At 63.4% G+C, this 111,550-nt stretch carries 109 protein-coding genes and 3 pseudogenes (1 of these 112 cut by a window edge); 55 read left to right on the top strand and 57 right to left on the bottom strand.

Annotation, left to right across the window (positions count from 1 at the left end; genetic code table 11):
• From AC0L16_RS11790 to AC0L16_RS11800, 3 genes and pseudogenes are all read left to right on the top strand, one after another.
• Nucleotides 1–241: hypothetical protein (locus tag AC0L16_RS11790; protein ID WP_473620893.1), on the top strand; the 241-nt coding region annotated here is incomplete at its 5' end.
• Between the two features lie 46 nt (nt 242–287).
• Nucleotides 288–1,010, top strand: a complete 723-nt coding sequence (locus tag AC0L16_RS11795) for an SDR family NAD(P)-dependent oxidoreductase (RefSeq protein WP_473620895.1) — start codon at nt 288–290, stop codon at nt 1,008–1,010.
• 62 nt (nt 1,011–1,072) lie between these two features.
• Nucleotides 1,073–1,957, top strand: a pseudogene (locus AC0L16_RS11800) (S-adenosylmethionine:tRNA ribosyltransferase-isomerase); the annotation flags it as partial.
• A gap of 402 nt (nt 1,958–2,359) precedes the next feature.
• On the opposite strand, the gene AC0L16_RS11805 reads toward AC0L16_RS11800, so the two are convergent.
• Nucleotides 2,360–4,099 (bottom strand): adenylate/guanylate cyclase domain-containing protein, encoded by a 1,740-nt coding sequence (locus tag AC0L16_RS11805; RefSeq protein WP_473621083.1) that lies wholly within the window; start codon nt 4,097–4,099, stop codon nt 2,360–2,362.
• Nucleotides 4,100–4,852: 753 nt separating this feature from the next.
• On the bottom strand, nt 4,853–5,044 hold the full coding sequence (locus AC0L16_RS11810; protein ID WP_473621085.1) for a DUF1127 domain-containing protein: 192 nt from the start codon (nt 5,042–5,044) through the stop codon (nt 4,853–4,855).
• A gap of 183 nt (nt 5,045–5,227) precedes the next feature.
• Between AC0L16_RS11810 and AC0L16_RS11815 the strand changes: the two genes are divergently transcribed.
• Nucleotides 5,228–6,733 (top strand): winged helix-turn-helix domain-containing tetratricopeptide repeat protein, encoded by a 1,506-nt coding sequence (locus AC0L16_RS11815; RefSeq protein WP_473620896.1) that lies wholly within the window; start codon nt 5,228–5,230, stop codon nt 6,731–6,733.
• A gap of 45 nt (nt 6,734–6,778) precedes the next feature.
• On the opposite strand, the gene AC0L16_RS11820 is transcribed toward AC0L16_RS11815, so the two are convergent.
• The gene (locus AC0L16_RS11820) at nt 6,779–7,171 is read right to left on the bottom strand and encodes a GFA family protein (RefSeq protein WP_473620898.1); all 393 of its coding nucleotides are present in this window, start codon (nt 7,169–7,171) and stop codon (nt 6,779–6,781) included.
• 235 nt (nt 7,172–7,406) lie between these two features.
• Between AC0L16_RS11820 and AC0L16_RS11825 the strand changes: the two genes are divergently transcribed.
• Nucleotides 7,407–8,015, top strand: coding sequence for an ArsR/SmtB family transcription factor (locus AC0L16_RS11825; RefSeq protein ID WP_473620899.1), 609 nt, complete (start codon nt 7,407–7,409; stop codon nt 8,013–8,015).
• Complete coding sequence (locus AC0L16_RS11830) at nt 8,006–8,809, top strand: SRPBCC family protein (RefSeq protein ID WP_473620901.1); 804 nt, start codon at nt 8,006–8,008, stop codon at nt 8,807–8,809. The genes AC0L16_RS11825 and AC0L16_RS11830 overlap by 10 nt, the downstream gene beginning before the upstream one ends.
• 38 nt (nt 8,810–8,847) lie before the next feature.
• Here the strand turns inward: AC0L16_RS11830 and AC0L16_RS11835 are convergent, their stop codons facing one another.
• The gene (locus AC0L16_RS11835) at nt 8,848–9,822 is read right to left on the bottom strand and encodes a LysR family transcriptional regulator (protein ID WP_473620902.1); all 975 of its coding nucleotides are present in this window, start codon (nt 9,820–9,822) and stop codon (nt 8,848–8,850) included.
• Nucleotides 9,823–9,903: 81 nt separating this feature from the next.
• Here AC0L16_RS11835 and AC0L16_RS11840 point away from each other — a divergent pair.
• Nucleotides 9,904–9,987 (top strand): annotated as a pseudogene (locus AC0L16_RS11840) (DUF4440 domain-containing protein); the annotation flags it as partial.
• A 238-nt stretch (nt 9,988–10,225) separates the two neighbouring features.
• Here AC0L16_RS11840 and secDF read toward each other — a convergent pair.
• Nucleotides 10,226–12,781, bottom strand: a complete 2,556-nt coding sequence (gene secDF, locus AC0L16_RS11845) for a protein translocase subunit SecDF (RefSeq protein ID WP_473620904.1) — start codon at nt 12,779–12,781, stop codon at nt 10,226–10,228.
• Between the two features lie 137 nt (nt 12,782–12,918).
• Complete coding sequence (locus AC0L16_RS11850; protein WP_473620906.1) at nt 12,919–13,275, bottom strand: hypothetical protein; 357 nt, start codon at nt 13,273–13,275, stop codon at nt 12,919–12,921.
• A 502-nt stretch (nt 13,276–13,777) separates the two neighbouring features.
• On the opposite strand from AC0L16_RS11850, the gene AC0L16_RS11855 reads away from it, so the two are divergent.
• The 3 genes from AC0L16_RS11855 to AC0L16_RS11865 all read left to right on the top strand — a co-directional run bounded on the left by AC0L16_RS11855 (nt 13,778) and on the right by AC0L16_RS11865 (nt 17,605).
• On the top strand, nt 13,778–14,740 hold the full coding sequence (locus AC0L16_RS11855; RefSeq protein ID WP_287215957.1) for a sugar-binding protein: 963 nt from the start codon (nt 13,778–13,780) through the stop codon (nt 14,738–14,740).
• A 244-nt stretch (nt 14,741–14,984) separates the two neighbouring features.
• A complete protein-coding gene (locus tag AC0L16_RS11860; RefSeq protein ID WP_473620908.1) occupies nt 14,985–16,529 on the top strand; it encodes a sugar ABC transporter ATP-binding protein in 1,545 nt (514 codons plus the stop codon).
• 80 nt (nt 16,530–16,609) lie between these two features.
• Entirely contained in the window at nt 16,610–17,605 is a 996-nt protein-coding gene (locus tag AC0L16_RS11865) for an ABC transporter permease (protein ID WP_473620910.1), read from the top strand.
• Nucleotides 17,606–17,781: 176 nt separating this feature from the next.
• Here the strand turns inward: AC0L16_RS11865 and phnN are convergent, their stop codons facing one another.
• The 9 genes from phnN to AC0L16_RS11910 all read right to left on the bottom strand — a co-directional run bounded on the left by phnN (nt 17,782) and on the right by AC0L16_RS11910 (nt 27,357).
• The gene (gene phnN / locus AC0L16_RS11870; RefSeq protein WP_473620912.1) at nt 17,782–18,405 is read right to left on the bottom strand and encodes a phosphonate metabolism protein/1,5-bisphosphokinase (PRPP-forming) PhnN; all 624 of its coding nucleotides are present in this window, start codon (nt 18,403–18,405) and stop codon (nt 17,782–17,784) included.
• The gene (locus AC0L16_RS11875; RefSeq protein WP_473620914.1) at nt 18,402–19,541 is read right to left on the bottom strand and encodes an alpha-D-ribose 1-methylphosphonate 5-triphosphate diphosphatase; all 1,140 of its coding nucleotides are present in this window, start codon (nt 19,539–19,541) and stop codon (nt 18,402–18,404) included. The genes phnN and AC0L16_RS11875 overlap by 4 nt, the downstream gene beginning before the upstream one ends.
• A 93-nt stretch (nt 19,542–19,634) precedes the next feature.
• Nucleotides 19,635–20,342 (bottom strand): DUF1045 domain-containing protein, encoded by a 708-nt coding sequence (locus AC0L16_RS11880; RefSeq protein ID WP_473620916.1) that lies wholly within the window; start codon nt 20,340–20,342, stop codon nt 19,635–19,637.
• Nucleotides 20,343–20,496: 154 nt separating this feature from the next.
• A complete protein-coding gene (gene iolB / locus AC0L16_RS11885; protein WP_473620918.1) occupies nt 20,497–21,309 on the bottom strand; it encodes a 5-deoxy-glucuronate isomerase in 813 nt (270 codons plus the stop codon).
• Nucleotides 21,310–21,315: 6 nt separating this feature from the next.
• Complete coding sequence (locus AC0L16_RS11890) at nt 21,316–21,534, bottom strand: DUF3329 domain-containing protein (protein ID WP_287317799.1); 219 nt, start codon at nt 21,532–21,534, stop codon at nt 21,316–21,318.
• Nucleotides 21,535–21,582: 48 nt separating this feature from the next.
• Nucleotides 21,583–22,500, bottom strand: a complete 918-nt coding sequence (gene iolE, locus AC0L16_RS11895; protein WP_473620920.1) for a myo-inosose-2 dehydratase — start codon at nt 22,498–22,500, stop codon at nt 21,583–21,585.
• A 44-nt stretch (nt 22,501–22,544) separates the two neighbouring features.
• Nucleotides 22,545–24,395 carry a 3D-(3,5/4)-trihydroxycyclohexane-1,2-dione acylhydrolase (decyclizing) gene (iolD, locus tag AC0L16_RS11900; protein WP_473620921.1) on the bottom strand — a complete coding sequence of 617 codons (1,851 nt, stop codon included), beginning with the start codon at nt 24,393–24,395 and terminating at the stop codon, nt 22,545–22,547.
• 35 nt (nt 24,396–24,430) lie between these two features.
• Entirely contained in the window at nt 24,431–26,365 is a 1,935-nt protein-coding gene (locus AC0L16_RS11905) for a bifunctional 5-dehydro-2-deoxygluconokinase/5-dehydro-2-deoxyphosphogluconate aldolase (protein WP_473620923.1), read from the bottom strand.
• 146 nt (nt 26,366–26,511) lie between these two features.
• A complete protein-coding gene (locus AC0L16_RS11910; RefSeq protein WP_473620924.1) occupies nt 26,512–27,357 on the bottom strand; it encodes a MurR/RpiR family transcriptional regulator in 846 nt (281 codons plus the stop codon).
• A 154-nt stretch (nt 27,358–27,511) separates the two neighbouring features.
• Here AC0L16_RS11910 and AC0L16_RS11915 point away from each other — a divergent pair, with 154 nt between their 5' ends.
• Nucleotides 27,512–28,621: a Gfo/Idh/MocA family protein gene (locus AC0L16_RS11915; protein ID WP_473620925.1), complete on the top strand. Its 1,110-nt coding sequence runs from the start codon at nt 27,512–27,514 to the stop codon at nt 28,619–28,621.
• 213 nt (nt 28,622–28,834) lie between these two features.
• Here the strand turns inward: AC0L16_RS11915 and AC0L16_RS11920 are convergent, their stop codons facing one another.
• From AC0L16_RS11920 to AC0L16_RS11960, 9 genes and pseudogenes are all read right to left on the bottom strand, one after another.
• A complete protein-coding gene (locus tag AC0L16_RS11920) occupies nt 28,835–29,926 on the bottom strand; it encodes a 3-deoxy-7-phosphoheptulonate synthase (RefSeq protein ID WP_473620927.1) in 1,092 nt (363 codons plus the stop codon).
• A 306-nt stretch (nt 29,927–30,232) separates the two neighbouring features.
• Complete coding sequence (locus AC0L16_RS11925; protein ID WP_473620928.1) at nt 30,233–30,517, bottom strand: type II toxin-antitoxin system Phd/YefM family antitoxin; 285 nt, start codon at nt 30,515–30,517, stop codon at nt 30,233–30,235.
• Nucleotides 30,518–30,581: 64 nt separating this feature from the next.
• Nucleotides 30,582–30,678 (bottom strand): annotated as a pseudogene (locus tag AC0L16_RS11930) (integrase); the annotation flags it as partial.
• A gap of 19 nt (nt 30,679–30,697) precedes the next feature.
• On the bottom strand, nt 30,698–31,492 hold the full coding sequence (locus AC0L16_RS11935; protein WP_473620929.1) for an SDR family oxidoreductase: 795 nt from the start codon (nt 31,490–31,492) through the stop codon (nt 30,698–30,700).
• A gap of 23 nt (nt 31,493–31,515) precedes the next feature.
• Nucleotides 31,516–32,517: an inositol 2-dehydrogenase gene (iolG, locus tag AC0L16_RS11940; protein ID WP_473620931.1), complete on the bottom strand. Its 1,002-nt coding sequence runs from the start codon at nt 32,515–32,517 to the stop codon at nt 31,516–31,518.
• Nucleotides 32,518–32,642: 125 nt separating this feature from the next.
• Nucleotides 32,643–33,410 (bottom strand): ATP-binding cassette domain-containing protein, encoded by a 768-nt coding sequence (locus AC0L16_RS11945; RefSeq protein ID WP_128244602.1) that lies wholly within the window; start codon nt 33,408–33,410, stop codon nt 32,643–32,645.
• 2 nt (nt 33,411–33,412) lie between these two features.
• Complete coding sequence (locus AC0L16_RS11950) at nt 33,413–34,489, bottom strand: ABC transporter permease (protein ID WP_287071024.1); 1,077 nt, start codon at nt 34,487–34,489, stop codon at nt 33,413–33,415.
• Nucleotides 34,490–34,648: 159 nt separating this feature from the next.
• Nucleotides 34,649–35,590: a sugar ABC transporter substrate-binding protein gene (locus AC0L16_RS11955; protein ID WP_473620933.1), complete on the bottom strand. Its 942-nt coding sequence runs from the start codon at nt 35,588–35,590 to the stop codon at nt 34,649–34,651.
• Nucleotides 35,591–35,960: 370 nt separating this feature from the next.
• A complete protein-coding gene (locus tag AC0L16_RS11960; protein ID WP_077374708.1) occupies nt 35,961–36,992 on the bottom strand; it encodes a LacI family DNA-binding transcriptional regulator in 1,032 nt (343 codons plus the stop codon).
• 165 nt (nt 36,993–37,157) lie between these two features.
• Here AC0L16_RS11960 and AC0L16_RS11965 point away from each other — a divergent pair, with 165 nt between their 5' ends.
• From AC0L16_RS11965 to AC0L16_RS11975, 3 genes are read left to right on the top strand one after another with little or no spacing between them, the layout of a single operon-like run.
• Nucleotides 37,158–38,267, top strand: coding sequence for a fatty acid desaturase family protein (locus AC0L16_RS11965; RefSeq protein WP_473620934.1), 1,110 nt, complete (start codon nt 37,158–37,160; stop codon nt 38,265–38,267).
• Between the two features lie 55 nt (nt 38,268–38,322).
• Complete coding sequence (locus AC0L16_RS11970) at nt 38,323–38,637, top strand: MocE family 2Fe-2S type ferredoxin (RefSeq protein ID WP_023796929.1); 315 nt, start codon at nt 38,323–38,325, stop codon at nt 38,635–38,637.
• Between the two features lie 5 nt (nt 38,638–38,642).
• On the top strand, nt 38,643–39,872 hold the full coding sequence (locus tag AC0L16_RS11975) for an NAD(P)/FAD-dependent oxidoreductase (RefSeq protein ID WP_473620936.1): 1,230 nt from the start codon (nt 38,643–38,645) through the stop codon (nt 39,870–39,872).
• 146 nt (nt 39,873–40,018) lie between these two features.
• Here AC0L16_RS11975 and AC0L16_RS11980 read toward each other — a convergent pair whose 3' ends face one another.
• From AC0L16_RS11980 to hslV, 7 genes are all read right to left on the bottom strand, one after another.
• Nucleotides 40,019–40,222, bottom strand: coding sequence for a type II toxin-antitoxin system RelE/ParE family toxin (locus tag AC0L16_RS11980; protein WP_473620937.1), 204 nt, complete (start codon nt 40,220–40,222; stop codon nt 40,019–40,021).
• Entirely contained in the window at nt 40,223–40,480 is a 258-nt protein-coding gene (locus tag AC0L16_RS11985) for a type II toxin-antitoxin system ParD family antitoxin (RefSeq protein WP_473620939.1), read from the bottom strand.
• A 183-nt stretch (nt 40,481–40,663) separates the two neighbouring features.
• Nucleotides 40,664–41,623 carry a DUF1402 family protein gene (locus tag AC0L16_RS11990; RefSeq protein WP_473620941.1) on the bottom strand — a complete coding sequence of 320 codons (960 nt, stop codon included), beginning with the start codon at nt 41,621–41,623 and terminating at the stop codon, nt 40,664–40,666.
• 253 nt (nt 41,624–41,876) lie between these two features.
• Nucleotides 41,877–43,190, bottom strand: coding sequence for an ATP-dependent protease ATPase subunit HslU (gene hslU / locus AC0L16_RS11995; RefSeq protein ID WP_473620942.1), 1,314 nt, complete (start codon nt 43,188–43,190; stop codon nt 41,877–41,879).
• 4 nt (nt 43,191–43,194) lie between these two features.
• Nucleotides 43,195–43,794, bottom strand: a complete 600-nt coding sequence (locus AC0L16_RS12000) for a DUF2585 domain-containing protein (protein ID WP_202364995.1) — start codon at nt 43,792–43,794, stop codon at nt 43,195–43,197.
• A gap of 40 nt (nt 43,795–43,834) precedes the next feature.
• Complete coding sequence (locus AC0L16_RS12005) at nt 43,835–44,365, bottom strand: GNAT family N-acetyltransferase (RefSeq protein WP_473621087.1); 531 nt, start codon at nt 44,363–44,365, stop codon at nt 43,835–43,837.
• Between the two features lie 73 nt (nt 44,366–44,438).
• Nucleotides 44,439–44,990, bottom strand: coding sequence for an ATP-dependent protease subunit HslV (gene hslV, locus AC0L16_RS12010; protein ID WP_473620943.1), 552 nt, complete (start codon nt 44,988–44,990; stop codon nt 44,439–44,441).
• A 216-nt stretch (nt 44,991–45,206) separates the two neighbouring features.
• Here hslV and hisB point away from each other — a divergent pair, with 216 nt between their 5' ends.
• From hisB to AC0L16_RS12060, 10 genes are all read left to right on the top strand, one after another.
• Nucleotides 45,207–45,809, top strand: coding sequence for an imidazoleglycerol-phosphate dehydratase HisB (hisB, locus tag AC0L16_RS12015; RefSeq protein WP_473620944.1), 603 nt, complete (start codon nt 45,207–45,209; stop codon nt 45,807–45,809).
• A 3-nt stretch (nt 45,810–45,812) separates the two neighbouring features.
• A complete protein-coding gene (locus AC0L16_RS12020; RefSeq protein ID WP_473620946.1) occupies nt 45,813–46,289 on the top strand; it encodes a DUF2628 domain-containing protein in 477 nt (158 codons plus the stop codon).
• Between the two features lies 1 nt (nt 46,290).
• On the top strand, nt 46,291–46,941 hold the full coding sequence (hisH, locus tag AC0L16_RS12025; RefSeq protein WP_473620947.1) for an imidazole glycerol phosphate synthase subunit HisH: 651 nt from the start codon (nt 46,291–46,293) through the stop codon (nt 46,939–46,941).
• Between the two features lie 4 nt (nt 46,942–46,945).
• Nucleotides 46,946–47,236 (top strand): DUF1330 domain-containing protein, encoded by a 291-nt coding sequence (locus tag AC0L16_RS12030; RefSeq protein ID WP_473620949.1) that lies wholly within the window; start codon nt 46,946–46,948, stop codon nt 47,234–47,236.
• A 1-nt stretch (nt 47,237) separates the two neighbouring features.
• Complete coding sequence (gene hisA, locus AC0L16_RS12035) at nt 47,238–47,987, top strand: 1-(5-phosphoribosyl)-5-[(5-phosphoribosylamino)methylideneamino]imidazole-4-carboxamide isomerase (protein WP_236377981.1); 750 nt, start codon at nt 47,238–47,240, stop codon at nt 47,985–47,987.
• A complete protein-coding gene (locus AC0L16_RS12040) occupies nt 47,984–48,820 on the top strand; it encodes an arginase family protein (RefSeq protein ID WP_473620951.1) in 837 nt (278 codons plus the stop codon). The genes hisA and AC0L16_RS12040 overlap by 4 nt, the downstream gene beginning before the upstream one ends.
• On the top strand, nt 48,820–49,611 hold the full coding sequence (gene hisF / locus AC0L16_RS12045; RefSeq protein ID WP_473620953.1) for an imidazole glycerol phosphate synthase subunit HisF: 792 nt from the start codon (nt 48,820–48,822) through the stop codon (nt 49,609–49,611). Before AC0L16_RS12040 ends, hisF begins: the two co-directional genes overlap by 1 nt.
• A 92-nt stretch (nt 49,612–49,703) precedes the next feature.
• Nucleotides 49,704–50,030: a phosphoribosyl-ATP diphosphatase gene (locus tag AC0L16_RS12050; protein ID WP_473620955.1), complete on the top strand. Its 327-nt coding sequence runs from the start codon at nt 49,704–49,706 to the stop codon at nt 50,028–50,030.
• Nucleotides 50,031–50,054: 24 nt separating this feature from the next.
• The gene (gene coaA / locus AC0L16_RS12055) at nt 50,055–51,014 is read left to right on the top strand and encodes a type I pantothenate kinase (RefSeq protein ID WP_473620957.1); all 960 of its coding nucleotides are present in this window, start codon (nt 50,055–50,057) and stop codon (nt 51,012–51,014) included.
• A 189-nt stretch (nt 51,015–51,203) separates the two neighbouring features.
• Nucleotides 51,204–51,686 (top strand): GtrA family protein, encoded by a 483-nt coding sequence (locus tag AC0L16_RS12060; RefSeq protein ID WP_473621089.1) that lies wholly within the window; start codon nt 51,204–51,206, stop codon nt 51,684–51,686.
• 26 nt (nt 51,687–51,712) lie between these two features.
• On the opposite strand, the gene AC0L16_RS12065 is transcribed toward AC0L16_RS12060, so the two are convergent.
• From AC0L16_RS12065 to AC0L16_RS12080, 4 genes are all read right to left on the bottom strand, one after another.
• Nucleotides 51,713–52,330 (bottom strand): alpha-ketoglutarate-dependent dioxygenase AlkB, encoded by a 618-nt coding sequence (locus AC0L16_RS12065; RefSeq protein WP_473620958.1) that lies wholly within the window; start codon nt 52,328–52,330, stop codon nt 51,713–51,715.
• Between the two features lie 373 nt (nt 52,331–52,703).
• Nucleotides 52,704–53,177 (bottom strand): peptidoglycan-binding protein LysM, encoded by a 474-nt coding sequence (gene lysM / locus AC0L16_RS12070; protein ID WP_473620960.1) that lies wholly within the window; start codon nt 53,175–53,177, stop codon nt 52,704–52,706.
• Between the two features lie 185 nt (nt 53,178–53,362).
• On the bottom strand, nt 53,363–53,800 hold the full coding sequence (gene arfB / locus AC0L16_RS12075) for an alternative ribosome rescue aminoacyl-tRNA hydrolase ArfB (protein WP_027152041.1): 438 nt from the start codon (nt 53,798–53,800) through the stop codon (nt 53,363–53,365).
• Between the two features lie 122 nt (nt 53,801–53,922).
• On the bottom strand, nt 53,923–55,533 hold the full coding sequence (locus tag AC0L16_RS12080) for a phosphoenolpyruvate carboxykinase (RefSeq protein WP_473620961.1): 1,611 nt from the start codon (nt 55,531–55,533) through the stop codon (nt 53,923–53,925).
• 344 nt (nt 55,534–55,877) lie between these two features.
• Between AC0L16_RS12080 and AC0L16_RS12085 the strand changes: the two genes are divergently transcribed.
• The 5 genes from AC0L16_RS12085 to AC0L16_RS12105 all read left to right on the top strand — a co-directional run bounded on the left by AC0L16_RS12085 (nt 55,878) and on the right by AC0L16_RS12105 (nt 59,747).
• The gene (locus tag AC0L16_RS12085; RefSeq protein WP_023796909.1) at nt 55,878–56,579 is read left to right on the top strand and encodes a response regulator transcription factor; all 702 of its coding nucleotides are present in this window, start codon (nt 55,878–55,880) and stop codon (nt 56,577–56,579) included.
• Between the two features lie 22 nt (nt 56,580–56,601).
• Nucleotides 56,602–58,383 carry a sensor histidine kinase gene (locus AC0L16_RS12090; protein ID WP_023796908.1) on the top strand — a complete coding sequence of 594 codons (1,782 nt, stop codon included), beginning with the start codon at nt 56,602–56,604 and terminating at the stop codon, nt 58,381–58,383.
• Nucleotides 58,384–58,428: 45 nt separating this feature from the next.
• Complete coding sequence (locus AC0L16_RS12095; RefSeq protein WP_473620962.1) at nt 58,429–58,890, top strand: HPr kinase/phosphorylase; 462 nt, start codon at nt 58,429–58,431, stop codon at nt 58,888–58,890.
• Nucleotides 58,891–59,052: 162 nt separating this feature from the next.
• Nucleotides 59,053–59,454 (top strand): PTS sugar transporter subunit IIA, encoded by a 402-nt coding sequence (locus tag AC0L16_RS12100; RefSeq protein WP_027152037.1) that lies wholly within the window; start codon nt 59,053–59,055, stop codon nt 59,452–59,454.
• Nucleotides 59,451–59,747: an HPr family phosphocarrier protein gene (locus AC0L16_RS12105; RefSeq protein WP_473620963.1), complete on the top strand. Its 297-nt coding sequence runs from the start codon at nt 59,451–59,453 to the stop codon at nt 59,745–59,747. The genes AC0L16_RS12100 and AC0L16_RS12105 overlap by 4 nt, the downstream gene beginning before the upstream one ends.
• A 157-nt stretch (nt 59,748–59,904) precedes the next feature.
• On the opposite strand, the gene AC0L16_RS12110 is transcribed toward AC0L16_RS12105, so the two are convergent.
• Complete coding sequence (locus AC0L16_RS12110; RefSeq protein ID WP_473620964.1) at nt 59,905–60,345, bottom strand: hypothetical protein; 441 nt, start codon at nt 60,343–60,345, stop codon at nt 59,905–59,907.
• A 381-nt stretch (nt 60,346–60,726) separates the two neighbouring features.
• Here AC0L16_RS12110 and ahcY point away from each other — a divergent pair, with 381 nt between their 5' ends.
• From ahcY to AC0L16_RS12160, 10 genes are all read left to right on the top strand, one after another.
• Complete coding sequence (gene ahcY / locus AC0L16_RS12115) at nt 60,727–62,127, top strand: adenosylhomocysteinase (protein ID WP_473620966.1); 1,401 nt, start codon at nt 60,727–60,729, stop codon at nt 62,125–62,127.
• Between the two features lie 189 nt (nt 62,128–62,316).
• Nucleotides 62,317–64,890: a sensor histidine kinase gene (locus tag AC0L16_RS12120; RefSeq protein WP_473620967.1), complete on the top strand. Its 2,574-nt coding sequence runs from the start codon at nt 62,317–62,319 to the stop codon at nt 64,888–64,890.
• An 8-nt stretch (nt 64,891–64,898) separates the two neighbouring features.
• Nucleotides 64,899–66,410, top strand: a complete 1,512-nt coding sequence (gene tsaE / locus AC0L16_RS12125) for a tRNA (adenosine(37)-N6)-threonylcarbamoyltransferase complex ATPase subunit type 1 TsaE (protein ID WP_473620968.1) — start codon at nt 64,899–64,901, stop codon at nt 66,408–66,410.
• The gene (locus AC0L16_RS12130; protein WP_473620969.1) at nt 66,407–67,156 is read left to right on the top strand and encodes a nucleotidyltransferase family protein; all 750 of its coding nucleotides are present in this window, start codon (nt 66,407–66,409) and stop codon (nt 67,154–67,156) included. The genes tsaE and AC0L16_RS12130 overlap by 4 nt, the downstream gene beginning before the upstream one ends.
• The gene (addB, locus tag AC0L16_RS12135) at nt 67,153–70,281 is read left to right on the top strand and encodes a double-strand break repair protein AddB (protein WP_473620970.1); all 3,129 of its coding nucleotides are present in this window, start codon (nt 67,153–67,155) and stop codon (nt 70,279–70,281) included. Before AC0L16_RS12130 ends, addB begins: the two co-directional genes overlap by 4 nt.
• The gene (addA, locus tag AC0L16_RS12140) at nt 70,278–73,790 is read left to right on the top strand and encodes a double-strand break repair helicase AddA (RefSeq protein ID WP_473620971.1); all 3,513 of its coding nucleotides are present in this window, start codon (nt 70,278–70,280) and stop codon (nt 73,788–73,790) included. Before addB ends, addA begins: the two co-directional genes overlap by 4 nt.
• 74 nt (nt 73,791–73,864) lie before the next feature.
• The gene (gene trxA / locus AC0L16_RS12145; protein ID WP_027152031.1) at nt 73,865–74,188 is read left to right on the top strand and encodes a thioredoxin; all 324 of its coding nucleotides are present in this window, start codon (nt 73,865–73,867) and stop codon (nt 74,186–74,188) included.
• Nucleotides 74,189–74,317: 129 nt separating this feature from the next.
• Nucleotides 74,318–74,599 (top strand): cupin domain-containing protein, encoded by a 282-nt coding sequence (locus AC0L16_RS12150; protein ID WP_065011517.1) that lies wholly within the window; start codon nt 74,318–74,320, stop codon nt 74,597–74,599.
• Nucleotides 74,600–74,724: 125 nt separating this feature from the next.
• A complete protein-coding gene (locus AC0L16_RS12155) occupies nt 74,725–75,075 on the top strand; it encodes an MbcA/ParS/Xre antitoxin family protein (protein ID WP_077374772.1) in 351 nt (116 codons plus the stop codon).
• 8 nt (nt 75,076–75,083) lie between these two features.
• A complete protein-coding gene (locus tag AC0L16_RS12160; RefSeq protein ID WP_473620973.1) occupies nt 75,084–75,578 on the top strand; it encodes an RES family NAD+ phosphorylase in 495 nt (164 codons plus the stop codon).
• Between the two features lie 188 nt (nt 75,579–75,766).
• On the opposite strand, the gene AC0L16_RS12165 is transcribed toward AC0L16_RS12160, so the two are convergent.
• From AC0L16_RS12165 to AC0L16_RS12185, 5 genes are all read right to left on the bottom strand, one after another.
• The gene (locus AC0L16_RS12165; protein ID WP_473620974.1) at nt 75,767–77,092 is read right to left on the bottom strand and encodes a bifunctional folylpolyglutamate synthase/dihydrofolate synthase; all 1,326 of its coding nucleotides are present in this window, start codon (nt 77,090–77,092) and stop codon (nt 75,767–75,769) included.
• A gap of 124 nt (nt 77,093–77,216) precedes the next feature.
• Complete coding sequence (accD, locus tag AC0L16_RS12170) at nt 77,217–78,143, bottom strand: acetyl-CoA carboxylase, carboxyltransferase subunit beta (RefSeq protein ID WP_473620975.1); 927 nt, start codon at nt 78,141–78,143, stop codon at nt 77,217–77,219.
• A 95-nt stretch (nt 78,144–78,238) separates the two neighbouring features.
• Nucleotides 78,239–79,078: a tryptophan synthase subunit alpha gene (gene trpA / locus AC0L16_RS12175; RefSeq protein WP_473620976.1), complete on the bottom strand. Its 840-nt coding sequence runs from the start codon at nt 79,076–79,078 to the stop codon at nt 78,239–78,241.
• Between the two features lie 2 nt (nt 79,079–79,080).
• Nucleotides 79,081–80,331, bottom strand: coding sequence for a tryptophan synthase subunit beta (gene trpB, locus AC0L16_RS12180; protein WP_473620977.1), 1,251 nt, complete (start codon nt 80,329–80,331; stop codon nt 79,081–79,083).
• A 10-nt stretch (nt 80,332–80,341) separates the two neighbouring features.
• Nucleotides 80,342–81,022, bottom strand: coding sequence for a phosphoribosylanthranilate isomerase (locus AC0L16_RS12185; protein WP_473620978.1), 681 nt, complete (start codon nt 81,020–81,022; stop codon nt 80,342–80,344).
• A 108-nt stretch (nt 81,023–81,130) separates the two neighbouring features.
• On the opposite strand from AC0L16_RS12185, the gene AC0L16_RS12190 reads away from it, so the two are divergent.
• Complete coding sequence (locus AC0L16_RS12190; RefSeq protein ID WP_202364969.1) at nt 81,131–81,349, top strand: hypothetical protein; 219 nt, start codon at nt 81,131–81,133, stop codon at nt 81,347–81,349.
• An 85-nt stretch (nt 81,350–81,434) separates the two neighbouring features.
• On the opposite strand, the gene AC0L16_RS12195 is transcribed toward AC0L16_RS12190, so the two are convergent.
• The 4 genes from AC0L16_RS12195 to AC0L16_RS12210 form a co-directional block, all read right to left on the bottom strand.
• A complete protein-coding gene (locus tag AC0L16_RS12195) occupies nt 81,435–82,193 on the bottom strand; it encodes a M48 family metallopeptidase (RefSeq protein ID WP_473620980.1) in 759 nt (252 codons plus the stop codon).
• A gap of 101 nt (nt 82,194–82,294) precedes the next feature.
• On the bottom strand, nt 82,295–82,765 hold the full coding sequence (locus AC0L16_RS12200) for a DUF2852 domain-containing protein (protein ID WP_473620982.1): 471 nt from the start codon (nt 82,763–82,765) through the stop codon (nt 82,295–82,297).
• Nucleotides 82,766–82,882: 117 nt separating this feature from the next.
• The gene (locus tag AC0L16_RS12205) at nt 82,883–84,025 is read right to left on the bottom strand and encodes a benzoate/H(+) symporter BenE family transporter (protein ID WP_473620983.1); all 1,143 of its coding nucleotides are present in this window, start codon (nt 84,023–84,025) and stop codon (nt 82,883–82,885) included.
• Between the two features lie 3 nt (nt 84,026–84,028).
• Nucleotides 84,029–84,805, bottom strand: coding sequence for an alpha/beta hydrolase (locus AC0L16_RS12210; protein WP_473620984.1), 777 nt, complete (start codon nt 84,803–84,805; stop codon nt 84,029–84,031).
• A 211-nt stretch (nt 84,806–85,016) separates the two neighbouring features.
• On the opposite strand from AC0L16_RS12210, the gene infC reads away from it, so the two are divergent.
• The 8 genes from infC to pheT all read left to right on the top strand — a co-directional run bounded on the left by infC (nt 85,017) and on the right by pheT (nt 92,046).
• Nucleotides 85,017–85,553, top strand: a complete 537-nt coding sequence (infC, locus tag AC0L16_RS12215) for a translation initiation factor IF-3 (protein ID WP_077374810.1) — start codon at nt 85,017–85,019, stop codon at nt 85,551–85,553.
• Nucleotides 85,554–85,692: 139 nt separating this feature from the next.
• Entirely contained in the window at nt 85,693–86,250 is a 558-nt protein-coding gene (locus tag AC0L16_RS12220) for a methyltransferase family protein (protein ID WP_473620985.1), read from the top strand.
• Nucleotides 86,251–86,482: 232 nt separating this feature from the next.
• The gene (locus tag AC0L16_RS12225; RefSeq protein WP_473620986.1) at nt 86,483–87,139 is read left to right on the top strand and encodes a methyltransferase family protein; all 657 of its coding nucleotides are present in this window, start codon (nt 86,483–86,485) and stop codon (nt 87,137–87,139) included.
• Nucleotides 87,140–87,326: 187 nt separating this feature from the next.
• A complete protein-coding gene (rpmI, locus tag AC0L16_RS12230; protein WP_006201248.1) occupies nt 87,327–87,530 on the top strand; it encodes a 50S ribosomal protein L35 in 204 nt (67 codons plus the stop codon).
• Between the two features lie 94 nt (nt 87,531–87,624).
• Nucleotides 87,625–88,026 carry a 50S ribosomal protein L20 gene (gene rplT / locus AC0L16_RS12235; RefSeq protein ID WP_023796882.1) on the top strand — a complete coding sequence of 134 codons (402 nt, stop codon included), beginning with the start codon at nt 87,625–87,627 and terminating at the stop codon, nt 88,024–88,026.
• A gap of 95 nt (nt 88,027–88,121) precedes the next feature.
• Nucleotides 88,122–89,207, top strand: coding sequence for a phenylalanine--tRNA ligase subunit alpha (gene pheS, locus AC0L16_RS12240; RefSeq protein WP_473620987.1), 1,086 nt, complete (start codon nt 88,122–88,124; stop codon nt 89,205–89,207).
• The gene (locus AC0L16_RS12245; RefSeq protein WP_473620988.1) at nt 89,204–89,641 is read left to right on the top strand and encodes a GFA family protein; all 438 of its coding nucleotides are present in this window, start codon (nt 89,204–89,206) and stop codon (nt 89,639–89,641) included. Before pheS ends, AC0L16_RS12245 begins: the two co-directional genes overlap by 4 nt.
• On the top strand, nt 89,638–92,046 hold the full coding sequence (pheT, locus tag AC0L16_RS12250; protein ID WP_473620989.1) for a phenylalanine--tRNA ligase subunit beta: 2,409 nt from the start codon (nt 89,638–89,640) through the stop codon (nt 92,044–92,046). The genes AC0L16_RS12245 and pheT overlap by 4 nt, the downstream gene beginning before the upstream one ends.
• A gap of 272 nt (nt 92,047–92,318) precedes the next feature.
• Here pheT and AC0L16_RS12255 read toward each other — a convergent pair whose 3' ends face one another.
• On the bottom strand, nt 92,319–93,314 hold the full coding sequence (locus tag AC0L16_RS12255) for an aldo/keto reductase (protein ID WP_473620991.1): 996 nt from the start codon (nt 93,312–93,314) through the stop codon (nt 92,319–92,321).
• A gap of 96 nt (nt 93,315–93,410) precedes the next feature.
• Between AC0L16_RS12255 and AC0L16_RS12260 the strand changes: the two genes are divergently transcribed.
• The 4 genes from AC0L16_RS12260 to AC0L16_RS12275 all read left to right on the top strand — a co-directional run bounded on the left by AC0L16_RS12260 (nt 93,411) and on the right by AC0L16_RS12275 (nt 96,921).
• Complete coding sequence (locus AC0L16_RS12260; protein WP_473620992.1) at nt 93,411–94,301, top strand: LysR family transcriptional regulator; 891 nt, start codon at nt 93,411–93,413, stop codon at nt 94,299–94,301.
• Nucleotides 94,302–94,347: 46 nt separating this feature from the next.
• Entirely contained in the window at nt 94,348–94,926 is a 579-nt protein-coding gene (locus tag AC0L16_RS12265; protein WP_473620993.1) for a cytochrome b, read from the top strand.
• Nucleotides 94,927–94,996: 70 nt separating this feature from the next.
• Nucleotides 94,997–95,572 (top strand): YceI family protein, encoded by a 576-nt coding sequence (locus AC0L16_RS12270; RefSeq protein WP_473620994.1) that lies wholly within the window; start codon nt 94,997–94,999, stop codon nt 95,570–95,572.
• 362 nt (nt 95,573–95,934) lie between these two features.
• The gene (locus AC0L16_RS12275) at nt 95,935–96,921 is read left to right on the top strand and encodes a Gfo/Idh/MocA family protein (protein ID WP_473620995.1); all 987 of its coding nucleotides are present in this window, start codon (nt 95,935–95,937) and stop codon (nt 96,919–96,921) included.
• 63 nt (nt 96,922–96,984) lie between these two features.
• Here AC0L16_RS12275 and AC0L16_RS12280 read toward each other — a convergent pair whose 3' ends face one another.
• From AC0L16_RS12280 to bcoG, 6 genes are all read right to left on the bottom strand, one after another.
• The gene (locus AC0L16_RS12280; protein ID WP_473620996.1) at nt 96,985–97,926 is read right to left on the bottom strand and encodes an alpha/beta hydrolase; all 942 of its coding nucleotides are present in this window, start codon (nt 97,924–97,926) and stop codon (nt 96,985–96,987) included.
• 222 nt (nt 97,927–98,148) lie between these two features.
• Nucleotides 98,149–98,931: a carnitinyl-CoA dehydratase gene (locus AC0L16_RS12285; protein WP_473620997.1), complete on the bottom strand. Its 783-nt coding sequence runs from the start codon at nt 98,929–98,931 to the stop codon at nt 98,149–98,151.
• On the bottom strand, nt 98,924–101,002 hold the full coding sequence (locus tag AC0L16_RS12290) for an acetate--CoA ligase family protein (protein WP_473620998.1): 2,079 nt from the start codon (nt 101,000–101,002) through the stop codon (nt 98,924–98,926). Before AC0L16_RS12290 ends, AC0L16_RS12285 begins: the two co-directional genes overlap by 8 nt.
• A gap of 3 nt (nt 101,003–101,005) precedes the next feature.
• Nucleotides 101,006–102,169, bottom strand: a complete 1,164-nt coding sequence (locus AC0L16_RS12295; protein ID WP_473620999.1) for an acyl-CoA dehydrogenase family protein — start codon at nt 102,167–102,169, stop codon at nt 101,006–101,008.
• Between the two features lie 4 nt (nt 102,170–102,173).
• A complete protein-coding gene (locus AC0L16_RS12300; RefSeq protein WP_473621000.1) occupies nt 102,174–103,247 on the bottom strand; it encodes a 3-hydroxyacyl-CoA dehydrogenase NAD-binding domain-containing protein in 1,074 nt (357 codons plus the stop codon).
• Nucleotides 103,248–103,369: 122 nt separating this feature from the next.
• Nucleotides 103,370–104,281 (bottom strand): 3-dehydrocarnitine:acetyl-CoA trimethylamine transferase BcoG, encoded by a 912-nt coding sequence (gene bcoG, locus AC0L16_RS12305; RefSeq protein ID WP_473621002.1) that lies wholly within the window; start codon nt 104,279–104,281, stop codon nt 103,370–103,372.
• 112 nt (nt 104,282–104,393) lie between these two features.
• Here bcoG and AC0L16_RS12310 point away from each other — a divergent pair, with 112 nt between their 5' ends.
• The gene (locus AC0L16_RS12310) at nt 104,394–105,374 is read left to right on the top strand and encodes a GlxA family transcriptional regulator (protein WP_473621003.1); all 981 of its coding nucleotides are present in this window, start codon (nt 104,394–104,396) and stop codon (nt 105,372–105,374) included.
• Nucleotides 105,375–105,379: 5 nt separating this feature from the next.
• Here the strand turns inward: AC0L16_RS12310 and AC0L16_RS12315 are convergent, their stop codons facing one another.
• Nucleotides 105,380–105,586: a hypothetical protein gene (locus AC0L16_RS12315; protein ID WP_473621005.1), complete on the bottom strand. Its 207-nt coding sequence runs from the start codon at nt 105,584–105,586 to the stop codon at nt 105,380–105,382.
• Between the two features lie 185 nt (nt 105,587–105,771).
• Nucleotides 105,772–107,097, bottom strand: a complete 1,326-nt coding sequence (gene xylA, locus AC0L16_RS12320; protein ID WP_473621006.1) for a xylose isomerase — start codon at nt 107,095–107,097, stop codon at nt 105,772–105,774.
• A 113-nt stretch (nt 107,098–107,210) separates the two neighbouring features.
• Between xylA and AC0L16_RS12325 the strand changes: the two genes are divergently transcribed.
• The gene (locus AC0L16_RS12325) at nt 107,211–107,573 is read left to right on the top strand and encodes a nuclear transport factor 2 family protein (protein WP_473621008.1); all 363 of its coding nucleotides are present in this window, start codon (nt 107,211–107,213) and stop codon (nt 107,571–107,573) included.
• Nucleotides 107,574–107,602: 29 nt separating this feature from the next.
• Here AC0L16_RS12325 and xylB read toward each other — a convergent pair whose 3' ends face one another.
• Both xylB and AC0L16_RS12335 read right to left on the bottom strand, forming a co-directional pair.
• On the bottom strand, nt 107,603–109,057 hold the full coding sequence (xylB, locus tag AC0L16_RS12330; RefSeq protein ID WP_473621009.1) for a xylulokinase: 1,455 nt from the start codon (nt 109,055–109,057) through the stop codon (nt 107,603–107,605).
• Between the two features lie 80 nt (nt 109,058–109,137).
• On the bottom strand, nt 109,138–110,460 hold the full coding sequence (locus AC0L16_RS12335; RefSeq protein WP_473621011.1) for a tetratricopeptide repeat protein: 1,323 nt from the start codon (nt 110,458–110,460) through the stop codon (nt 109,138–109,140).
• A gap of 154 nt (nt 110,461–110,614) precedes the next feature.
• On the opposite strand from AC0L16_RS12335, the gene AC0L16_RS12340 reads away from it, so the two are divergent.
• The gene (locus AC0L16_RS12340) at nt 110,615–111,019 is read left to right on the top strand and encodes a hypothetical protein (protein WP_473621012.1); all 405 of its coding nucleotides are present in this window, start codon (nt 110,615–110,617) and stop codon (nt 111,017–111,019) included.
• A 203-nt stretch (nt 111,020–111,222) separates the two neighbouring features.
• Here AC0L16_RS12340 and AC0L16_RS12345 read toward each other — a convergent pair whose 3' ends face one another.
• A protein-coding gene (locus AC0L16_RS12345) for a LysE family translocator (protein ID WP_473621013.1) crosses the window boundary here: on the bottom strand, nt 111,223–111,550 show its 3' portion. It continues 296 nt past the right edge of the window; only the last 328 of its 624 coding nucleotides appear in the window; its start codon lies off the right edge, out of view; the stop codon is at nt 111,223–111,225.

The following is a 111,550-nucleotide window of genomic DNA, read 5'->3' on the forward strand; positions in this document are numbered from 1 at the left end:
CTCGAACCGGATGGCCATCTGGTTCGAGGCTCAGTCGCTTACATCGCACAAAAAACCTTCCGTGCAGATACAAGGGGTGTTCCAGCTTGGCACCGCCGCACTCCGTCCAACACCCCTCAACCGTCTTGGCGCTGCGCGCCAATCCACCTTCTCCCACAAGGGGAGAAGGGAAGATCACGCCTCGAGCCAGACCTATCGTGTCGGCATCGATCCACGCAATGAACGCTTGACCTCAAGTTAACTTGAGCTTGTAGCATTGGCTTGCACGGATGGAAGGAGCATCGGCAATGCTGACGAATACGGATTTCCACGGTCTTCGCGTAGCGGTCACGGGTGGCACGTCCGGCCTCGGGCTGGCGCTTGTGCGGCAGCTCGCCGCGCACGGTGCGCGCGTCGCCTTCGTCGCACGCACTGCCGCAAACGTCGAGCGCATCGCCGACGAGACGGGCGCAAACGGCATTGTCGGCGACCTCGGCAAAAAGCACGACATCTACCCGGTCGCGTTGCAGGTTACCGTGAGCCTCGGCGGGCTCGACGTTCTGATCAACAATGCTTCGAGCCTCGGGCCGGTGCCGCTTGCGCTGCTCGCCGACACCGAGTGCGAGGATCTGGAAAAAGCGCTTGCGGTCAATCTCGTCGGCGCGTTTCGGCTGACCAAAGCGCTGTTCGGTGCGCTTGCCACGTCGGCGCGCGAGGGCCGTGGCGCGCTGGTGATCAACATCTCCAGCGACGCGGCGGTGAACGCCTATCCTGGCTGGGGCGCGTATGGTGCGAGCAAGGCCGCTCTTGCCCATCTGACGGCGATCTGGGACGAGGAGGCGAAAGACGATGGCATAAGGTTCCTCGCGCTCGACCCCGGCGATATGGACACCCCGCTGCACGCGCTGGCGCTTCCTGACGCCGATCCGGCCACCTTGAAGCACCCCGATCTGGCAGCTGCCGAGATCATCGAAAAGCTGCTTGACGCGTTGCCGGCCGGCGCAGCACTTCGCGCCGGGGCTCGTGGATGATTGCCGCCGACCATCCGGATCGGCGCCCCGCCAGGCTGTTGGTGGTCATGGCGGACGGGGCGATGACCGACCTGCCGCGCGCTGACCTCGCGAAGCTGTTCGAGCCCGGCGACCTGGTCGTCGCCAATGACGCCGCGACCTTGCCTGCCAGCTTGCACGGCACGCATGTCCCCAGCGGTGAAGCGATCGAGATCCGCCTGGCGGGCTGGCTGTCACTTGCCGATCCAATGCGTTTCATGGCGATTGCCTTCGGTGCGGGCGATCACCGCACACGCACCGAAGACCGGCTGCCTCCGCCTCCACTGTCACCGGGCAATCGCCTCCGGCTCGGCCCGCTTGAAGCCGTTGTGGAGCGCCTTCTCGACCATCCCCGCCTTCTCGAGCTGCGCTTCCTAGGCAACCGCGCGGCTGTGCTTGCAGGACTGGCGCAGCACGGCCGGCCGATCCAATACGCGCATGTTCCCGAGCCGTTGGCACTTTGGGATGTTTGGACGAAGATTGCCGCCCGGCCGGTCGCGTTCGAGGCGCCATCGGCAGGCTTTGCGCTCGACTGGCGCACGCTTCAAAGCTGGCGGCGGCACGACGTCGGCTTCGCGACACTCACGCATGCCACGGGCATTTCCTCCACCGGGGATCGCGCGCTCGACGCGCGCCTTCCCTTCGATGAGCCATACCGCATCCCCGAGCACACCGCGACTGAGGTCGCGCGGGCGAAGCTGCGCGGCAGCCGCATCATCGCGGTCGGCACGAGCGTAGTGCGCGCGCTTGAGGCGGCCGCCAATCCCGATGGCAGCGTGCGTGCAGGAAATGGCATTGCGACGGGCCGCGTCTCGCGGGGCACGCCGCTTCGCGTGGTCGATGCGATTCTCACAGGCGTCCACCAGCCGGGCGAAAGCCATTTCGAGCTGCTGCGCGCCTTTGCCGTCGATGCTCTGCTCGCCAGCGCCTCCGCAGCCTTCGCCGCGCACCGATACCGCACGCATGAATTCGGCGATTCCATGCTGCTCAATCGGCAACCGCTGATCGATCGCACGAACCGAACCGTGCGCGAGACGCAGCCTCCTATTCGGACGCGCCAAATCGGATGTAGTACATTCCAAAATCGTGTCGCGACGTTCAGTTCTGACCCAACGGCGACTTTTGTCTGGACCGTTGGTTGGTTTCGTCAGGATGGAAACCGGAGTTTCGACGCGAACCTAACAGAGACCTGCTGTTCACGGCTGCTCTACGCGCCCAGTCCTCGGACAAGCCGGCCAGAGAACTATCCTTCCAGAAGCGACGCGGGATCAAGGGACGTCGCCTGGCCGGAGGTGACGCGCAGGAGAAGGGCATCTTTGCAACCGCGACGATCACTCCGGCACGCCGGAGATGCCCAGCGCCTCGACGTAACTCTCGGCGAACACCTTGTCCCGCCACGGGTTGATCTGTCTCTGCAGGGTGAGCGTGTAGGTCGGGAACGCCTCCATCAGCCGCCGCGCCGCCGCCTGCGCCTCGTCCAGCCGGTTGAGTTTGACCAGCGCCATGATCACCACCCGGTGCGAGGAGCCGTAGTTCGGCATCTCGTGCAGCGCGCGTTCTCCCCATGCCAGCGCTTCTTCGTAGCGCTCGAGCATCAGGTAGCTCATCCCGATGCCGGAGAGCGCGATGCCCTTCTCGGGGTCGACCGGGCTCAGCCGCATTGCCCTGTGAAAGTGCTCGATCGCGACGAGCGGGCGGCTGGAATGTGCGTTCACCCAGCCGCTGCCCGTATGGCCCTGCGCCGAATTGGGGTTGAGCAGCAGGGATCGTTCGATCGTGCCCAGCGCCATCTCGTAGTCCTTCGCGCTGTAGGCGATCACCTGCGCGGCGAAGCGTAGGCTCGTGGGGTCGTCGCGCGCTTCCGCCAGTACCTCGCGCGCCATGCGCGCGGCGACTCGGATATCGTCGGGCTCGTGCCAGCACTGGCTCACAGATAGGCTGCGGATATAGGCGCCGAGTGCCTTCGCCAAGTTGAAGCTAGGGTCGATGCTGAGCGCCTCGTTGGTGAGCCGGCGCACGTCGGCAAAGCCTTCGCGCGTCATGCTGTAGAAGCGCGGCAGCGCGCGAAGGTAAAGGTCGTAGGCGCTGATGTAGTCGGTCGGCTTCATGCGCGCCTGCTTGATCTCCTCCAGCCGGATGCTCGGCTCGACGGCGCCGACGACGCTCTCGGTTACCTTGTCCTGCAGGTCGAAGATGTCGCTCACGTCGCCCTCGAAGCGGTCGGCCCAGACATGGTGTCCGCTGGTCGCGTCCACCAACTGCCCACTGATGCGCACCCGCGACCCTGCTCTGCGGATGCTGCCTTCGAGCACGTAGCGGACGCCCAGCTCGCGCCCGACCTGGCGCAGGTCCACCGCCCGGCCCTTGTAGGTGAAGGACGAGTTGCGGGCGATCACGAAGAAGGAGTTCACCCGGCTCAATCCCGTGATGATGTCCTCCACCAGCCCGTCGGCGAAGTATTCCTGGTCGGGATCGCCGCTCATGTTGGTGAAAGGCAGAACCGCGATCGAGGGTTTCTCGGGCAGGGGAGGCAGTGCAGCCACCGAGGCGCTGGCGTCGGTCTCGACGCGGTAGGCGCGCACAGGCCGCTCGATGTTCTTGAGGCGCAGTTCGCCGAGCGGCGTGAAGCCGCAGTCGAGCTTGCCTTGAAGGTGGTCGTAGGCGGTGCCCGAGACGACCACGGTGCCGGGATCGGCGATGCTTTCGAGGCGGGCGGCGATGTTGACCCCGTCGCCGTAGAGGTCGCCGTCCTCCTCGCAGACCACGTCGCCGAGATTGACGCCGATGCGGAAGCGAATCCGCTCTCCCTCGGGCGTCTCCGCCTCGTGTTCTGCCAGGGCCTGCTGGATCGCCATCGCCGAGATCACCGCGTTAACGACGCTCGCGAACTCGCACAGCATGCCGTCGCCGGTGAGCTTGACGACCCGACCCTGGTGCTCGGAGACCAGCGGTTCGAGGAGGTCCTTGCGGTAGATCTTCAGCCGCTCGAGCGTGCCGCGCTCGTCGCGCTCCGTCAGGCGCGAATAGCCGACCACGTCGCAAGCCAGGATCGCTGCGAGGCGGCGCTGCATGGTCATTGCACCGCTCAGCCAAGCGCCTGCACGCGGGCCGCCCCGCGTCCATGTCATGCCAACTTCCGGACGCCCTATGTGCATGGTATCCATCTCTCCCAGTCGCCGCCCGTCGCCGATACAGAACGGAGAACGCAGCTTGACCTTGCCTTCACGAGACTTCGCTATCCCCGCTTGCGAGGCGTGGAGCGTTCCAGTCGCCGCGCTGACAGCCAACCGACGACACGCCCACGCAGCCTCTGGGGACGCTGACCACTCCCAGAAGGCCGGAGATATTTCCTGCTCTGTGTAACCGGTTGACGCCACCGTGGCGGTGCTTTGTCACCGCGATGTAACAGCGAGATGCCCTACGAACGCCGCACCGGGCATCGCACCAGACGTTCGCGCTTGATGGCGACAGTCGTTGCCCACGCGGGCAGTCAGTCCTCGAACACAAGCTCGAATAGCTCGTCGAATAACGGCGTTGTGCGTGAGCGGATTGTCGAGACCTACTGTGAAGACGATTATTGTGAGACCCACGTCAAACGCAGGGTTTACCAGGAGGACCGATCCTCCCGTCGTAACCAGGACTATGATCGTCGCCGCTATCGCGACCGCCACACGGATGATGACGACGACTAAAGCCGCCCCGCTGACGCACGCGAAGGCCCGATTTTTGGATCGGATCGGCGGCCCAGCTTCTCGCACCGTTCCGAGATGCTTTTGGCGCACCAAGCGCGAGGATTACGGTTCGTGACTTTGCGGCGACAATGATTATCGTCGCCAGAAGGGCTTGGCGATCTCTGCCTCGACCTGCCGTCTCGTCAGACCGATGTCGTCGATCAAATGGGGATTGTCCTTCGCCATCTGCTGAAGTTCCCAGCGAAAGCGTTTGCGCTCGTCCCAAGCCGCGATAATGCTGCGCAAGGTCGTCAGGTGCCGACGCGACATATCCGCCGGCTCCATGGGCGTTGCCCCTGCCTGATATGGGGCCGATGCAAGAGTATCGTTCATAGCAACCTCCATCGGTTTGAAGGTCCAGGGACCCTCGACCTGAAAGAGGCTGAATTCTGCAGGATACGAACAGTGTCGTAATTAAGCTCTGCCAAATAGTTCTCAAAACTTCCAAACCGGCTATAGATACGCCGCATGCAGGGATCGCGCTTTGCCTTTGGTCCGTTCGTGCTTGATTCCGGTGCGGGAACGCTGCTTCGCAACGATGTCCCCGTTGCCGTTGGCTACCGCGGGATAAAGCTGCTTGCGGCGCTCGTTGGACGAGCCGGCGAAATCCTTGGCAAAGCCGAGTTGATGGACGCGGCGTGGCCGGGCACGGCCGTCGAGGAAGGCAACCTCACCGTGCAGATCGCGCTGCTGCGAAAGCTGCTTGGCCCGGCTGCAGATGGCGGCGAATGGATCGCCACGGTTCCGCGCGTCGGCTACCGCTTCACGGGGGCCGTCGAACAGCTCGGCGCGAAGCGAAAACCTTTGCCGCTGCCCGGCAAGCCATCGATAGCGGTGCTGCCCTTCGTCAATGTCAGCAACGATCCCGAGCAGGAATCCTTCGCGGATGGCTTGACCGAGGACCTGATTACCGACCTGTCGAGGATCTCCGGCCTGTTCGTCATCGCCCGCAACTCGGCCTTTGTCTACAAGGGAAAGGCGATGGACGTGCGTGATATCGCGCAGGATCTCGGCGTGCGCTACCTGCTGGAGGGGAGCGCACGGCGCGCTGCGGGGCGCGTGCGCATCAACGCCCAGCTGGTCGACGCAGTGAGTGGCGACCATCTATGGGCGGAGCGCTTCGATCGCAGCCTGGAAGATATTTTTGCCGTTCAGGACGAGGTCACCGGCAAGATCGTCGAGGCTTTGCTCGGCAGGCTGCGCGCGCCGCCGCCGCGCAATCGGCCCAAAAGTCTCGAGGCTTACAACCTCTGCGTGCGGGCGCGCAAGCTGATGGACGACACGCCGCAGACGGCGCGCGAAGCGCATCTGATGCTCACCCGCGCGGTTTCGCTCGATCCGGAATATGCCGAGGCCTATCGCTGGCTTGCCGTGAACCACTGGATGGGCTGGGTGCATTCCGGCGGACCTACCGAAACGTCCCGTAGCGTTGCGTTGGAACTGGCGCGCAAAGCCGTGGCGATCGACCCCAACGATGCCGGCTGCCGCTGGGTTTTGGCTTACCTGCTTGCCTATGAGCGCAGCTTCGCCGAGGCGGATGCGGAATTCGCCAAGGCGATCGAGCTCGATCCGAACGAGGCCGATGCCTGGGCGGCTTTGTCCGACATCGCGGTCCTGGCCGGACGGGTCGAGGAGGGCCTTGAGGACATTCGCAAGGCATTCCGGCTGAACCCGTTTCCGGCAAGTTGGTACTATCTGACACTTGGCCAGGCGCAATATGCGGCCGGCGAATACGAGGCCGCTGTCGAAACACTGCGCAGGGACGAGACTTATCGTACAAGCTCACGCCGCTTCCTGGCGGCAAGCCTTGCCCAACTGGGCCGGCTCGACGAGGCGCGCGCCGAGGCCGAACTGTTCCTCGTCGGCAACCCGCATTTCACCACCCGCCACTGGGCCGCGACGGAGCCATTCCGCGACGCTGCGACGCTCGAGCATTTCGTCGACGGCTTCCGCAAGGCCGGTCTTCCGGAGTGACGTGCCGGCGTGACCTCCCAAAACGCTTTCGCACCGTTCGTGCGACTATTCCTCAAAGCGACTCGTGGCGTCACGATCGCGCTCGTACCGTCTCGTCAGCGGAAACGGCGGCAACCAGGACTCGCGGCGGATGATCCAGCTTTCGTAGGTTGGCATCAGTTGGTCAGTGGCGTCCAGGGACCCTAGGTTCACTTCGATTTCGTCTGCGGTGCGTCCGAAAATTGTCGAGCCGCAGCGGGGGCAGAAAAACCGCCCGGCGTAGTCGCGCGTCTCGCCTTCGATCGTCACCGCATCCTGGGGGAACACCGCGGAAGCGTGAAAAAGGGCGCCATGGTGCTTGCGGCAGTCGAGACAATGACAAATGCCGACCCGGTATGGGAGTCCCGACGCCACAATCCGGACGTGGCCGCACAGGCAGCCGCCAGTGAATCGGTCCATGCTGCGTCTCCTCCAAAATCAAGCGGTCGCAATGGCTACAACGAACGGCACCGTCATTGCAATTGCCCGCCGCGGGCGGGGACGCGCCGTCTTCCGTAGTGGGCGATAGATAGCTCGCTTGCTAGCCGCATTCCATTTGGAAAGTTCGGCCTGTGGGGACGAAGCGGTCCTTTCGTTCTTGACAAATATACTCGTCAACGGCATTGACAGGAAAGCTTGTCAATGTGAGGGCTGCATGCTCGATATCGAAGTCATAGATCGGCCGAGCGCGGCCGCCGCCGCTTTGGAGCCCGTGCGGAGTCAACTCCTCTCGGAACTGCGGGAGCCCGCCTCGGCCGCTACCCTTGCCACACGCCTCGGCCTCAAGCGGCAGAAGATCAATTACCACCTGCATGCTCTGGAGGAGCACGGGCTTGTCCAAGTTGCAGACACGCGCAAGTGGGGTGGCCTGACGGAGCGGCTCATGGTGGCGAGCGCCACAAGCTATGTCGTCTCGACGAGCGCGCTGGGTCCGGTCGGCGCCGATCCGAACCGCACCCCGGATCGCCTGTCGGCAAGCTACCTCATCGCGCTCGGTGCCCGGCTGGTGCGGGAGATGGGAGCTCTCCAGCGCGCCGCCACAGATGCCGGCAAGCGCCTGGCGACCTTGGCGATCGACACCGAAATCCGCTTCCGCTCCGCCGCCGACCGCGCCTCGTTCACGCGTGAATTGACTGAGGCCATCACCGCGCTGGCGGCACGCTATCACGACGAAACCGCGCCGCAGGGACGGTCCCATCGCCTTGTCGTGACGGCGCATCCCTCACCAGCCAATCCGCAAGGAAAGGACGTTCAATGCCAGTAAAAAAAGATGCCGCCGGCAATCGCTCGGTCGAGGCGCAAGTGGATGTCCCCGGTACACCCGAGGGCGTCTGGAACGCAATCGCAACGGGACCTGGAATATCTCAATGGTTCGTGCCGAGCGAAGTCGAAGGCCGCATCGGAGGAACCGCCATTTCGCATTTCGCTGCCGATGGAAGCATGGATTCCGTTGCCACCATCACAGCTTGGGAGCCGCCCAGGCGGTTTGTCGCAGAAGCACCGGGTGAGCCTGGGACGGTGGCGACGGAATGGACCGTCGAGGCAAAGTCCGGCGGGCTTTGCACCGTTCGCGTTGTCCATCGCTGGTTCGCGACTTCTGATGATTGGGACGATCAGTTCGAGGCCCACAGCTACGGATGGATTTCCTTCTTCCGCCTGCTCCGCCTCTACCTCACGCATTTTCCCGGGCAGCACGGCTCGGCTTTTCAGCTTTTGGGCCCGTCCTCTGAGCCTTTGGCTGATGCATGGCGAAAGCTGGTTGAACCCTTGGGCCTGGCGAATGCGACTGAACAACAGCGCGTCGTCACCCCTTCGGACACGCAGGTATTCGAGGGCGTCGTCGAACGTACGGGACCGCAAGACCATCCCGAGTTGGTGGTCCGGCTGGACCAGCCCGCGCCGGGCTTCGCGCACCTCTTCGCCTTGCCGATGGGCGGGATGACATATTTGTCCGCGCGGTTTTTCCTGTTTGGCGACGATGCAGCGAGCATCGCAAGACGGGAGGAGCCAAAATGGCGAACCTGGCTTGGAAAGCATTTTCCAACTCCCGCACAATAGCCCTGCAGGGGCTGGTGGCGCCGACGAAGCTTTCCGAGCTATGATTGCCGACTTGGTGCGGACAAGCTGCTGTGGCGCATCTGCGCAGTCTGCCCTACGCCTGCAAGCAGATCGAAGAGCCATGCCACGCCCGCATCCATCATCGCGACCTTGGGAGCGAAGGCGTTGAGCCGGAAGCCGGGCAACGGCAACGGGGCATCGAGGCTCAGCACGCCGAAACGCGCCGCATGCATGGCAACGAACCGCCGCGGCAGGGCCGAGATGAGGTCGGTCTCGACGATGATGGCAAGCGCGAACATGAAGTTCGGAACCGTCAACGCAATCCGTCGCGCCCGGCCTTGCTTGGCCAGTTGTTCATCCACGAAGCCGTAAGGATCGCCGCTGTCCGAGACGACCAGATGCTGCATGCTGCAGTATCGCTCCAGGCTCGGATCACGCGCGAACGGATGTCCAAGGCGCATGGCAATTACAAAGTCTTCTTCGTAGATGCAGCGCTTTTCGAAGCGAGGCGGGATGTCATCGGACGGAATGATCGCGATGTCGATGGCGTGCGCCTCGAGATCGACAATCGCGCTCCGCCAGACGCGGGCTGGCGAGGGCAAGATCTGACGCACGCCGATGTCGATGCGTGGCGCAATCCGGCTGAGTTCCGCGAGGAGGGGGCGCAGGATCACGGCTGAGACACCGTCCGGTGCGCCGATTGCGAACCGACGCATGGCCGTGGCGGGATCGAAGGGCGCGGCAGTCGCCATCACGCTGCGCACGCGCGCCAGAACCTCGGCGATCGGCGCGGCCAGTTCCGTTGCACGGGCCGTCGGCACCACCCCCTTGGGCGTTCTCAGGAACAGCGGATCGTTGAGGAGCCGGCGCAACCGGCCGAGCCCGTGACTGATAGCCGATGGCGTCAGATTAAGCCGATCCGCCGCCCGGCCCACGTGGCCCTCTCCGAGCACGGCCTCGAAGAGGACGAGGAGATTGAGATCGGTGCGCGAAAGATCAATTGCATTCAGCATATTCCCGAAATCATATCATTGGCTTCATCAACATCAACATGCAATTTTGCCGGCTGAGCTGTGCATCGCTCGGACGAACGCGAATGGCGGCTTGCGCATCGGCATGCAGACCCGCTCGTCCGGGGTGTCAGCCTGGAGCAGGCGGCCGCGTTGGCCCGCAACTGACGCTTGTGCCGGCATCAACGACGAAATTGCCGCGCTCGGAAACTCCCAAGATTCAGCGTCGCCGCCACCGTCCTTGCCGGTCGCCAAGATGATTGCCGCCGACTGGCTGCACGGCAACGAGGCGATGCGAGAGACGGTCTAGCCAGTTGGCGCATGACCCCAAAATCGGAATCGATTTCGCAAGGGATCACGCGCCAGATCAAAAGCTACAGCGGACCCAAAGAGATGGCACCGCCCATTACAAGGCCTGTTGCGCCGGCGGCTCTTTCGCCACTGCGGCTTCCTCTTGGCTGAGGGCGCCCGGCCGGAGCTTGAACAGGATCAGCAGCGGCCCGGCGACGAAGATGGAGGAATAGGTTCCGGCAAGGATGCCGAAGATCATTGCGACCGTGAAGGACTGGATCACCTCGCCGCCCCAGATCGAGAGCGCCGCCAGCGCAAACAGCGTGGTCACGCCGGTCAGGACCGTTCGCGCCAGTGTCTGGTTCATCGACAGGTCGAGCAGCTCGGCAATCGGCATCCTTTTATAGCGGCGCAGATTCTCGCGGACCCGGTCATAGACGACAACCGTATCGTTGATGGAATAGCCGACAATAGTCAGGATCGCGGCAATCGAGGTCAAATTGAACTCTATGCCGGCGACGACGTAGAAGCCGACCATCAGGATCACGTCGTGGAACGTAGAAATGATGGCCCCGAGCCCGAACTGCCACTCGAACCTGATCCAGATGTAGACGAGCATGGCCAGCAGCGAGGCGAGCACGCCCATTGTGCCGTTGAACGCGAGTTCGGAGGACACTGTCGGACCGACGACCTCGATGCGGCGGAACTCGTAGTCGGTTTCGAGCGCGCTTCTTACCTTCTCGACGGCGGACTGTTCGGCAACGTCGCCGCCCCCCTGAGTGCCGATGCGGATCAGCACATCCCGGGCCGAGCCGAACTCCTGCACCTGCACCTCACCCAGTTCGAGACCCGTCAGCCGCTCACGGATGTCGCCGATGTCGGCCTGCTGGCCCTTTGCCTGCACCTCGATGCTCGAACCACCGCGGAAGTCGATGCCGTAGTTCATGCCGACAGTGAAGAACAGCACCGCCGAAGCGATCGACAACAGCACGGACAGCGTGAAGGCGTATTTTCGGAATGCCATGAACGGCACGCGCGTGTCGTCGGGCACCAGCCGCATGACACCGGCGGGCATGGTTTTCGGCCGCTGCCGGCGAAGCCAGAACGCGACCAGCCAGCGCGTCAGCGTGAACGCCGTGAACACGGTGGTGACGATGCCGATGGCGAGGGTGACGGCAAACCCCTTGATCGGCCCCGAGCCGAGGAAGAACAGGATGACGGCGGCAATCAGCGTCGTCACATTGGCGTCGACGACAGTCGCCAGCGCCTGTCTGAACCCGGAATCCATCGACTGCACGATCGAGCGCCCCTGGCGGTTCTCTTCGCGGACGCGCTCGAAGATGATGACGTTGGAATCGACCGCCATGCCCATCGTCAGCACGATGCCGGCGATGCCAGGCAAGGTCAGCGTCGCCCCGAGCACGGATAGGATGGCGATGATCAGTGCGACGTTGGCCAGCAGCGCGATATTCGCGATCAGCCCCAGTCGCCCATAGGCGAACAGCATGAAGCCGACGACCAGGACCCCGGCGATGATTGCCGCGAACTGGCCCGCCTCGATCGAATCGCTGCCGAGGCTCGGACCGACGGTGCGCTCCTCGACGATGGTGAGGTCGGCAGGCAGTGCGCCGGCGCGCAGCAGGACCGCAAGATCGTTCGCGCTCTCCACCGTGAAACTGCCGGATATCTGCCCGGTGCCGCCCAGGATCGGTTCGCGGATCTGAGGCGCGGAGATCACCTCGTTGTCGAGGATGATCGCGAACAGGCGCCCTACATTTGCCTGGGTAGCCTGACCGAAGCGGGTGGCGCCGCGGCTGTCGAAGCGAAACGAGACCACCGGCTCGTTGGTGCGCTGGTCGAAGGTTGCCTGCGCATCGACGAGGTTTTCGCCGGAGACAATGATCCGGTTCTCGATCAAATGCGGAACCCGCGGCTCGTCCGTCGAATACAACACCGTTGAGCCCGCCGGCGGGCGACCGGAGATCGCCTCCTCGACCGGAACCGACTGGTCGACCATCTGGAAGGTCAGCTTAGCCGTCTGTCCGAGGATATCCTTCAGCCGCTGCGGATCCTGCAGGCCCGGCACCTGGACCATGATGCGGTCCGATCCCTGGCGCTGGATGATCGGCTCGGTCGTGCCGAGTTCATTGACGCGCCGGCTCACCACCTCGATCGATTGGGTCAGCGCCGCGGCTATCCGGTAGTCGATCCCGGCTTCGGTCAGCGTGAAGCGCAGCAGGCCCGGTTCCGGCTCGGCCATCTCCATCTCGGTCACCGAGCCGCTCATGAAAAGGCCCGTCGAGATCGGCTGCGTCAATCTTTCGAGCGCGGTCTTCGCCGCTTCGATCTGGCCTTGGTCGCGAATGCGGACTTGGATGGAATTGGCGGTGCCGGCAAGCCCGGTATAGCCGATCTGGGCATCGCGCAGTGATGTGCGGACCTCGTCGCGTGCCGATTCGAGACGTTCGTTGGCAAGGTCCTGCCGATCGATCTGGAGCAGGATGTGCGAGCCGCCCTGCAGGTCGAGGCCCAGCGTCAGCTGCTGCTTTGGCAGCCAATTCGGCAGCGATGCCAGAGTGGAGGCGGGAACCAGATTGGGAGCTGCGTAAAGAATACCGGCCAAGACCGTCAGCCAGATGAGAATGGTCTTCCAGCGGGAAAAATGCAGCATGTTCTTGTCCGTTCAGCCCATATCGGGCGCAAACCGCCTCCGACAAGAGCTTTGGCGTTCCGACCGGCGAGCAACCCGACGAACGGAACGCGATGTGAAGGTTTTGGGAGTCTAGAGCCGCGGTCGCGCGGCCAGGTTCACGCCGTGAGAAGTGGGGGCGCGCGCGCATCAAAGGCGCGGATCGGCGACAGTTCCGGCCGGTCTTCAGACCATATGCCAAACGGCGCGGCTGACGCGGTTTCGGGCGGCAGCCGCAAATCCGCGATAATGCAAAAGGGTTTGCCATCTCTCGCAATGACAGGTGTCTTGAAACGGGAAGTCTCAGCGCCAACGTGGCGCGCAATGCTGCGGGCAAGGACAGTCGGGTGCGTGACCGGCTCGGTCGCGCCGATCTGGCCTTTGGCAGCCTCGTGCGCGACCTGATCGGCCGTTGCCGCAGGAATGGTCCAGATCAGAAAGAGCAACAAAGCCAGCAGCCGCAGACCAACACCCAAGCTGAGCAGGACGCCGGCCCGTCCTCGGCCGCTTCGTCTCATCCCATCGTTACGGCTTTCATACACTGCGACCAATACGCTTTCGCCTTCATTGCCTCGGTCAGCGGCGAGCCGCGTTCTTAGTTCTCACTATAGCACTTGTGTTGCGAATTGAAGCGCAGCTTTCACAAGGTTGGCTGCAGAAGCTGTTCTCAGGTAGCCGAACTGGATGTTCGTATACTCGTATACCGGTATCCGCGAGGCTGCCTCCACAAGGAGCCTCGTCTGCATAGCTTTGGCCACCTTCGTCCGGGACGTTTGCGCTGCAGGGCAACGCTCCACAATCACGAAATATCAGACAAATCGGACTATTTACGAGCAGCCAATGAGTCTTTAGAGTTCAGACCGCGGCTGGGACGGCGCCGTTCTTTCGCTGCCAGCACCCTTGAGGAGGAGGGCGCCCAAGCCGCATTCGACAAAGTTCAGATCAGCGAAAATGACTGGATCAAATGGGAGGTTGAACATGAAATCTGCGATACGAAATGCGTCCGTCGCCGCAGCGGCCCTGGCTCTCGGTCTGTCCTTCACGGCGATTGCCCGTGCCCAGGACAAACCGACGCTGGCCTTCGTCGTCAACGGCGCTTCCGATTTCTGGAAGGCGGCCGAAGCCGGCGTCAAGAAGGCGCAGGCCGAATTGCCCAACTACAATCTCGAGCTCAAATATCCAGAACAGTCGTCGGTCGCCATCCAGCAGCGGCTGATGGACGATCTGGTGACGGCCGGCGTCAAGGCGATCATGGTTTCGGCCGTCGATCCCAAGACCTCGACCGACGGGCTCAACAAAATCGCCTCGGAGACGGCGCTGTTCACCACCGACAGCGACGCGCCGCAGACCAAGCGTATCGCCTATATCGGCTCGTCCAACATCGATGCCGGCAAGCAGGCGGCCGAGATCGCCAAGAAGGCGATGCCCGACGGCGGCAAATGCCTCGGCTTCGTCGGCCTGCTCGGCGCCGACAATGCCAAGGAGCGCATCGAAGGCATGAAGGAAGGGCTCGCCGGCACTAAGATCGAGCTGATCGACGTGCGTGGCGACGACATCGACCAGGCCCGCGCCAAGAAGAATGTCGAGGACGCGCTGGTCGCCAGCCCCGACGTCACCTGCATGGTCGGCTTCTATTCGTACAACACCCCGCGCATCTATGAAGCGCTGCGCGACGCCGGCAAGCTCGGTCAGATCACCGTCGTCGGCTTCGACGACGATCCGATCACGCTCGGCGGCGTCAAGGAAGGCACCGTTGCCGCCACCGTCGTGCAGCAGCCCTTCGAATGGGCCTACCAGGGCATGAAGCTGATGGCCGCCTATCTCGAGGGCGACAAGTCCGGCATTCCGGAGAACGGCCTGATCATCATCCCGACCAAGATCATCGGCAAGGACGACGTCGACGCCTATGCCGCCAATCTGAAGGCGATGTCCGGAAACTGATGGAGGCGGTGGCAACAGCTTGTCGGTGTTTGCGCTGCCCCTCATCCGCCTGCCGGTCCCTTCTCCCCACTATTACGGGGAGAAGGGACTTGTCGCCGCGCTGGCGACCCCCTCTCCCCCGTTCTTCACGGGGAGAGGGTAAGGGTCAGGGGCAGCGCCAAACCTTCAGCGGATTGTCCTGTTTATCGTTGACGGGCCTGCGCAGGCCCGTCAGTCTTTCGCCCGCCAACTGCTGTCAGGCACGATGAACTATTCCGACGCATCCACCGGCGCATCCACGATTGCCCCGTTCCTCAGTCTCGAGGGCGTACGCAAGACCTATCCTGGCGTGGTCGCGCTGGACGGGTTTTCGCTGGAGGTCAGGCCTGGCGAGGTTATCGGCCTCGTCGGCGAAAACGGCGCCGGCAAGTCGACGCTGATGAAGATCCTCGGTGGCGTGACCACACCCGACACCGGCACGATCACCGTCGATGGTGTCGCCCATGACGGGCTGACCGTCGAGGCCAGCATCGGTTCCGGCATCGCCTTCGTCCACCAGGAACTCAACCTGTTCGAAAACCTCGACGTTGCCGCCAACATCTTTTTCGGCCGCGAGCCGTTGCGCGCCGGTCCGCTCAGGCTTGTCGACCGCACCAAGCTGCGCACGCTGGCGGCGCCACTGCTCAAACGTGTGGGCGCCAATTTCTCGGCCGACACCCCGGTATCGGCGCTGTCGCTTGCCCAGCAGCAGATGGTCGAAATCGCCAAGGCGCTATCGATCGAGGCGCGCCTGGTCATCCTCGACGAGCCGACGTCGAGCCTGCCCCTTGCCGAAACCGACAAGCTGCTCGATGTCATCAAGGCGCTGAAGGCCGACGGCATCAGCGTCATCTTCATCTCGCATCGCCTTCACGAGGTCGAGCGGGTTGCCGATCGCGTCGTCGTGCTGAGGGACGGCATGCTTGCCGGCACGCTGCCGAAGAACGCCATCAACCATGACCAGATGGTCAAGCTGATGATCGGCCGCATGCTGAAGGAGCGGGAGAAGGCCGCAGAATCGGCCCGCCCGCCCGGCGCCGTCGCCCTGTCGGCCAAGGCCGTTCGCACCAGCGCCTATCCCGACCGGCCGGTCGATCTCGGCGTCAGGCGCGGCGAAATCCTTGGCTTGGCGGGTCTTGTCGGCTCCGGCCGCACGGAACTGGCGCGCGTGCTTTTCGGCATCGAGAAGAGCCTTGGCGGCGCGGCCCAGCTTGATGGAAAAGATCTGGTTCTTGGTTCGGCGGCCGACGCTGTGGCCAACGGGATCTTCCTCGTCCCCGAGGATCGCAAGCTGACCGGCATCCTGCTCGACCTGTCGATTGCCCAGAATATTTCGCTCCCCAATCTGCCGGCGCATGCCCGGCGATCCTTGGTCTCTGCCCGCGCCGAAGCCGTCACCGCCGAGAAGCAGAAACGCAATCTCGGCATCAAGGCGCCCTCGGTGGCGACGCGCACCGGCACGCTGTCCGGCGGCAACCAGCAAAAGGTGGTGCTGGCCAAGTGGCTGGCCATGAGCCCCAAGGTGATGATCCTCGACGAGCCGACGCGCGGCATCGACATCGGTGCCAAGGCGGAGATCTACGGGCTGATGCGGGCGCTGGCCGATGCCGGCGTCGCCGTGCTGATGATATCGAGCGACATGGAGGAGGTGATCGGCGTCTCCGACCGCATCGCCGTCATGCATGAGGGCCAGATCTCAGGCATTCTCGACAAGGAACAGTTCAGCCAGGAAAACGTGCTGCTGCTGGCTGTCGGGAAGCAGCCGAAATAGTTTTTATTCGCGCAGGTTCTGACGGCAAAACCGCGGAACACTTTTGCGGAACCTGCTCAGGCAGGCATTGGGAGAAGACGATGAGCAAGAAAGATCTTGGCCTGCTGATCCTGATTCTTGTGGTCGGAGCGGTGGTGGCGATCATCAACCCGCGTTTCCTGCTGCCGATCAACCTCGCCAACACCTCGAACCTGATCGGGCTGTTCGGCATCCTGGCAATCGGCCAGGCCTTCGTCATCATCACCGGCGGCATCGAATTGTCGGTCGGCTCGGTGGTTGCGCTGCTCGGCGTCCTGTTCGTCGATTTCATCGCCACGCGCGGCATGGCATGGCCGGTGGCGCTGCCGCTGATCCTCGTGCTTGGCGGCATCATCGGGCTGGCACATGGCTGGCTGATCACGCGGCTCAGATTGCAGCCTTTCGTGGTGACGCTGTGCGGGCTCTTGATCTATCGCGGCGTGGCGCGGTTCTACACAGCCGACGGCACGGCGGGCTTCGCCTTCGGGCAGAATTTCCCGGAGCTCGAATTCCTGACCGCCGGTCGATCCTATGGCGTGCCGAACAGTTTTATCGCGCTGATCGTCATCGCTATCGTGATGTGGGTGGTGCTGCACCGTTCGGTGTTCGGCCGCTACCTCTACGCCATCGGCAAGAACGAGGAGGCGGCGAAATATTCGGGCATCCGCACCGGCCGCGTCGTCATGGCGGCCTATGTCATCTGCGGTGTGCTGACGGCGCTGTCGGCGATCTACTTCGCCATGTACACGCGCTCGATCTCGCCGGCCAGCCACGGCCAGTTCTACGAACTCTACGCCATTGCCGCAGCCGTGCTCGGCGGCTTCTCGCTGCGCGGCGGCGAAGGCTCGCTGATCGGCGTAATCCTGGGTACGGTTCTGCTGCAGGAACTGCAGAACCTCGTCAACCTGCTCGGCATCCCGTCCTCGCTCAATTTCGCGGTAATGGGCGGGGTGATCCTCATCGGCGTGCTGGTCGATCAGCAATGGGGCGTGTACCGGGAGCGGCGGCTGATGCTGGAGGCAACCCGCAAGGGCGCGGCCGGCGCGGCAGCGGAGTAGTCGCCCTGCTCTTCCTTCTCCCCTTGTGGGAGAAGGTGGCCGAGCGAAGCTCGGTCGGATGAGGAGTGTTCCAGGGAACGCCGACACCTCATTTCTTCCAACACCCCTCAACCGTCTCGGCGCTGCGCGCCGATCCACCTTCTCCCACAAGGGGAGAAGGCAAGAGGCGGCTTAGATCAGGCCCGTCGGTCGGAGAACGCCATTGCCTTGCGCAGCACTTCGACAAAACGCTCGCCAGCCGCCTCGTGCGGGCCGCTATTGTCGATCGAGGTGACGCCTGGCCCGGACAACGCCACATTGGCGCTGCGCGCCAGCCGCGCCAGCACTTCGCCGCGCGACTCGCGGCCACGCGTCGCCAGTCGCTCGGCCAGGATCTGCGGCGATGCGGTGATCTCGACGACAGCCAGATTGGCATAGCGACCACGCAGCGCCGGGATGATGGCGCGGGAGACATTGGCGATAGCGACGCGGCCATTGGCCACCGACCGGTCGACTTCAGCCGGGATGCCGTAGCGCAAGCCATGCGCCTCCCAGGAGATGGCGAAGGCGCCGTCCGCCTCGGCCTCGACGAAGGCCGCATCGGCCAGCGTGTCGTGATCCTCGCTCGTCGTGTCGCTCGGCCGGGTGATGACCCGGCGCACGAACTCCAGCCGGGTCTCGTCGGCAAACAGCGTCCGGGCATAGCCGATCACCGTGTCCTTGCCGGCGCCACTCGGCCCGACGACGGCGACAAACACGCCGTCGCGGATCGGAAACGCCGCGGCGGACAATTCACGCTCGATCGACGCCGACACCATCACGCGACCCGACGACCCTGCCGCCAAACCGTGCGGACAACCGGGACATGATCGTCGAGACGGACGCGAACCAGATCGGCGCGCCGGCCCTGCTCGATGACGCCACGGTCGGCGAGGCCGACCGCCTCGGCCGGGTTCTTCGAAACCATCGCCACCGCCTGCGGCAGGGAGATGCCGTCGACCACGTCGCCGAGGAAAAAGGCCGCCTGGATCAGGCTGAAGGGGATGTAGTCGGACGACAATATGTCGAGCAAGCCTTCGCCGGCAAGTGTCCGGGCCGAGACATTGCCCGAATGCGAGGCGCCGCGCATGACGTTCGGGGCGCCCATCAGCACCCCGAGCCCTGCCGCCTTCGAAGCGTTTGCGGCCTCTTTGGTGGTCGGGAATTCGGCGACGCGGACGCCTTGTTCGATCGCCTCGTCGACATGGCCGGTCGTGGCGTCGTCATGGCTGGCCAGCACGATGTCGCGCTGATGGCAGGCGGCAGCGATGAAGGCGCGGTTCGGCCCCGAATTCGTCGCCGACTCCGCCATCCGCTTCTCACAGAATTGCTGGAATTCGCGATCCGTCAGCTTCAGTTTGCGCTGGTAGTAATAGGCATAGGTTTCCAAATCGACGAACTGGCGCTGTCCCGGCGCATGGTCCATCAGCGACGCCAGCTTGATCCTGTCATCGCCGTCAAAATGCGCGAAGGCTGCGAGGCAATCCGGCGCCGAAACCTCGCAGCGCAGATGGATGAAATGGTCGGCCCGCAGCCGGTCCTGTTGGACGCTGTCCTCGATCGCATCGGCCAGCTTGCGCATGTCGGCCGAATTCATGTCGGCGTCGTCGTCCATGCCGACGCGCAAGGCATCGAGCACGGTGGTGATGCCGGCGGTCGCCACCTGCGCGTCGTGGGCGAGCACCGCGGCGATCGGGTTCCAGCGCACCTTCGGCCGCGGCGCGTAGTGACCCTCCAGGTGGTCGGTATGAAGCTCAACCAGCCCGGGAATGATGAAATCGCAGGCCATGTCCTCGCCGTTCCGGGCGGAGCCGGCGTCGATCCCGGCGATCAAGCCGTCGCGCAGCACGATCGAGCCCTCGACGATCTCGTCAGCAAGCACGATCCGGGCATTGTTGAGAACGGTCTCGACGGTCATTTCAGGCAGTCCTTGGAGCATTTTGCAGCCAATTGGAGTCACCGATTGGAATGAGTTGGCGTCGCACAAAAGCGGTTTAAAACAAATAGTATTTCAGGCGGTTTTTCTCGCCGGACGGTGCCCGAGCGCGTGATGGGAGAGCACCATGAACGGGGCGCCAGGTTCGGTTTCGACAAACAGGGTCAGCGCGTCCACCGGCACCGGCCGTTGCAGGACTCCCGCAAACAGGCTGCCGATTGCTGCGCGAAGACGAGGGCTTTCCTGTGACGAGACACGACCGGACAGCGTCATGTGGAATCGAAATGTCTCGAAGACATAGGGGTAGCCCCACTGGCAGAGATGGCGGAACTCATCCGGCTTCAGCGAATCGGGGCTGCGCCGCTCGATCTCCGCCTCGCTGAGTGGCGCGCGAAAACGGTCGAAGTCGCGCACGACGTCGTCGGCGAAGCGGTTGAGCGCCGGCAACGGTCCTTCCGGCACCAGCGCGAAGAAGCCGTCGATCTGGCTGACGACCAGCCGTGGGATCGTCATCACCGGCGTCGTCTCGGCGAAATCGTCCAGTGCGGCGCGAAGCGCGGCTTCCGTTTCGTTCGAAGCCAGCCGGAAGGGCGCCTTCAGTGTCGCATGAAAGCCGTAGCGGCGTGCCGAAGCGGTGTGGAAGGCGACTTCCGCCGCCGACAGCTCGCCCACGGCCTTGACCGGCCTCGTGGCGGCACCGAACGGGTCGCGGCCGAGCCAATTGGCGGCGATCCGCGCCAACGGTTCGTCCTGCCGGGGGGTGAAATAGATAGCGTAGCGCATCGAAAGTCCTCGTCAACTCCCGCTGCCATAGGCGATTTGCATGACGAAATGACGAAGCTGATGGTCGCTCCTGATAACAAACTTGTTCAGGCGGGTCATTAGCCGACGATTTTTTCGCTTTGGGCCAGTTTGCCGACCCGGAAGCATCGCGCGATCAGGCCTTCATCAGCCATTCGTGCTCGGGCGCGTTGTGGAATTTCCACGTCCGCTTCGGCCCGGCCATGACGTTGAGGTAGTAGAGGTCGTAGCCATGGCAGGCGGCGCAAGGGTGATAGCCCTTGGGTACCAGCACGACGTCGCCGTCCTCGATCGCCATCGCCTCGTCGAGCGAACGAGCGCCGTTCCGATCGGCATCGGTGTAGACGCGCTGGAAAGCAAAGCCCTGCGGCGGATTGAGGCGGTGGTAATAGGTCTCCTCGAGATAGGACTCGGCCGGCAGATTGTCCTGGTCATGCTTGTGCGGCGGATAGCTCGACGTGTGGCCGCCAGGCGTGATGACCTCGACCACCAGCAATGAATCGGCCGGCTTGCCTTCCGGCAGGATGTTGGTGACATAGCGCGTGTTGGTGCCCTTGCCGCGAACCTCCTGGCCGAGATCTTTTGGCGCGATGACGCGGACCGGCAGGCAGCCGCCAAGCCCCGGCGCCGAGCAGACCGCGAGTTCGAGACCGGTGTCGGCGGTCACCGACCAGTCAGAGCCCTGCGGCACATAGACCGACCACGGCTTGCCTTCGAAGGGCGACATGCGTTCGCCGAGCAGGCCGAGATCGTTGCCGCCGGCCTTGGCCTTGCCCTTGCCGGTGACGAACACCAGGCAGACTTCACGGCTCGCGGTTTGTCCGGAGATGGTCTCGCTTGGCCGCAATCGATGCAGATCGAAACCGACATAGGTCCAGCCGGCGTTTTGCGGCGTCACATGGGCGACGCGGCCATGGCCCTTATCGGCCTTGACGAGCAGTTTCGACATCCGGGCTCACTCCTTTGGTTCGGTGTCGGCCGAACCCTTGCCGCCGTCGGCCGGCTTGTAGAGATAGAAGAACTGCCAGACGGCATAGCCGGCGAAGCCGAGCGCGATCGTGCCCCAGAACGGCGCGCCGGTGGCAAACTCGACCACGGCCCAGCCCAGGCAGACGGCGACAATGGCAACGCGTCGCCACAGCGGCCGGAAGAACGGATGCTCAGAGTCCTTCATCGGATCAGCCCCCGCATCGGATCACCCCATCGCCGGGAATAGACTCGCTCAAGCATTGGGGAAGCCCTGCGTTTCAACCGTGTAGCCGGCGGCCGTCATCACCCGCATCAATTCCTTGTAGCCGACTTGCGCCATCGTGAGCGGCGGATTCTTCTTGGGATCCTGCTCGGCCTCGACCACGAACCAGCCTTCATAGCCATAGTTCGCCAGCCTTTCCACAGTGGCGCCAAAATCCAGCGAGCCATCGCCCGGCACCGTGAAGGCGCCGAGCGCCACGGCATCGAGGAAGGATTGCTTCTGGCGATCGAGTTTTTCGATCACCTCAATCCGCACGTCCTTCACATGCACATGGTTAATGCGCTGGTGATGGTTGTCGATGGCGCGCAGAACATCGCCGCCGGCAAAGGCCAGATGGCCGGCGTCGAGCAGCAGTGGAATGCCTTCTCCCGAATGGCGCATGAACGCATCGAGCTCCGGCTCGGTCTCGACGACCGCCGCCATATGATGGTGGTAGGAAAGCGGCATGCCTTGCTCGGCGCACCATTCGCCGAACTGCGTGAGGCGCCTCGCATAGGCCTTCATCTCGTCGTCCGAAAGCCTCGGCTTGGTGGCGAGCGGCTTTGAGCGGTCGCCCTGGATGGAGCGGCCGACCTCGCCATAGACGATGCAGGGCGCGTTCACCGCCTTGAACAGATCGATCATCGGCTGGATGCGATCCTTGTTCCTGGCCATGTCTTCGTCGACCAGCGTACCGGAGAACCAGCCGCCGCAGAGCGTCACGTCGGCCGCCTTCAGGATCGGCAGCATGATTTTCGGATCACTGGGAAAACGGCGGCCCATTTCCATGCCGGTGAAGCCTGCCGAGCGCGATTGCGCCAAACACTCCTCCAGCGACACGTCATCGCTGAGTTCCGCAAGATCGTCGTTCCACCATGCAATGGGGGACATGCCCAGTTTGGCTTTCAAGTCGTCACTCCAATGTCAGATCGTTCAATTTTCATTCGCCGACATCAATCACCAACACTCTGCATCCGCCGCTTTTCTTCATAGGCTTTGCGTGCGGCGTTGACCTGCGGCCGCGAAGAAACTTCCGGCACGGCGACATCCCACCAATGGCCGCCGACATCGGTCGACACCAGTGGGTCGGTGTCGATGACCAGTACCGTCGTCTTGCTATTGCCTTTCGCCTTTGCCAGCGCCGTTTCCAACCCTGCGATCGATGAAACCTTCTCGGCGATCGCACCAAGGCTTGCCGCATGCGCGGCGAAGTCGATATCGGGCATAACCTCGTGACGGGCGTCCTTCAGCAGATTGTTGAAGTTGGCGCCGCCGGTTGCCATCTGCAGCCGGTTGATGCAGCCATAGCCTCTGTTGTCGAGCAGCACGATGGTCATCTTGAGGCCGAGCATGACGGAGGTCGCGATCTCGGAATTGAGCATCAGATAGGAGCCGTCGCCGATCATGACGACGACCTCCTCGTCGGGCTTGGCCATCTTGACGCCGAGCCCGCCAGCGATCTCGTAGCCCATGGTCGAGAAGCCGTATTCGGCGTGGTACGAGCCGGGCGCGCCCGCCTGCCAGAGCTTGTGCAACTCGCCGGGCAGCCCGCCGGCAGCATGAAGCAGTATCACGCCGGAGCCCATGGCGCGCTGCACGGCGCCGATCACCTGCGCATCCGAGGGGTAGGCGGCATTGGTCGAGGCCGTCACCTTGCCGGCTTCGGCCTGCCATTCTTTCTTGCCCCTGGCCGCATTATCGGTCCAGGCGGCCGGCGCCTGCCAGCCGTTCAGCGCCGCGCCAAGCTCGGCGAGCCCTTCCGCCGCATCAGTGACCAGCGGCAGCGCCTGGTGCTTGCCCGCATCGAAAGGCTGGACGTTCAGCCCGATGATGGTCTTGCCGGAATTCTTGAACAGCGCCCACGAGCCGGTGGTGAAATCCTGCAATCTGGTGCCGACGGCAAGCACGACATCGGCTTCCTCGGCCAGCCGGTTGGCAGCCGAAGTGCCGGTGACGCCGACCGCCGCCATGTTGAGCGGATGATCGTCCGGCAGCGAGGATTTGCCGCCCTGTGTCTCACAGACCGGGATGGCGGCGCCTTGCACCAGCTTCGCCAGCTCGCCGGAAGCCTGTGAATACAGCACGCCGCCACCGGCAATCACCAACGGCTTTTTCGCGCCCTTCAGCGCCGCCACGGCGGCCGCCAACTCCCCACGGTCCGGACGCGGCCGGCGCTGATGCCAGACCCGTTCGGCAAAGAAGCTCTCGGGGTAATCAAAGGCCTCGGCCTGCACGTCCTGGCAGAGCGCCAAGGTCACTGGCCCGCATTCGGCCGGATCGGTCAGCACCTGCATCGCACGGTTGAGCGCCGGGATGATCTGCTCGGGCCGGGTGATGCGATCGAAATAGCGCGACACCGGCCGGAAGCAATCGTTGACCGTCGCGGTACCGTCGGAGAAATCTTCGGCCTGTTGCAGCACAGGGTCGGGGATACGATTGGCGAAGACGTCGCCGGGGAGAAACAGGACGGGCAACCGGTTTACATGCGCAAGTGCCGCCGCCGTCACCATGTTGAGCGCGCCGGGGCCGATCGAACTGGTTGCCGCCATGAAGCGGCGACGGAAATTGGCTTTGGCGTAGGCGATCGCTGCATGCGCCATCGCCTGTTCGTTGTGGGCGCGAAAGGTCGGCAATTCGTCGCGCACCTGATAAAGCGCCTCGCCGATGCCGGCGACATTGCCGTGGCCGAAGATCGCCCAGACGCCGCCGAAGATCGGCATTTTCCTGCCGTCGATCTCGGTCATCTGGCAGCCGAGAAAGCGGGTCAGCGCCTGCGCCATCGTCAGGCGGATTGTCTTGGTCATGTTGTTTTCCTCCGCAGTCTCTATGCCGCGCCTTCTTATGCTGCTTTGCGGCCGCGCGCGGCAAGCCATGCCTCGGTCAGTCGCTCGAAGCGCGACGCCATGTCGGCCACCGCCTCCTCGTCCGACATCTTGCCGGCAAGCCATTGTTCGGCCGCGTTGATGAAGATGGTGCGACCGACGGCGAAGCCCTTGACGATCGGCGCCTTGGCGGTGGCGGCAAAGGCCGCTTCCAGTTCGTCCTGCGGCGCCTCCAGGCCGAGCAGCACGACCCCGCGGCACCACGGATCGTTCTTCAGGATCACCGCTTCGATCTTTGCCCAGGCCGCGGCTGAGGCCTGCGGTTCAAGTTTCCACCAGTCGGGCTTGATATCAAGCGCATAGAGTTCCTGCAGCGCCCGCGGGATCGTCGTGTCGTCGAGCTCGCCGTGCTTGCCGGCGATGATCTCGATGAGAAGTTCTCTGCCTACTTTCCGCGCGGCCTCGAACAGGCTTTTGAGCTTCTGCTGCTGCTCGGTCTTCAGCGCCTCGGGGTCGTCGGGGTGGTAGAAGCACAGGCACTTGATGCAATGGTCGACCGGCCACTCGATCAGTTGCGAGCCGATATCCTGCGAGAATTCGAAACGAAGCGGCCGCGATCCCGGCAGTTCGACCGGCCGGCCGAGCCAGGCGAAGGGATGGCGGGCGAATTCAAGCATCGCCTCGCGGCCGTATTTTTCGTCGAGCAGCATGCCGTAGCCGGCGCGGCCGGCGGCAACCTTTGCCGCCGCCTTGACCGTCAGCACCTTGAAATCGTGGATACGCGATGGGTCGGCGCCGGCTTTCGCGGCGACATCGTCAAGCTGGATACGGTGATCGCAGGCCAGCGCCATCAGCGAGGGAATATCGCGTCGGCGCGTCGTCGCCCAATGGATATGGTTGATCGCCTCGTCCTTGCGCAGCGCCAGGTGCCTGCTGCCGTTCTTCAGGAAGAACTGCAATTCCTCGAAGGTCGGGTATTCCGGCGCGCAGAGCAGCCGCGACACGGCGAAAGCGCCGCAGGCATTGGCCCAGGTTGCCGCCGTCTCCAAGCTCTCCTCGCCGAGCCAGCCGCGCAAAAAACCTGACATGAAGGCATCGCCGGCGCCGAGCACATTGTAGACCTCGATCGGAAACCCCCTGCCAACGATGCCGTCCTCGAGGTCGTCGCTGATCGGCCCGTCATAGACGATGCAGCCCATGGCGCCGCGCTTCAAGACGATCGTGGCCTTGGACAGCGAGCGGACCGTCTTCAACGCGCTCAGGCAATCATCGGCACCGGAGGCGATCATGATCTCTTCTTCGGTGCCGACGATCAGGTCGCAATCGGGCAGCACCGACTTCAGCTGGGCGGAGACCCGGTCGGATTTCACATAGCGCTCGAAGCCTTCGGCATGGCCGGCAAGGCCCCACAGATTAGGGCGGTAGTCGATGTCGAACACCACCTTGCCGCCCGTGGCCTTGATGGCACGGATCGCCTTGCGCTGCGCGGCGTCGCTGTTGGGCCGCGAAAAATGCGTGCCGGTGACGACGATCGCGCGTGCCGAAGCGATGAACGTCTCATCGATGTCGTCTTCCGAAAGCGCCATGTCGGCGCAGTCGGTGCGATAGAAGATCATCGGCGAGACGCCCTCGTCCTCGACCGACAGCAGCACCAGCGCGGTCAGCCGGTCCGGGTCGGTCCTGAGGCCGTCAACCGAAACCCCCTCGCGGGTCAGCTGCTCGCGGATGAAGCGGCCCATCTGCTCGTCGCCGACGCGGGTGAGCAGCGCCGAGCGCAGGCCGAGCCTCGCCGTGCCGACCGAAATGTTGGCCGGACAGCCGCCGACCGACTTGGCAAAGGAGGTGATGTCCTCCAGCCGCGAGCCGATCTGCTGGCCGTAGAGATCGACCGAGGCGCGGCCGATGGTGATGACGTCGAGCGGCGCATGTTTCGCGTCCACGGCTTCGCTCATTCGAACCTCCCATCAGCCTTGTTGTCTTGGTAACACATTGTCTTGGGTAACACGCGCGAGCGGCAGCGTGGCGCCGGCAATATGAAATAATAATTCCAATCGATAGTCAATATGGAACGCGCGTTCCTTTGCCGAAAAGTAGCCTGTCAGGCTTTGCGCTTCCCGCCGCTGTCGCGCCGCTTTTCGCCAACCGCAACGGTCAGCGCCATGGCCAGCGCCATCGTCGCCGACAGCGAGCGGAAGCCGGCGAAATCGGCTTCAGCGACCTCGAACCAGACTTTGGCGAACTGGGCGAGCGGGGAAAAGGAACTGTCGGTGATCGCTACGATCGGAACGCCTTGCTCCGAGATGACGCGCGCCTCCTCGATGGTCGCCGGGGCGTAAGGCGAGAAACTGATGGCGATGACGGCATCCCTGGGCGAGGCAAAGCTGATCATCTCGGCGTTAAGGCCGGCGGCTGATTCGATCAGCTGGTTGCGGATCTTGAGCTTGCCCAGCGCATAGGCGATGTAGGAGGCGACCGGATAGGAGCGGCGCTTGGCCAGCACATAAATCGTCTCCGCCTTCGCCAGCAAGGCGATGGCAGCTTCGAAATGGTCTTCGTTCAACCTGCCTGAAATATCGTTGAGCGAGGTGCTCGCCGCGGCGACGAAGCCGTCGAAAATCGCTCGGTGACCGGCGCCTTCCTCGGCCTTGGCGCGCAATGCCGCCAGCCTTTCATCATAGGACGAATTGCGCTCGCGCAGGCGCTCGCGAAACACCAGCTGCAGGCTGGTGAAGCCGTCGAAGCCGAGCTGCTGGGCGAAGCGGATCAAGGTCGAAGGCTGGACGCCGGCGGAGGCGGCGATGCTGGCGGCGGTGCCGAAGGCAATATCGTCGGGATTGTCGAGCGCATAGGCGGCGATCTGCGCGATGCGCTTGGGCAGGCTCTGGCGCCGTTCCAGGATCGTCGTACGCAGCGTCTCGAAATCGCGGGGCACCCGTTCGTCCATCGTCGCTCCGCCTAGGTCCATCAGTCGATGCCGTGTGATGCCCCATCATAGCGAGCCTGTGCAAGAAGGCCATAAAAAATGAGCCATGCGTTCCATTTCTGGAAAAAATGGACTAATTCATCCACACAACCTTTCTGGCAGCGGAGACAATGAAATGGTCGGAGTCGGTCTTATCGGCACGGGGTTCATGGGCAAGTGCCACGCTATCGCCTGGAACGCGGTCGGCACCGTCTTTCCCGACGTGGCCAAGCCAAGGCTGGTCCATCTCGGCGAGGTCGATGACGACCTTGCCAAGCGCCGGGCGGCCGAGTTCGGCTTCGCCAAGGGCTCCGGCGACTGGCGCGCCGTCATCGATGACCCGGACGTCGATATCGTCTCGCTGACCACGCCGAACCAGTTCCACCCGGAGATGGCCATCGCCATCCTCGAAGCCGGCAAGCATCTGTGGTGCGAAAAACCGATGGCGCCGAGCTTTGCCGAGGCGCAAGCGATGGCGGCGGCGGCCAAAAAATCCGGCAAGGTGGCCGCGCTCGGCTACAACTACATCCAGAATCCGGCGATCCGCCATATCGGTGCGCTGCTCGACGAGAAGATCCTCGGTGAAGTCAACCATCTGCGCATCGAGATGGACGAGGATTTCATGGCCGACCCGGAGGCGCAGTTCTTCTGGAAGCACGAGGCGGCGTCCGGTTACGGCGCGCTCGACGATTTCGCCGTGCATCCGCTGTCGCTGGTCTCGGTGCTGTTCGGCCGCGTCGCCCGCGTCATGTGCGACATGGCAAAACCCTATGCCGATCGCCGCGTCGCATCAGGCGGGCGTCGCGCGGTCGAGACCTACGACATCGCCAGCGTGCTGATGCATCTCGAAAACGGCATTGCCGGCACACTGCTGGTCAACCGTTCGGCCTGGGGCCGCAAGGGCCGAATCGCCATTCAGATCTTCGGCTCGAAGGGCTCGATCCTGTACGACCAGGAGCGGATGAACGAGTTCCAGCTTTACCTGACAGCCGACCGCCCGACCGAGCAAGGCTATCGCACCATCCTGGTGGCGCCGCACCACAAGCCCTACGACGCCTTCCTGCCGGCGCCCGGCCACGGTCTCGGCTTCAACGACCTCAAGATCATCGAATGCCGCGAGCTTTTGACGCGGCTGGCCGGCAAGCCGGCGCGGATCATCGATTTCGACGAGGGACTTGAGATCGAGCGCACGGTGCATGCCATGGCGCACTCATTCGAGGAACAGCGCTGGGTGGATGTGAGGTAGCGGCTCGCCGACGTAGGTTCCCCTTCTCCCCTTGTGGGAGAAGGTGGCCGAGCGAAGCTCGGTCGGATGAGGGGTGTTGGACGGATCGCTGCTTTGAGTCGTAAGCATCTAATATCATTCAATATTTTAGCGCATCGCTTCTTCCAGCACCCCTCTTCCGTCTCGGCGCTGCGCGCCGATCCACCTTCTCCCACAAGGGGAGAAGGGAAGTGCTCAGGCAGCTCCCTGCCGGCTCTCCATCAGGGCGAGTCGCGCCGACCGGCGCCGCTCGACAGCGTCGGCAAGGCCGTGCAGCACCGTCTCGGTGGCTGTCCAGTCGATGCAGCCGTCGGTGATGCTCTGGCCATAGACGAGTGGCTTGCCGGGCATGACCTCCTGCCGTCCGGCGACGAGGTTGCTCTCGATCATGACGCCGATGATGCGTTCGTCGCCTGCCGCGACCTGGCCCGCGACGTCGGCCGCCACCATCGGCTGGTTCTCCGGCTTCTTGTTGCTGTTGGCGTGGCTGACGTCGATCATCAGCCGTGGTGCTACGCCGATCCGTCCGAGTTCCGCGCAGGCGGCAGCTATGCTCGTCGCGTCATAGTTCGGCACAATGCCGCCGCGCAGGATGACGTGGCAGTCCTCGTTACCGGTGGTCGTCGCGATGGCGCTGCGCCCGCCCTTCGTCACCGCCATGAAATGATGTGGCTGGGCGGCGGACTTCACCGCCTCGGCGGCGATCCGCAAATTGCCGTCGGTGCCGTTCTTGAAGCCGACCGGGCAGGACAGGCCGGATGCGAGTTCGCGATGGATCTGGCTCTCTGTCGTGCGCGCGCCGATCGCGCCCCAGGCGACGAGGTCGGCAATGTATTGCGGGGTGGCCATGTCGAGGAATTCGGTCGCCGCCGGAAGGCCAAGATTGTTGACCGCAGAGAGCACGTTGCGGGCCATCCGCAGGCCCTTGTCGATGTTGAAGCTGCCGTCGAGGTCGGGATCGTTGATCAGGCCCTTCCACCCAACCGTCGTGCGCGGTTTCTCAAAATACACGCGCATCACGATCTCCAGCCGGTCCGACAGGCTCTCGCGCAGCGCCACTAGCCGGCTGGCATAGTCGACGGCAGCAATCGGGTCGTGGATCGAACAGGGGCCGACGACGACGACCAGCCGATCGTCGGCGCCGGTCAGCACGGCGTGGATAGCATTGCGTGACGCAGCAACGGTGCGCGTCGCCGTCAGCGTGCGCGATATCTCCCGCATCACGTCGTCCGGCGTACTCAGCTCTCGGATTTCCTTGACCCGAAGATCATCTGTGGTGGTCAACACGGCTTTCTGCTCCTGGTTGGGAGACCTGCCGGCTGAAACAAAAAAGCCGCCAGGTCTGGCGGCTGTTCGGATGTTGTTGCTGCAATCTTCAGATCGAGCGCAATCCTCCCGCCGCCAGCGAGCTGCCGTAGCTAAAGTACCAGAACGAGGCGGTCAGGTGGATCATGCGCGCCCCTATATCGGAAGCCGCGGCGTTTGTCACGTTCAGATGAGGAGGAGGTCTACTCCAGCCCATTCGCGATTGGCTGAAGCCTCCCGAACTTCGTCATCCTAGGGCGAAGCAGGAGCGAAGCTCCGTCGCGAGCCTCACAGCGGCAGATCACGCGGTTCGTCGCGCTGACGCTCAAGGTTGAGATCGGTGCCGCGCAGCGGCGACTCCAGCAGGAACTGCGCAAGCGTACCCTTGCGCGCGGTCTTCCGCTGCCATTCCTCGGCCGAGACCACAACGACGCTTGGTTTGCCGTTTCTGGTGATCGTCTGCGGCGAAGACTGCGCGCGCTCGATGACCTCCGAGAGCCGGGCTTTTGCCCCAGCAACCGTCCACTTGCTATCCTCATTGGGCTCAGACAGCATTTCGACCTCCGTGACCATTCTGACCATCTTGACTATGTGGGAATGGCGATACGGCGGCAACAGGAAGGAGAGCGGTTTTCAGAAGCCCGGGTGCCTTGGTGAGTTTGGTCGAACCGATCACGCCGGTGTTGATATGTTCGGTCCATCTCGGCCGACGCGTGGCCGAGCTGCTTCTGAACTGAGGCTACTCGGCTGGACTTATTCCGGCGACGACCCAGCAATGGTTTGGTCGTAGTCGACCAGCGATCCGGTCATCACGCCGGATTGCGGGCTCAGCATATAGCTGATCAGCCTGGCAAGCTGGTCCGGCTTCACCAACTGGCCCATCGGCTGCGCGGCCTCGGCCTTTTCCAGCCAGTCGTCCGGTGCGTCGTGCCATTTCTTCTGCACGATCGCCTCGCCCTCGGTGTCCATCCAGCCGGGCAGCACGGCGTTGCAGCGAATGCGATTGCTGCGGTAGGCATTGGCGACATTCTTGGTCAGCGTCGCCAATGCACCTTTGCTCGACGAATACGGCGCCAAAAACGACTGGCCGCAATGCGCCGACATCGACAGCACATTGACGATCGAGCCGCGCGCCTTGCGGTCGAGCAGATGTGCCACCACACCCTGCATCAGGAAGAAGGGGCCGCGCACATTGGTCTGGAATATCTGGTCGAAGGTGTCTTCGGAGGTCTCGACCAGTGAACCGCGGGCCGAGGTGGCGGCAGCGTTGACCAGCGCGTTGATCGTGCCGAAATGAGCGATCGCGGTTTCGACGACCCGCTTGCAATCGGCCACCTTTGACACGTCGGCGCTGATGAAGATGGCGTCGATGCCGTCTTTCGCAAGTGCGGTGACGGCCTTGTCGCCTTTCTCTTTGGAGCGGCCGACCAGCGCCAGGGCGCGGCAGCCCTCGTCGGCCAGCGTCTCGGCGACGGCGTAGCCGATGCCTTGCGCTCCGCCGGTGACGATGGCGCGTGTTTCTGAATTGCGACCGGCGGAACCGTTCATCGCCTTGCTCCTGTGCTTGATAATCAGACTGTCTTGTCGAGGCGGACGGTCTTGCCTTCCCTGGCCGATTTCAGCGCCGCGTCCGCCAGCCTCAGCGCGACGAGCCCGTCCCCACCGCTCGGTGCCGCCTTGTTGCCTGACGTCGCCGCCGCGACGAAGGCGGCGATCTCGTTGGCATAGGCGTCGAGGTAGCGGGTCATGAAGAAGTCGTGCAGCGGCGGGCGCGTATAGCCCGTTTCATTGGCCAGCTCGATCGACACCGGCCGCTGGTTCTCGGCCGCAACCATGCCTTTCGAGCCATGCACCTCGATGCGCTGGTCGTAGCCATAAGTGGCGCGTCGCGAATTGGAGATGATGCACTGCTTGCCGGAGGCGGTTTCGAGGATGACGCTGACGCTGTCGAAATCGCCGGCCTCGCCGATCTTTTTGTCGACCAGCACCGAGGCATGGGCGCTGACCGCCACCGGCTCCTCGCCGAGCAGGAAGCGCGCCATATCGAAATCATGGATGGTCATGTCGCGGAAGATGCCGCCTGAGCGGCCGATATAGTCGAGCGGCGGCGGGCCGGGATCGCGCGACGTGATGGTCACCATCTCGACCGTGCCGATGGCGCCGTCGTCGATCGCCTTGCGCACGGCGGCGAAATGCGGATCGAAGCGGCGGTTGAAGCCGACCATCAATGTGGCGCCGGCCTTGTCGACCACGGCCAGACATTCTTCCACTCGGCCGGCGTCGAGGTCGATCGGCTTCTCGCAGAAGATCGCCTTGCCGGCCTTGGCGAACCGCTCGATCAGATCGGCATGGGTGTCGGTCGGCGTGCAGATGATGACCGCATCGATATCTCCAGCTTTTTCGATGTCCTCGATGCTGCGCACTTCCGCGCCATAGGCCGACGCCAGATCGGTTGCCGCCTTCTCGAAGGCATCGGCAACTGCGACCAGCCTGGCCTGCGGATTGGAACCCACGGCACGAGCGTGGACCTTGCCGATGCGACCGGCGCCGAGAAGAGCGAAGCGGAGAGACATGGAAATTTCCTTTGGGATGGTTCGAAATGGAAGTGCGTCTTTACTGAACCGTTCAGGGCAAGGCGCAGTAGATTTGCTTGTTGCAGCTGATCGGCGACGGGCCGATGACCCGCCGCGCATCCGCCCTAAGCCGCAAGTTCGGCCTCCCCGGTTTTGGCGCCGGTGATGTATGAGACGATGTCGTTGCCGTCGGTGTCCTGCTTGCGCAGGTTGGCGACGATGCGGCCGCGCCGGAACACGACGATGCGGTCGACCAGATCGAACACCTGGCGCATGTTGTGACTGATCAGGATCAGCGGCTCGCCATTGGCCTTCAGTGTGCGGATGATGTTTTCTACCTGCGTCGTCTCCTGCACACCAAGTGCTGCCGTCGGCTCATCCATGATGATGAGCTTGGACGCGAAAGTCGCGGTTCTGGCGATTGCCACGCACTGGCGCTGGCCGCCCGACATGTGGCGGATGGTGTTGGAAAGATTGGGGATCTTCACCGCCGTTCGGATCAACGCTGCCTCGGTCGCCTTGCGCATGAACTTGCGATCGAGGATCGAGAAAGGCCCGAGATTGAACAGCACCTTTTCGCGGCCGAGAAACAGGTTCGACGGCACGTCGAGATCGTCGGCAAGCGCCAGGTTCTGGAACACCGTTTCGATGCCCGCCTCGCGCGCCGCGATCGGGCCGGCGAAGTTGACTTCCTTGCCGTCGAACCAGACCTTGCCGCTGGTGCGTTGCTCGACGGCGGTGATCTGGCGCACGAAGGTCGATTTGCCGGCGCCGTTGTCACCCATGATGGCGACATGCTCACCCTTGCGCAGTTCGAAATTCGCACTTTCGAGCGCATGCACGCCGCCATAGTATTTGGTCAGGTTTTCGGTCTTCAGGACGATGTCTGACATGGTCAAGCCCTCATTGCCCGCAGGCGCTGCCGCCACTGGTCGAGAACGACTGCGCCGATGATGATCACGCCCTTGACCATCTCCTGGTAGTAGGCGTCGAGGCGCAGGAAGGTGAAGCCGGAGATGATGACGCCGAAGATCAGCGCGCCGATCACCGTTCCGATGATCGAGCCGCGGCCGCCCGACAGCGAGACGCCGCCGATGACCGCCATGGCGATCGCGTCCAGTTCGTACATCACGCCCATGCCGGCCTGAGCAGTGAGGTTCTTGGAGCTCAGCACCACGGCGGCCAGCGAGGCGAGGATGCCGGCAATGACGAAGACGAGGATCTTGTGGTTCTGGACATTTATGCCGGACATGCGGGCGGCGTCCTCGTTGGAGCCGATGGCATAACAGTGTTTGCCGTACCTGGTGTATGACAGGATCAGCTGGAACAGAATCGCCAGCGATATGAAGATGATGACGGGCATCAGCCCCTTGCCGATGGCGGCGAAACTTTCGGTGGGAAACGAGATCGGCTGCCCCTTGGACCACCATTTGGCGACGCCGCGCGCGGTGACCATCATGCCGAGCGTGGCGATGAACGGCGGAATACGGGTGTAGGCGACCAGCGTGCCGTTGATCAGGCCCGCCAGCAGGCCGCAGCCGATCGCAACGAGCACCGGCACGATCACCGGCAGGTCGGTCCAGCCCTGCTCGATGAACATCGCCTTGGGGTTCGGGTTGCCGTTGACCGTCGCCACCTGGGCGAAGCTCATGGCGATCATCGCCGTGGCGCCGACGATCGAACCGGAGGAAAGGTCGATGCCGCCGGAAATGATCACCTGCGTCACGCCGATGGCGATGATGCCGACGATCGACACCTGCAGGATGATGATCTGCAGGCGCGCCTCGTTGAAGATCGTGTCGACGTTGGCGCGTGTGTTGAACAGGAAGCTGTCGCCAAGAAAGACCCGGCCTATCAGCTCGAAGGCGCCGACCAGGATGATGAGCGCCAGGAAAACGTTGAATTCGGCAGGCCATGTCCGCTTTTTCGCATCATAGCTCAGTCCGCCGACGCCGTGGGTTGTCTGTGTCAACTCTTGCTTCCTCCATCAGCCGCAGTCGCCCTCTCGCCGGCTGTCCGCGGCGATGAGGGAAGGAGGGAGCGGCGCTGCTTTTTTGTTCTTGGAACGTCGGATTTCCAAAACCGGTCCGATGCTCTGCCGCGCCGCTCCTATCGAGAACGCTCCTCTGCCTCAGTTCTTCTGCAGGAACTTGTCGATGTTTGCCGGCGTGACCAGCTGGAAGGGGATGTAGACCTTCTGCTCAACCGCCTCGCCCTTGGAAAGCTTGAGCGCCGCGTCCAGCGCCCCGGCGCCTTGGCCGGCCGCGTCCTGGAACACGGTGACGTCGAGATCGCCCGCCTGCATCGCGGCAAGCGCGTCCTGGGTGGCGTCCACGCCGCCGACGACAACCGACTTCATATCGATGTTGGCAGCCTTCATGGCCTGGATGGCACCGATGGCGCTCTCGTCGTTGTTGGCGATCACGCCATCGAATGGCGCACCGGTCGACAGCCAGTTGGTCATCAGGTTCTGTGCTTCCTCGCGTTTCCAGTTCGACGTCTGCTTGTCGATAATCTTGATGAAGCTGCATTCGGGAGTGGCGATCACATCGTCGATGTCCTTGGTGCGCTGCACCGCGGCCTGGTTCGACAGTTCGCCCATGATCACATAGACATTGACCTCGGTCTTGCCGGCTTCCTTGAACAGCCGGCAGACTTCCTGGGTCTCGAGAGTGCCCGACTCAACCTCGTTCGAGGCGACGAAAGCCTGGTTGTCCGGCAGCGTGTCGACATTGACCGGCTCGCGGTTGACATAGACCAGCGGAACGTTGGCCGCAGCGGCGGCATCCGACATCGCCTGGGTGGCCGAGGTGTCGACTGGATTGACGACGATCGCGTCGACACCCGAGGCGACGAAGTTCTTGATCTGGTCGAGCTGCTTGGCGACGTCGTTCTGCGCGTCTTCGACCTGCAGTTCCACGCCTTCCATGCCTTTGGCCTGCTCGATCATGCCGTTGCGCAGCACGGTGAGAAAATTGTCGTCGAACAGCGCCATCGACACGCCGATTTTGGCAGCGAGGGCGGACGAGCTCATCAGCGCCAAGAATGCGGCGCCCAACAGCAGCTTTTTCATTCTATTTCTCCTCCACAGAATTGGTGTCCGGCTGCACCGATCTACCCGGAATCCCCGATCTCCCAGGGAATCTCTCCCGATTGCTTCTCCGTTTCCGATGGCGATTTCCGCGTTGGCTGGAACGCCAAGCCCTCCGTTGAAACAGATGCTCCGGAACGAAAGAACCAAAATACCTATTTGGTGAAATATTTATTCCATTCTGTGGGCTGGCGTCAAGGAGATTCCGAAAGCGGCTGCCGGTTTTTTCGGACAACGCGGCTGAGGGCCGGCAAATCTTCTGCAAGAATCCATCAGGCTGATGGTTCACCTCACTGCCGACGCCCCGATCTGAACAGGATGTCTTGGCTGAGCCCAGCTGTTCTGGCCGAACCTAGATGTTTTCCGGCAGATAGATGTCGAAGGGCAGGAAGGTCTGGCCCGGCGCATTGGCAGCGCCTGCCTCGATGGCATGCACCATCAGCCCGACAAGCTCGCGGCATAGTGCTGCCAGCGGCGTCGAAATCACCATGGTCAGGATGTTGTCGGCGAGCGCCGCGCGCGATTCGGCGTTGATCTCGTTGCAGACGACCACCGGCATGCTTGCCGGCCTGGCCGCCCGTAGCGCGGAAACCGCGCCTTCCATGCCGCCGCCCGCGACATAGCAGCCGGCCAGATCCGGGTACCGCGCCAGAAGATCGATCATTGCATCATGGGTCACCTGGTTGGCTTCCAGGTTGACCAGCGTCTCCATCACCGTGAATTCCGGCGCATGCTCGCGGAAAAACGATCTGAAGCCGATCTCGCGCAGCTCATGGCCATGGAAGCGATGGCTGCCGACGAAAAGGGCGACTTTGCCGGGCTTCCTCGCCGCTCTGGCGATCATCCAGGCCGCGGTACGACCGACCTTGCGGTTGTCGAGGCCGACATAGCCCTCGCGGATGCCGGCTGCAAAGTCGGATAGCAGGGAGAAGACGGGTTGCCCCCTCGCCTTCAGCGTCTCGACGGCTGCCGTCAGCGTCGGATGGTCCGGACCGACAAGGGCGACTGCCCTGGATTTCGCCGCCAGCTTGCGCATCTGCGCGGCGATCTCGTCGGGGGCCAGCGAACTGGCGAAATCGATGGTTGCCACGCCGCGGAAGCGCTGCGATTGCGAAACAGCCAGTTCGATCTCGCGGGCGAAATCGCTGTAGAAAACATCATTGCCCCTCAGCAGCAGAAAGCCGAGCCGGTATTCCGGCAGTTCCTGGCGCATCCGCTGCTTGATCAGCCCGGCGGCGTGGTAGCCGATGCTGGTGGCGGCCTCATAGACGCGGCGCGCGGTTTCCTCGCGCACCGGCAGGCGATTGTTCAGCACCCGATCGACGGTGGCGACGCTGACTCCCGAAATACGTGCCAGATCGGTGATGGTCGGCCGTTTTGCCATACGCTTCCTGCCTGATTGCCTGGCATAGGCTATACATCATTATGATGGGAAATGATAGAAACTATCTTCATGATGTTGAGCCTATCACGGCTTGGCGTTATTTTAGGGCATAAGCACCTGTGGCAGAGGCACCCGTTCCGACGGATGCCGACGGAGGCAGCCTCAATGGAAGCGACACCATCCGCAATGCCGTCCCGGCGAGACTACAGCCTGCTCGGCCGCGACGCGAAGCGCGCCGTCGAGACCGGGCTGGCGGCGGCCGAATGGTATCATACCGACGTGCCCCGCAAGCAGATGAAGGAGCTGATGCAGCGCTCCGATGGGCCGGCGATCCGCGACACCATCATCTGGCTCTCCGCCCTGGTCCTGAGCGGCGCCGGCGGCGCCTGGTTCTGGGGCACATGGTGGTGCGTGCCGTTCTTCTTCGTCTATGGCGTGCTCTACGGCTCTTCCACCGATTCACGCTGGCACGAATGCGGCCACGGCACCGCCTTCAGGACGCAGTGGATGAATGATGCGGTCTATCAGATCGCCTGCTTCATGATCATGCGCAACCCGGTGACCTGGCGCTGGAGCCATACGCGGCATCACACTGACACGATCATCGTCGGCCGCGATCCGGAGATCGCGGTGATGCGCCCGCCGGACCTGTTGCGCGTCGTGCTCAATCTCTTCGGCATTGTCGATGCCTGGCATGCCATGACCGACATGGTGCGCAACGCGGCAGGTATCATCAGCCCGGCGGAAAAGACCTTCATTCCCGAGCAGGAGCAGCCAAAGGCGATCCGCATTGCCCGCATCTGGACCGCGATCTATGCCGCGACAATCGCGCTGGCGCTCTATAGCGGCTCATTCCTGCCCTTGATGCTGGTCGGTCTGCCCAGGCTTTACGGCGCCTGGCATCATGTCATGACCGGCCTGCTGCAGCATGGCGGCCTCGCCGAAAACGTCATCGACCACCGACTCAACAGCCGCACGGTCCACATGAACCCGATCAGCCGCTTCATCTACTGGAACATGAACTACCATGTCGAGCACCACATGTTTCCGATGGTGCCCTACCACGCACTGCCGAGGCTGCATGAGCTGATCAAGCACGACCTGCCGGCGCCGACGCCATCGATCCTGGCCGGCTATCGCGAGATGGTGCCTGCCTTCCTGCGCCAGCTGCGCAATGAGGACTATTTCCTCAAGCGCGAACTGCCGCCGACTGCCAAGCCTTATCGCGAGGAATTCCACAACGACAACGCTGCCGTTGCGGCAGCAGCCGAATGACACGCGCGCCTGTGCCGGGGCACGTTGACCAAGCAAAATTCTGCCGGGAGGACCAATGAGCGACTGGGTCGAGGCCTGTGGTGCCGATGACATCGACGAAGAGGACGTGATGCGGTTCGACCATGACGGCCGCACCTTCGCCATCTATCGCAGTCCCGACGACGAATATTTCGCGACGGACGGCCTTTGCACGCATGAGAAGGTGCATCTGGCCGACGGGCTGGTGATGGACGACATCATCGAATGCCCGAAGCACAATGGCCGCTTCAACTACAAGACTGGCGCAGCCAGGGGCGCGCCGGTCTGCGTCAATCTCAGGACCTATCCGGTCAAGCTCGACGCCGGCAAAATCCTCATTCAGATCGGGTGACGGTGATGGCGAAAGGAATGCTCATCATCGGCGCCGGCGAATGCGGCGGGCGGGCTGCCTTGGCGCTGCGCGATCTCGGCTATGATGGCCCGGTGACGCTGGTCGGCGACGAGCCGCATCTGCCCTATGAGCGGCCGCCGCTGTCGAAGGACGCGATGGCTGGCGATGCGCCAGTGATCAAGGCGATCGCCAGCGATGAAATCTTGGCCGGGAGATCGATCCGGCATATCCATTCGGTTCAGGCGGTGGCGATCGACCGCGCTGCGCATGTCGTGCGCCTGTCGGACGGCTCCTCGCTGCTATACGACAAGCTGCTGCTGGCGACCGGATCGGTGCCGCGCAGACTGCCAATGCCGGGCCTCGGGCCGCGTTGTGTCTATCTCCGGACCTTCAACGACGCGCTGGCCATTCGCGCCCATCTGAGCCCCGGAAACCGCATCGCCATCGTTGGCGGCGGCTTCATCGGTCTTGAGCTCGCCGCCGCGGCACGCAGACTGGGCGCAGTGGTCACCGTCATCGAGGCGCAGCCGCGCATTCTGATGCGCGGTGTGCCGGCCGAGATCGCCAAAATCATCCACCAGGCGCATGAAGCCGAAGGCGTCAAAATCCTGTGCGGCGATGCCATAGCGGCGATCGCCGATGACGGCGCCGAGGTGCGCATCGCGCTTGCTGGCGGGCAGGACATCGTCGCCGACCTGGCGGTGATCGGCATCGGCGCTGTGCCGCTGACCGGACTTGCCGCGGAAGCGGGGCTGACGATCGACAACGGCATAGCCGTCGATGCCGCGCTTCGCACCAGCGATCCGGACATCTTTGCCGCCGGCGATTGCTGCTCGTTTCCGCTTGCCGTCTATGGCGGCCGGCGCGTGCGGCTGGAGGCCTGGCGCAACGCGCAGGAGCAGGGCGCGCTTGCGGCCAGCAACATGCTTGGCGCCGGTGAGGCCCACTCGGCTGTGCCATGGTTCTGGTCGGATCAGTACGGCCTGACCTTGCAGATATCTGGGCTCTCGGACGAGGCCAGCAAGGTCGTGCGCCGCGACCTCGACGACGGCGCCTTCATCCTGTTCCATTTGGCGCAAGACGGCAGGCTGGTTGCAGCGAGCGGCATCGGTCCGGGCAATTCTGTCGCCCGCGACATCAGGCTGGCCGAGATGCTGATCGCAAAAAGGGCAAAGCCGGCGCCCGAGGCGCTCGGTTCGCAAACGATCAAGCTGAAGTCGCTGCTGGCGGCGTGATCTGAGGGCGCGGCTGTCGTGGAGATCCAGTGACGGCAGTGCTTCCAACCTGTCAGCTATCGCCTTCGTAAAAAGTGGCCTCGATGTCGCGGGCGCCATGCAAAATTCGCTCGATGCGTATGGCAGCGTCTTCGATAGTGTAGAAATCACATAACGCTGGAAGGCAACGGAGCACAGACCGGACCACAGGGCAGGGCGGGGACGGCGCCGTGCGGTGCGTCGACAATCCGGCTACAACGCGCCCTGATAGCCGTTACAAAGCGCATCGCGGCTGCGGGGTTTTCAGCGTGAATAAAGTCGCCGATTTCCTCAATATCCTGCGCGGCAGCAGGGGAGAATATGACCGCCATTTATTTGCGGTTTCCGCCCCTGTACTTGGCTTCCAACCTGTCAAAAATCTCGTCGGCTGGAATGCCGGGGCCGCTCTCAATACCCGCTCGGATTTCATCGCGAAGCGCGGCAAGCGTGGCTTTCCGCTGCGCCTCGCGTTCCTCGAGCAGGCGTAAGCTATCGCGCAGAACTTCGCTGGCGCTGGCATAGCGGCCGCTCCCGACCAGTTCGCGCACCAGCGTCTCATAGTGAGCACCAATATTGTAACTTGAAGGCATAGGTCAGACCCTTCGATTTATCGGATAGTATCAATTTTTGATAACTCCCTCCCCCAAGCCAAATCTGTTGGGTCGGCATGGATGCCATAGCCTGCCTCTCGGCGACGGATCTCAAGGGCAATGGATCACAGCGGTGGGGCAGCGGAGCGAGCGCGGAAAGGCTCTCCTTGACTCGTGGCGCATCTAAAACAGCGCGTTCAGCTCCGGCAGTTTGTCGTTGACCAGCCAGCCATAGTAATTTTCCTCGGGCAGCTTCTCCGGTTCGCCGGCGGCGCGGCGCCTGTCGTTTTCGGCCTTCAGCGCATGCGCGCGCTGTTCCGGATTGCCGACATTGTAGAGGGTCGATGTGATGCCGGGATTGCCCGATATGTCGAAGCCGGCAATGCTCTGATAGGCATCGATCGATTTGCGGATCGTCGCCGCGACATAGTCCAGGGTCAGGTCCGGATCCATGATGGTCTTGTAGACCGCGTTCGGATCGCCGACATCGAGCTTCGGCAGGCCGGAAACCTGGTGCACGAGATCGCTCATCTGCAAGGCGGTCAGCGGATTGAGCTGGCCCAGGCCAAAAGTCTGGCCGGCATAATAGGGCTGGAAGAAAGTCGCGCCGAAGCGGTCGTCGGGGAAGCTCTCACCGCCGACAGTCTTGCCGCGAAAGGAAAGGTTCCACACCTGCTCGCGGCATTCCCAGAGCGCGTAACTATCCGATTTGCCGACGCATTCCTGGAATTGCGGCCGCTGCACGAAATCAGTGATGTCCTCGCCTTCATAGGCGAAGGACAGCTTGCTCGACAGATAGGAGATCGCCTTGACGTAGTAGGTCTGCAGCCGGTCGTAGGCGTCGACATTGTAGGTGTGCTCGCCGACGATGGCGCCGACGATATGCATAGGATCGATGCCATAGGTCGCTGCTGCCTGCTCGATCTTGCCGCGGAGACCGGCGTCGTGCTGCAGCAGCGCATAGACCTTGCGGTATTTCGCCTGGAAGGTGGTGTTGGTGGCCTGGGTGCGCCGGCTCGAGGCGCCCGGTATGTTGGGCTGCTCGACATGACTGTTGCCCGGCGGCACCATCGTCGCCGCTTCGGCGGCGAACATGGCTGTCGCCAGCGTCAGCCCGAGAGTGACGAGGATCGTTTTTGTCATGCGCCGCCGCCTGCAACTGCGCATGACCCCGGAATGACTTTCGGGGGTCATGCGCAGAACCAAATGTTAAAGCGCCCTTTGCACGTCCAACGGATGCGCGGCGCTGATGTTGCCGGCAAACTAGGTAAAGCTGCAAGGGGAGTCGAGAGCTCCCTGGCCCGGCAAGACAAAATCTGGCCGGATGCTTCCATTTGGCCACACGTCCCGGAACGTGCCGCTCGCCCCGGCCCACCTCTTGTGGATGGATCGCCTGCTACAGGATGAATCGCGACAGATCCGTGTTTCTGGACAGGTCGCCGACATGCGTCTCCACATAGGCGGCGTCGACTGTCACCGACGTGCCGTGGCGGTCCGGCGCGTCATAGGAGATCTCGTCCAGCACCCGCTCCATCACCGTCTGCAGCCGCCTGGCGCCGATGTTCTCGACGCTGGCGTTGAGATCGACGGCGATGCCGGCCAGTGAATCGATGGCGTCGTCGGTGAAGGCGAGATCGACGCCCTCGGTCTTCATCAGCGCGATGTATTGCTTGATCAGGCTGGCCTCGGTCTCGGTCAGGATGCGGACGAAATCGTCCTTCTCCAGCGCCCGCAGTTCGACGCGGATCGGCAGGCGGCCCTGCAGTTCCGGCAACAGGTCGGACGGCTTGGCAACGTGGAACGCACCCGATGCGATGAACAGGATGTGGTCCGTCTTCACCGGTCCGTATTTGGTCGCCACCGTTGTGCCTTCGACAAGCGGCAGCAGGTCGCGCTGCACGCCTTCGCGGGATACACCGGCACCCATGCCGCCCTCGCGGGAGGCGATCTTGTCGATCTCGTCGAGGAAGACGATGCCGTCGTTTTCGGTCGATTCGAGCGCTCTGCGCACCACCTCATCCTGGTCGAGCAGCTTGTCGGACTCGTCGCCGACCAGCAGCGTGTAGGATTCCTTCACCGTCGTCTTGCGCGTCTTGGTCTTCTGGCCGCCCATCGCTTTCGACAGCATGTCGTTGATGTTCAACACACCGATATTGGCGCCCGGCATGCCGGGGATCTCGAAGCCGGGCATGCCGCCGGTGCCGGTGTCGCTCACTTCGATCTCGATCTCCTTGTCGTCGAGCTCGCCGTCGCGCAGCTTCCTGCGAAAACTGTCGCGCGTCGCCGGGCTCGCCGTCTTGCCGACGAGCGCTTCCAGCACACGTTCCTCGGCATTGATATGGGCGCGCGCCTTGACGTCCTCGCGCATCTTCTCGCGCACCAGGCCGATGGCGATCTCGACCAGGTCGCGGATGATCTGCTCGACGTCGCGGCCGACATAGCCGACCTCGGTGAACTTGGTCGCCTCGACCTTGACGAACGGCGCACCGGCAAGGCGCGCCAGGCGGCGCGAGATCTCGGTCTTGCCGACGCCGGTCGGGCCGATCATCAGGATGTTCTTCGGCATCACCTCTTCACGCATCTGGCCTTCGAGCTGCTGGCGGCGCCAGCGGTTGCGCAAGGCGATGGCCACGGCGCGCTTGGCGTCCTTCTGGCCGATGATGAAGCGATCGAGTTCCGAAACGATTTCGCGGGGCGAGAATGTGGTCATATCGCTAAATTCCACTTTGCCACTGCCGGATGGACTCGAACGGATGCAGCAGCATGATCACGTTGAGTGTCAGATTGTCCCTGATGATGTAGCCGACACCGAATTCGAAGATGAGAGCGAGGGTCACGATCACCCATATAGGAAGCCTGCGCGCCATCACAAATCCCAGCACCATCGCCAGCGTGTCCGCCACCGAATTGATGATGCTGTCGCCGTAATAGTCGAGCGAGATCGTGCCGGCGCGGTAGCGCTCGATAATCAACGGGCTGTTCTCGAGAAGCTCCCAGCCGCCCTCGATGACGACGGCAAATGCCAGCCTGAGCCCGATCGGCGAACGCGGGAACAGAGCCCACGCCAGCGCGTAGAACAGGAAGCCGTGGATGATGTGCGAGAATGTGTACCAGTCGGAAATATGCTGGGAATTCTCCGAGCTCTGCACGATGCCGTGCCACAGCTTGACATAGCCGCATTCGCAGATCGGCGTTCGGCCCATGCCGTAAAGGGCTCCAGCCTGGAATATTATCAGGCCGAGGACGAGCAGAAGTCCCATCCGCCAGCTGTCTTCATAGGCCGAGACGGTCTTGTCGGCACCGCTTGTGCTCATGCTGTTACTGCCCCTCTTCGGCGCCTTATTCGGCGTCGCCCTATTCGAAATTACCCGCTTCGGCGTCGCCCTCTTCGGCGTCAATTGCCATCAGCACGGCGTCGCCATATTCCGATTGCCTGCGATCGATAGCTCTGAATCCGGCCTTTTGATAGGCACGGATCGCTCGTCCGTTGGATGGATCCGGGTCGATGATGACACGCGGCACCCCTTCCTCGAACAGCTGTTCCACGAACTGACGGACAATTGCCGAGCCGTGGCCGCGTCCGACAAGCTCGGGCCTGCCGATCGACAGATCGATGCCGAGCGTACCGAAAGGCTGGTCGCTGTAGGGGTGGCCGTCCTCCAGATGCGGGTCGTAGCTCTGCATGTAGCCGATCGGCTCGCCGTCGAGCTCGATGATCAGCGGCTCGACGGAAATGCTGTCGATGTGGTCACGGATCTGAGCGATCTGCGTGGCGGGATCGTCCCACCACTCCGCGACATGCGGCTCGGCCAACCATGAAGCGATCATCGGCAGGTCCGCCTCGGTCACCGGTCGAAAATCATATCTATTTTCTGGTTTGGCCATGATCTCCTGCGAACCGAAGGTCAGCGAAGCTAAAACCGGTTTCCACTTTTCGGGATCATGGCCAGCGGCCGGCTCAGCCGGCATCGAGCGTTTCGATGACAAAATTGTTGTTGGTGTAGACGCAAATGTCGGATGCGATCTGCATCGCCTTGCGGGCGATTTCTTCGGCATCCTTGTCGCTGTCCATCAGCGCGCGCGCCGCGGCCAGCGCATAATTGCCGCCCGAGCCGATCGCCATGACGCCGTGTTCGGGTTCGAGCACGTCGCCGGTGCCGGTCAGCGCCAGCGAAACCGACTTGTCGGCAACCAGCATCATCGCTTCCAGCCGGCGCAGATAGCGGTCGGTGCGCCAGTCCTTGGCGAGTTCGACGCAGGCCCGCGTCAATTGCTCGGGATATTGTTCGAGCTTGGCCTCCAGCCGCTCCAGAAGCGTGAAGGCGTCAGCGGTGGCGCCGGCAAAACCGGCAATGACATTGCCGCTTTTGCCGATGCGGCGCACCTTCTTGGCGTTACCCTTCATGATGGTCTGGCCGAGACTGACCTGGCCGTCGCCGGCAATCACCACCTTGCCGCCCTTGCGCACCGTCACGATGGTCGTGGCGTGCATGGTCAGTTCGTTCGACATCTTCTGCTCCGATCAGCACCGGTCCCGACAAGGCGATTGGCGCATTACGAGTGACTTGATCGCCTCTATGTATGCATAGGTCCGGTGATTGCCAACCGGTCATCGGCCAGGCTCGATACTGCTTGGCACGGCAACTGGCAATCGCCGGATCATGCTGCTAGAAGGCTCTCGTTTTCAAGCATGTGGACGCTTGGAGCGCCTAAACTCTGGACAAGGATGAGCATGCCCCGTTCCGCCAACGCAAGCCGCAAGACCAAGGAAACCGACATCTCCGTATCGGTCCAGGTCGACGGCTCCGGAAAATCCGATATTTCGACGGGCGTCGGCTTCTTCGACCACATGCTGGACCAGCTGTCGCGCCATTCGCTGATCGACATGACGGTCAAGGCCAAGGGCGACCTGCACATAGACGACCACCACACGGTCGAGGACACCGGCATCGCGCTCGGTCAGGCGCTGGCCAAGGCACTGGGGGAGCGGCGCGGCATCCTGCGCTATGCCTCGATCGATCTCGCCATGGACGAGACGCTGACGCGCGCGGCGATCGACGTTTCCGGCCGTCCTTTCCTTGTCTGGAACGTTGTATTCTCGTCGCCGAAGATCGGCTCGTTCGACACCGAACTGGTGCGCGAATTCTTCCAGGCTCTGGCGCAAAATGCCGGCATCACGCTGCATGTCACCAACCACTACGGCGCCAACAATCACCACATCGCCGAGACCTGCTTCAAGGCGGTGGCGCGTGCGCTGCGTTTCGCGCTTGAAAGCGACCCGCGCCAGCCTGACGCGGTTCCTTCCACCAAGGGATCTCTGAAGGGATAGGCCATGGCCGTCTATGTCGTGATGGAACCGCCGGGCCGCGGCGAAAAGCCTGACACAACGGCCTTTGTCCGTGATGGGTTTTCCTGGCTTGGCTTCCTCCTGCCGCCGCTATGGCTGCTCTGGCACCGGTTGTGGATCGAAGCAGCAGTGGCGTTTGTCGCCATGGCTCTGCTGTCGATGCTTGCCGAAGGGCTGAGCCTTGGGCTGGCCGGCCCGCTGCTGTCGCTGCTGGTATCGCTCTATGTCGGGCTGGAAGGGCAGGCGTTGCGGATCGCCGCACTGCGCCGTCGTGGCTGGCACGAATGGGGCGTCGTCGAGGCCGACAGGCTCGACGATGCCGATACGCGCTATGTGCTGGAAGCCGAAGCGCATGCGGATGAGCAAGCGCCAGTGCCCCGCATCGTTCCGGACGCTGCCCATGCCCGGCCGGCACAGACAGGAATGGTGCTCGGACTGACGCACACGCCGGGAAGACCCTGACATGCGGGTCGCGATCATCGACTATGGCTCGGGCAACCTGCGCTCGGCCACCAAGGCCTTCGAGCGCGCCGCGCACGAAGCCGGCATCGCCGCCGCCATCGAGCTGACCGCCGATGCCGAGCGTGTCAGAACCGCCGACCGCATCGTGCTGCCCGGCGTCGGCGCTTATGCCGATTGCGCAGCCGGGCTGCGCGCTGTGGCCGGCATGTGGGACGCGGTCGAGGAGGTCGCGATCGTCAAGCGGCGGCCGTTCCTCGGCATCTGCGTCGGCATGCAGCTGATGTCGGAGCGGGGCCTGGAAAAGACCGTTACAAAAGGTTTTGGCTGGATCGCCGGCGACGTCAAGGAGATCACGCCGGCCGATCCTGCGCTAAAAATCCCGCAGATCGGCTGGAACACGATCGAGCTCACGCGCAAGCATCCGCTGTTTTCCGGCATTCCGACCGGCAGCAAGGGATTGCACGCCTATTTCGTTCATTCCTACCATCTCGACGCGCAGAAGCCGGACGAGGTGCTGGCGATTGCCGACTATGGTGGTCCGGTTACAGCTGCTGTTATCAGCGACAATCTCGCCGGCACGCAGTTTCATCCCGAAAAGAGCCAGGCGCTTGGCCTGGCGCTGATCACCAATTTCCTGCGCTGGAGGCCCTAGGATCATGAGTAAGAAAGGCTACTGGGTGGTCATGCTCACGGTGACTGACCCCGACGGTTATCAGCGCTACCGTGACGCCATCGGTGACGCCATTTCGCGCTACGACGGCCGCTATCTCGTGCGCGGCGGACAGGTCACAAACCCCGAAGGATCGGAATTTGACAGGCATGTTGTGGTCGAGTTCGACTCCTACCAGACAGCGCTGAACTGTTACCAGTCGCCGGGCTATCAGACCGCACTACGGAATCGACTGGCGGCTTCGACCGGCCATTTCGCGATCGTCGAGGGCGCCTGAAGTGATCCTGTTCCCGGCCATCGACCTCAAGGACGGCAAGTGCGTGCGCCTGAAGCACGGCGATATGGCGACCGCGACGATCTACAATGACGACCCGGCTGCGCAGGCCAGGGCTTTCGAGCAACAAGGCTTTGAATGGCTGCATGTCGTCGACCTCAACGGCGCCTTCAAGGGCCAGAGCGTCAACGGCGCGGCGGTCGGCGCCATTCTCAAGGCAACGAAAAACCCAGTGCAGCTCGGCGGCGGCATCCGCACCCTGGCGCAGGTCGAGGACTGGCTCGATCGCGGGCTGGCCCGCATCATTCTCGGCACGGTGGCCGTGCGCGATCCGGATCTGGTCAGGCAGGCCTGCAAGGCATTCCCGGGCAAGATCGCCGTCGGCATCGACGCCAAGGGCGGCAAGGTGGCGGTCGAGGGCTGGGCCGAGGCCTCCAGTCTCGGCGTCATCGAACTGGCGAAGAAGTTCGAGGGCGCCGGCGTTGCCGCCATCATCTACACCGACATCGACCGCGACGGTGTGCTGACCGGCATCAACTGGGACGCCACCATCGATCTTGCCGACGCCGTGTCTATCCCGGTCATCGCCTCCGGCGGGCTGGCCTCGATCGCCGACATCGTGCGCATGACGATGCCCGATGCGCAAAAACTCGAAGGCGCAATCTCAGGGCGTGCACTTTATGACGGACGTATCGACCCGGCCGAGGCATTGGCGATCCTGGCGGCCGGACCGGAGAAGGCGAGGGCGCGATGAAGCTCTCGATCATCCTCGCACCCTATGACAGCGGCCTTTACCATGCCGGCTTTGGCCAGGGCCCCGACGCCATCATTGCCGGCGGCCTTGTCGATGAACTTGCCTTGCGCGGCCATGACGTCATCATCGAGGACATCGGCGAGGTCGGCGATGCCCAGAGACGCGAAATCGCGACAGGTTTCGCGGTTTGTCGGGCAGTCGCCACCAAGGTCGACATGGCACGCGACGACGAGCGTTTTCCCATCGTGCTCGCCGGAAATTGCCTGACCGCCGCCGGTGCGGTGGCTGGCGACGCCGCTGATTCGATCATCTGGATCGATCAGCATGGCGATCTCAACACGCCCGAGACGTCGGCCTACGGCTTTCTCGACGGCATGGCGCTGGCGACGACGCTGGGGCTCTGCTGGCGGCCGATGACGTCAGCCATTCCCGGCTTCCAGGCGATCGACCCGTCGCGCTGCATGCTGGTCGACGCGCGCGACCTCGATCCAGATGAAAGGCGGCTTCTGGAGACGCTGCCGATCATTCGCGCCCAATGGACCGATGCACTCGACAATGTCGGAAAGCTCAAGGCGGCCGGCGCCGCCCAAGCGCATTTGCATCTTGATCTGGATGTCCACGATCCGGATGTGCTGCAAGTGAACCGCTATGCGCTGCCGGGAGGTCCAAATCCGCAACAGCTGCGGCAACTGGTTTGCGGGCTGGCCAAGTCGATCCCGATCGTCGGCATCACCCTGTCCGCCTACGATCCTGCCTTTGACGCCAAAGGCGAGGTTCCGCCTGTCGTTGGGCAATTGCTTGGCGATTTTCTTGCCGCGCATGCGAGGATCTGATGCTGAAAGCCCGCGTCATCCCCTGTCTCGACGTCAAGAACGGCCGCGTCGTCAAAGGCGTCAATTTCGTCGACCTGATCGATGCCGGCGATCCGGTCGAAGCGGCCAAGGCCTATGACGCCGCCGGCGCCGACGAGCTCTGCTTCCTCGACATCACCGCCTCGTCCGAAAATCGCGAGACCATCTTCGATATCGTCGCCCGCACCGCCGAGCAATGCTTCATGCCGCTGACCGTCGGCGGCGGCGTGCGCCAGGTCGCCGACATAAGAAAGCTGCTTTTGGCCGGCGCCGACAAGGTGTCGATCAACACGGCGGCGGTGAAGGATCCCGATTTCGTCGCCGAAGCGGCCGACAAGTTCGGCAACCAGTGCATCGTCGTCGCCATCGACGCCAAGAAAGTGTCTGGCGAAGGCGAGGCCGATCGCTGGGAGATTTTCACCCATGGCGGCCGCGAGAAGACCGGCATCGACGCGGTCGAATTCGCTCGGCAGATGGTCGATTGCGGCGCCGGCGAGATCCTGCTGACGTCGATGGACCGCGACGGCACCAAGGCCGGCTACGACATTGCGCTCACCCGCGCGGTCGCCGACGCCGTGCGTGCGCCGGTCATCGCCTCCGGCGGCGTCGGCACGCTCGATCACCTGGTCGAGGGCATTCGCGACGGCCATGCCGGCGCGGTGCTGGCGGCATCGATTTTCCATTTCGGCACGTACAGCATTGCCGAAGCCAAGTCGCACATGGCCCGCGCCGGCCTGCCGATGCGACTGGACTCGTCAGTGGATCGGCTCTAAAGCATGATCCCGAACCGAAGGTCCGCGCCAGCCAAAAAAGGGGCAACCGGTTTCGGAAAAGATCATGCTTAAACAAGCAGATAGATGGCGCCATGGCTGAGTTTTCGCTCTCCGATCTGGAGACAATCATCAAGGAACGCGCGCATTCCGGCGCTCCGGATTCGTGGACGGCAGAGCTGTTCGCGCGCGGCATCGACAAGGCGGCGCAGAAGCTCGGCGAAGAGGCGGTCGAAACGGTGATCGCGGCCGTTGGCGGTGACAGACAAGCCCTCGTTTCGGAAAGCGCCGATCTCATCTATCATTGGCTGGTCGTTCTGGGCGTCGCCGGCGTTCCGCTTGCCGATGTCCTGACCGAACTCGAACGCCGCACCGGTCGTTCGGGCATCGCCGAAAAGGCGTCTCGGCAGGACCGGGGCTGATCGCTGCGGAGGGCAGGAAACTCGATGGACCAGCTCGCCCCCACCGAGAAATATTCGCCCTTCCGTTTTTTCTCGGCGGAAGAATGGTCGCAGTTCCGCGCCGACACGCCGATGACGCTCGGCGAGGACGAGATCCGTCGCCTGCGTTCGCTCAACGATCCGGTCGACCTCGAAGAGGTCAAGCGCATCTATCTTTCGCTATCTCGGCTGTTGTCGGCCCATGTCGAGGCCAGCCAACTGCTGTTCAGGCAGCGCCAGGCCTTCTTCAACGCGGTGGATGTCGTCAAGACGCCCTTCATCATCGGCATTGCCGGCTCCGTCGCGGTCGGCAAATCGACCACGGCGCGCGTCCTCAAGGAACTGCTGGCGCGCTGGCCGTCGAGCCCCAAGGTCGATCTGATCACCACCGACGGCTTCCTGCTTCCCAACGAAATCCTGCGCCGCAACAATTTGATGGAGCGCAAGGGCTTTCCCGACAGCTACGATGTCGGCGCCCTGCTGCGTTTCCTGTCCGGCATCAAATCGGGGCAACGCAATGTCCGAGCGCCAGTCTATTCGCACCTGACCTACGACGTCGTTCCCGGCGAGTTCCAGACCATCGACCGGCCGGACATATTGATCTTCGAAGGCATCAACGTCCTCCAGCCGGGCAAGCTGCCAAAGGACGGCAAGATCGTGCCTTTCCTGTCGGATTTCTTCGACTTCGCCATCTATATCGATGCCGAAGAGGAACTGATCCATCAATGGTACATCGCCCGCTTCATGCGGCTGCGCGACACCGCCTTCCGCGATCCGGACTCCTTCTTCCACCGCTATTCGCAACTTTCGCAATCAGCGGCCCGCGCCATCGCCGAAGGCCTGTGGGCCAACATCAACCTGAAGAATCTGCGCGAGAACATCCTGCCGACGCGAGCCCGCGCCGATCTCATCCTGCGCAAGGGCGCCAATCATCTGGTCGAGGAAGTGGCGCTCAGGAAGCTGTAACGAAGCGGTTAACGGCGCTTTAACGCATGTCGCGCAAAACTGTGCAGCCGTTTTGCGATAACGACATGCATAAAACAACAACCTGAAGCGCGTCGCATGAGGCCGTCAGACGCGACGCGCCTCAGACAGTGCCCGCTATCGTTCGATTGCAAATTCCAGAGCATTTGTCGGGAGCAGCCGGTGATCAATATGCCTGCATTGCGCCGGCCTGACATTTCCGCCTGGCGCGGAACGCTTGCTCCGCGCCGGCTTCTCAAATTCGCCTCGGTGGGACTTGCGGCCACAGTCCTCTATGCGCTTTGTGCCGGCCTCTTCACCAGTGCCGGGTCAAGATATCTGTCACCGGCCACAGCCTCCGTCGCCGCCTATGCGGTCGCGACAATATTCTCCTATCTCGGCCACAAGTTCTTCACCTTCATGTCGGCAGGCTCGCATCGATTCGAAGCGCCGCGTTTCGCCGTGCTCACCGGTTTCGGTCTTGCCGCCGCCTATCTGCTTCCGCTGCTCCTCGTCCGGCAGCTCGGCCTGCCGGTCGCGATTCCGATCCTGCTCACCTGTATTCTCATTCCCGTGGTCAACTTTGTCGTTCTCGAACGCTGGATCTTTTCCGGCAGCGTCAGGCCTGACCGTGACCCAGAGCGGGTGCCGCCCGTGCGAAAATCCGGTGGTTAAACAAAGAGATAGACGGCGATACGGCTCTAACCAGGATAGGTCACCCGCCGCAGCGTCAGATTGATCCGCCCGCCATTCCTGAGCAGTGCCGAGGTCGACGGATAGATGCGGTCGACGCCGTGGAAACAGAGGCGGCCTTCGCCGCCAAGCACGACGACGTCGCCGCTTTTCAGCCTGAACGATTTGGTGCCGCCTTCGCGCGTGCTCTGGCCGACCCTGAACAGGCAATCGTCGCCCAGGGAAACGGAAACCACCGGCGCGGAGAAATCGATCTCGTCACGGTCTTGATGAAGGCCCATCTTCGCGTCCGGCGAATAGAAATTGACCAGGCAAGCCTCCGGCGGATGCGGATAGGCAGACACGTCCCGCCACAGCTGCAGCAGTATGTCGGGGATCGGCGGCCAGGGCGTTCCGGTTACCGGGTGCGTCGGCTGGTAGCGATAGCCGTGCTCCTTGTCGGTGACCCAGCCAAGCGAACCGCAATTGGTCATGCGCACGCTCATCTCCTTGCCGGTGCGCGGCATCGCCGGCACGAACAGCGGCGCTTCCTGCACGACCTGCCTCACATCCTCGACCAGCGCTTCCTGCACGGCGCGCGACAGATAGCCGGGCATGTGGCGGACGCCTTTGGGCAGAACGAGCATTAGCTTGGTCGCTTCATCGGGTTCATCTGGCGGACAATGCCACCAACAAACAAGACCGGCGACCCGAAAGCCGCCGTTCTTGTCCTTGGATGGCAATCGCCAGCTTGAGGTGTGGTGAGATTCAGGTCAGGCCGAGCCGGAGTCGAAGACGGGCGCGAAGCGACCAAACTAGGTGGTCTCCGAGAACCGGAGCGGAGCGTACTTAAGTACGTGAGCCCGCGCATGACCCCGAAATCGAGATCGATTTCGGAAAGGTCATGCGCAAAACCAAAGTTCTACAGCGTCCTTTGCGCGCCCACCAAGGCGCGCGGCGCTGTAGGAAGCGCAGGAAACCGCCGTTTGCAGGCCGGCATCACCTGAATATCAACATACCTTAGTCGAGGTCCGGGATGCGCAGAACCTGCCCTGGATAGATCTTGTCCGGGTCGGTCAGCATCGGCTTGTTGGCCTGGAAAATGATCGTGTTCTTCGTACCCTTGCCCTTGCCATAGCTCTTTTCGGCGATCTTCCAGAGATTGTCGCCTTTCTTGACCGTGTAGAAGGTCGGTTGCTTGGCCGGGGCTGCGGGCGTGCCGGCCTCGGGTGCGGCGACCTGCAATTCATCCGCCTGCACCTTGGACACGCCAAGCGTGTTGCCGACGGCGATGACGGCTTTTTCGAAGATCGACTGATCCTTGACCACGCCTTTCAGCACAGCCGTATCGCCCTTGACGTCGACTTCCACATTGTCGGTGCCGAGCGCGTGCGAATCGAGTTCCTTCTTCAGCGTATCGGCGGTCGGCTCCGGCTCATCGTCGCCGAAGCCGAGCTTCTTGCCGACGCCCTTGACGAAATCAAACATGCCCATCTGCGGTCTCCTTGCTGTGACGAATACCGAACTTGCCACCTGCAACCTCGAATTGGAAGCGGTCTCGACCGCGATCGACGTCGCGCCTGCCGCATCGGCCGAAAACGGAATCGATTTTTCGAAAAGCACGCTGCGTGGCTGCAAAAAATGTCGGAGCGCGCCTTATGCGTCCAGGTGGACGCGCGTCAATCGTCGTCCACCCGACCGCGCAGCTTCTTGATTGTGCCGCGCCCAGCCTTGGTCTTCAGCCGCCTTTCGACCGCGCCTTTCGAAGGCCTCGTCTTCTTGCGCGGCGGCGGCGGCGGTTCGGCGGCCCTGGCGACCAGTTCGGCAAGCCGCGCCCGGGCGTCCGCCCGGTTCTGCTCTTGCGTGCGGAAGCGTCCGGCCTCGATGACGATGACGCCGTCCTTGGTGGCGCGCTGGCCGGCCAGCTTTATGGTTCGCTCGCGGACGCGCTCCGACAGGCCCGGCGCATTCGCCGCATCGAAGCGCAATTGCACCGCCGTCGCCACCTTGTTGACGTTCTGGCCGCCGGGGCCGGACGAGCGGATGAAGTCCTCGTGCAGGTCATCCGGATGGATCACCGCATCGTCGGCAATGATGATCTTGTCGTCGGCGTTCATGCCGCAGTCATGGCGCGGCGAACGAAAAAAGAAAAGGCCCAGGTCGGCCCTTCCCCCGGGTCGGGCCTTCCCGATCCCGGTCCCGGGTCGGGCCTTCCCGACGCCTCGAGACGCAGCGGCGACTATTCCGCGGCTTCGCGCATGCGCGGCGCGGCGCCGAGCACGATGGCGTCGACATGGGGTTCGAATTTTTCGAAATTGACGGCGAACATGCCGACCAGCCTCGCCGCCTGCAGGTCATAGGCTGAGGTATCGGCCCATGTCGATCTTGGATCGAGAATGGCACGGTCGACGCCCGCGACCGCCACCGGCACCTCGAAACCAAAATTGGCGTCGGTCCGGTAATCGGCCCCTTTCAGCGAGCCGTCGAGCGCCGCGGCGAGCAGCGCCCGCGTCGCCTTGATCGGCATCCGCTTGCCGGTGCCGTAGGCGCCGCCGGTCCAGCCGGTGTTGACCAGCCAGCAATCGACACCGTGATGGGCGATCAGCTCGCGCAGCAGATTGCCGTATTCCGACGGATGGCGCGGCATGAACGGTGCGCCGAAACAGGTCGAAAACGTCGCTTCGGGTTCGGTGACGCCCTTTTCGGTCCCAGCCACCTTGGCGGTGTAGCCGGAGAGGAAATGATACATCGCCTGCGCCGGGGTCAGCCGGGCGATCGGTGGCATCACGCCGAATGCGTCGGCGGTCAGCATGATGATGTTTTTCGGGTGACCGGCGCGGCCTGTCTTGCTGGCGTTGGGGATGAAGTGGAGCGGATAGGCGCAGCGCGTGTTTTCAGTGAGATTGCCGTCGTCGAAATCCGGCACGCGGCCCGCGTCGAGCACCACATTCTCCAGCACCGTGCCGAAGCGCTGGGTGGTGGCGAAGATCTCCGGCTCGGCTTCGGCCGAGAGCTTTATGGTCTTGGCATAGCAGCCGCCTTCGAAGTTGAAGATACCATGCGGACCCCAGCCGTGCTCGTCGTCGCCGACCAGCGTGCGCGACGGATCGGCCGACAGCGTCGTCTTGCCGGTTCCCGAGAGGCCGAAGAAGATGGCCGCGTCTCCGCCGGCGCCTTCATTGGCCGAGCAATGCATCGGCATCACGCCCTTCGCCGGCAAGAGATAGTTGAGCACGGTGAACACCGATTTTTTCATTTCGCCGGCATAGGAGGTGCCGCCGATCAGCACGATCATGCGCGTCAGATCGACGGCGATCACCGTTCCGGTTCGGGTACCGTGGCGGACGGGATCGGCACGGAACGACGGAAGGTCGATGATCGTCAAGTCGGGCACAAAATGCTCGAGCTCGGCGGCTTCCGGACGAATGAGCAGATTGCGGATGAACAAGGAGTGCCAGGCAAGCTCCGTGACGACCCGGGTCGTCAGCTTCAAATCCTCATCTGCGCCGCCGACCAGGTCCTGCACATAAAGATCCTTGTCCGCCGCATGGGCGCGAAAATCGGCGAGCAGCGTATCGAACTGGGCCGGCGAAATCGCCTTGTTGTTGTCCCACCATACATGCGGCCCGGTGGTCTCGTCGCGCACGACGAATTTGTCCTTGGGCGAGCGGCCGGTGTGCTGCCCGGTCTCGGCGACCAGCGCGCCATGCGCGGTAAGCCGGGCCTCGCTGCGGCGGATCGCCTCCTCGTAAAGGACGGCCTCGCCGAAATTATAGCGCACCGCGCCGGTGGTTTTCAGGCCGATCCGGTCGATCGCCCATGCGGGATTGCGTTTGCCGGCTTCCGACATGAGGGGTTCCTTCTTCGATTGCAGCATCCTGGCCGGCGAACTTCCGGAGCCCCCAACGATGGAGACTGTAACGGTCAGAACCAGAAAAGCCAAATGATATCAAATATTTAATCGATTTAAATATTTTGAAAGTTGTTTAAATCGTTTATATGTGCGAAAAATCAGGTGGGTGCCCAAAGGATTGGCGGTCTTTATCGATCCAATCCATGTTGAGGTGAGATTGTGGCCGCCGGCATGCCGCTCGTGACAGCGGACGAAGCCTGTGCCACATTTTGTACCTAATTTGTCCTGCAAAAGCCCCTTCTCGACCAAAGAAGGGACAGCTCATGAGGGAGCCACTTGAAATGGCAACAATCGCGCTTGTCGACGACGACCGCAACATTCTGACTTCGGTGTCGATCGCCCTCGAATCGGAGGGGTATCGCGTCGAAACCTATACGGATGGGGCGTCGGCGCTAGAAGGTCTGGCGGCGCGCCCGCCGAATCTCGCCATCCTCGACATCAAGATGCCGCGCATGGACGGCATGGAACTTCTGCGCCGGATGCGCCAGAAATCCGACCTGCCGGTGATCTTCCTGACGTCCAAGGACGACGAGATCGATGAGCTTTTCGGCCTCAAGATGGGCGCCGACGACTTTATCCGCAAACCCTTCTCGCAGCGTCTTCTGGTCGAGCGGGTTCGCGCCGTGCTGCGCCGTGCCAGCGCCCGCGAGGCGTCGGCCAAGACGCCCAACCAGCAGGCCCGTTCGCTCGAGCGCGGCCAGCTTGTTATGGACCAGGAGCGCCACACCTGCACCTGGAAAGGCGAGCCGGTGACGCTTACCGTCACCGAATTCCTGATCCTGCATTCTCTGGCCCAACGCCCCGGTGTGGTAAAAAGCCGTGATGCGCTGATGGATTCGGCCTATGATGAGCAGGTCTATGTCGATGACCGCACCATCGACAGTCACATCAAGCGGCTTCGCAAGAAGTTCAAGGCCGTCGATGATGACTTCGAGATGATCGAAACCCTTTACGGAGTCGGATATCGGTTCCGCGAAGCATGAATACAGTGGGGGCTGCTATTCGATGGCAGTGGACGTAGAGCGAGTGAGACGGACGGGCGCCCGGCGCCCGTCGCGGATTCTGCCCGCATTCCTGTCGAGGATCACGGTGCCGATGCGCCGCTTCCTCGGCCACCATATCTTTTCCAGCCTGACGCGGCGCATTCTCTTCCTCAACCTCGCCGGCCTGGCCGTCCTGGTCACCGGCATCCTCTACCTCAACACGTTTCGCGACGGGCTGATCGATGCCCGCGTCGAGAGCCTGATGACCCAGGGCGAGATCATTGCCGGCGCGATCGCGGCATCGGCGACGGTCGAGACCGACTCGATCAGCATCGATCCGGAAAAGCTGCTTGAACTGCAGGCCGGCGAAAGCCTGGGCCCCGGCTCCGATCAGCTCGACAATCTCGACTTTCCGATCAATCCGGAGCGGGTCGCGCCGGTGCTCAGGCGCTTGATTTCGCCGACGCGGACGCGCGCCCGGATCTATGACCGCGATGCCAATCTGCTGCTCGATTCGCGCCACCTCTATTCGCGTGGCCAGATCCTTCGCTACGATCTGCCGCCGACCGACAAGGAAGAGCCCGATCTTCTCGAGCGAATCCAGAAATTCGTCTTCGACTTCTTCCGCAACACCGCGCTGCCGGTCTACCATGAGCAGCCCGGTGGCAACGGCGCTGCATTTCCGGAGGTGGTCAAGGCGCTTACCGGCAGCCCGTCGACCATCGTCCGGATCTCCGAACAGGGCGAGCAGATTGTTTCGGTCGCCGTGCCGATTCAGCGCTTCCGCGCCGTCCTCGGCGTGCTGATGCTGTCGACGGAAGGCGGCGACATCGACAAGATCGTCGCGGCCGAGCGCAAGGCGATCCTGCGCGTCTTCGGCATCGCCGCCCTTGTCACCGCCATCCTGTCGATGCTGCTTGCTTCGACCATCGCCAACCCGCTGCGCCGGCTGTCGGCGGCGGCGGTCAGGGTGCGGCGCGGCGTCAAGAACCGCGAGGAAATCCCGGACTTCTCGGATCGGCAGGACGAGATCGGCAATCTGTCGATCGCCGTGCGCGACATGACCAATGCGCTCTACGCCCGCATCGAGGCGATCGAAAGTTTCGCGGCTGACGTCTCGCACGAATTGAAGAACCCGCTGACCTCGCTGCGCAGCGCGGTAGAGACCCTGCCTCTGGCCAAGAACGAGGCGTCGCGCGCGCGGCTGATGGAGATCATCCAGCACGACGTCAGGCGGCTGGACCGTCTCATCACCGACATTTCCGATGCCTCCCGCCTTGACGCCGAGCTCGCGCGCGAAGACGCAGGAACCGTGGATCTCAAGAAATTCATCACGGATCTGGTCGACGTTTCGCGCACGGCCACGCGCAACAAGAAGACGGTCGACATCGAGTTCAAGGTCGCCAAACTGCCGCAGGGCGTCAAAGGCTACTTCGTCGCCGGCCATGATCTGAGGATCGGCCAGGTCATCACCAATCTGATCGAGAATGCCCGCTCCTTCGTTCCTGAGGAGCGCGGCCACATCGCCATATCGCTGGCGCGCGCCGGCAAGGTCAACATCATAACCGTCGACGACAATGGTCCCGGTATAAGGGCCGACAACATCGACCGCATCTTCGAGCGCTTCTACACCGACCGGCCGGCCGGCGAGGCGTTCGGCCAGAACTCGGGTCTTGGCCTGTCGATCAGCAGGCAGATCGTCGAAGCCCATGGCGGGACGCTGACCGCCGAGAACATCCCGGGCACCAAACCCGGCGAGATCAAGGGCGCGCGTTTCGTCGTGACACTGCCGGCGGAAGGCTGACGCATGAACCCGAAAAGTGGGAACCGGTTTTTTTCAGGCACGATAATGCCTGATCCAACTGTGCAGGCTGAGAACATTCACGGCACGGCGATCCTGATCGGCGAGCGTGGTGTCCTCATCACGGGACCGTCCGGCTCGGGCAAGACGACGCTGGCGCTCGCCCTCATCGATCATTGCCGCCAACGTGGATTGTTTTCGCGGCTGATCGGTGACGACAGGCTCCTCGCGGCCGATCACGCGGGGCGGCTGGTCTGCCGGGTGCCCGCTCCCATCGCCGGCCTCGCCGAGGTGCCCGGATTCGGCCCGCGGCCATTGTCGTTCGAGCCCGGCGGCGTAATCGACCTCTGCGTCCGGCTGGTCCCGGCAAGCGAAATGGACCGCTTCCAGGAAGATGCCAGCGAGGCCATCGCGGGCTGTCCGCTGCCGCGTATCGATCTTGCCGAACGTAATGTTCCGGCGGCCTTGCCGGCCGTGATGGCGCGGCTGCCAATTGCGCCTTTCGTATGATGCGATTTCGAATTGTTGCTGCAATGCGTCAAAATGGCCTGTGCCTGTGCAATTTTGGGCTTGTCAACGCGCCTCGCGTCGACAAGATAGCGCTCCCGCCGCCAGAAAAGGCCGGCGAGCATGAAACGCCTATGAAGCGGCGATGACGGGAGCCACCAACGAATGATCGGACTCGTGCTTGTAACGCACGGTCAACTGGCCGCCGAATTCCGCCATGCCGTGGAACATGTCGTCGGGCCACAAGACAGTTTCGAGACCGTGGCGATCGGCGCCGATGACGATATGGAGCAGCGCCGCAGCGACATCATCGATGCCGTCGCCCGTGTCGACACGGGAGCGGGCGTCATCGTCTTGACAGACATGTTCGGCGGCACGCCTTCCAATCTTGCAATTTCGGTGATGGAATCCGGTCGTACCGAGGTCATTGCCGGCATGAACCTGCCGATGCTGATCAAGCTGTCCAGCATTCGCAAGGGCGACAATATGAGCGCTGCGCTGGATGAGGCGCAGGCGGCCGGCCGCAAATACATCAATGTCGCCAGCCAGCTTCTGAGCAGCAAATGAGCGCCCTGTCGGCCAACAAGGGTGACATCGTCCGGGAATTTCCAATCGTGAACCAGCGTGGCCTGCATGCCCGCGCCTCGGCAAAGTTCGTTCAGGTCGCCAGCGGCTTCGACGCCTCCGTCCAGGTCGAGAAGGACGGCGTCACGGTTGGTGGCACCTCGATCATGGGCCTCATGATGCTGGCGGCAAGCCCCGGCTATTCGATCCGCGTCACCGCCAGCGGCCCGGAGGCCGAGCAGGTCATCGACGCGCTGGAGCAACTGGTCGCCTCCCGCTTCGGCGAGGAGGCCTGACGCCTGGAGCGCCGCGCGTCCGTTGGACGCGCAAAAGACGCTCACATCTAGTGGTTTCCGCCCAACATAAGAGCGCATGCGAGACGAATGGGCTTGTCAGACATGCGTTAAGAGGGGGAAGGCCACCTCAGTTGGGCGCCCCCCCAAGGAGAAACGCTTAGGCAGGTATCAGAACGGAGATCCGGTGGATCCCGACTTCCTTGCTTATGTTCGTGGCCTGGTCCGTTTTGCCTTTGCCGCAGGTATAGTACTCACCTTTCTTAACGTTAAATTCCTTGTCGGGGTTCGTCTTCTTGATGGTGAACTCACCAGCGGTGATAAAACAGACCATGTCGTTGTCCATGACGGATTCTTTGTCGGCAGCCCCAGGTTGGAATACTGCATCGAGCACTAGAATGCTTTTGATGCCTGTCATATCCGAGTCCCAGGTGCCTACTTCCACTATGCGAACGCCGGGGGCAAGCTCCTTACCGTCATTTGGGCCATATGTCGGGACGATCTCTGCGGCTCCCGCGGGCGTCGCTAAAGCGAATAGAGGCGTCGCGGCGGCTGTCGCTAGACCGATCGTCAATGCAGACCGACGATTGATCTCTTCCATGGGGTTTTCCTCCTTAGTCCAAACGTGCGCGCATGCGCGCAATAAAGACTCGGCGCTTGGGATGGCCTACTGTCAAATCAATTTTGGCCCAAGCTACCCTGTGGTTTCCGCCGCCGACCCCGCCAAGATCTTCTTTGCCGCCAGACGCGGGCACCAAGCGTTAGACTCTATCCACTAGCACTTTGAATTTTCGCATCATGCTTCCGATAATCGATTCCGGTTTCGCGCCGGTGCGCCCCAAAGACATGCACGGATAAAGATTTCTTTATATCCCATTGTCGTCCGACCGACGATCTGCTAGTCAGGCCGGCAACTCGCGCCCTTCGACACGCCTTCCGGCGCGGGCGCATCCCGAAGACAATTCTTGATCGGAGCACTGCCATGACGGGTAGCAATGACTATGTGGTCGCCGACATCTCGCTTGCCGGCTGGGGCCGCAAGGAGATCGAGATCGCCGAAACCGAAATGCCGGGCCTGATGGCCTGCCGCGAAGAATTCGGCAAGGCGCAGCCGCTCAAGGGCGCGCGCATCACCGGCTCGCTGCACATGACCATCCAGACGGCGGTGCTGATCGAAACGCTGAAGGCGCTCGGCGCCGAGATTCGCTGGGCCTCCTGCAACATCTTCTCGACCCAGGACCATGCGGCCGCGGCCATCGCCGAGGCCGGCATTCCGGTCTTCGCGGTGAAGGGCGAGTCGCTCGAGGACTACTGGGTCTACACCGACAAGATCTTCCAGTGGGCCGATGGCGGCACCTCCAACATGATCCTCGACGATGGCGGCGACGCCACCATGTACATCCTGATCGGCGCGCGCGCCGAAGCCGGCGAGGATGTGCTCTCCAATCCGGGCAGCGAGGAGGAAGAAATCCTGTTTGCCCAGATCAAGAAGCGGATGGCGGCATCGCCCGGTTTCTTTACCAAGCAGAAGGAAGCGATCCGCGGCGTCACCGAAGAGACCACCACCGGCGTCAACCGGCTCTATCAGTTGCAGAAGAAGGGCCTGCTGCCGTTCCCGGCGATCAATGTCAACGATAGCGTAACCAAGTCGAAATTCGACAATAAATATGGCTGCAAGGAATCGCTGGTCGACGGCATTCGCCGCGGCACCGACACGATGATGGCCGGCAAGGTTGCGGTCGTCTGCGGCTATGGCGACGTCGGCAAGGGCTCTTCGGCGTCGCTCAAGGGCGCCGGCGCCCGCGTCAAGGTCACCGAGGTCGATCCGATCTGCGCATTGCAGGCGGCGATGGACGGCTTCGAAGTCGTCACCCTCGAAGATGCCGCCCCAACCGCCGACATCATCATCACCACCACCGGCAACAAGGATGTCGTCACCATTGACCATATGCGGGCGATGAAGGACATGGTGATCGTCGGCAATATCGGCCACTTCGACAACGAGATCCAGGTGGCGTCGCTGCGCAATCTGAAGTGGACCAACATCAAGCCGCAGGTCGACATGATCACCTTCCCGGACGGCAAGCGGATGATCCTTTTGTCGGAAGGCCGCCTGCTCAATCTCGGCAACGCCACCGGCCACCCGAGCTTCGTCATGTCGGCGTCCTTCACCAACCAGGTGCTGGCCCAGATCGAGCTGTACAGCAAGCCTGGCCAGTATCAGAACCAGGTCTATGTCCTGCCGAAGCATCTCGATGAAAAGGTCGCGCGCCTGCATCTCGACAAGCTCGGCGCCCGGCTCACCGAATTGTCCAGCGAGCAGGCAGCCTATATCGGCGTGACCCCGCAGGGACCGTTCAAGCCGGAACACTACCGCTATTAACCACAGCTGAGATTACCACTAGATATTGACGCCGGGCGATTGACTTTTCGCCCGGCTTTATTTTTGCGCCGATTGATTCTTCACGCCGATTCGCGCAAGCGCTATGGTGCTGATTCGCGGGGTTCGGGGACGAGGGCCGACACCCGCATCAGGGCGGTCTTGCATTCAGGCGGCGAAGAGGACCAGGACATGCCGGGGGATTACCCGCCTTGCGCGGGACAGGCCGTTTCCGGCGGCCACAACGATTCGGTGGGTTCCGCTGCCAGAGGCGGAAGCCTCTTATGGCGCGCCGGCGCCCGCGTCGGAAAATTGCTTGCCTCTTCCGCGCTCGCCGGTCCGCTGCTTGGCCTTTCGGCACATGCTGGAGCCGCTGCTGCGCCCCCCGCGGCTGCGTCCAAAGCCGGACTGTCGGTCAGCACCGTCGAGGTCATGCAACTCGCCATGTTTGTCGGCGTCATGGGCGCGGCACTTGTCTCGGCCATTTTCCTGATCCGCGAACGGGCGCGCACCTCGGCCCAGAATGGCGAACTCAGAGCCCGCTTGGCCGACGTCAACGCTGCGCTGCAGCGCTCCGAGGCGCTGCTCAACCTGCGCGACCAGCGTGTCGTCGTATGGGCCGCGGAAAACAAGAAGCCCGAGCTCGTCGGGACATTGCCGGTTGAAAGCGGCGCTCCGGAAGACCGGGCCGCCTTCCTCGCCTTCGGCCGTTGGCTGATGCCGCGCTCGGCGGCGGCGCTCGAAAATGCCGTGGCGGGATTGCGAGAAAAGGCGAAGCCGTTCGACCTCGTCATCGAATCACAGGCCGGGGCGCCGCTCGAAGTGCACGGCCGCAAGAGCGCATCACACGTGCTCGTCCGCTTCGTCTCGCTCTCTGAAACGCAGCGAAGCGAGGCCAGGCTAAGAATCGAGAACCAGCGCCTTGCCGCCGACTATGACACCATGCTCGGTCTTTTCAACGCACTCAGCATGCCAGCCTGGCTGCGCTCGGCGGACGGGCGGCTGAAATGGGTCAACCGCGCCTATGCCAGGGCGGTCGAGGCGGAAAACGCCGAAGCTGCGGTTCGCGACGCGAAGGAATTCCTGGGCGGCCAGGCGCGCGATGCGATCGCTGCGCAGCACAAGTCGCATCCCGTCTTCGAGCAGGCGCTTTCCACCGTGATCGAAGGCGACCGCCGCATGTTCGCCGTGACCGATTTCGCCGGCGCGGACGGCTCGGCGGGTCTCGCCTGCGACACCAGCGCCATCGAAACGATCCGTAGCGAATATGAGCGGACCGTGCGGAGCCATGCCGACACGCTCGACCAACTCAACACCGCCGTGGCGATTTTCGATACCGACGAAAAACTGCGGTTTTTCAACCAGGCGTTCCAGAAGCTATGGGGTCTCGACAGCGGCTTCCTGCACAGCGCTCCGGACAACGCCTTGTTGCTCGACCGGCTGCGCAGCGAAGGCAAGATCGCCGAGCAGCCCGAATGGCGGCGCTGGAAGGAAAGCCTGCTTGGCGCCTATCGCGCGGTCGAGTCGCAGGAGCATTGGTGGCATTTGCCGGACGGCAAGACCATCCGCGTCGTCGCCAATCCGCAGCCCAAAGGTGGCGTCACCTGGGTATTCGAGAACCTGACCGAGAAGATGGACCTTGAAAGCCGCTACCAGACCGCGGTGCGGGTCCAGGGCGAGACGCTCGACAATCTTGCCGAAGGCGTGGCCGTGTTCGGCCCCGACGGCAGGCTCAGATTGTCGAACCCGGCATTCGCAGCACTTTGGGGGCTCGACGCCGGCGCCGCCAAGCCCAACGTTCACGTCTCCACGATCCGCGATCTGTGCGACCGGCGCGCCGCCGACAGCCCCTGGCGCGGGTTCGTTGCCGCCGTCACCGGTTTCGACGACGAGCGCCGCGACCGCCACGGCCAGACCGAGCTGAACAACGGCACCGTGCTGCGCTACGCGATGATCCCGCTGCCCAACGGTCAGGTGATGATGACCTTCGTCGACGTCACCGACAGCGTCAATGTCGAGCGGGCGCTGAAGGACAAGAACGAGGCACTGGAAAAATCCGACCAGCTCAAGAACGAGTTTGTGCAGCACGTCTCCTACGAACTGCGCTCGCCGCTGACCAACATCATCGGCTTCACCGAGTTGCTTTCGCTGCCCTCGACCGGGCCATTGAACCAGAAGCAGCGCGAATATGTCGAGCATGTCAGCTCGTCTTCCTCGGTCCTGCTCACCATCGTCAACGACATCCTCGACCTGGCGACCGTGGATGCCGGCATCATGGAACTCGATATCTCCGAAGTTCACGTCGACCGGACCATCGCTGCCGCTGCCGAGCTTGTTGCCGACCGGCTGGAGGAGCATGCGATCAGGCTCAAGATCGATGCGGCCACTGCGCCAAAGACGTTCCACGGCGACGAAATCCGCATCCGCCAGATCCTCTACAACCTGCTGAGCAATGCCGCGAACTACGCACCGGAGGCGAGCACCATCACGCTCGCCTGCCGCTCGCTTGCCGAAGGCGTGGAATTCTCCGTTCACGACGATGGTCCTGGCATGCCGCCGGACCTGCTCGATTCGGTGTTCCGCCGTTTCGAACCGCGCACCAATGGCGGCCGCCGGCGCGGCCCTGGCCTCGGCCTGTCGATAGTCAAGAGCTTTGTCGAGCTGCATGGCGGCAGTGTCCGCATCGAAACCGGCAAGGACATCGGCACCACCGTCATTTGTGCCTTTCCCGACACGCCGTCCGGCATCCGCGCGGCGGCCGAGTAGCGCGCTCGATGGCAGGCATGGTGCTGGAGCGCTTTCTCGCCGACGAGGCTGCGACCGCAGGGCTGGGCGAGGATCTGGCCATGTCTCTGCGCCCCGGCGACGTGCTGGCTCTCAAGGGCGATCTCGGCGCCGGCAAGTCGAGTTTGGCGCGGGCGCTGATCAGGGCAATGACCGACGAGGCCGGTCTCGACGTGCCGAGCCCGACCTTCACGCTGGTCCAGAGCTATGAGGCGCGCGTCCCCGTCCATCATTTCGACCTCTACCGCCTGTCCGCGTCGTCCGAACTGGACGAACTGGGTTTCGACGAGGCGCTGGCGCAAGGCGCTGCCCTGGTCGAATGGCCGGAGCGGGCAGCGGCCTATTTGCCAAAGACTTCGGTGCTGATCGAACTCGTCCATCAGGACGACGGACGCCTGGCGAGATTGTCGGGACGAGGCGCTGCCTTCGAGCGCGCGGCGCGCTCGCTGGCCATGCGCAATTTTTTGGAAAAAGCCGGCTGGGGTAAAGCGCAGAGACGCTATTTTATCGGCGACGCCTCGGCCCGCTCCTATGAGGTCGTCTCGCTGGCCGGCCTGCCGCCGCGCGTGTTGATGAACTCGCCGCGGCTGGTGCTCGGGCCGCCGGTCCGCGATGGCAAGCCCTATGCGGTGATCGCCCACACCGGACAATCCGTCGCGGCCTTCGTCGCCATCGATCGGGCATTGCGGGCCGGCGGCGTCAGCGCCCCGGAAATCCAAGCGCAGGACCTGGACCAGGGCTTTCTTCTCATGGAGCATCTCGGCTCGGAGGGATTTCTCGGCCAGCACGGTCAACCGCTGGCGGAGCGCTACGCGGCGGCGGCCGAACTGCTTGCCATGATGCACGGCAAGACGTGGCCCGATCGCATCGAGGCCGCGCCCGGCGTCTTTCACGATGTGCCGCCTTTCGACCGCGACGCCATGATGATCGAAGCCGAATTGCTGCTCGACTGGTATGTGCCGGCGATCACAGGCGGCCCGGCAAGCGATGCCTTGCGCACCGGCTATACCAAGGAATGGAACGCGGCCCTCGACCGGCTGGAGGGGCGCGAATACACGCTCATGCTGCGCGACTTTCATTCGCCCAACATCATCTGGCGCGGCAATCGTTCCGGTCACGATCGCCTCGGCATCGTCGATGTCCAGGACGCGCTGATCGGCCCTTCCGCCTACGATCTCGCTTCGCTCGCCATGGATGCCCGGGTTACGATCTCGCCTGAGATCGAGCGGCGGACGCTCGTCGCCTACATCGCTGCGCGCCATAAGGCCGGCGCTTTTAACGAAGAGGAATTCGTCGAGACCTATGCGATCATGGCGGCGCAGCGCAATTCGAAGATCCTCGGCATTTTCGTCCGGCTCGAAAAGCGCGACGGCAAGCCCTATTATCTAAAACATCTGCCGCGCATTCGCGATTATCTACGGCGGGCGCTGGCGCATCCGGCACTGGCCGGCCTGCGAGATTTCTATACCGCCCACGGGCTGCTGGAGGAGCGGCCGCTGTGACGACACGCCCCAAAACCGCAATGGTGCTTGCCGCCGGGCTGGGAAAGCGCATGCGGCCAATCACCGACACAATGCCGAAACCGCTGGTCAGGATATCAGGCAAGACGTTGCTCGACTGGAGCCTGGACAGCCTGGCTCGTGCCGGCGTCGACAAGGCCATCGTCAACGTCCATTATTTTCCCGAGCAGATCGTCGCCCACGTCGCCGCGCGCCGCGCGCCGCGGGTCGTTATTTCCGACGAAAGCGAAACACTGCTCGATTCCGCCGGCGGTATCGTCCATGCTTTGCCGGAACTGGGAGGGGCTCCCTTTTACATCGTCAACGCCGACACTTTCTGGATCGACAGCGGCGTGCCCAACCTTGCCCGCCTCGCCCTTGTGTGGGACGCGGCGAAAATGGATATTCTGCTGATGCTTGCAGATCTCCAGTCAGCAACCGGGCACAGCGGCGGCACGGATTTCCTGATGGCGCCGGACGGCGCTTTGCGGCGTTCGAAAGGCGACCCGACCGGCCTGATCTATGCCGGCGCGGCGATCGTCCATCCCAGGCTTTTTAGGGATGCGCCGGCCGGCCCACACTCGCTCAACGCCTATTTCGATGCGGCCATCGCTGCCGGCCGCCTGTTCGGCATGCCGATGCACGGCCAATGGATCACCGTCGGGACGCCCGACGCCATTCCGCTTGCGGAAGCGGCGGTTGCCGCCGCTCTTGCTGAGTCGACCAACGCTCTTACCGAGTTGAAATGAGCGGCTCCCGCCGCGTTTTCTCGATCCCGCCCGGAGCGCCGTTTCTGCCGACGCTGGCCGAGGCCTTGCTGTCAGGGCGGCTCGTTCCCGGATTCCGCTTCGACGGCGACCCGCTGGCGCTGGCCGACGCCACCATCTACGTGCCGACGCGCCGCGCCGCGCGGGCGCTGCGCGGCGTCTTCGTCGACCTTCTGGGTGGCCGCTCGGCGATACTACCGGTCATCCGCCCGCTCGGCGAATTCGACGAGGACGAAGCCGCGTTCGAGGCCGACGCATCGGCCGCCATCGACCTCGCGCCGCCGATCGCCGCGATCGAGCGCCTGCTGCTGCTGGCGCCGCTGGTGCGCGCCTGGAAACGCCGCCTGCCGGCGCATGTCGCGGCACTTTTCGACGAGGAGATCGTCGTGCCGGCGTCGGCCGCCGACGCCATCTGGCTGGCGCGCGACCTGTCCCGGCTGATGGACGAGATCGAGACGGAAGGCACGGACTGGAACAGGCTTGCCGATCTGGTGACCGGCAACCTCGCCGGCTGGTGGCAAGTGACGCTCGACTTCCTGAGCATCGTCACCGAAAACTGGCCGAATCTCCTCGAGGAACGCAATCGCTCCAACCCGGCCGCCCATCGCAATGCGCTGATAAGGCTGGAAGCGGCGCGGCTGAAGCGCAATCCGCCGACTGGGCCGGTCATCGCCGCCGGCTCCACCGGGTCTATTCCCGCCACCGCCGAACTGCTTGCGGTGATCGCCGACCTGCCCAGCGGCGCCGTCGTGCTGCGCGGCCTCGACCTGATGCTGGATGAGCCGTCATTCCACGCAATTGCGGTGCCCGGCGCACGGCCGGCCTTGCTTGGACACCCGCAATATGGCCTGGCAAAACTGATCGGCAAGATCGGCGTGCTGCGCGGCGATGTCGAGGAGATCGCCGTTGCCGAAAGGCCGCTCGCGGTGCGCGCCGCACTTGTCGGCGAGGCGCTGCGGCCGGCGGAGACCACCGAGCTGTGGGTCGAGACGCGCGCCCGCTTTACTTCAGGCGATATCACCGAGGCCTTCGCCGACGTGACGCTGCTCGAAGCCGCCGGCGAGCGCGACGAAGCAGTGGCGATTGCCGTCGCGCTCAAACGCGCCGTCGAACAGCCCGGCCAACGCGCCGCGCTCGTCACCGGCGACCGCGCCCTGGCGCGGCGCGTTTCGGTCGAGCTGTTGCGGTTTGGTGTCGTCGCTGACGATTCGGGCGGCACACCGCTCATCAACACGCCAGCCGCCGGCCTGCTCAGACTGGCGCTTCAGGCGGCGTTCCGCCCCGGCGATCCCGTGGCCTTGCTGTCGCTGCTCAAGCACCCGCTGCTTGGCCTCGGCTTGGAACGCACAAGCGTCCGTCACGCGGCGGAGATCGTCGAACTGGTGGCGCTGCGCGGCGGCACTGGCCGCCCCGACGTCGCCTCGCTGCCGGAGCTCTTCGATGCCCGGCTCCTCGAATTCGACGTCGGCGGCAATCGCCGCCCGCCCTTCTGGCGATCGCGGCTTTCGGTCAGGCGCATCGAAGAAGCCCGCGACCTGCTGGTCCGGCTAACCGCCGCGCTTGCGCCGCTGGTTGCCTATCGCGACGAGGAGAATGCCGATCTTGCCACGCTTGTGCGGGCCAGCGTCGTCGCGCTCGAAAGTCTTGGCCGAACCGCGGATGGCAGCCTGAGCGAACTCTATGCCGGCGATACCGGTGAAAAGCTCGCCGAGCTGTTGCGCGGGCTGGTCGCTGCCTCGGCGTCGTTCTCCTTCGCGGCCGACGAATGGCCCGAAATGATGGAGGCGCTGATCGCGCCCGAGACGGTCAAGGCGGCACAAGGGACCGACAGGAACATCACCATCTGGGGTGCGCTGGAAGCCCGGTTGCAAAACGTCGACACGCTGGTCGTCGGCGGACTCAACGAAGGCGTGTGGCCACGCAAGCCGGAAAGCGACCGCTTCATGTCCCGGCTGATGAAGACCGGCATCGATCTCGAGCCGCCCGAACGGCGCATCGGCCTGGCCGCCCATGATTTCCAGATGGCGATGGGGGCGAACAAAGTGGTGCTGGCGCGCTCCGCCCGCTCCGGCGACGCGCCGGCAGTGCCGTCGCGCTGGCTGCAGCGCCTGCTGACCTTCATCGGCAAGGAGCATGCGGCGGTGCTTCGCCGGCGTGGTGATGAATTCCTGTTCTGGGCCCGTGCGCTTGATGCCGGCGAAAGAAGAGACTTCGCACCGCGGCCGCAGCCGAAGCCGCCGCTGGTTGTGCGGCCGCAACATTTCTCGGTCACCGAGATCGAGACGCTGCGCCGCGACCCTTACGCGATCTATGCCAGGAGGATCCTGCGCCTGATGCCGCTCGACCCGGTCATCCGCGACCCGGGCGCTGCCGAACGCGGCACGCTGTTTCACGCCATCCTGCATCTTTTTTCGCGGACCGTGGCCGATCCGCTTGTGCCGGAGGCGCTGGACGGTCTCATTGCCGCCGGCCGCGCATGCTTTGCCGAGGCGGCCCTTCCTCCCGATGTCGAGGCGGTGTGGTGGCCGCGTTTCGAAAAGCTCGCCGCCGGCATCATCGAATGGGAGCGCGGCCGCGCCTTCGCCGTGACAATGCGGCATGCCGAGGAGCGCGCCGAGAAAACCGAAGTCGGCCAGTCCGGCGTGACGCTGTCCGGCTATGCCGATCGTGTCGATCTCCTGGCCGGCGGCATGGCCGACATCCTGGATTACAAGACCGGCTCCTCGCCGTCCAAGGCGCAGGCTCATACGCTGCTTTCGCCGCAACTTGCGCTCGAAGGCGCGCTGCTCAGGCGCGGCGCCTTCGAGGGGCTTGGCGCACGCGAGCCGTCGCAGTTGGCCTTCATCAGGCTGAAGCCGAACGGCGAGGTGTTCGAGGAATCCATCCTCGAATACAACCGCAAGCCGCGAACCGCCGCCGATCTTGCCGAGGAGGCCTGGGCGCGGCTCGAAAAGCTGCTGATCCACTATGCCGACCCGACGACCGGCTATTTGTCGCGCGCGCTACCGTTCCGTGAGGGCGAGACCGACGGCGACTACGACCATCTCGCCCGCGTGCTCGAATGGTCTGCCGGCGGCGACGCGGACGACGAGGGAGGGGAGGCATGAAGAAGGCGTATCCCATCCCGACCGATACCGCCGTCAGCCAGGCAAGCGCGTCTGATCCGCAAAATTCCGCCTGGGTGTCGGCCAATGCCGGATCGGGCAAGACCCATGTGCTGGCCCAGCGTGTCATCCGGCTCTTGCTGCGCGGCACCGATCCGTCGAAGATCCTGTGCCTGACCTACACCCGCGCCGCCGCCGCCAACATGTCGAACCGGGTGTTTTCGACATTGTCGGAATGGACAGCGCTTGGCGACGCAGAACTGGCGACAAGGATAGAGGCGCTGGACGGTCGCCAGCCCGATCGCGAAACCATGCGCCGCGCCCGCCGGCTGTTCGCCGAGGCGCTGGAGACACCCGGCGGGCTGAAGATCCAGACCATCCACGCCTTCTGCGAATCGGTGCTGCACCAGTTCCCGCTGGAGGCCAACATACCGGCCCATTTCGAAATGCTCGATCCGCAGATGGAGGCGTCGCTCTTCGCCGCCGCCCGCCGTGACATGATCTCGGGCACGGCCGCCGGCGATGCGGGGCTGGCCGAGGCTTTCGCCACCATCCTGGAACGCGGCGGCGAACATGGGCTTGATGCGTTGCTGGCCGAGATCGTGCGCAAGCGCGACGGTCTACGCGCCTTCATCGCTGCTGCCGGCGGCGATGGCTTCCGGGCGCTGTTCGACGAGTTCAAGTTTCGCGCCGGCCAGACCGCCGAAGGCCTGGCGGCGTCTGTCTGGCCGCTGCCGGGCTTCCTGCCGGACTATTTCATCACCTTTGCCGCTGCTGCTGAAGCCGCCGATGCCCGCATGGTGCTCAACAACCTTCTGCCCTATGCTCGTCTTGCCTTCGCCGAGGACGATCCGGTTCGCCGGCTGCATCTGCTGGCAAAAGCCTTCCTGCGAACCGATGGCGAGCCTTATGAGCCGGCAAAGCCGTTCAAGAAGGCATTGCTCGACCGGCTGCCGGATCTTGCCGAGCGCTATCTGTCAGCGGCCGATGCCATCGTCGAAATCTCCGACCGATTGGCCTTGTTCAGGATGCTGGAGGGCACACGTGCCGCGCTGACCATCGCCGACTGGCTGATCGCCCGTTACGAACACTTGAAGCGCGCCCGCGGCTTCCTCGATTTCAACGACCTCATCACCCGAACGGTCAATCTCCTGGCGCGGCCCGACGCCGGTCCATGGGTGCAATACAAGCTCGACCAGGGCATCGACCATATCCTGCTCGACGAGGCGCAGGACACCAGTCCCGACCAATGGGAGGTGGTGAAACGGCTGGCGGAAGAATTCTTTGCGGGGCTCGGCGCGCGCGACACGGTCCACCGCACGGTCTTTGCCGTCGGCGACGAAAAACAGTCGATCTATTCCTTTCAAGGGGCGGCGCCCGACTCCTTCGCCGACTCAAGGCTCCTGTTTGCCGGAAGGGTGCGCGACGCCAACGCCGCCTTCGCCGATCTCAAACTGACCTGGTCCTTCCGCTCGACCGACGACGTGCTTGCGGCGGTGGACCGTGTCTTTGCCGACCCAGTCGTGCGGCGCGGCATCAGCCACGATCCCGACCCGCTGAACCACAAGGCGATCCGCAGCGATGCGCCGGGCTATGTCGAGGTCTGGCCGTCGATCGGCGCCGACGTCGTCGACGAACCCGACGACTGGACGCAAGCCGTCGACCACGCCCATGCGCCTGCGGTGCGTGTTGCCGAAAACGTGGCGGCGACCATTGCCGGCTGGATCGGCGCCGGCGAGGTCATCGAAGGCCGCGGCAAGAAGCTTCGGCCCGGCGACGTGCTGGTGCTGGTGCGCAAGCGCGATCGCTTCGTCCATGCGCTGACACGCGCGCTGAAGCGCCGCGACATACCGGTCGCCGGCGCCGACCGGCTCAGCCTGCCCGGCCATATCGCGGTGAAGGACCTGATCGCGCTCGGTCACTTCCTCGTCCAGCCTGAGGACGATCTGTCGCTTGCAGCCGTGCTGCGCAGCCCGATTTTCGATGTTTCGGAAGAGATGCTTTTCGCGCTCGCCGGCGCGCGGCCGTCCGGCTTCTCGCTGATCGCTTCGCTCAGGCAGCAAGCAGGCGAAAGCGCTGCCTTGGCCGCAATCGCTGCCCAGCTCGACACATGGTCCGATGAAGCCGCATTCAAGCCGGTGTTCGAATTCTATGCCGGGGCTCTCGCCCGCGACGGCCTGCGCAAGAAAATGATCGCGCGGCTCGGGCCGGAAGCCGGCGACATCCTCGACGAGTTTCTGAGCTTCTGCCTGGCCGAGGAGCGGACCGGCCTGCCGGGACTGGAATCCTTCCTGTCGACGCTGGAGAATGCCGGCCCCGAGATCAAGCGTGAAATGGACCAGACCCGCGACGAGGTTCGCGTCATGACCGTGCATGCCGCCAAGGGTCTGGAAGCGCCTGTCGTGTTCCTGGTCGATGGCGGGTCCGCCCCGTTCAGCGACCAGCATCTGCCGCGACTGATGCCGTTCGATGGCTCGGGCGACCATTGGCGCGGCAAGGGTTATCTCTGGCGTTCGGCCAGCGATGTCGCCAATGGCTTTTCACGGGCCGCTTCGGTCCGCGCCCGCGAACTGGCCGACGACGAATACCGCCGGCTGCTCTATGTCGGCATGACCCGCGCCGAGGACCGGCTGATCGTCTGCGGCTATCACGGCAAGCGGGCGCCGAATGCCGGCACCTGGCATTCGATCGTCAGTCGCGCGCTGGTCGGCGCCCCCGAAAGCGCAGAGCGGCAGCACCCCGCCACTGGCGAGACCGCGCATCGGTTTCACGTGACAAAATTGCCGCCGGTCGCACAGGCGGCCGCCGAAGAGGCGCGGCAGACGCACCAGTTCGAGCCGTTGCCGAAGACCCTGTTCCAGCCCTTGCCGCCCTTCGAAGACCTGCCGCGCCCGCTGTCGCCGTCCGGCGCCTCGGCGCTGATCGACGAGGCCAAGCAAGCGGTGATCGACACCGGCTCGCCGGTGCTGGACGCTGAGAAGGAGCCCGGCTTTGCCGTGACGCGAGGGCTGGCGCTGCACAAATTGCTGCAGATGCTGCCGGGCATTGCCGAGGCCGAACGCCGGGATGCCGCGGAACGCTACCTCAAGCGCGCCGGCGCGCAATGGCCTGAAGCCGAGCGCGACAAGGCCTTGGCCTCGGTGGCAGCGATCCTTGCCGACAGCCGTTTCGCTCCATTGTTTGCGTCATCGTCGCGCGCCGAAGTCGCGGTCATGGGCAGCCTGGAGGTGAAGGGCAAGTTGCGCTCGATCTCTGGCAAGATCGACCGGCTGGCGGTCACATCAGGCAAGGTGTCGATCGTCGACTACAAGACCAACCGGCCGGCGCCTGCAACCCTGTCGGACGTTCCACCGGCCTATGTCCTGCAGCTCGCGCTCTATCGCGCGCTGCTCCAGCCGCTTTATCCCGGGCATCAGGTCTCGGCGGCGCTGCTGTTCACCGAAGCGCCACGATTGATCGAGCTGCCGCCGGCGGCCATGGACGACGCTCTTGCCCGACTCACGGGAGCGTGACACAACAGCTGCTTGAAGAAGGGCGCGATCACCACCACATTTGGTGCGACAATAACTCTCGAAAGGATTTTCGCATGGCCACCGTCAAGGTCGACAAGAGCAATTTCCAGACCGATGTGCTTGATGCCAAGGAGCCGGTCGTGGTCGATTTCTGGGCGGAGTGGTGCGGCCCGTGCAAGATGATCGCGCCGGCGCTGGAAGACATCGCCATCGAACTCGGCAGCAAGGTCAAGATCGCCAAGCTCAATATCGACGAGAATCCCGAGCTGGCCGCGCAGTTCGGCGTGCGCTCGATCCCGACGCTGATGATCTTCAAGGGCGGCGAAATGGCCGACATGAAGGTCGGTGCCGCGCCGAAGACGGCGCTGTCGCACTGGATCAATGGCAATCTCGCCTGATCCGACCTGAATCTCTGCAATCAAGCCCGGCCTCGCGCCGGGCTTTTTTGTTGGCGTCACCGATCTGCCGATCTGGCACTCGCCACTTGCCGCCTCATGTCCTTGTCTGGCTTAAAGCAGGAGAACGACATGACCGGATCCGCCAAGGCCACCGTCTTCATCGACAATGAGCGCGTCATCGTCACCGAATACCGCTTCGCTCCGGGCGACAACACCGGCTGGCACCGTCACGGCCATGATTACGTCATCGTGCCGCTGATGGACGGCAAGCTCAAGCTCCTGACCAAGGACGGCGAATCCTTTGCCGAGATGAAGAAGGGAGCGCCTTATTTCCGCAAGGAGGGCGTGGAGCATGATGTCATCAATGCCAATGAGGGCGAGTATGCCTTCATCGAGATCGAGCTGAAGTAACGCGGGAGCAGGCCCTCGCAACATCGCCGGTTGAGGCAGGACCGTATTGGGAAGAGTCCGCTTGAATGCCACTCACATTGACGCTACATTACGTCAGAAAATGTGTGGATTGAAGGAAGGCTGAGATGGCTCTGGTCCAGTACGCGGACGGTGGGTTCTTTGCCCCAAGAAAAATCGCCGAGGCGCTGCGCACCACCAGCGAGGAAGTGGCCCGGACTGCCGGGCTCGGTCGCGACGCCGTTCAGCGCAAGGAACGCATCCGTTCCGACAGAACGCAGCGCCGCCTGCGCGAGATGGTTGAAATCATCAACAAGGTCGAACCGCGCTTTGGCTCCGCGCTGATGGCGTATGCCTGGTACCGGTCCGAGCCTCTGCCCGGCTTTTCGGGACAGACGGCCATGCAACTTGTGCGCGGCGGGCGGGCCGCTGAGGTGCTTGAATATGTCGATGCGATCGATGCCGGCGTTCACGCCTGACACAGTTGATGCACTACCGCGGCAAACTGTTTCGGGCGATCAACCCAATCTACGCGCGTGAACCGCTCTCGGGGCGCGGCGCCGCATTGTTTGGCGGGCGGTTCAACCCGAAGGGCACGCCGGCGCTCTATACATCACTGACCGTCATAACCGCTCTGCGCGAGGCCAACCAGGTCGGCAATCTCCAGCCGACGACACTCGTTTCCTATGACGCCGAAGTCGCAAGTGTTTTCGACAGTCGGGACGAGGCCGCGCTCAAAGAAGAAGGGTTGGATGCAACAGCTCTTGCCGACAATGCATGGCGGGATCGGATGCAGGCAAGCGGAGAAGCAAGAACGCAGGCTTTGGCGCGCCGATTGATGGCGAAGGGCTATCCAGCCATGCTTGTTCGCAGCTTTGCGGCCGGCGCTGTCGAGACGGATCTCAACCTCATTCTATGGAAATGGGGCGATGATCCTCCGTGGCGGCTCGCGCTGATCGACGACGAAGGCAGACTGTCGTGAGAAGCGCAATGACTTGGCAATCGCTCCCGCGTTCGAGAGCGTTCAGCTTTCGATAGAACCTCCGAACCGCTCTAAGTATTTGTTTTACGCAATTCCCTAGGGAAAGCGCTACGCGCTTTTCCCGGGAAAACCGCGACGCACCTTTCCTGGAATCTGGCCTCTTGGTACCGGAGGTCCGGCAGAATAGATCAGGTCGGCGGTGTGCCGTTTTCGGCGAGCACCGCGCCGGCCAGATAGAGCGAGCCGCTGATCAGGATGCGCGGCGGCGGTCCGTCCCATGTGTCGCGCAGCAGCATCAGCGCATTGGCGACGGAGCTCACCGGTTCGGCCGACAGGCCGGCCTCGACGGCGCGGATCGCCAGTTCGTCATTCGGCACGCTGGCCTCGCTGAGGCTCACCGGCACCGTGTAGACATGCCGCACCAAACCCTTGAAGGCGCGGAAATAGCCGCTCTGGTCCTTAGTGTTGATCATTCCGGAAATCAGGAACAGCGGCCGCGGGTTCTTTTCCTCCTGCTCGGCAAGTGCTTCGGCGACGACCACACCGGCGCCCGGATTGTGGCCGCCGTCGAGCCAGATGTCGGCGCCCTTCGGCGCCAGTTCCGTCAGTCTGCCTTGCGGCAATTTCTGCATCCGCCCCGGCCAGGTGACATTGGCCATTGCCTTGTCGGCGACGCGATGGCTGATCTCGAAGCCCGCCGCCTTGGCTGCCGCAATCGCCGCCGCCGCATTGGCGAACTGATGGCGTCCTGGCAGGCGCGGCGGCGACAGGTCCATCAGCCCGTCTTCGTCCTGATAGACCATCCGGCCGTTTTCCTCGAAGGCGAGGAAATCCTGGCCATAGACGAAGGCGGGACAGTCGAGCCGCTCGGCGGTTTCGATAAGCACCTGCAGCGCCGTCTCGCTTTCCTGCGCGCCGATGACCACCGGACAGCCGCCCTTGATGATGCCGGCCTTCTCGGCGGCGATCAGTTCGACACGGTCGCCGAGATAGGATTCATGGTCGAGCGAGACCGGCATGATCACCGACACCGCCGGCTCGGCGATGACATTGGTGGCGTCGAAGCGGCCGCCGAGACCGACCTCGATGATGACGGCATCTGCCGGATGTTCGGAAAACAGCAGGAAGGTGACGGCGGTGAGGATTTCGAAGACGGTGATCTTCTGGCCTTCATTGGCTTTGGCGACGCGGGCGATGGCGTCGGCGAAGACCTTGTCCTCGACCAGCCTGCCGCCACCATCGGCGGCCAGCCGGTAGCGCTCATGCCAGTTCACCAGATGCGGCGATGTGTGGACATGGACGCGGTGGCCGGATGCTTCCAGCAGCGCCCGCGAAAACGCGGCGCAGGAGCCCTTGCCGTTGGTGCCGGCGATGTGGATGACCGGCGGCAGATGGTCCTGCGGATTGCCCAGCCGCTCCAGCAGCCGCGAAATGCGGTCGAGCGAAAGATCGAAGCCCTTCGGATGAAGCGACATCAGGCTTTCGATTTCGCGGTCGGCGGCAAGCGTGGTCATGGGAGAATCCTAGCGCATGACCCCGAAAATCGAAATCGATTTCCGGAAAGGATCTTGCGCGAAATCAAGATGCTACAGCGCCACAGATGGCGCGCAATCGCGGTTCGCGACGAAGGATGTCGCGTCAGGCTTGCGGGCGTGCTTCCGCCGGGATCGCCACCGGCGGCAGGATTTCCGGTTCCAGCGGCTTTTCTTCTTCCGGCAGCTTGAGCAGCATTTTCAGCAGCCGAGCGATCGTCGGGCGCATCTCCAGCCGCGACACCACCATGTCGACCATGCCGTGCTCCATCAAATACTCGGAGCGCTGGAAGCCGTCGGGCAGCTTTTCCCGGATGGTCTGCTCGATGACGCGCGGCCCGGCAAAGCCGATCAGCGCGCCGGGCTCGGCGATGTGCACGTCGCCCAGCATGGCGTAGGAGGCGGTGACGCCGCCGGTGGTTGGGTTGGTCAGCACGACGATATAGGGAAGACCGGCTTCCTTCAGCCGATCGACGCCGACCGTGGTTCTCGGCAATTGCATGAGCGACAGGATGCCTTCCTGCATGCGGGCGCCGCCGGACGCTGCGAACAGGATCAGCGGCCGCTTGCGTTGCACTGCGACCTCGAAGCCACGAACGATGGCGTCGCCGGCGGCCATGCCGAGCGAGCCGCCCATGAAGGCGAAGTCCTGCACGGTCACCACCACCGGCAGGCCTTCGACGGTGCCCAGTGCATTGATGATCGCGTCCTCCAGGCCGGTCTTGGCCTTGGCGTCCTTCAGCCGGTCGGTGTAGCGCTTCTCGTCGCGGAATTTCAGCGGATCCTGCACCACCTTGGGGTTTTCGAGCATCTCGTACTTGCCGTCGTCCATGAAGAATCTCAGCCGCTCCTTGGCCGAGATCTTCATGTGATGGCCGGAGGACGGGATGACGAACTGGTTCTGCTCCAGGTCCTTGTGGAAGACCATCTCGCCGGTCTCCGGATCCTTGATCCAGAGGTTCTCAGGCATGTCGGTGCGCCGGCCGAGCATCGAATTGATCTTCGGTCGAACGTAGTTGGTGATCCAGTTCATCGCTTCGGCTCCTGTCCTGACGAAGAGTTAGACCATGATCCCGAAAAGTGGAAACCGGTTTTCGGTGGAGATCATGGTCAACCAGAAGATCAAGACTATTCGGCGGCAGCAAGGCGGGCCGCACGCACGCCTTGCGAAAGCCCGCTGACCAGCGTGGCGACCGCCTCGGCCGGGTCAGCGGTCTTTTCGCCCTTTGGCCCCAGAACATTGGCGACCGCATTGACGATCGCGGTGCCGACGACGACGCCGTCGGCCGACGCCCCGATGATGCGTGCCTGCTCGGCGGTCTTGACGCCGAAGCCGACGCAGACCGGCAGGTCGGTATGGCCCTTGATGCGCCCGACCGCGGCCGCCACCTTGCCGGTGTCGGCAAGTGCTGAGCCGGTGATGCCGGTCATCGACACGTAATAGACGAAGCCGGAGGTGTTCTGCAGCACCTTGGGAAGGCGCTTGTCGTCGGTGGTCGGCGTCGCCAGCCGGATGAAATTGATACCAGCCCTCAGCGCCGGAATGCACAGCTCCTCATCCATTTCCGGCGGCAGGTCGACGACGATCAGCCCGTCTATGCCGCTGGCCAGCGCATCCCTGAGGAAGCGGTCGACGCCGTGGATGTAGATCGGATTGTAGTAGCCCATCAAAACGATCGGGGTTTCATCGTCGGCGGCGCGGAATTCCGAAGCCATTCTCAGCGTCTTGACCAGGGTCTGGCCGCCTTTTAGCGCACGCAGGCCGGCCGCCTGGATCGCCGGGCCGTCCGCCATCGGATCGGAAAACGGCATGCCCATTTCGATGATGTCGGCGCCTGCCTTGGGCAGCGCCCTCATGATCGACAAAGCGGTGTCGTAGTCAGGGTCGCCGCTCATGAAATAGGTAACGAGCGCCGGGCGGCCTTCGGCCTTCAGCTTGGCCATGCGGCGGTCGATGCGGGTGGTCATGATCAGATCTCCATGCCCAGCATACTGGCCACCGTATGCACGTCCTTGTCGCCGCGGCCGGACAGGTTGACGATGACGATCTGGTCCTTGTCCATGGCGGGCACGATCTTCACCGCATGCGCAATGGCATGGGCGGATTCGAGCGCCGGAATGATGCCTTCGACACGGGTCGTCAGCTGAAACGCCTCCAGCGCCTCGTCGTCTAGAATAGGCACATAGTCGACGCGGCCACTGTCGCGCAGCCAGGAATGCTCCGGTCCGACGCCGGGATAGTCGAGGCCGGCCGAGATCGAATGCCCGTCCATGATCTGCCCGTCGGCATTCTGCAGGAGATAGGTGCGGTTGCCGTGCAGCACGCCGGGCGCGCCGGCACTCATCGATGCGCAATGTTCGATGCCGTCGAGGCCGCGGCCACCGGCCTCGATGCCGATGATCTCTACGCTGCGGTCGTCGAGGAACGGATGAAAAAGGCCGATGGCGTTGGAGCCGCCGCCGACGGCGGCGATGATGGTGTCCGGCAGCCGGCCTTCCTGTTCGAGGATCTGGGCGCGTGCCTCGATGCCGATCACCGACTGGAAGTCGCGCACCAACTCCGGATAGGGGTGCGGGCCGGCGGCCGTGCCGATCAGGTAATAGGTATCCTCGACATTGGTCACCCAATCCCGAAGAGCTTCGTTCATGGCGTCCTTCAACGTGCCGTGGCCGGCGCTCACCGGCCGCACCTCGGCGCCGAGCAGCTTCATGCGGAAGACGTTCGGGCTTTGCCTGGCGACGTCGGTGGCACCCATATAGACGACGCAAGGAAAGCCGAAACGCGCCGCCACGGTGGCCGACGCCACGCCGTGCTGCCCGGCGCCGGTCTCGGCGATGATGCGCTTCTTGCCCATGCGCTTGGCCAGCAGGATCTGGCCGAGGCAGTTGTTGATCTTGTGCGAGCCGGTGTGATTCAAATCCTCGCGCTTGAAATAGACCTTTGCGCCGCCCCCGAGGCCCTTAGCCGAGGAAACCTCGCGAAGATGCCTGGTCAGGCCTTCGGCGAAATAAAGCTTCGACGGCCGCCCGGCATAGTGGGTCGAAAGGTCAGTCAGTTCGGCCTTGAAATCCGGATCGTCCTTGACCTCGTTCCAGTGCCGCTCAAGGTCGAGGATCAGCGGCATCAGTGTTTCGGCAACGAAACGACCGCCGAAGATGCCGAACATGCCCTGCTCATCGGGTCCGGTGCGGAAGGAATTGGGTATCGCCGGCTTGTTCATCGCCGATCTCCTAGCTTGTGGTTTGGCACGGTCGGGCGGCGCGGCTGTCGCGTGCTGACTTGACGGCCCGGAAAAACTGTTCGATCAGCGCCGGATCCTTGACACCCGGCGCGCTTTCCACGCCTGAGGAAATGTCTAGTCCGGGCGGGTTGGCAAGCCGAAGGGCATCGCCGATATTGGCGGCGTTGAGCCCACCGGAAAGCATGTAATCGACGCCTGCGTCAAGGCCGGACAGTACGCGCCAGTCGAAGGCAATGCCGTTGCCGCCCGGCAGTTCCGAACCCTTCGGCGGCTTGGCGTCGAACAGGAAACGATCGGCAATGCCGACGAAGGGTCTCGTCCGCTCCAGATCGGCAACCTTGCTGACCGACAGCGCCTTCATCACCGGCAGGCCATAGCGGGCCTTGATCTCTGCCACCCGCTCCGGCGTTTCCGAACCATGCAGCTGCAGCATGTCGGGCCGCATTTTTTCGACGATTTCGTCCAGGAACGCATCGCCGGCGTCGACCGTAACCGCAACCGCCATGGCCTTGCCGGTCGCCGCTTCACGCAAGCGGCCGGCTTCCGCCGGCTCGACATAGCGCGGGCTTTTGGCAAAGAAAATAAAGCCGACATGGCTGGCGCCGCCGGCCAAGGCCGCGGCCAACGCCTTGTCGGTCCTTAATCCGCATATCTTGATGTCGAGCGCCATGGCGCGGGGATTGGCACGAAATGGCAAAAGAGTCGAGAAAAAGCATCCTGTTTGCCGGCGTTGGGAATAGCCCTAGTTTCTATGGATGGATGAAGGCGGGAGCAAACCATGACGGACAAGACGGTTGCAGAGCTCAGGCAGAAGGTCGCGCAGGCCCGCGAGGTCATCGCCCATCTGATGGACAAGGCCGCCTTCAACGGCGCCGAGGCACACCGCGCGCTCGACTATTTCAGCAACGACGCCTTCAAGAAGGACTTCTTGCCATGGCCGCGCCAAACCGACGAAGGCTTGCGGCCGGAGGAGTTGAACGCGGCGAATGACGATTGAGCGGCAGTGCAGAACCTATTGATGTCGGCGGGACAGCGGGGCGCGAAGGATCGCTACGGTTTTATTCCGCTTCCCTAGATGCACATTACTCGAACATGATCGCTTGCAGCGCGCCGCCATTGCGCTTGAGCCAGTCCTTGCAACGCTCGGTGTCGGGGCAGAGCTGCTCGCACAGTTTCCAGAATTTCGGGCCGTGGTTCATCTCCTTGAGATGCGCCACCTCATGCGCGACGAGGTAATTTATGACGGGTCGCGGCGCCATCATGATGCGCCAGGAGAACGACAGGTTGCCGTCGGAGGTGCACGATCCCCAGCGGCTCGACGTGTCCTTGAAGCGGATTGCCTTGGCGCGCTTGCCGATCGTCCCGGTGTGCTTGACCACCAACCGCTCGATCTCGCGCTTGGCCTCGCGCTTGAGGAAATCGGCGATGCGGCGCGGCAGGTGCACGCGCTCGCCATGCACGGTCATCAGCGGACCGCGTTCGTCGCACGACAGCGTGACGGTACCGCGTTTCGAAGGCTCATGAACGATGCGATGCGGCACGCCGCGCACCGGTATCTTGATGCCGGGCCGCACCTGCGGCCGGTCGGGTACCTTGGCCAGCCGCTGCTCCAGCCAGTCCTGATGGCGGTCAAGGAATTTTTCCACTTCGCCTCGCCGCAAGCCCGGTGGCACGGTGATGCGCAGGCCCCGGCCACCGGAATCGATGCGCAGCGTCAGGCGCCGCGCCCGGTCGCTCTCGACGATCTTGAGCGGCAGCGTGCGGCCGGCAACACAATGCTCCCGCTCCACGACGGGAGAGGGCCTGGGTTTGGTCAGGTTGCGGAAGAAGCCGAATGACATGGCCGGGACGATACGTGATTCGAGGAAAACGAATAGAACAAAAAAGAAACGGCGCCGCTGACGCGACGCCGTTTTTGATTATTTATGTCAGGGCAAGTGTCTTACTCATCAAGTAGGCCTGGCGTGGATTTGCCACCTTGGGTTGTGGAACCGTCGGTTGTGGGCGGCGTCGACTTGTTGCGCTTCGCCATGAAGCGGTCGAACTCTTCCTGGTCCTTGGCGCGACGCAGTTCCCTGGCGTATTCGTCGAACTCGCTCAGCATCTCGTCGAGCTTGCGGCGCTCTTCATTAAGGCGCTCGAGTTCTTTTTCGCGCCAGTCGTCGAAAGCGACGTTGCCGGTGCGGGCGGAGCCGTGGCCCCAGCGCGCCGCTTTGTCGGAACCGCGGCGGCAGCCGGCGAAGATGCCGTCGGTCGCGCGGTTGACGTCGCGCTTGAAGCCGTCAAGCCGGTCGCCCCAGATGATGTAGGCGAGCATGGCGAGGCCGAGCGGCCAGAACACCATAAAACCGATCACCATCAGAGCGATGGTCGCCGGCGTCCAGGCCGGACGGATCAATGCAGATGTGTTCATTTTCTCCCAATCCTTCAGTTGGAGACAGCCAATCCCGGCTGCGTGGAATCGAAATGGGATGAGAAAAACGGCGATTCAAGACAGTGTCGGCCAAAACCGGACAAGCGTTTGAAATGATTATCGCTTTTTGAGCGTTTCGAGGAAAAGGACGACCAGGCCCGCGATCAGGCCCCAGAACGCCGCACCGACGCCGAACAGCGTCAGCCCCGAGGCGGTGACGGCAAAGGTGACGGTAGCGGCCATGCGTTCGCCGTCTTCCTTCAAGGCGATCGACAGCGCGTTGGCGAGCGGCGCCATCAGCGCCAGTCCGGCGACCAGCACGATCAGGCTCTGCGGCAGCACGGCGAAGATCGCCACCAGCGAGGCGCCGAAAATGGCGAAGACGAGGTAGGCAAGCGCATAGAACGGACCGGTCTTCCAGCGCTCGCCCGGATCGGGATGCACGTCGGGGCCGGTGCAGATCGCCGCCGAGATCGCCGCCAGGTTGGTGGTCGAGGCCCCGAATGGCGCCGACAGCAGCGAAAGCAGGCCGGTGACGCCGATCAGCGGGCCGGGTTCCGGGTGATAGCCCGCGGCTCTCAGCACGGCGAGGCCGGACAGGTTCTGCGACGCCATGGTGACCAGATAAAGCGGCAGCGCCAGGCCGACGATCGCCGTGACGGTGAACTGCGGCGCAATCAGCGTCAATGTCGAAAGATCCGGGGTCGGCAGACCGCCGACCCGGCCGGTGAGGAAGGCGGCAGCGCCGCCGCCGATCAGCACCGCCAGCACCGAGAGCGCCGGATTGAACAGGCGGATGACAAAGAAGGCGGCGATCAGCGGCAGGATCAGCCACGGGTCGAGGGGAATCGCCTTCACCGCATTGATGGCGAAGGTGACGACGATGCCGGCGAGCATGCCCGACGCGACCGAGGCCGGTATCCTGGCGATCAGCTTGGTCAAGGGCCTGAACAGGCCGGTGGCAATCAGCAACATCCCGGTGACGATGAAGGCGCCGACGGCCTCGTTGATCGAAAAGCCGCTCGATGCCGCGATCAGCGCCACCCCTGGCGTCGACCATGCGGCGATGACCGGCATCCTGATGCGCCACGACAGCCACAGGCTCTCGATCGCCATGGCGAGGCAGATCGCCGTCACCCAGCTCGCGGTTTCGACCTGCGTCGCGCCGACCGCCTTGGCGGCGGCGATGACGATGGCCAGCGTGCCGCCGAAGCCGACGATCGCCGCGACGAAGGCGGATACCGGAATGGAAATGCGCATGTCCTAGCCTGCCTGCCGCACCATGGCGTCGACCGCCCGCACCAGCATGTCGAGGTCCTGAGGCCGCGACAGGCGGTGGTCGCCGTCGGGGATCAGCGACAGCGTGACGTCGTCGGCCGGCAGCAGGCCGACCAGTTTCAGCGCATGGCTCGGCGGCACGTCGGCATCGGCCAGCCCCTGCAATATGTGGACGGGGCAGTGGGTGTCGATCGGCCCGGTCAGCACCCGGTTGTTGCGACCGTCCTCGATCAGCGCTCGGGTGTAGATGTAAGGCTCGGCCGAATAGTCCGACGGCTCCTCGAAAAAACCTTTTTTGGCAAGATCGCGCTTCTGCGCTTTGGTCAGCGCCGGCTCGACCAGTTCGGCGGTGAAATCCGGCGCCGGCGCCAGAAGCACCAGACCGGCGATGCGGTTCTCGCCTGGGTTGTGCAATTCCTGGCGCAATTCCTGGACCATGCGCAGCGCGATCCATGCGCCCATCGAGGAGCCGACCAGGATTTGCCTGCCCTGCGTGAAATGGCGGAAGACGGCGAGGCTTTGCGAAAGCCAGTTCGAGACGGTGCCGTCGGCAAAGGCGCCGCCCGATTCGCCGTGACCGGAATAGTCGTGGCGCAGGAAAGCCCGCCCTTGCCCGCTCGCCCATTCCGCCAGCTTCTCGGCCTTGGTGCCCAGCATGTCCGACTTGTAGCCGCCGAGCCAGACAATGCCTGGCGCGGCACCCGCAGCGCGCCTGACAGCGATACTGGTTCCGTCGACGTCGAGAAAAACCGGTGCGGTCATGGCTCACTCCTCACGCAGGTCTTTTGACACAGCGGACGGTTCAACGAAAAGTGCTCGGCAACTTTCTTCGTTTGGTGCAGGCAGAAGTCAGGCAACAGGTGATTTCCTGTGAGCGCTGTGCTATTGACTCCGGCCGCGCGCTCACCACATTGGCGCGTTCGCAATTCTGAATTGAAAACCCCGAACGAAACGGCTCAAGGAGACCACGACCATTCGCAGACCTTTCAAAGCAACGGCGCCCACCAAGGAGGGCCCGCGCTCCAACCGTGACATCCGGGTTCCCCGGGTCCAGCTTATCGACGCCGAAGGCCACAACCATGGCGATGTCTCCATCAACGACGCATTGCTGCTCGCCGAAGAGGCTGGGCTCGATCTGGTCGAGATATCGCCCAACGCAGTGCCGCCCGTCGTAAAAATTCTCGATCTCGGCAAGCTGAAATACGCCAACCAGAAGAAGGCGGCCGAGGCGCGCAAGAACCAGAAGGTCATCGAGATCAAAGAGATCAAGATGCGCCCGAACATCGACAGCCATGACTACGAAACCAAGATGAAAGCGGTCCGGCGGTTTTTCGAGGAAGGTGACAAGGTCAAGCTGACATTGCGCTTTCGCGGCCGCGAGATGGCGCATATGGAACTCGGCATGCAGCTTCTGAACAAGGTTCGCGAGGAAGTGGCACCCATCGCCAAGGTCGAAGCTGAACCGAAGCTCGAAGGCCGCCAGATGATGATGGTGCTGGCGCCCCGCTAAAGCGATTCTGCTAAAGCGGCCCGTCAAAGCAAAGGCCGCTTCGGCGGCCTTTTGTTTGTTTTTGTCTTCGCCATGATTTCTCCGCAAGTTGCATCGACAAGGAGTCCGGTTGCCGGTCCTCGCGGCGAAAGGATTGTCCATGGCCGCTGCGGCACGTTCTCCGATTGAAAGATCGTTCGACGAAATGGGCCGCTATCAGCGCCGCCGGCGCGTCCTGCTGGCGCTGCTGATCGGTGCTTTTTGCGCTTTGCTGATCTTCGGCGGCTCCACGCACGATGAACTAGGCCACGAACGCATAGAGGGGCAGTACGGCATCGCCCTGATACTGATCGGGATCGGCGGCCGGCTCTGGTCGATCCTCTATATCGGCGGCCGCAAATCGGCCGAACTGGTTGCTACCGGCCCATATTCGGTGATGCGCAACCCGCTGTATTTTTTCTCCACCGTAGCGGCCGGCGGCATCGGCGCCCAGACCGGCAGCGTGATCGTCTCGGTGGCGTCGGCGGTTTTGTGCGCGGCCGCGCTCTACATCGTCACGTTGCGCGAGGAACGGCATTTGACGACCGTGCTCGGGGCGCCGTACAAGGACTACATTGCACGGGTGCCGCGGTTTTTTCCCAATCCCCGGCTTATCGCGATCAGGCCGAGGTCACCTTCACACCGCGCATTTTCAATCACACGCTGCGCGACGGCTTGATGTTCGTGGCTTCCGTACCGTTTTTCGAACTCATCGAGTCCGGACAGGAAAGCGGTGTAATTCCCGTCCTCTTCTGGTTGTATTGAGCTGCGGATGCCGGCAAAAGAGGCGACATGCATTAACTACGCCTCAAATCATCTTGCAGAGGCATCCCGGCGTCCGGCGGGGGCGCCTGATTTCTTGGCCAGGCGCTGCGATCGCCGGCAAGTTCCTCGACGATCGGATTCCCGAAATGCTCAATGAAGTTAAATCGACGCAGGCCGAACAAGCGCAGGCCAGGCGGGCGCTGGGCAGGTATCAGCACGCGCGCAGGATGGTGCTTGCCGCCCTCGTCGTCGTCATGTTCGCAGCGCTGCTGTTTGGCCAGTCTGCTTTTCCTCCCGAAAGCGTGCCGCACGAAACGATCGAAATGGTCGGCGTCCTGCTGATCTTTCTCGGCATTGTCGGGCGCTTGTGGTCGACGCTCTATATCGGCGGACGCAAATCCTCGGAGGTGGTTACCGGCGGACCCTATTCGATCACCCGCAATCCGCTCTATGTCTTCTCCTCGATAGCTGCCGCCGGCGTCGGCGCGCAGATGGGCTCGATCACTGCGGCGATCGGCTTCGCGGTGATTTGCGCCGCCGCCTTTCATGTCGTCATCCTGCGCGAAGAGGCGTTCCTGAAGGAAGCCTTCGGAACGCCATTCCAGGCCTATATGGCGCGAGTGCCGCGCTTCTTCCCGAAGCTTTCGCTGTATCAGGAAGGCGACACCGGCAGCTTCAAGCCGCGCCTGCTGCGGACGACGCTGCTGGACGGGCTGGTGTTCCTCGTTGCCATGCCGTTTTTCGAATCGATCGACGGCGCCCAGCAATCGGGCATATTGCCGGTGCTGTTCCGTTTCCCATAGGCCCCCCAAAAGGCCCATTGTGTGTCGGCACAGGGTGTTGCACGCCGGCCCGCTTTGACGTATAGCACCGCCGTTCCCAAAAACCGCCCGGCAGGGCATGCCGTGGCGGTTTCATTTGCTTTTCGGGCTTTGGTCGGCCTGAAGCGAACAAAAAGCGTGATGATGCGCACATAAATGGAGTAGCAAAATGCCCAAGATGAAGACCAAGTCAGCCGCCAAGAAGCGGTTCAAGATCACAGGTACGGGCAAAGTGCTGTCGGCTGCGGCCGGCAAGCGTCACGGCATGATCAAGCGTTCCAACAAGTTCATTCGAAATGCCCGCGGCACAATGGTTCTGGCTGAACCGGATGGCAAGAAGGTCATCAAGAATTTTCTGCCGAACGGCCTCTAAGGCATTCGGTCTGGACACGCATTTGTTTTACGCAATTCCGAACGGAAAACCGCTAGGCACTTTTCCTGGAATTTGCTTTTAAGGAGATCATGACATGGCACGCGTAAAAAGAGGCGTCACTTCGCACGCCAAGCACAAAAAGGTCCTGAAAGCCGCCAAGGGTTTCTACGGCCGCCGCAAGAACACCATTCGCATCGCCAAGCAGGCGGTGGAAAAGTCACTGCAGTATGCCTACCGTGACCGCAAGAACCGCAAGCGTTCGTTCCGCGCTCTGTGGATCCAGCGCATCAATGCCGCGACTCACGAGCATGGCCTGACCTATGGCCGGTTCATCGACGGTCTCAACAAGGCCGGCATCGAGATTGATCGCAAGGTCCTGTCGGACATGGCCATCCACGAGCCGCAGGCATTTGCCGCACTTGTGGCCAAGGCCAAGGTCGCGCTCGAGTACCTCAAGAACACCACGCCGAACGCTTTTGAAAGCGCTGTAGCTTAACCAGCGCCTTCCCAAGCACTTCGACACTTGATTTGGGAAACCCGCGCTGGCAGGGCTGGCGCGGGTTTTTCTTTGCCTTCAATCGAGTCTGAAACATGAGTGACATGGAAACTCTCGAAAATTCCCTGATGAGCGACATTGCGTCGGCCGCCGACGAGCAGGCGATCGAAGCCGTGCGTGTTTCAGCGCTCGGCAAGAAGGGCTCGGTCTCCGAAATGCTGAAGACGCTCGGCTCGATGAGCGCAGAAGAGCGCCAGATAAAAGGCCCGGCGATCAACGGTCTCAAGAACCGCATCACCGAGGCGCTTACCGCGCGCCGCGCCGAGCTGAAGGACGCAGCGATCGCGGCACGTCTCGCGGCGGAAAAGGTCGACGTCACGCTGCCGGTGCGGCAATCGCCGGCCGAGCGCGGCCGCATCCATCCGATCAGCCAGGTCAGCGACGAGATTGCCGCGATCTTCGGCGACCTCGGCTTTGCCATCGCTGAAGGTCCCGATATCGAAACCGATTACTACAATTTCACCGCGCTGAACTTCCCGGAAGGCCATCCGGCGCGCGAGATGCATGACACCTTCTTTTTCCAGCCGGACGAGAAGGGCGAGCGCAAGCTTTTGCGCACCCACACCTCGCCGGTGCAGATCCGCACCATGGAGACGCAGAAGCCGCCGATCCGCATCGTCATTCCCGGAAAAACCTATCGCCAGGATTCCGATGCCACGCACTCGCCCATGTTCCATCAGGTCGAAGGGCTGGTGATCGACAGATCAGCCAACGTCGCCAACATGAAATGGGTGCTGGAGGAGTTCTGCAAGGCCTTCTTCGAGGTACGCCAAGTCAAGATGCGCTTCCGGCCGAGCTTCTTCCCGTTCACCGAACCCAGCATGGAGGTCGATATCCAGTGCGACCGTTCGCGGCCGGGCGAGGTGCGCTTCGGCGAAGGCTCCGACTGGATGGAGATCCTCGGCTGCGGCATGGTCCACCCCAATGTGCTGAGATATGGCGGGCTCGATCCCGACGAATATCAGGGCTTTGCCTGGGGCATGGGCATCGATCGCATTGCCATGCTGAAATACGGCATGCCGGACCTGCGCGCCTTCTTCGACGCCGATGTGCGCTGGCTGTCGCATTACGGTTTCCGGCCGCTCGACATGCCGACGCTGTTCGCAGGCTTGAGCACATGACAGCGGCCCACACCGGCGGCTGCCGCTGCGGCGCCGTGCGGTTCGAGGCTTCGGCCGAACCGCACCATGTCAGCTATTGCCATTGCGGCGATTGCCGGCGGGCCAGCGGCGCGCCGGTGTCGGCCTTCGTCGGCTTCATCACCGAGCAGGTCGCCTTCACGGGCAAGGCGCTGAAGATGTTCGAGAACGGGCCGGTGACGCGCTCCTTTTGCGGCATCTGCGGCTCACCGATCGCCTATGTCGACGAGCGGCTGGCCGACCACATCTATTTCATGCTCGGCGCCATGGACATGCCGGCCTATTTCAAGCCGACGCACCACGCCCATGTGCGCGAGCAGCTTCCCTTCCTGCACATGCCCGACGCGCTGCCGCGCCATTTGAAGACCAGCGTGCCCAGACCTGACGGGCAAAGATCAGACGGAACACGGTCATGAAATTCACCCTCTCCTGGCTCAAGGACCACCTCGAGACCGACGCCTCGCTCAACGAGATCGTCGAGCGGCTGACCTCGATCGGCCTCGAAGTCGAGCATGTCGACGACAGATCGAGCCTGAAACCCTTCGTCATCGCCAGGGTGCTGGCGGCCATGCAGCATCCCGATGCCGACCGGCTGCGCGTACTGACGGTCGATACAGGCGACGGCAAGGCCCCCGTGCAGGTTGTGTGTGGAGCGCCGAACGCCCGCGCGGGCCTGGTCGGCGCCTTTGCAGCACCCGGCGTCTATATTCCCGGCATCGACGTGACGCTGACGGTCGGCAAGATCCGCGGCGTCGAAAGCCATGGCATGATGTGCTCCGAGCGCGAGCTCGAGCTTTCCGAAGAGCATGACGGCATCATCGATTTGCCGGCCGATGCGCCGGTCGGCACCAGCTTCGCCGCCTACGCCCATCTCGACGATCCGGTCATAGAGATCAATTTGACGCCGAACCGTCCAGATGCGACCAGCGTCTACGGCATTGCCCGCGATCTGGCGGCGAGCGGGCTCGGCCGCCTCGTCGGCGGCGCGATCATGCCGCATGCCGGCAGTGGCATGTGCCCGGTGAAGGTGACGATCGAAGCTCCTGAACTCTGCCCCGGCTTCGCGCTGAGATTGGTGAAAGGCGTGAAGAACGGACCGTCGCCGAAATGGCTGCAGCAGCGGCTGATCGCCATTGGGCTTCGGCCGATCAGCGCGCTGGTCGACATCACCAATTTCGTCACCTTCGATCGCGGCCGGCCCTTGCATGTGTTCGACGCGAACAAGGTCGCCGGCAACCTTACCGTGCGCCGGGCGCGTGACGGTGAAAAGGTGCTGGCGCTTGACGGGCGCGAATACACGCTAACGCCTGACATGTGCGTGATAGCAGACCAGGACGGCGTCGAATCGATCGCCGGCATCATGGGCGGCGAGCACTCGGGCTGCGACGAGAACACCACCGACGTGCTGATCGAATCGGCACTTTGGGATCCGATCACCACCGCCCGCACCGGCAGGACGCTCGGCATTATCAGCGATGCGCGCTACCGGTTCGAGCGCGGCGTCGACCCTGAATTCATGGTCCCCGGTGTGGAGCTGGCGACCAAGCTGGTGCTCGATTTCTGCGGCGGCACACCGACCGAAATCGAGGTGGCCGGCTATGCCGGCCACAAACACAAGATCGTGTCCTTCCCGCTGTCGGAAGTGAAGCGGCTGACCGGCATCGAGGTGCCCAGGGACGAGAGTCTCGCCATTCTTGTCCGCCTCGGCTTCAAGCCGGAAGGCGCGGGCGATGTCGTCAATGTGGCGGTTCCGTCCTGGCGGCCGGATGTCGACGGCAAGGCCGATCTGGTCGAGGAAGTCATGCGCATCCATGGCGTCGACAACATCGCACCGCAGCCGCTCGGCGCGCATGATGCCGTCAACGCCAAGATCCTGACTGTCCTGCAGGTCCGCACTCGCGCCGCCAAGCGGGCGCTGGCGGTGCGCGGCATGATGGAGGCGGTCACCTGGTCGTTCATTCCGGCAAAACATGCCGAACTGTTCGGCGGCGGCCAGACCGCACTCAAGCTCGCAAATCCGATCGCCGCCGACATGTCCGACATGCGGCCGTCGCTGCTGCCGGGCCTGATCGCCGCCGCGCAGCGCAATGCCGACAAGGGCATCGGCGATGTCGCGCTGTTCGAAGTGTCCGGGACCTATGAGGGCGATGCGGCCGACCAGCAGCGGCGCGTCGCCGCCGGCGTGCGGCGCGGCACGGCCAAGCTCGACGGTTCCGGCCGTCATTGGGCCGGCAATGCCGGTCCGGTCGGCGTGTTCGACGCCAAGGCCGATGCGATCGCAGCACTTGAAGCCTGCGGCGCGCCGGTCGAGCGGCTGCAGATCGAGGCCGGCGGCCCAGCCTGGTATCATCCCGGCCGCTCCGGCACCATCAAGCTCGGGCCGAAGGTCATTTTGGGCACGTTCGGCGAGTTCCACCCGAAGACGCTGGAGGAACTCGACGTCTCCGGGCCGCTCTGCGGCTTCGAGGTTTTCGTCGATGCCGTGCCCGAGCCGAAGGCCAAGCCGACGCGGACAAAACCGAGACTGGAACTGTCCGCCTTCCAGGCGGTCAAGCGCGATTTCGCCTTCGTCGTCGACAAGGCGGTCGAAGCCGGCACGCTGACCCGCGCAGCCCTTGCCGCCGACAGGAAGCTGATCACCAACGTCTCGGTCTTCGATGTGTTCGAGGGGGCTGCGCTGGGTGCTGCCAAGAAATCGATCGCCATCGAAGTGTCGATCCAGCCGGTCGAAAAGACGCTGACCGACGAGGATTTCGAGGCATTGGCAAAGCGCATCGTTGAGAATGTGAACAAGCAGACCGGTGGTGTGCTGAGAGCGTAAGGGGTTGCGGGCTCGGCAGACGTTGGCGGGACAGCGCCCCCTCTGCCCTACCGGGCATCTCCCCCACAAGGGGGGAGATCGGATCTCCTCCGCTTTCGCCAACGTAAGAAACTGAGCGGGACGGCGAAGCTGCCAATCTCCCCCCAAGTGGGGGAGATGTCCGGCAGGACAGAGGGGGGCTGTCCTGCCGACATCTCGCAACCTTCTCCATGCGCCGTATTCGAAAAAGGCACGCCGAAACGCCCCGTTTCGATTACTCCGTCGATCAGCGTTCATCCGTTGACCAGCGCCAACATTTCTTCGGGGTAGCGCTTGCCGACGACCTTCTCCGGCGACAGGGCGTCGCCAATGGCCGCCACTTCCGCCTGGCTCAGCGCAATCTGTGCTGCTGCCGCATTCTGCTCGAGATGACGGATTTTTCGCGCACCGGGGATCGGCACGATGAAATCGCCCTGATGCAGCACCCAGGCGAGCGCCAGCTGCGCCGGCGTCACGCCGTTGTCCGCCGCCACTGCCTCCAGCGTGGCGATAACAGCCGCATTGGCCGCCATGGCGTCGGCCTGGAAGCGCGGTAGTCCACGCCGCCAGTCATCGGCGCCGAGCACCTCTGGCTTGGCGATCGTTCCGGTCAGCAGGCCGCGGCCGAGCGGGCTGTAGGGGACAAAGCCGATGCCGAGCTCGCGGCAGACGGCAAACACCTCTTCCTCCGGATCGCGGCTCCACAGCGAATATTCGCTCTGCACGGCTGATATCGGATGCACGGCATGCGCCCGGCGGATGGTCGCCGCACTCGCCTCCGACAGGCCGAGCGCGCGCACCTTGCCTTCCTGCACCAGCTCGGCCATGGCGCCGACCGTATCCTCGATCGGCACATTGGGATCGACGCGATGCTGGTAGTACAGGTCGATCACCTCGGTGCCCAGCCGCTTCAATGACGCTTCGGCCACCGCCTTGACGTGTTCGGGGCGGCTGTCGACACCGGCCATCCGCTCGACGCCGTTGCCTTCTTCGAGAATCTTGAAGCCGAATTTCGTCGCGATCGTCACCTGGTCGCGCACCGGCTTCAACGCCTTGCCAAGCAGGATCTCATTCTCGTACGGGCCATAGACCTCGGCCGTGTCGAAGAAATTGACGCCGATATCGACGGCGCGGCGCAGTGTGGCGATCGCGTTCACCTCCGGCTGGCCGCCATAAACGAAGCTCATCCCCATGCAGCCGAGGCCGACCGGATAGACGTCAAGTTCATTTCCAAGCTTGCGGGTTTGCATCACGCGTCTCCTTGTTGTGATGCGGCAGAGATAGCGCCTTGCACCGCGTTCGATAATCGGCTCTCATTTGCACGGGCTGTTCCAAGAAATAGATCAATGAAGCGAACTCATCTTTCCCAACTCGCGGTGCTGGCTACCGTCGCCCAGTGCGGCAGCTTTCGCGGCGCGGCCAAGGAGCTCGCCATCGCGCCATCGGCGGTCAGCCACGCGGTTTCCAGCCTGGAAGCGCGTCTTGGCGTGCGGCTCCTGGCCCGCAGCACGCGCAGCGTCGCCCCGACCGAGGAAGGCGCGCAGCTGCTCGAGCGGCTGAGGCCGGCGCTGTCGGAGATCGATCTGGCGCTGGAATCGGCGCTCGAGGCGCGCGACCGGCCGGCCGGCAACCTCAGGCTGACCGTGCCGCGCACCGCCGCCCACCTGGCGCTGACGCCGCGGCTCGGTGCCTTTGCATCCGCCTATCCGGACATAGTGCTGGAGATCGTCATCGAAGACCGCTTCACCGACGTCGTCGAAGGCGGCTTCGATGCCGGCGTGCGGCTCGGCGAGAGCCTGCAGCGCGACATGATCGCTGTGCGCATCGGGCCAAACCTTCGCGGCGCCGTCGTCGGCGCGCCATCCTATTTCGCGACCATGCCCAGGCCGAGCCATCCGCACGATCTCGTCGGTCACCGTTGCATCCGCTTCCGTTTCTCCAGCGGCATCCTCTACCGCTGGGAATTCGAGAAGGACGGCGAGGAGATCGAGCTGGCGGTGGAAGGCCCGCTGATCCTCGACGAGGACCATCTGATCGCCAATGCGGCGGCCGACGGCGCTGGGCTTGCCTTTCTGTTCGAGGACTATGTCCGCGAGGCGTTGGCCACCGGCCGGCTCATTCGCGTGCTGGAAGACTGGTGCCCGCCCTTCGACGGTTTCTTCGCCTACTACCCGAGCCGCCGCCAGATGCGGCCGGCGCTGCGAGCCTTTATCGATTTCTTCAAGACGGCGGGATAGACTGTCGGCAGTGGAAGAAAGCCGGGGCCGCGATCGTTTGCTGGCCATGCCCGTATTGATCACAAACGACACCACCCGCTATGGCTGGGCGGCAATCGTCCTTCATTGGCTGATCGCCGCGATCTTCATCGGCCAGTTCGTGCTCGGCTTCGTCATGGTGCGGCTGTCCAGCCAGCGCACCGCCTTCGAACTGATCCAGCTACACAAATCCTTCGGCTTTCTGCTGCTCGGGCTGGTGATCCTGCGCATCGCCTGGCGTCTCGGCAACGCAGCGCCGGCGCTGCCGGACTCGGTCGGGCCTTTAGAGCGCCGCGTGGCGCCGCTCGTCCATTTTGCGCTCTACGTGTTTCAGCTTGCGCTACCTCTGTCGGGCTGGGCGCTGGTGTCGGTGTCGATGCTGGAGATCCCGAGCGTGCCGTTCAACCTGTTCGTTATGCCGGATCTGCCACTCGCGGAATCGGACCCGGCGGAAAGCTTCTGGACGTCGGCGCATTGGTATCTCGCTTATGCCGGCATCGGACTTGTCGCCTTGCATATCGCCGCGGCGCTGCGCCATCATTTCTGGCTGAAGGACACGGTGCTGACGCGCATGATCACGCCTTCGTCGGATCACAGCGCGGAATAGAGCAGGCGGCTCATTCGTTGATGGGGCGAGGGCGCTAGAGAATCGTTGCCTCCAAAAAAGGATCACGCCCATGCTTGCGCGCATCTTCGGATTTGCAGCGGTCGCCACGTGCCTTGCCATGCCTGTTTTCGCGGCGGTAGCACTCAGCGACGCTGCCGGCAGCTACACGATCAGTCCGGCCGGCTCCAGCATCCGTTTCTCCGTCGGCAAGGCCGGCGGCGGCGGGCTCGCCGGCGCCTTCGCCCGCTTCAAGGGCAGCATCCGCATCGACAACAGCAATATCGGGCGCTCCCAGGTCAATATCACCATCTTTCCCGAAAGCGTCGGCACCGGCCAGCGCCGCGTTGACGCCTTCCTTCGCTCCGACGCGGTGTTCGACGCCGCCAACAACCCGGAAATCCAGTTCCGCTCGACCAGCGTGAAACGCACCGGAGACACGTCAGCCCTTATCACCGGCCGTTTGACGGCGCGCGGCAAGACCTTTCCGGAAAAATTCTCGGCCGAGCTTAGCGGCCTCAAGGCTGGCACGATCAGATTCCATGTCACCGGCAAGGTGATGCGGTCGCGCTACGGCATGGATGTCGGCACGCCGATCTATTCCAACATCGTCGACTTCGACATGACGCTGACTGGCAAAAGGGGCTGAGCGGTTCTTCCTCGCCCCCGCGAGAGCGGGGGAGAGGTGGCCCGGCGAAGCCGGGACGGAGAGGGGGACGACGGTCGCGAAGCAAAGTCCTGCAAGGGCAGGGCGCGAGACTGATCGTGATGCAAACCCAAAAGGCGCGTTCAAACAGCGAGTTCCCCAACCGCCGAAGGCCCCTCTCCGTCCCGGCTTCGCCGGGCCACCTCTCCCCACTTCGTGGGGCGAGGAACCCAAGCTCTGCGGAGGGCAGCGCCGGCATCCGGACAAGCCGCAGACGGTCGCCTTGCTCGCTGCCATGCTTCGCATTGGCTTTTTCCCGGATTTCAGGCAAACCTCCATTCCTGCAATCAAGAGGGAGAAACCTGATGTTCCGATGGGGTGTTTTGTCGACGGCCAAGATCGGCCGCGAGCATCTTTTGCCTGCAATGGTCGAGGCGGAGAACGGCGTGCTGTCGGCGATCGCCAGCCGCGATCTGTCGAAAGCCCGTGCCCTGGCCGATCGTTTCGGCGCGCCCCATGCCTTCGGTTCCTATAGCGAGCTGCTCGCATCCAAGGAGGTCGACGGCGTCTACATTCCGCTGCCGACCGCGCAGCATGTCGAATGGACCGCCAAGGCGATCGAGGCCGGCAAGCATGTTCTGGTCGAAAAGCCGCTGGCGCTCGATGCCAAGGACATTCCGCCGCTGATCAAGCTGCGCGATGCCAAAAACGTGCTGGTCTGCGAAGCCTTCATGGTCGTCTACCACCCGCAGTGGATCAAGGTGCGCGAGCTGATCGCCAACGGCGCCATCGGCCGGCTGCGCCATGTCCAGGGCGCGTTCTCCTACTACAATGTAGATCCCAAGAACATGCGCAACCAGCTCGACCTCGGCGGCGGCGCGCTGCCCGACATCGGCGTCTACCCGACGGTGTCGACGCGCTTTTCGACCGGCAAGGAGCCGCTGCGCGTCCAGGCGACGATCGAGCGCGACAAGACATTCGGCACCGATATCTACTCCTCGATCCGCGCCGATTTCGGCGACTTCGAACTGTCGTTCTATCTGTCGACGCAGATGGCGGCGCGGCAGGTGATGGTGTTCCATGGCGAGAAGGGCTTCATCGAGGTGCTTTCGCCGTTCAACGCCGGAATTTACGACCATCATCGCATCGAGTTGCACAACCAGAACCACAGCGAGGCGCAAGTGTTCCGCTTCCCTGGCATGCAGCAATACCGGCTGGAGGTCGAGGCCTTCGCACGGGCGGCACAGGGCGGCACGGACCGCGTCTTCACGCTGGAAGAGTCCGTGCTCAACCAGAAGGTCATCGACGCCATCTTCCGCGCCGGCGAGAGGGAAGGCTGGGAGACGGTCTGACAAAATCGCCAAAGCCGGGGAGGAGCGCCGCCGCGCGGCGTCACGCGGTGTGGGCTAGACCCCTCACCAGATCCATTCGCCCCTTCCCAGAGCCGACACCGCGTCAACGATCCGGGTAAAGCTTGAGCGCGCACGGCCGACCGTATGCCGGGCTCTGAGATAGCCATGCACCAGCCCCGGCTCTTCGAACCAGTACGCGTGGCCGTCTGCCGCGACGACGCGGTCGCGATAGGCCTCGCCGTCCGACGACAGCGGGTCGCATTGGGCGGTTATCAGCACGGTCGGAGGCAGATTGGCAAAATCGGCATCGGCCAGCGGCGACAGCGTGAGATCGCCGGTGCGGTCTTCGCCGCCGGTCCTGATATTCGTGTAGAAATCGAGATCGCGGACCGTCAGCATCGGCGCCTCGGCATGGGTCACGTAAGAGCCTTGCGAGCGGTCGCCACCAAGGCCGGGATAGATCAGCACCTGGCCGATCGGCCTTCGTGCATGGCCGCGCGTCGCATGGCTGACCGCGGCGGCGAGATTGCCGCCGGCGCTGTCGCCGCAAAGCAGGATCGGGCGCTTATAGGTCGTCGCCGCCCATTCGAAGGCGCTGATGGCATCGTCGAAAGCGGCCGGGTGAAGCTGTTCCGGCGCCAGCCGGTAGTCGACCGAGACCAGCTCATAGCCGGTGCGGCTGCAAAGCTCGGCGCAGAGGTCGTCATGGCTGTCGAGCCCACCGAGGATAAAGCCGCCGCCGTGGAAATAAAGCATCATCGCCGCCGCTTCCGGCGCGGGTGTGCGGTAGATGCGGATCGGGATGGGATGCCAGGGCGTGGCAATGGCGGTAGTTTCCGCCGTAACATTGTCTGGGCGGCCGGCAGAGAATTCACGGCACATGCGGTCGTAGATTTCACGCTGCTGATCGATCGTGTGGTCGATCGCATCAGGCGGAAAATAGGAATTGGTCCGCTCGATGAAGGCCCAGGTCTCGGCGTCGATGAGTTTTTTGTAGTCGGTCATGGGCGCTGGATGGGCTGCCAAGGTTGAGCCTGGGCACCCCCCTCTGGCCTGCCGGCCATCTCCCCCGCAAGGGGGGAGATTGGATATCGTGTCGGCTTTCGCCAATCTTCAACGTCGCAGGATGGGATGTATAGCCGAAGCTGCCAATCTCCCCCCTTGCGGGGGAGATGCCCGGCAGGGCAGAGGGGGGTGGGCCGGATCGCAATCATCTCCGCGATACCTTCACTTCCCCTTCCACACCGGGTCGCGCTTTTCGGCAAAGGCGCGAAAGCCCTCGAGATTGTCCTCCGAGCCGTACAGTGCGTCAACCGTCGGCAACTGGCGGCGTGTCACCCGGTTCATCGCGTCCTGGAAGGTGAGCGATTCGGCGACCCGCGCCGTCTCCTTGATCGCGGCAAAGACCAGCGGCGGGCCGCCGGCCAGCAGCCGGGCGGTCTCCCAGACGCGGTCCTCGAGCTTCTCCTTGGGCAGCACCTCGTTGACCAGACCCCAGCGATGCGCCTCGGCGACATCCATCCAGCGGCCGGTGAGCAGAAGGTCCATGGCGATATGATAGGGAATGCGCTTCGGCAGCTTGATCGTCGCTGCATCGGCAAGCGTGCCGGCGCGGATTTCGGGCAGCGCAAAGGAGGAGTGATCCGACGCGTAGATGAGGTCGCAGGACAGCGCCAGCTCGAAGCCGCCGCCGACCGCCATGCCGTTGACGCAGGCGATGACCGGCTTGTTGAGATCGCGCAGTTCCTGCAGTCCGCCGAACCCGCCGACGCCATAGTCGCCGTCGACCGCATCGCCGCCGGCCGCGGCTTTCAGGTCCCAGCCGGCGCAGAAGAACTTGTCGCCGGCAGTCTTGACGATAGCGACCCGCAGATCCGGATCGTCGCGGAACGCCTTGAACGTCTGGCCCATCAGCCGCGACGTTTTCAGGTCGATGGCATTGGCCTTGGGCCGATCGAGCACGACTTCGAGGATCGTGCCCTCGCGGCGGGTGGTAATGACGTCAGACATTCTTGTTTTCTCCAAGCACCAGCAGCGCGTCGGCGATCCAGGCGCCTTTGCCCTGCGCGCAGACGATCAGCGGGTTGATGTCTAGCTCCTCGATCTCGCCGGCATTTTGCTGCACGAAGGCGGCAATACCTGATATCGCGTCAATGGCCGCCGCGAGATCGGCCTTGGGCCGGCCGCGATAGCCTTCGAGCAGCGGGAACAATTTGAGCCGGCGCAGCGCCGCCTCGATGTCGTCGCATGTCGCCGGCAGCATCAGCGTGACGCTGTCGCGCAGCAGCTCGACCAGCACGCCGCCGGTGCCCAGCGTCATCACCGCGCCGAACATCGGGTCACGGGTGAAGCCGACGAGCAGCTCGGCGACGCCGTCGCGTACCATGCGCTCGACATAGAGGCCGGTGCCGAGCGCATCGAGATCATGGGCGGCCGTGCTGACGGATTCGGCGTCCCTGAGGTTGAGCCGCACCGCGCCGAGCTCGGATTTGTGGGTGACTCCCAAAGCCTTCAGCGCAACCGGAAAACCGAGCGCCATCGAGGAGATGACCGCCTCGACCGCATTGCCGGCGCGTTCACCGCTCGGCACGGGAAGCCCGGCCTCGATCAGCCGCGCTTTCGCCTCGGCCTCATCAGGCGTGACATGGTCGCCGGCCGGCGCCCCGGAAGCGGAGGTGTCGACCGGCTGCGCCTGCGGCTCGCGCCACGCCCAGCCGATGAAGGCGGCCGCCTGGGCGGCGTCCATGGCTTCGGAAATGCCGAACAACGGCACCATGCCGCGTCCCATCAGCCCGGCGGTGTATTCCTCGGGCAGGTTCTCCGGCAGCGAGGAGACGATCGCGCCCTGCGCCTTGTTGGTCTTCAGCGCCGATTCGAAGGCGCGCAGCGTCGTCCACCAGTCGGTGTCGGAGCAGCGGTCGGGGCGCGGGAAATCGAGCACCAGCATGTTGAGGTCGAAGCCGCCCGACACCATGGCGGTGAAGGTGGCGGTCATCGCCGGCTCGTTGTTCCAGATGAAGGTGTGGTAGTCGAGCGGGTTGGCCACCGCAACCAGCGGCCCGAGCGTCGATTTGACGTGGGCGCGGTGGGTGTCGGTCAGCGCCGGGAAGTTGACCCAGCGGCCTTCGGCGCTGTCGGCCATGACAGACGCTTCGCCGCCCGAACAGCTCATCGACGACAGCCGGTAGCCGGGCAGGGGACCGGTGACGTGCAGCAGCTTGAGCGCCTCGATGAAGGCAGGGATGGAATCGACGCGGGCGATGCCGAGCCGCTTCAGGAAGGCGCCCGAGGCAGCGTCCGAGCCGGCCAGCGACGCAGTATGCGACACCGTCGCTTGCCGCGCCTGCTCGGAGCGGCCGACCTTCATGGCGATAACGGGCTTCTTCAGCTCTCGCGCCCGCGCGGCCAGCCTTTCGAAGCCGGCTACCGAATCGAAGGCCTCGATATGCAGGCCGAGCGAAGTGACCCGATCGTCCTCGATCAGGCCGAGCGCGATTTCGGAAAGGCCGGTCTGTGCCTGGTTGCCGGCGGTCATCAGAAAGGCGATCGGCAGGCCGCGCTTCTGCATCGTCATGTTGATGGCGATGTTCGACGATTGGGTGATGATGGCGACGCCGCGGCCACCCTCGGCCAGCCTGATGCCGCCATGCTGGTCGGGCCATAAAAGCGCGCCGTCGGCATAATTGATCAGGCCGTAGCAGTTCGGCCCGATGATCGGCATCTGGCCCGCCGCAGCGACCAGTTCCGCCTGCAATCGCTCGCCATGCTCGTCATAAGCCTCGGTCTCGAGAAAGCCGGCGGCAAAGCAGACGGCGCCGCCGGCGCCGCGCTCGGCCAGCGCCTTGACCACCTCGATGGTCAAATGCCGGTTGACGCCGACAAAGGCAGCGTCAGGCGCGCTGGGCAGGTCGGCCACCGAGCAGTAGGCCTTGCGCCCGGCGACTTGCTCTTTGCTCGGGTGCACCGGCCAGATCTCGCCGGCAAAGCCCATCTTGATCGATTGCGCGACGACAGTTGCCGCCTGCGCGCCGCCGAACACGGCAACGGAGCGCGGACGCAGAAGGCGTTCAAGCCTGTGCATCGATCAGCCCCCGAACGGGCGCAGCAGCGCCCGCGATATGATATGGCGCTGGATTTCCGACGTGCCTTCCCAGATGCGCTCGACGCGGGCGTCGCGCCAGATGCGCTCCAGCGGCAGATCGTCCATCAGCCCCATGCCGCCATGGATCTGGATCGCCTCGTCGGCGACGAAGGCAAGCATTTCGGTGGCCTTCAGCTTGGCCATGGCCATGTCCTGATCGGTTACGGTGCCCTGATCGTACTTCCAGCCGGCCTCGAACACCATCAGGTCGGCAGCTTTCAGTTCGGTCGCCATGTCGGCGAGCTTGAACGACACGCCCTGGAACTTGCCGATTTGCTGGCCGAACTGCTGACGCTGCGCGGCGTATTCGACGGCATGGCCAAGCGCCCGCTCGGCCCGGCCGAGACAGGTGGCGCCAACCTGCAGGCGGGTTGCGCCAAGCCATGAATTGGCGACATCAAAACCCTTGTGGACCTCGCCGAGAACCTGGGCTCCGGGTAGCCGGCAATCGTCGAATTCGAGGATGGCGTTGGTGTAGCCGCGGTGCGAGACGTTGCGGTAGCCGTCACGCACCGTAAAACCCTCGGTACCCTTGTCGACGAAGAAGGCGGTGATCTTCTTGCGTTTTCCACGCGAAGACTCTTCCTCTCCCGAGGCCATGAAGACGATGGCGAAATCGGCGAGGTCGGCATGGCTGATGAAATGCTTGGTGCCGTTCAGCACCCAGTCGTCGCCGTCCTGCACTGCGGTCGCCGTCATGCCGCGCAGATCGGAGCCGGCACCCGGCTCGGTCATCGCCAGGCAATCCCACTTCTCGCCGCGAATGCAGGGATAAAGATATTTTTCGCGCTGCTCCGGCGTGCCGGCCAAGAGGATGTTGGAAGGCCGCGCCACACAGGTCCAGTGCAGCGCGTAATTGGCACGGCCAAGTTCCTTTTCGTAAAGCAGCCAGGTCACCGTATCGAGGCCGGCGCCACCGACCTCCGCCGGCATGTTGGCGGCATAGAGCCCGGCTTCGATCGCCTTGGCCTTGATCTCCTCGATCAGTTCGCGGCGCAGCACGCCGGTGCGCTCGACCTCGCGTTCATGCGGGTAAAGCTCGTTCTCGACGAAGGCGCGCGTCGTCTCGACGATCAGTTTCTGTTCCTCGGAGAGGCCAAAATCCATGGTCTCAGCCTTTCTTCTTGTTCTTCGGCTTTTCGGCCTTGGCCTTCTCGGCCGCCTTGGAGGCGGTGGGCTTCTTCGCCGCAAGCTTGGCGAGCTGTTTGGTATAGTCCTTGTGCAAGGCGCCGGCGCCCCAGCCCTTGCCTTTGTTCTGCTTCGACAGCGCATCCATGATGGCGACCAGATTGTCGTCGCGGATCTTTTCGAGCTCGCGGATCGACAGGCCATCCGCCTGGTCGTCCGACTGCGTGGCGATCAGGTCGACCAGTTCGTCGTTGAACTCCGGCACATCCATCAGCTTGGTCCACGGCCATTTCAGGCACGGGCCGAACTGCGCCATGAAATGGCGCATGCCGGCCTCGCCGCCGGCGACGCGGTAGACCTGGAACATGCCCATCTGCGCCCAGCGCAGGCCGAAGCCATAGCGCATGATGTCGTCGAGTTCCTCGACCGTGCAAATGCCGTCCTTGATCAGCCACAGCGCCTCGCGCCATGCCGCCTCCAGCAGGCGGTCGCCGACGAACGCCTCGATCTCCTTGCGGATCACCACCGGTTTCATGCCGATCGAGGCGTACATCTCCTTGGCGACCTCGATCGCCTCGGGAAAGGTCTGCTCGCCGCCGACGATCTCGACCAGCGGCAGCAAATAGACCGGGTTGAACGGATGGCCGACGACCAGCCGCTCCGGATGCTTCTTCATGGCCACCTGCATGTCGGTCGGCTTGATGCCGGAGGTCGAGGAGCCGACGATGGCATTGGCCGGCGCATAGAGGTCGATCTCGGCCAGCACCCGGTGTTTCAGGTCGAGCCGTTCCGGCACGCTTTCCTGGATGAAATCGGCATCGGCGACGGTGTCGGCAATGGTCTTGGCAAAGGTCAATTTGCCTTCTTTTGGCAGGCCGTCGGGCAGCATCTGCTTGTAGGCGCGGCGCGCGCCTTTCATCACTTCGCCGACCTTGCGCGCGGCTTCGGGGTCGGGGTCGAAAATCGACACGTCGATGCCGTTCAAGAGCAGCCGCGCCACCCAGCCGGCGCCGATGACGCCGCCGCCGATTGCAGCTGCCTTGGTGATGATGCTCATGCGGGAACTCCGGTTCTTGTCCTGGCTATTGCTGGGTCGGTGACGTCATTGTCGCGGTCGCCATCCCTCATCGCGGTGAATTTCACGGTCTTCATCGGCGGCTCCCCCTACCGAATCCCTTCTCAAAGCGGCGCGCGCTTCGTCAAATTGAGCTTCTTGCGCACTTCATCGGGGCCGATGACCCTAGCGCCCATGTTCGACACGATGCTGACCGCCCGCTCGACCAGTTGCGCATTGGTTGCCAGCACGCCCTTGTCGAGCCAGAGATTGTCCTCGAGCCCGACGCGGACATTGCCGCCGGCCAGCACCGCGGCGGCGGCATAGGCCATCTGGTTGCGGCCGATGGAGAACGCCGACCAGGTCCAACCCGACGGCACGTTGTTGACCATCGCCATAAAAGTATTGAGATCGTCCGGCGCGCCCCATGGCACGCCCATGCACAATTGCACGAGAGCATCCGGGTCCAGCACCTTTTCCTCGACCAATTGCTTGGCAAACCACAGATGGCCGGTGTCGAAGGCCTCGATCTCCGGCTTGACGCCAAGCGCCGTCATCATGCCGCCCATGGCGCGCAGCATACCGGGCGTATTGGTCATGACATAGTCGGCCTCGGCGAAATTCATGGTGCCGCAGTCGAGCGTGCAGATCTCCGGCAGGCACTGGCGCACATGCTCCACGCGGTTGGTGGCGCCACCCATATCGGTGGCTTTTTCGTTCAGCGGCAGCGGGTTTTCCGGCGAACCGAACACCATGTCGCCGCCCATGCCGGCGGTCAGGTTCAGCACCACGTCGACGTCTGCCGCACGGATGCGCTCGGTCACTTCGCGATAAAGCTGCACGTCGCGGCGCGGCTTGCCGGTTTCGGGGTCGCGCACATGGCAGTGGACGATCGCCGCACCGGCCTTTGCCGCATCGATGGCCGAATCGGCGATCTGCTTGGGCGAACGCGGCACATGCGGGCTGCGGTCCTGCGAGCTGCCGGACCCGGTTATGGCACAGGTAATGAAAACCTCACGGTTCATCGCAAGCGGCATCGGCTCTCTCTCCCAATCAGCACAGATGGTTCCGATCAAACATGGGCCCAATCGAACAGATGGCAACAATGCCTGACTTGCCGGAAACTGTTTTGCATTTTACGAAGCATGTATGATGAAAAGCGAAAAGCCGTCGATCTTTCGCGCCGAACGGTCGCCGCTCAAGGTGACGCTGCTGGTGTTTTCCGGGTCGTCGATCATGTGCGTGGCATCGACCGTCGATCCGCTGCGCGCCGCCAATCGTATTGCCGGCGAGACGCTGTTCGATTTCAGGCTGGTTTCGGTGACCGGCGAAGCGCCGGTCACCACATGCGGCCTGCCGGTTGCGGTCAGCGGCCGCTTCGATGCGGCGGATACGACGGATGTGCTTGTCGTCGTCGCCGGTTTCGGCACGCAGAACTACGCCACATCGGCTCTGCTTGCCGGCCTGCGCCGCGCGGCGCGCGCCGCGCGCGCCTGCGGCGGCGTCGAAGCCGGTACTTGGCTGGTCGCCCGCGCCGGTCTGCTGGAAGGGCGCAGCGCCACCACCCATTGGGAGGACATGGAGGAGTTTTCCTCGGCCTTTCCCGATGTCGACGTCCGCCCTGACCGCTACGTCATCGACGGGCCGGTCTTCACGTCCGGTGGCGCTTCACCGACCTTCGACCTGATGCTGCATTTGATCCGCACGCGGCTCGGCATGGCCGTCGCGCTCGATGTGGCAAGTGTTTTCATCTACGACCAGGCACGCGCCGCGACCGACGCGCAGCCTTTGGTCTCGCTCGGCCGCCTCGACGGCTACGATCCGCGGCTGGCGCAAGCCATCCGGCTGATGGAAACCCATGTCGACCAGCCCTTGACCATTGCCGCGGTGGCAAAGCGTGCCGGGGTGACGGCACGAACACTGGAGAGCATCTTTCGCAAGTCGATCGGCGAGACGCCGGGCGCCTATTATCTCAGGCTGCGGCTGGGTGCCGCGCGCCGGCTGGTGGTCGACACGCGTGTGGCCATGGCTGATATTGCCGGGCGAACGGGGTTCTCGTCCGCCGCGGCATTTTCCAGGGCGTTTTCAAGAGCTTTCGGCGAAGCGCCGGTCAGGCTGCGTAGGGGATAGTCGGATTAGGCAGCGTCCTGGCGGTCGCTTTTGCCGCCGATTTGCGAGCGCATCTGTCTCGCAAGATGGGTCTCGAAGCGGCTGGCGACGGCGCGATCCCATTCGTTCGCACCTCGCGCGCCATCCTTCGGATGCGGCAGCGCCATCAGCCGGTCGATAATCGATCCCTCGCCAGATGAGAGCAGGGCGTCGATTTCGCGTTCGTGCTGCATATCGTTTCGCCTCCTTCTTTCTGTTCCCGCCACGAACAACATATACTAGATTCGTGACGGCTGTTTGAAGGCAAGAGCGAGGCGATTGAGGGGCGGTGCGAGGCAAAACCTTGTCGTCGGTTCCGCCCTCGCGGCAAAGCTGTTCCGGGCCGGCGGATCGTCAAGAGACCCGCCGGTGCGGCACCTCAGACGTACCGGTTGACGATATTCTCGAGCAGTTCCTGGCGGCCGGATCTCGGCTGCGGCTCGATCTTCTTCTTGACGACGCGCTCTGTGATCTCCTCCAGCGTCCGCTTGCCGGCAAGCATCGCCTTGGCCTCGGCCGAGTTCCAGCCGGCATAGCGCTCGGCCAGCGGGGCCGACAGCGCCTTGTCCCCGACCATGCGCGCGGCGGCCTTGAGGCCGCGTGCGCAGCAATCCATGCCGCCGATATGGCCAATCAGCAGATCCTGCGGATCGAGCGACTGTCGCCTAAGCTTGGCGTCGAAATTGGTGCCGCCGGACTTGAAGCCACCGGCCTGCAGGACCTGATAGTAGGCCAGCGCCATCTCCGGCACATTGTTGGGGAACTGGTCGGTGTCCCAGCCCGACTGGTAGTCGTTGCGGTTCATGTCGATCGAGCCGAAAATGCCGAGCGCATTGGCCAGCGCCAGTTCATGCTCGAAAGAATGGCCGGCCAGGATCGCGTGGCCCTGCTCGATGTTGAGCTTGACCTCCTTCTCCAGCCCGAAGCGTTTCAGGAAGCCGTAGACGGTGGCGACGTCATAGTCATACTGGTGCTTGGTCGGTTCCTGCGGCTTCGGCTCGATCAGGATGGTGCCCTTGAAGCCGATCCGGTGCTTGTAGTCGACGACCAGATTGAGGAAGCGGCCGGCCTGTTCCTGCTCGCGGGCAAGGTCGGTGTTGAGCAGCGTCTCGTAGCCTTCCCTGCCGCCCCACAGCACATAATTCTCGCCCTTCAGCCGCTTTGTGACATCGATGCAGTGTTTCACCGTCGCTGCCGCATAGGCGAAGACGTCCGGGTCGGGATTGGTGGCGGCTCCCGCCATGAAGCGGCGATTGGAGAACAGGTTGGCCGTTCCCCAAAGCAGCTTGACCCCGGTCTGCTTCATCTTCGCCGCAAAGTAATCGGCGATCTCGTCGAGCCGCGCGGCACTTTCAGAAAAGTCTTTTCCCTCCGGCCGCACATCGGCATCGTGGAAGCAGAAATAGGGAACACCCAGCAGCGAAAACATGTCGAAGGCAACATCGGCCTTGAGCTTGGCCAGTTCCATCGTGTCGGTGCCACCGGCCTCGGCGAACCACGGCCGCTCGAAGGTCTGGCCGCCAAATGGATCGCCGCCCGGCCAGGCGAAGGAATGCCAGTAGGCGACGGCAAAGCGCAAATGGTCTTCCAGCCGCTTGCCGGCGACAATTTCATCGGGATTGTAGAACCGGTAGGCCAGCGGATTGGTCGAATCCGGCCCCTCGTATTTGATCTTCTGGATGTCGCCGAAAAAGCCGCTGGTCATGTCTGTCTGTCCTCTCGCAGGGTTCGGTCCTGATTACCTCAGGCGTAATTGGTTTCGCGCTGGCGCTGGATGAAAAAGGTCATGTCAAAGCCAATCAACAACGGAGACAGACCATGACCGACCTCAACACGATCGCCGAAAACTACATCGCCGCTTGGAACGAGAGCGATGCCGCGCGCCGGCAAGCCTTGCTCAAGGCCGCCTTCACCGATGACGTCAGCTACCGCGATCCGATCATGCAGGGTGACGGCCATGACGGCGTCGCCGCACTGATCGACGGCGTCCAGCAGCGTTTTGCCGGCTTCCGGTTTTCGCTGAAGGGCAAGCCGGACGGGTTTGGCGACACGATCCGCTTCTCGTGGAATCTCGGGCCGGAAGGCACTGATTCCGTCATCGAAGGCACCGACATCGGCGTCATCGAGAATGGCCGCCTGAAAAGCGTCACCGGCTTTCTCGACAAGGTCCCGGCACAGTGACTCGGGCCGCGGCGGGGGTGGGAAACCACTCACGCCGTGGCCGCCTTGATAGCCGGGTAAAGCAAGCGGTAACGCTGATAGGCATCCGCATAGGCGTTGCTTAGCGCGGCGACCGGCTCGATTGTGGCATCGGTGGCCGGCGCCGTGCACACTCTGAGCGGATCGGCACCCGTCGCCGCGATCAGGCCAAGCCTCGCTGCACCGAAGGCGGCGCCGAAATCGCCGTCGGCGGGAATGTCCACGGGCAGGCCGAGCGCGGTGGCGATTGCCTTCAGCCAGAAGTGCGAGCGCGAGCCGCCGCCGATCGCCGTCACCCGCGCCAGCGTCGTGCCGGCCTTGGTCAGGGCTTCGAGACTGTCACGGAAGGCGAAAGCCACGCCCTCCAACACGGCCTGGGTCAACACGGCGCGGCTCGATTCATGCGCAAGCCCGGTAAACGAGCCGCGAATGGCCGAATCATTGTGCGGCGTGCGCTCGCCCGAGAGATAGGGCAGGAAGGACACGCCGGTCGGCGCCTTCAGCGTATCGCCGAGCTCGGCGGTCAGCTCGCCGGCGCCTTTGCCTGATATTTCGGACAGCCAGTTGAGTGAATCGGTTGCCGACAGGATGACGCCCATCTGGTGCCAGGTGTCGGGCAGCGCGTGGCAGAATGTGTGCACCGCGCTTTCCGGGTTGGGCAGATAGGCCGCATTGGCGGCAAACAGCACGCCTGACGTGCCAAGCGAGACAAAGGCCTGGCCGGCGGCAACAGTGCCCATGCCGCAAGCCGACGCCGCATTGTCGCCGGCGCCACCGGCGATCGGGATGCCCGCCTGCATTCCCCATTTCGAGGCCAGTTCGCTGCGCAGGGCGCCGGCCTTCTCAGTGCCTTCGACCAGTGACGGCATCTGCTTCTCGTCGAGCGACGTGGCGGAAAGCAGGTCGGACGACCAGCCTCGCTTGCCGACATCGAGCCAGGACGTGCCGGCCGAGTCCGACATCTCCGAAATATGCTCGCCGGTGAGCCAGAGCCGCAGGAAATCCTTCGGCAGCAAGACCTTTGCCAGTTTGGCGAAAACATCCGGCTCGTTGTTTTTCACCCAGACCAGCTTTGGCGCGGTGAAACCGGGAAAGACGATGTTGCCGGTCAGCTTGCGAAAGCGCGGATCGGCGTCGAGCTTGGCCGCCTCGGCATGGCTGCGCGTGTCGTTCCACAGGATGCAGGGGCGCAGCACCTGGTCGCCGGCATCGAGCAATGTAGCGCCATGCATCTGACCGGACAGGCCGATCCCTCTGACGGTGGCGAGATGTTCTGGATGAGAAACCTTGAGCTCGGTGATCGCTTCCTCGCAGGCGCGGATCCAGTCGGCGGGGTTCTGCTCCGACCAGCCGGGGTGCGGCCGCGACACGTCGAGTGACGCGTGGCCGGAGCCGATGATGCTCTGCCCGGCATCGATCAACAGCGCCTTGACGCCCGACGTGCCCAGATCGAGGCCGAGATACATGGTGTCCTCCCAATGCCATTAATTTTTTCGGATCTCGAAAAAATCTGACTGGCAGTTTTTAAGACAAGATCCGCCTCCGGTCAATTCTCCGACAAATCGGTGGCGCGCCGCGTAAGCAGCGCCGAGAGCGGGCTGTCCGGCCGCGCCAGCGCCCGTTCCGCGGCAAGTGCCCTTGCCAACGCATGGTCGCCCGACCGCAGCGCCGCCTCGATCAGCGTCAGGTCGATGACGTCGCGTTGCGCGTGGCTGCCGCCGAAGCGGTGGGCGATCGCCCGGATTGGCCGGATCAGACGTACCGTCTCGGCATAATTGCCGTCGCCGAATGCCTTGACGGCGAGCGTCAGGGGATGGCCGACATCCCGGGTGAAAGCGGCGTTGTCGTCGTTGCCGCGCATGGCCTCGAGCTGCGCTTCGAGCAAGGTGCGAACCGGCGCCTCTTGGCCGGCGCCGACGAGGGCCATCATCGCGTGGGCATCGTTGAAGGCATAGTTGCCGGCGCTGGCCGTGGCCCAGTTGGCGGCGAGCGCCGCCCAGCGGGCGCCGACATCGACGCCGCCGAGATGCAGCCGCCACAGGATCGCCGAAGCATCGACCATGTTGAGCGCCAACGTCGAGCGCTCGCCGTAGATCGGCCCGTCATAGAGCGCCAGCACCTCGTCGGTCTCGCCGAGATCGTAGTGGAACAGCGCCAGATGCCACCAATTGTGCACCTGCAGAAAACTTTCCTGCGTCCACGCGTCGGGGTTGGCGCGCATCCATGCGATGCCGTCCCTTTGCCGGCTCTGCATTTCCATGACATGAGCGACGGCGTGCTGCGCCCAGCCGTCGCGCGGCTCGATGTCGACTGCCTTGCGGCCAAGCTTTTCGGCGCGCGCATAGTCGCCCATTTCCTCCAGCCCGAACGCCTGCATGCCGAGTATGGCGTGGTAGCCTGGCATGCCGCTTTGCCACGACGGCAGCGCGCGACCGATGCGGTCGCGCAGCATGCGGGCATTGCCGGTGAAGAAATCGATCTGGTGCCCGGTCTGCAGCGCCAGCGCGTCGATCGGAAACTCGATGGCGATATCCTCGAGCAGACGGGCGGCGTCATGCCAGCGTCCTGCGGCAAGATGGCCAAGTGCTGCGACATGCGCCTGCTCGCGCGTCGTGGCGGCAAGCGGTCGTGCCGCCTCATGGCATGTCCTGGCCACGGCTGTCGCCTCACGCTCGGTGGCGAGACCGTAGAGATAGCCCTTGAACACATGCGCCATGACGAAGCCGGGATCCTCGGCGATGGCGCGATCGACCGAGCCGACCGGATCGCCGATGAAGCATTGCAGTTCGCGCACAGCCTGGCTGTAGGACGAGAACCCGGCCTCGGTCGCGCCAGAAAATGTCAGCCCGAATGCATCCTTGACTGCCATGAGTTACCCATCGACGAACACACAATTTGTGGATCCGTTCTTAGAACATTAGCGGTCAGCGCGCTAATCAGGTCTGGGCCGGCACCGGCTGCGGATTCAGCAAATATGTAGGCGACGGTTTGACTCTTTGGCAAGGTCACCTGGAGATACGGCAATGATAGCGATAGGGAATCAATTTGGCGGCCCAGAACAGCGCGGCAGCCTCGTCCACTCAATGCTCAACAAGGCAATGAACGTCGCCACCGATGTCCGTGATGCGGGTTATAACGATGGTACCGAGGCATGGATAAATCCGATTTTCATTCTGCCTGGCTCGGTCAGTAAGCCTGAGTTTGAGGGCTACAAGCTCGGCCACTTCTCTCGCGAGCAGAAAGGCTTGGTGGTGATGATCGCCATTCCGCAGCTCGTCGCCGATGGTGAGGATATAGCTGGCTTTGTGGGCATGTCGTTGCGCGAAGCTGTGCGGCTTGCTGCCGCCTATTTTGCTGAAAAGGGCATCAGCCTCTCGACGCTGAAAGCCGAGAAGATCATCCTGGCGATCGAGGCGGCCCTTGAGTAAGTGTCCGGCTCTCGCACTGCCGCGTCGCCGATGTCGGCATCTGCGCGGCCGGTGGACAGTGAAGCGCTTCTGGCCCCGACTGCCGAGCAAACCGGAAAACCGTGGAAACTGCGGCAGGCGGGGAGAAGCGAATGGTGTACTGTCACCGTAATTCGTAGTTTCTGGGCCTGCAGCAAAATTGCGGCAGGCGAATTTCGTCTGCTCTAATTGCCCGAGCGCATCGCCACCGTGGCGATACCGGCGCCGACCAGCAGCGTGCCGCCGGTGCGGTTGAAGATGCGGATCGCCCGGGGATTACGCACGACGTTGCGCGCCCTTGCCGCGATCAGCGCGTAGCCGAAGGCATTGGCGAAGGCGAGCGCCAGGAAGGTCGTTTCGAAGATCAGCATCTGCGTCCAGAAATCGGCGTGCCGGTCGAGGAACTGCGGCAGGAAGGCGACGAAGAAGGTTATGCTTTTCGGATTGAGCGCGGTGACCAGCCAGGCATGCGCCATCATCTTGGCGGAGAACACCGCGTCCAGGCGCGGCTCG

The organism is Mesorhizobium sp. WSM4848 (genome assembly GCF_055811375.1).

Excerpts from the sequence above, each read along its gene's own strand:
- AC0L16_RS11795 (WP_473620895.1), top strand. The coding sequence starts at position 288 with ATGCTGACGAATACGGATTTCCACGGTCTTCGCGTAGCGGTCACGGGT.
- AC0L16_RS11805 (WP_473621083.1), bottom strand. The coding sequence starts at position 4,099 with ATGCAGCGCCGCCTCGCAGCGATCCTGGCTTGCGACGTGGTCGGCTAT.
- AC0L16_RS11810 (WP_473621085.1), bottom strand. The coding sequence starts at position 5,044 with ATGGAGCCGGCGGATATGTCGCGTCGGCACCTGACGACCTTGCGCAGC.
- AC0L16_RS11815 (WP_473620896.1), top strand. The coding sequence starts at position 5,228 with ATGCAGGGATCGCGCTTTGCCTTTGGTCCGTTCGTGCTTGATTCCGGT.
- AC0L16_RS11820 (WP_473620898.1), bottom strand. The coding sequence starts at position 7,171 with ATGGACCGATTCACTGGCGGCTGCCTGTGCGGCCACGTCCGGATTGTG.
- AC0L16_RS11825 (WP_473620899.1), top strand. The coding sequence starts at position 7,407 with ATGCTCGATATCGAAGTCATAGATCGGCCGAGCGCGGCCGCCGCCGCT.
- AC0L16_RS11830 (WP_473620901.1), top strand. The coding sequence starts at position 8,006 with ATGCCAGTAAAAAAAGATGCCGCCGGCAATCGCTCGGTCGAGGCGCAA.
- AC0L16_RS11835 (WP_473620902.1), bottom strand. The coding sequence starts at position 9,822 with ATGCTGAATGCAATTGATCTTTCGCGCACCGATCTCAATCTCCTCGTC.
- secDF (WP_473620904.1), bottom strand. The coding sequence starts at position 12,781 with ATGCTGCATTTTTCCCGCTGGAAGACCATTCTCATCTGGCTGACGGTC.
- AC0L16_RS11855 (WP_287215957.1), top strand. The coding sequence starts at position 13,778 with ATGAAATCTGCGATACGAAATGCGTCCGTCGCCGCAGCGGCCCTGGCT.
- AC0L16_RS11860 (WP_473620908.1), top strand. The coding sequence starts at position 14,985 with ATGAACTATTCCGACGCATCCACCGGCGCATCCACGATTGCCCCGTTC.
- AC0L16_RS11865 (WP_473620910.1), top strand. The coding sequence starts at position 16,610 with ATGAGCAAGAAAGATCTTGGCCTGCTGATCCTGATTCTTGTGGTCGGA.
- AC0L16_RS11875 (WP_473620914.1), bottom strand. The coding sequence starts at position 19,541 with ATGACCGTCGAGACCGTTCTCAACAATGCCCGGATCGTGCTTGCTGAC.
- AC0L16_RS11880 (WP_473620916.1), bottom strand. The coding sequence starts at position 20,342 with ATGCGCTACGCTATCTATTTCACCCCCCGGCAGGACGAACCGTTGGCG.
- iolB (WP_473620918.1), bottom strand. The coding sequence starts at position 21,309 with ATGTCGAAACTGCTCGTCAAGGCCGATAAGGGCCATGGCCGCGTCGCC.
- AC0L16_RS11890 (WP_287317799.1), bottom strand. The coding sequence starts at position 21,534 with ATGAAGGACTCTGAGCATCCGTTCTTCCGGCCGCTGTGGCGACGCGTT.
- iolD (WP_473620921.1), bottom strand. The coding sequence starts at position 24,395 with ATGACCAAGACAATCCGCCTGACGATGGCGCAGGCGCTGACCCGCTTT.
- AC0L16_RS11905 (WP_473620923.1), bottom strand. The coding sequence starts at position 26,365 with ATGAGCGAAGCCGTGGACGCGAAACATGCGCCGCTCGACGTCATCACC.
- AC0L16_RS11910 (WP_473620924.1), bottom strand. The coding sequence starts at position 27,357 with ATGGACGAACGGGTGCCCCGCGATTTCGAGACGCTGCGTACGACGATC.
- AC0L16_RS11915 (WP_473620925.1), top strand. The coding sequence starts at position 27,512 with ATGGTCGGAGTCGGTCTTATCGGCACGGGGTTCATGGGCAAGTGCCAC.
- AC0L16_RS11925 (WP_473620928.1), bottom strand. The coding sequence starts at position 30,517 with ATGGTCACGGAGGTCGAAATGCTGTCTGAGCCCAATGAGGATAGCAAG.
- AC0L16_RS11935 (WP_473620929.1), bottom strand. The coding sequence starts at position 31,492 with ATGAACGGTTCCGCCGGTCGCAATTCAGAAACACGCGCCATCGTCACC.
- iolG (WP_473620931.1), bottom strand. The coding sequence starts at position 32,517 with ATGTCTCTCCGCTTCGCTCTTCTCGGCGCCGGTCGCATCGGCAAGGTC.
- AC0L16_RS11945 (WP_128244602.1), bottom strand. The coding sequence starts at position 33,410 with ATGTCAGACATCGTCCTGAAGACCGAAAACCTGACCAAATACTATGGC.
- AC0L16_RS11955 (WP_473620933.1), bottom strand. The coding sequence starts at position 35,590 with ATGAAAAAGCTGCTGTTGGGCGCCGCATTCTTGGCGCTGATGAGCTCG.
- AC0L16_RS11960 (WP_077374708.1), bottom strand. The coding sequence starts at position 36,992 with ATGGCAAAACGGCCGACCATCACCGATCTGGCACGTATTTCGGGAGTC.
- AC0L16_RS11965 (WP_473620934.1), top strand. The coding sequence starts at position 37,158 with ATGGAAGCGACACCATCCGCAATGCCGTCCCGGCGAGACTACAGCCTG.
- AC0L16_RS11970 (WP_023796929.1), top strand. The coding sequence starts at position 38,323 with ATGAGCGACTGGGTCGAGGCCTGTGGTGCCGATGACATCGACGAAGAG.
- AC0L16_RS11975 (WP_473620936.1), top strand. The coding sequence starts at position 38,643 with ATGGCGAAAGGAATGCTCATCATCGGCGCCGGCGAATGCGGCGGGCGG.
- AC0L16_RS11980 (WP_473620937.1), bottom strand. The coding sequence starts at position 40,222 with ATGGCGGTCATATTCTCCCCTGCTGCCGCGCAGGATATTGAGGAAATC.
- AC0L16_RS11985 (WP_473620939.1), bottom strand. The coding sequence starts at position 40,480 with ATGCCTTCAAGTTACAATATTGGTGCTCACTATGAGACGCTGGTGCGC.
- AC0L16_RS11990 (WP_473620941.1), bottom strand. The coding sequence starts at position 41,623 with ATGACAAAAACGATCCTCGTCACTCTCGGGCTGACGCTGGCGACAGCC.
- hslU (WP_473620942.1), bottom strand. The coding sequence starts at position 43,190 with ATGACCACATTCTCGCCCCGCGAAATCGTTTCGGAACTCGATCGCTTC.
- AC0L16_RS12000 (WP_202364995.1), bottom strand. The coding sequence starts at position 43,794 with ATGAGCACAAGCGGTGCCGACAAGACCGTCTCGGCCTATGAAGACAGC.
- AC0L16_RS12005 (WP_473621087.1), bottom strand. The coding sequence starts at position 44,365 with ATGGCCAAACCAGAAAATAGATATGATTTTCGACCGGTGACCGAGGCG.
- hslV (WP_473620943.1), bottom strand. The coding sequence starts at position 44,990 with ATGTCGAACGAACTGACCATGCACGCCACGACCATCGTGACGGTGCGC.
- hisB (WP_473620944.1), top strand. The coding sequence starts at position 45,207 with ATGAGCATGCCCCGTTCCGCCAACGCAAGCCGCAAGACCAAGGAAACC.
- AC0L16_RS12020 (WP_473620946.1), top strand. The coding sequence starts at position 45,813 with ATGGCCGTCTATGTCGTGATGGAACCGCCGGGCCGCGGCGAAAAGCCT.
- hisH (WP_473620947.1), top strand. The coding sequence starts at position 46,291 with ATGCGGGTCGCGATCATCGACTATGGCTCGGGCAACCTGCGCTCGGCC.
- AC0L16_RS12030 (WP_473620949.1), top strand. The coding sequence starts at position 46,946 with ATGAGTAAGAAAGGCTACTGGGTGGTCATGCTCACGGTGACTGACCCC.
- AC0L16_RS12040 (WP_473620951.1), top strand. The coding sequence starts at position 47,984 with ATGAAGCTCTCGATCATCCTCGCACCCTATGACAGCGGCCTTTACCAT.
- hisF (WP_473620953.1), top strand. The coding sequence starts at position 48,820 with ATGCTGAAAGCCCGCGTCATCCCCTGTCTCGACGTCAAGAACGGCCGC.
- AC0L16_RS12050 (WP_473620955.1), top strand. The coding sequence starts at position 49,704 with ATGGCTGAGTTTTCGCTCTCCGATCTGGAGACAATCATCAAGGAACGC.
- coaA (WP_473620957.1), top strand. The coding sequence starts at position 50,055 with ATGGACCAGCTCGCCCCCACCGAGAAATATTCGCCCTTCCGTTTTTTC.
- AC0L16_RS12060 (WP_473621089.1), top strand. The coding sequence starts at position 51,204 with ATGCCTGCATTGCGCCGGCCTGACATTTCCGCCTGGCGCGGAACGCTT.
- AC0L16_RS12065 (WP_473620958.1), bottom strand. The coding sequence starts at position 52,330 with ATGCTCGTTCTGCCCAAAGGCGTCCGCCACATGCCCGGCTATCTGTCG.
- lysM (WP_473620960.1), bottom strand. The coding sequence starts at position 53,177 with ATGGGCATGTTTGATTTCGTCAAGGGCGTCGGCAAGAAGCTCGGCTTC.
- arfB (WP_027152041.1), bottom strand. The coding sequence starts at position 53,800 with ATGAACGCCGACGACAAGATCATCATTGCCGACGATGCGGTGATCCAT.
- AC0L16_RS12080 (WP_473620961.1), bottom strand. The coding sequence starts at position 55,533 with ATGTCGGAAGCCGGCAAACGCAATCCCGCATGGGCGATCGACCGGATC.
- AC0L16_RS12085 (WP_023796909.1), top strand. The coding sequence starts at position 55,878 with ATGGCAACAATCGCGCTTGTCGACGACGACCGCAACATTCTGACTTCG.
- AC0L16_RS12090 (WP_023796908.1), top strand. The coding sequence starts at position 56,602 with ATGGCAGTGGACGTAGAGCGAGTGAGACGGACGGGCGCCCGGCGCCCG.
- AC0L16_RS12095 (WP_473620962.1), top strand. The coding sequence starts at position 58,429 with ATGCCTGATCCAACTGTGCAGGCTGAGAACATTCACGGCACGGCGATC.
- AC0L16_RS12100 (WP_027152037.1), top strand. The coding sequence starts at position 59,053 with ATGATCGGACTCGTGCTTGTAACGCACGGTCAACTGGCCGCCGAATTC.
- AC0L16_RS12105 (WP_473620963.1), top strand. The coding sequence starts at position 59,451 with ATGAGCGCCCTGTCGGCCAACAAGGGTGACATCGTCCGGGAATTTCCA.
- AC0L16_RS12110 (WP_473620964.1), bottom strand. The coding sequence starts at position 60,345 with ATGGAAGAGATCAATCGTCGGTCTGCATTGACGATCGGTCTAGCGACA.
- ahcY (WP_473620966.1), top strand. The coding sequence starts at position 60,727 with ATGACGGGTAGCAATGACTATGTGGTCGCCGACATCTCGCTTGCCGGC.
- AC0L16_RS12120 (WP_473620967.1), top strand. The coding sequence starts at position 62,317 with ATGCCGGGGGATTACCCGCCTTGCGCGGGACAGGCCGTTTCCGGCGGC.
- tsaE (WP_473620968.1), top strand. The coding sequence starts at position 64,899 with ATGGCAGGCATGGTGCTGGAGCGCTTTCTCGCCGACGAGGCTGCGACC.
- addB (WP_473620970.1), top strand. The coding sequence starts at position 67,153 with ATGAGCGGCTCCCGCCGCGTTTTCTCGATCCCGCCCGGAGCGCCGTTT.
- addA (WP_473620971.1), top strand. The coding sequence starts at position 70,278 with ATGAAGAAGGCGTATCCCATCCCGACCGATACCGCCGTCAGCCAGGCA.
- trxA (WP_027152031.1), top strand. The coding sequence starts at position 73,865 with ATGGCCACCGTCAAGGTCGACAAGAGCAATTTCCAGACCGATGTGCTT.
- AC0L16_RS12150 (WP_065011517.1), top strand. The coding sequence starts at position 74,318 with ATGACCGGATCCGCCAAGGCCACCGTCTTCATCGACAATGAGCGCGTC.
- AC0L16_RS12155 (WP_077374772.1), top strand. The coding sequence starts at position 74,725 with ATGGCTCTGGTCCAGTACGCGGACGGTGGGTTCTTTGCCCCAAGAAAA.
- AC0L16_RS12160 (WP_473620973.1), top strand. The coding sequence starts at position 75,084 with ATGCACTACCGCGGCAAACTGTTTCGGGCGATCAACCCAATCTACGCG.
- AC0L16_RS12165 (WP_473620974.1), bottom strand. The coding sequence starts at position 77,092 with ATGACCACGCTTGCCGCCGACCGCGAAATCGAAAGCCTGATGTCGCTT.
- accD (WP_473620975.1), bottom strand. The coding sequence starts at position 78,143 with ATGAACTGGATCACCAACTACGTTCGACCGAAGATCAATTCGATGCTC.
- trpA (WP_473620976.1), bottom strand. The coding sequence starts at position 79,078 with ATGACCACCCGCATCGACCGCCGCATGGCCAAGCTGAAGGCCGAAGGC.
- trpB (WP_473620977.1), bottom strand. The coding sequence starts at position 80,331 with ATGAACAAGCCGGCGATACCCAATTCCTTCCGCACCGGACCCGATGAG.
- AC0L16_RS12185 (WP_473620978.1), bottom strand. The coding sequence starts at position 81,022 with ATGGCGCTCGACATCAAGATATGCGGATTAAGGACCGACAAGGCGTTG.
- AC0L16_RS12190 (WP_202364969.1), top strand. The coding sequence starts at position 81,131 with ATGACGGACAAGACGGTTGCAGAGCTCAGGCAGAAGGTCGCGCAGGCC.
- AC0L16_RS12195 (WP_473620980.1), bottom strand. The coding sequence starts at position 82,193 with ATGTCATTCGGCTTCTTCCGCAACCTGACCAAACCCAGGCCCTCTCCC.
- AC0L16_RS12200 (WP_473620982.1), bottom strand. The coding sequence starts at position 82,765 with ATGAACACATCTGCATTGATCCGTCCGGCCTGGACGCCGGCGACCATC.
- AC0L16_RS12205 (WP_473620983.1), bottom strand. The coding sequence starts at position 84,025 with ATGCGCATTTCCATTCCGGTATCCGCCTTCGTCGCGGCGATCGTCGGC.
- AC0L16_RS12210 (WP_473620984.1), bottom strand. The coding sequence starts at position 84,805 with ATGACCGCACCGGTTTTTCTCGACGTCGACGGAACCAGTATCGCTGTC.
- AC0L16_RS12220 (WP_473620985.1), top strand. The coding sequence starts at position 85,693 with ATGGCCGCTGCGGCACGTTCTCCGATTGAAAGATCGTTCGACGAAATG.
- AC0L16_RS12225 (WP_473620986.1), top strand. The coding sequence starts at position 86,483 with ATGCTCAATGAAGTTAAATCGACGCAGGCCGAACAAGCGCAGGCCAGG.
- rpmI (WP_006201248.1), top strand. The coding sequence starts at position 87,327 with ATGCCCAAGATGAAGACCAAGTCAGCCGCCAAGAAGCGGTTCAAGATC.
- rplT (WP_023796882.1), top strand. The coding sequence starts at position 87,625 with ATGGCACGCGTAAAAAGAGGCGTCACTTCGCACGCCAAGCACAAAAAG.
- pheS (WP_473620987.1), top strand. The coding sequence starts at position 88,122 with ATGAGTGACATGGAAACTCTCGAAAATTCCCTGATGAGCGACATTGCG.
- AC0L16_RS12245 (WP_473620988.1), top strand. The coding sequence starts at position 89,204 with ATGACAGCGGCCCACACCGGCGGCTGCCGCTGCGGCGCCGTGCGGTTC.
- pheT (WP_473620989.1), top strand. The coding sequence starts at position 89,638 with ATGAAATTCACCCTCTCCTGGCTCAAGGACCACCTCGAGACCGACGCC.
- AC0L16_RS12255 (WP_473620991.1), bottom strand. The coding sequence starts at position 93,314 with ATGCAAACCCGCAAGCTTGGAAATGAACTTGACGTCTATCCGGTCGGC.
- AC0L16_RS12260 (WP_473620992.1), top strand. The coding sequence starts at position 93,411 with ATGAAGCGAACTCATCTTTCCCAACTCGCGGTGCTGGCTACCGTCGCC.
- AC0L16_RS12265 (WP_473620993.1), top strand. The coding sequence starts at position 94,348 with ATGCCCGTATTGATCACAAACGACACCACCCGCTATGGCTGGGCGGCA.
- AC0L16_RS12270 (WP_473620994.1), top strand. The coding sequence starts at position 94,997 with ATGCTTGCGCGCATCTTCGGATTTGCAGCGGTCGCCACGTGCCTTGCC.
- AC0L16_RS12275 (WP_473620995.1), top strand. The coding sequence starts at position 95,935 with ATGTTCCGATGGGGTGTTTTGTCGACGGCCAAGATCGGCCGCGAGCAT.
- AC0L16_RS12280 (WP_473620996.1), bottom strand. The coding sequence starts at position 97,926 with ATGACCGACTACAAAAAACTCATCGACGCCGAGACCTGGGCCTTCATC.
- AC0L16_RS12285 (WP_473620997.1), bottom strand. The coding sequence starts at position 98,931 with ATGTCTGACGTCATTACCACCCGCCGCGAGGGCACGATCCTCGAAGTC.
- AC0L16_RS12290 (WP_473620998.1), bottom strand. The coding sequence starts at position 101,002 with ATGCACAGGCTTGAACGCCTTCTGCGTCCGCGCTCCGTTGCCGTGTTC.
- AC0L16_RS12295 (WP_473620999.1), bottom strand. The coding sequence starts at position 102,169 with ATGGATTTTGGCCTCTCCGAGGAACAGAAACTGATCGTCGAGACGACG.
- AC0L16_RS12300 (WP_473621000.1), bottom strand. The coding sequence starts at position 103,247 with ATGAGCATCATCACCAAGGCAGCTGCAATCGGCGGCGGCGTCATCGGC.
- bcoG (WP_473621002.1), bottom strand. The coding sequence starts at position 104,281 with ATGCCGCTTGCGATGAACCGTGAGGTTTTCATTACCTGTGCCATAACC.
- AC0L16_RS12310 (WP_473621003.1), top strand. The coding sequence starts at position 104,394 with ATGATGAAAAGCGAAAAGCCGTCGATCTTTCGCGCCGAACGGTCGCCG.
- AC0L16_RS12315 (WP_473621005.1), bottom strand. The coding sequence starts at position 105,586 with ATGCAGCACGAACGCGAAATCGACGCCCTGCTCTCATCTGGCGAGGGA.
- xylA (WP_473621006.1), bottom strand. The coding sequence starts at position 107,097 with ATGACCAGCGGCTTTTTCGGCGACATCCAGAAGATCAAATACGAGGGG.
- AC0L16_RS12325 (WP_473621008.1), top strand. The coding sequence starts at position 107,211 with ATGACCGACCTCAACACGATCGCCGAAAACTACATCGCCGCTTGGAAC.
- xylB (WP_473621009.1), bottom strand. The coding sequence starts at position 109,057 with ATGTATCTCGGCCTCGATCTGGGCACGTCGGGCGTCAAGGCGCTGTTG.
- AC0L16_RS12335 (WP_473621011.1), bottom strand. The coding sequence starts at position 110,460 with ATGGCAGTCAAGGATGCATTCGGGCTGACATTTTCTGGCGCGACCGAG.
- AC0L16_RS12340 (WP_473621012.1), top strand. The coding sequence starts at position 110,615 with ATGATAGCGATAGGGAATCAATTTGGCGGCCCAGAACAGCGCGGCAGC.